The organism is Ruania rhizosphaerae, from assembly GCF_009805705.1.
GTDB lineage: Bacteria > Actinomycetota > Actinomycetes > Actinomycetales > Beutenbergiaceae > Ruania > Ruania rhizosphaerae.
The window spans coordinates 287,178-402,520 of the sequence record NZ_VSMB01000003.1 but is presented as its reverse complement, the minus strand read 5'-3'; the positions used below and the strand labels follow the sequence as shown (position 1 = coordinate 402,520).

Sequence of the window (115,343 nt, the reverse complement as noted above, 5' to 3'; positions counted from 1 at the left end):
GATCATCCACCAGATGGAGGAGGACCTCACCACCGGCGAGATGGTCGCTCTGCCGATCTCCCTGCTGATCATGGTCGTCGTCTTCGGCGGCTTCCTCGCCGCCGGGATGCCACTGGCGGGTGCGCTCGCCTCGATCGCCGGCGGACTTGCTGTGCTGTGGGGTTTCTCGGCAGTCATCGATCTGGAATCGGTGGTGGTCAACGTCGTCACGGTGCTGGGGCTGGGGCTCTCGATCGACTACGGGCTGCTGATCGTCTCCCGCTTCCGGGAGGAGATCCGCCGAGCCGTCGATGAGGAGGAGGCGCAGCTCGCCGCCACCGGGCCGATCCCGACGGGGCGTGTGCGCCGGGAGCGCCGCAAAGGCCGGGGTGATGCAGCCGTGATCCGCGCCACGCGGCGCACTCTGACCACAGCCGGCCGGACCGTCACCTTCTCGGCGATCACCGTCGCGGTCGCGGTGGCCGGTCTGCTGCTCCTGCGCCCCGACATCCTCCGCTCGCTCGGTGCGGCCGGCGTGTCCGTCGTGGCTCTCGCCGTGCTCTCCGCCCTGACCCTGGTCCCCGCCCTGCTGGCCTGGCGTGGCCGCCGGATGCTGCGCCCCAGTGCCCTCTCCCGTATTCCAGGCGTGCGGTCCGTGCTGGGCAGGTTCGGCGAGACCGCACCCTCGAGCGGGCTGTTCTCCGCCCTGGCCGGTCGCGTCCAGCGGCATCCGTGGTGGGTGATGATCGGCACCGCCGCCGTCCTGATGCTGCTCGCCTCCCCGTTGCTGGGACTGCAGCTGCGCAACTCCACAGTCGAGATGCTGCCCCCCGGAACCGAGCAACGCGAGGTGATCGACACCCTCGACGAGCAGTACCCGGCCCTGGCCGACGCCCCTGTGCAGGTGCTGGTGGAGTCCGGCGGTGCGCAGACACTCTCCGATGAGATCGCCGACATAGCCGGTGTCGAGCGGATCGATCCCCCGCAGAGCCTCGACGAGGACTACGAGGTGCTGGGAGTGCACCTGGCGGACTCGGTCGACCCCGGGGGCAGCTCTGCCGAGGGCGTCGTGGATGAGATCCGCCAGTTGCGTGAGTCCTCCGAGGCGACCTACTGGGTGTTCGGGCAAGCGGCCAACCAGATCGACTTCACCGAGGCGCTGATCGCCGGAATCCCCCTCGCGGCGGGTGTGGTGGTGCTCGCCACCTTCATCCTGTTGTTCGCGATGACCGGATCGGTACTGGTGCCCGCGAAGGCCCTGGTGGTGAACCTCCTCTCCCTGGCCGCCTCGGTGGGCGTGACCACCTGGGTCTTCCAGGAGGGCAACCTCAGCGGTCTGCTCGGGTTCGAACCGGTCGGCGGCCTGGAGTCCTACGTCGTGGCAGTGGTCGTCGCCTTCGGGTTCGGGCTCGCGATGGACTACGAGGTCTTCCTCATCGCCCGCATCAAGGAGTTCTACGACGCCGGACCGGGGGGCCGGGAAGGCAACGACGCCGCCGTCCGCGACGGTCTGCAGCAGTCGGGTCGCATCATCACCTCGGCCGCCGCCGTGATCGTCGTGGTCTTCGCCGGATTCGTCAGCGGCGAGTTGGTCGTCATCAAGCAGGCCGGGTTTGCCCTGGCCGTCACCGTGATCATCGATGCCACTCTGGTCCGGATGCTGCTGGTGCCGGCCACGATGACGCTGCTGGGGCACCGCAACTGGTGGGCTCCGCGGCCATTGCGCGCCCTGCACCGCCGGATCGCCATCACGCACTGACGCCCACGGCACCGCCTCACGGGCGCCGGCTCTCCCACTCCTGCGCGAGCGTGAAGCCCAGTCGCTGGTACACCCGTCTCGCCGTCACGTTGCTGGCGTACAGCCCGAGGCTCACCTGCCCCGTGGCCGCCAGGCCGTCCCGGGTCACTGCGGCCGTGACCGCCGTTGCCAGCCCCCGACGGCGCAGGTCGGGGTGGGTGACGATCGAACCCAGGTGCACCTCGTCGGTCCACCCGCTCGCCGCCGCCATCGCGCCGAGCCGACCGCCGCGATCGCGCCAGCCGAACCACCGTGTCCCCGGCTTGTCGAGGCGGGTGTAGGTGTCCGGGAGAACCAACTTCTGTAGCGCGGTCATCTCGGGCAGATCCCGGGACAGATCGAGTTCGACCACCTCATCCTCGCCCGCCTGATGCACCGGCGCCCGGGTGCTGACCATCCAGTCCCAGTGGCTGGCCCTGGTTGTCCCCAAGGACGCCCGCACCGGCGCCGGAAGCAGATCCCAGGTGCCCCGGGTGAGACTGACCACCGCCACGTGCCCGGGTGAGATGCCACTGCCGGGGTGAGGGACGCCGTCGGGGGTGAACGCCTCGGCGACCACACGAGCAAGTCCGGCGGGCGGGCCCACTCCGACCAGGGAGCGCATGGATTCGCCCGCGTCAACGCTCAGGGCAAGCGCCTCGGGGGTCGCCCACCAGATCGCCTGCCGGTACCGCGGGACGTCCGCTCGCAGTACCGGCAGGCTCGACCAGGGGTCACCAAGATCGGCGAGCGATCCCAGGCGGCGGAAGGTCGCCGTCACGGGCCTACTGCGCAGGTGCGGGAGCCTGTGCCTCGCCCTTCGGCTCAGGCTTGGCGTCCACCCCGGCCTCCTTGCGCTGCTGCGGGGAGATCGGGGCCGGTGCACCTGTCAACGGGTCGTACCCGCCGCCGGACTTCGGGAAGGCGATGACATCGCGAATGGAGTCCGCACGCGAGAGCAGGGCCACGATGCGGTCCCAGCCGAACGCGATCCCGCCATGGGGCGGGGCGCCATAGGAGAACGCCTCCAGCAGGAAACCGAACTTCTCCTCGGCCTCTTCCTGGCCGATGCCCATCACCTCGAACACCCGCTGCTGGACGTCCTTGCGGTGGATACGGATCGAACCACCGCCGATCTCGTTGCCGTTACAGACGATGTCGTAGGCGTACGCGAGCGCGCTGCCCGGGTCCGACTCGAAGGTGTCGATCCACTCCGGCGTCGGGGACGTGAAGGCGTGATGCACCGCCGTCCAGGCGCCACCGCCGACCGCGACGTCGTCGTCCTCGCCCGTGGGCTTGAACAGCGGCGCGTCGACCACCCAGACGAACGACCACGCAGACTCATCGATCAGCTCCTGCCGCCGGCCGATCTCGAGCCGCGCGGCTCCCAGCAGGGCCCGCGACTCGGACTGCTTCCCCGCAGCGAAGAACACGCAGTCACCCGGCTGAGCGCCCACGGCCTCCACCAAGCCGGCACGCTCGGCCTCGGAGAGGTTCTTCGCCACCGGTCCGCCGAGCTCGCCGTCCTCGGCCACGGTGACATACGCCAGCCCCTTGGCACCGCGCTGCTTGGCCCACTCCTGCCACGCGTCGAACTGACGGCGAGGCTGCGAGCCGCCACCGGGCATCACCACCGCGCCCACATAGGGGGCCTGGAAGACCCGGAACGGGGTGTCGGCGAAGTAGTCGGTCAGCTCGACCAGCTCCAGGCCGAAGCGCAGGTCCGGCTTGTCGGTACCGTAGCGGCGCATCGCATCCGCATAGGTCATCCGCGGGATCGGAGCGGTGATCTCGTATCCGATCAACTTCCACAGCGAGATGAGGATCTGCTCGGCGAGGGCGATCACGTCGTCCTGGTCGACGAAGCTCATCTCCACATCGAGCTGGGTGAACTCCGGCTGCCGGTCCGCACGGAAGTCCTCATCGCGATAGCAGCGGGCGATCTGGTAGTACCGCTCCATCCCGGCCACCATGAGCAGCTGCTTGAACAGCTGAGGCGACTGCGGCAGCGCATACCAGGAACCGGGCGCGAGCCGCGCGGGCACGACGAAATCGCGTGCCCCCTCCGGCGTGGAACGGGTCAGGGTGGGGGTCTCGATCTCAACGAAGCCCGCCTCGTCGAGGACGGTCCGAGCGGCACGGTTCACCTGCGACCGTAGCCGGATCGCCGACGCCGGCCCGGGACGGCGAAGGTCCAAGTAGCGGTGCGCCAGGCGCACCTCCTCGCCCACGGTGACCTGCGCGTCGATCGCGGTCGAGACCTGGAACGGCAACGGCGCGCTCTCGTTCAGCACGAGAACCTCGTTCGCGATCACCTCGATCTCACCGGTACCGAGGTTCGGGTTGGCGTTGCCCTCAGGCCGCGCGCTGATCTCGCCGGTCACCTGCAGCACGAACTCCGACCGCAGCGGGTGGGCGACCTCCTCGTCCCGCACTACCACCTGCACGATCCCCGAGGAATCCCGCAGGTCGAGGAATGCCACCCCACCATGATCCCGGCGACGATCCACCCACCCGGTCAGGGTGACGGTGGTGCCGATGTCGCCGGCACGCAGAATGCCGGCCTGGTGGGTGCGAAGCACGAGAGTCCTCCGGATCGTTCGAGTGGTGGCGCCGGAGCGGCGCCCCACGATCCTAATGCCCAGCGATCCCTCGCGAAGCCCCGCGCGCGCCCGGGCACCGGTGGTCTCAGGTACGGGCGAGCTCGACCGCCCGGGCGTACCGCTCGGCCGTGTCGATCCGGGCGCGCACCTCGGCCAGCACCAGGTGCTCGGCCACCCGCTCCACCGCTCGCCCGAGCTCTGCCCGGGTCCTGCGCCGCCTGCGGGCCGCTCCGATCCGCGCGGCCAGCCACACTCCGACGGAGGTGATCACCCCCAGCACCAGACCTGCCACCAGCAGGACTGTCGGCCACGGCAGCGCCGGCAGGGCCGGCCACGGATCCTGTGCCGGGACCGGACCGAGCTGCGGCGTCCACGGCAATGGGAGGCCGAGGTAGCGCACACCCGCGATCACGCCCAGCCACAACGCGCCGGTCATGGCCGCAGCGAACCACAGCCACTGCAGCACCGACGGCACGGCGAACCAGCGTGGATCGCGCTCATGCACCGATCGGCGTGAGCTGATCGCGGCGTCGAGGGCGTCCGGCAGATCGTCGATCCGCGCCATGGCGCCCTCTCGCAGGTGGTCGCGCCAGACCCCGGTTGTCTCACCCGCGCTTGCCTCGGCGAGGCGTCTGAGGGCGGTCGCGGCCTGCGAACGTATCGCCGGCGTGGCCGGTGGGGCCGAGGAGACGGTCACGATCGGCTCCTGTTGGCTGACAGGCATCTCGCTGGCCGGGCGTCCGAGATGCAAGCGGCGTAACGGATCGGGTCGGAACCGTCCCAGCCATCGAGTCACCGGCCATCCCGCTCGTTGACGTGCGCGGTACCGATAGGAACCGGCGACGGCGGCCGCGACCATCTCGACACCACCGGCCTCACTGAGCCGGTCCACCAGGTGCCGCTGATCGGCACGCGTGATCCGGCCCGGGGTTGCGGCCGGGCATGCCTGAGCCAGCCGGTCCGCTGCGGTGGCGACATCGGCGGTCAGGCGTGCCTGCACCGCCGCTCGCCTGGCGACGACGTCGCCCAACCGGCGGCGCAGATCTGGAAGTCCCGCACCAGTGAGCGCGGAGACCCCGAGGACGGCCACGCCGGAGAGGCCATCGTCGGCGAGCTTGGCACCGAGGTCGCCGATGACCTGGCGGGCGTCCGCCGGAGCGAGCGTATCCACCTGGTTCAGGACGGCGAGGGTGACCTCGGCATGGCGTGCCATGGGCCGCAGGTACTGCTGGTGGACCACCGCGTCGCCGTACTTCTGCGGATCGAGCACCCAGACGAGCATGTCCACGCGTTCGGCCAGGCGTGCCGCGCGGTCGTGGTGATCGGTCTTCACCGAGTCGATGTCGGGCAGGTCCACCAGCACCAATCCGTCGAGGCGCACGTCGCTCGTCGGTACGGCGTCGACCCGGCGGGTGATGCCCAGCCAGTCCAGCAGCGCCCCAGAGGGTTCGGTTCCCCAGACCACCGCGACCGGGTGCCCCGTCGTGGGCCGACGGGCTCCGACAGCGGTCACCTCCTGACCGGCCAGTGCGTTGGTGAGTGAGGACTTCCCGCTGCCGGTGGCACCCGCGAGGGCAACAACTGTGTGCGCGGCCGAGAGGCCACCGCGTTCTGCGGCCCGCTGCAGCACTCCTTCCGCGCCGGTGAGCGCTGTGCTGATCGCGGGGTCACCCGGTCCGGCCACCGGCCCCAGCACCTCGACCGCCTCGCCCAGTGCCCCGATCCGGTCGGTCAGCGCCAGGTTACGGCGTCTCATGAGCGCTCCGCCGCGTCGATCGCTGTCTGTGCGGCGGCAGCAGCCTCCCGCAGGGCGGCCGACGAGCCCGCCATCGCCTCACTCTCAGGCAGGAGCTCCTCGTAGCGGCGACGCTCCTCAGCGAACAGCGTGTGCACCCGATCGCCGAGGTCAGCGCGGGCCTGCTCTGCGAGCCGGCGGACCGCCTGATCGCCGAAGATCGCCTCCAGCAGCTTCTGGGCGACGACGGCCGCCCCACCCGCGATCGCGACCTCGGACCCGAGCAACGCGCCCCCGGTGGTCGCGAACGCCACGATCATCAGCACCACCGCCACCCCGTTGACCCCGAAGGCCAGCATCCTGGCGGATGTGCGCTTGTCCTGCCCCTCGGTGCGCACCAGCTCCAGCAGGTAGTGCTGCCAGCCGCGGATCTCCTCACCGGCACGCTCGGCAAACCCTGGCGAGGCGGCATCCAGGTCGGTACCAGCCACGAGGGCCCGGCCCGCGGGGTCCTGTGACAGGCCGCGATAGGTACGCTCCGCGGCCGTGTTGGCCTGGTCCACCAGCACCGCGAGCACCCCGTGCCCGATCGCGTCCTCCACCTGACGCGCCGGTTGTGGCTTGCCGGTCACGAACGCGGTGATCCGGTCCCGGGCCTTGCCGACCGTGGACTCCACCGAACGGATGAACTCGCCGGTGCCCACGAAGTCCTGCCAGCGGGAGAGCACCTCGCTGCGCAGCAGGGCACCGTCCGCGAGCGTGCCGAGCAGGTCCGACGTGTCGTAGGCAGCCCTCACCCGGGCCCGGAGGTCCTCGCTCAGGCGATGCTGGCTCTCGACGGCCTCGGCGAGGTCGAGTGCGCCACGTGCCACGTCCCTGACCGCGCCGTGCAGCGTCTGACGCGCCACCTGCGCCCGCGCAGCGCCATCTGCCGACAGTCGGTCCAACCAGTGCGCGAGGCCGGACAGCGCGGACGCGGGCAGCATCCCGTCGGTGAGCTCGGACTCGGCCACCAGGAACAGCGGCGCCTGCCCCAGCCCCTCGGCCTCGAGCATCGTGGCCAGGTCGTCGCTCACCTCGTCCCTGACCGTGGGTGGAACCCGGTCGAGCACGACCGCGACAGCCACGTCTCGCCGCGCGGCTTCCCGCAGCAGTTCCCATGGCACCGCGTCCGCGTACCGATGAGCTGTGGTCACGAAGATCCAGAGATCGGCGGCTGCCAGCAGCTGCCCGGCAAGTTCCCGGTTCGCATCCACCACCGAGTCGATGTCAGGTGCGTCCAGCAGCGCGATCCCGGGCCCCACTGCCGAGGTCTCGACGAGCCGCACCACGCCTCCGGCACCACGGTCCTGCGGCGTCCCGTCCCCGCGCTGACGGGCCAGATGCGGCAGGATCCTGGCCGGGACGAACCAGCCGGCGTCGCTGGGGTGATGGATCAGCAGCGGGTCCCTGGTGGTCGGGCGCAACGCCCCGGTGGTGGCCACCGGTTCGCCGACGAGAGCGTTGACCAGCGTCGACTTGCCCGCGCCGGTGGATCCGCCGACGACCACCAGGAGCGGAGCATCGAGCGCAGCCGCCCGCGGCAGAACATAGTCGTCGAGCTGGGCCAGCAGGTGGTCCCGGTGCGCGTTCGCCACCGAGGCGGGCGGCGTCTGCAGGGGCAGGTGGGCGCCGGCGACGGCGTCACGCACCTTCCGCAGCTCGGTTTCCATAGCTCGATCATGCCAGGCGGTGTCGTGACGTTGCGCACAGCTCCCCCATCTCACGCGGTCGAGCCCGTAGGATGGTCGTCGTATCCCTGGAGTGCATATCCCGCACCGGGCCCCTGGCGGAAAGCCGCCGTGGAGACGCCGACACCGGCGCATGGAGTGAGGGCCGACGCGGAGCAGGACCGACCGGTCCGAGGCCTCCCACCGAGTCCCCGTCTCTTGCCCCTCCTGCCCGATTGGCTTCTTGTGTCCTCTGCTGTTGTGTCCTCCGTGCCCGCTGCCGTCCGTTCCTTCGCCGAGCTCGGGCTTCCCGACTCCTCCCTGCGAGCGATCGAGGCGCTGGGCTTCACCACGCCCACCGACATCCAGGTCGCTGCGATCCCACCGCTGCTGGAGGGGCGCGACCTCGTGGGCGTCGCTCAGACCGGTACCGGCAAGACCGCCGCCTTCGCACTTCCGATGCTGGCCCGGGTGGACACCTCGGCCCGTCAGGTCCAGGCATTGGTGCTCACCCCCACGCGGGAGCTGGCGCTCCAGGTGGCCGAGGCCACAGCCTCGTTCACCGGTGACGCCGGTGTGCAGGTCCTCTCGATCTACGGGGGCGCGCCCTACGGTCCCCAGCTGCGGGGGCTCGCACAAGGTGCGCAGGTCGTCGTCGGGACGCCGGGCCGCGTGATCGACATGCTCGACAAGGGCGCACTGAACCTCTCCGCCGTGCAGATGCTGGTGCTCGACGAGGCCGACGAGATGCTCCGGATGGGGTTCGCCGAGGATGTCGACCGGATCCTGTCGGCCGCCGCTCCCGATCGCCAGACGGCACTGTTCTCGGCGACGATGCCGGCGGCGATCCGGTCCGTGGCGCGCCGCCACATGAGCTCTCCCACGGAGGTCGCCACCTCACGTCCCTCCTCGACCACGGACACGATCACCCAGACGTACGCCGTCGTGCCCTTCCGGCACAAGGTCGGTGCACTCGCCCGCGTACTCGCGACCACCGACGCCGAGGCGGCGGTCGTCTTCGTGCGCACCCGCCAGACGGCCGAGGAGGTCGGCAGTGCACTCCTGGAACGCGGCGTCAGCGCCGCCACCATCAGTGGTGACGTCGCTCAGCGTGAACGCGAGCGGATCGTGGAGCGACTGCGATCGGGCAGTGTCCGCGTGCTCGTGGCCACCGATGTCGCCGCCCGCGGGCTGGATGTGGAGAAGCTGGGACTCGTCGTGAACTTCGACGTCCCTCGTGAGGCCGAGGCCTACGTGCACCGCATCGGACGCACCGGTCGCGCCGGCCGGTCCGGAACCGCGCTGACGTTCTTCACCCCGCGTGAGCGCAGCCGCCTGACCCAGATCGAACGGCTCACCCGCACGAGCCTCACCGAGGTCCCCATCCCGACCCCCGCGCAGGTCAGTGCCCATCGTGCTGCGACGGTCCTTGACTCGGTCTCCGAGCGCATCACCGCGGGTCGGTTGCACATGTATCGCGACCAGCTCGCCGAGCGCGTCGGCTCCGACGGTGATCCGATGGAGATCGCCGCAGCTCTGCTCGCCCTGGCGGTGGGCGATGCGGGTCCGCGTGCGAACGATCAGGACGAGGTGGCCTCTCCTGCCGAGCAGACCTTCGACCGCGAGAGCAGCTCCGATCGTGGCCGGTCAGCCAGCGGTCGTCCCCGGCGTTCCGCCAACGGATCGGTCTACCGGGTCGCGGTGGGCCACAGCCACGGAGTGCGGCCGCAGGACATCGTCGGTGCCATTACCGGTGAGGGCGGTCTGCGGGGCTCCGATCTGGGCAAGATCGACATCTTCTCCCGCTTCTCGCTGGTGGAGATCGGGCCGGACCTGAGCCCGGACGTCACCCGCAGGATCGCCCAGGCCCGGGTTGCGGGGCAGTCCCTGCACATTCGCCCGGATACCGGACCGCGGGGCAATGCGGGCGCACGCCCGGCAGCCTCGACGAAGCGCGGCGGTCGGCCCGAGGGCCGACGCCCCGGCGCTCAGCACCGGGGCCGTCGCCCTGTGGGGAGCGGCGGGAACCGCTGAGGATCACATCGTGGGAGCCACCGTCGGCCAGAGATCGGCCGCCGGTGGCTCCCATGTCTGCGCGTCGGCGTCGACCTGATCTCCGTTGCGGATGTCCTTGACCTGGTGGCCCTCCGGAGAGGGGAACCAGACGAACGGGATACCGCGACGATCGGCGAAACGGATCTGCTTGCCGAACTTCGCAGCGGATGGGGCGACGTCGGTGGGGATGCCACGACGCCGCAGGGCGGCTGCGACCGCGTCGCTGTCGGTGCGGGTCTGTTCGTCGGTGACGGCTACCAGCACGGCGGTCGGCACGGGCCGGCTGGCGCGCACCAGATCGGCGCCGAGGAGGCGGGAGACCAGGCGAGTGACACCGATCGACATCCCCACACCGGGGTAGGTCGAGGAACCGTCGGAGGCGAGGGAGTCGTACCGGCCTCCGGAGCTGATCGACCCGAGTTGCTCGTGCCCGACGAGGGTGGTCTCGTACACGCTGCCGGTGTAGTAGTCGAGGCCGCGGGCGATCTTCAGGTCGGCGACCACCGTGCCCGGCACACGTTGCTGTGCCGCCTCCACGAGGGTGACCAGTTCCTCGAGCCCTTCCTGCAGCAGCTCACTGCGCGCACCGAGGGCGAGCACCCGATCGGCGATGGAGCCATCCGTACCGGAGATCGACGCCAGATCCAGGCATGCCCCCGCCTGTTCCGGTGAGGCACCGTTCTCCTCCTGCAGGGTCGCCAGGACTCGTTCGGGTCCGATCTTGTCGAGCTTGTCGATGGTCCGCAGCACTCCCTCGACGTCAGCGAGGCCGATGGCCTCGTAGAACCCCTGCGCGACCTTGCGGTTGTTGACCTGGATCCGCACCGGGGGTACGCCGAACTGCTGCAGCCGGGCGAACACCTCCGCCATCACGAGTGGAACCTCGACCTCGAAGTGGAACGGCAGTTCCCCGGACCCGACCACGTCGATATCGGCTTGGGTGAACTCCCGGAAGCGACCCTCCTGCGGGCGTTCGCCTCGCCAGACCGACTGCACCTGGTACCGCTTGAACGGAAACTGCAGCCGTCCGGAGTTCTCCAGCACGTACCGTGCGAACGGGACGGTCAGGTCGAAGTGCAGGCCCAGTGCCTTGTGATTGCGATCGTCCTCGTCCGCAGTGCCGGAATCCTCAGCCTGCAGCCGCCGCAGCACGTACACCTCTTTCGAGGTCTCTCCCTTGCGCAGCAGGTGCTCGAGAGGCTCCACCGCGCGCGTCTGGATCCCGGCGAAACCGTGCAGTTCGAACGTGCGGCGCACCGTCTCCAGGACTGCGTGTTCGACGGCACGGCCTTCGGGGAGCCATTCTGGAAATCCGGACAAGGGTGAGATGCGAGCCATGGACCGCATTGTCCCATCGGCTGAGCGTGGTGGTGCAGTTGTGACCATCCCGTGACCGTGTGCAGGCACGTCTCAGGCACGGGCGTTGCAGACCCTCCCCTAGAATCGCCACCGTGTGCCCGCGCTCCGAGCGCGGGCCGGAGCGTCCGCGCTCCCACACCAGGGCCACGAAGAGGAGACCGGTTTGTCCCCGAGCAAGCGGGAGCGGGAGTACGCCCGCCGACGGCACGAGAAGCGTGTGGCGCGTCAGGAACGGGCAGCACAGGTCGCCCGTGAGCGCCGGATCGTGGCCGCGGTCGTGGTGGTCGTTCTCGCCGTGGTCGCCGTTGCCCTGATCGTGCTCAACCGTCAGCAGGACGATGTGCCCGATGCCGGGTCCACTCCCACCGCCACGGAGAGTACGCCCGCGGACACCACCGATTCGCTGGATCCGTTGCCTACGACGCAGCCACGCAGCTACGACGCTCCGCCGCCGGCCGGTGATTCCCTCGACACCAGCTGGAATGCCGTGATCAGCACCAGCATGGGTGAGATCGCCGTGACGCTGGACGGCCTCGACGCACCACAGGCGGTAGCCTCGTTCCTCATGCTTGCGGGAGACGGCTACTTCGATGGGACGGCGTGTCACCGGCTGCTGCCGGACTCGCTGTTGCAGTGCGGCGATCCGACGGCTACCGGGACCGGTGGGCCCGGTTATTCCTTCGGCCCGATCGAGAACGCTCCCGCCGACGACGTGTATCCGGCCGGCACGCTGGCCATGGCCCGGCAGGGCAATGACGGCGAGAGCATGGGATCGCAGTTCTTCCTCGTCTTCGGCGAGGTGACCCTGCCCAGTGACAGCGCCGGTGGGTACACCGTGTTCGGCGAGGTGACGCAGGGATTGGACCTCCTGGAGCAGATCGGCGCCGCCGGGACTGCAGACGGCGGTATGGACGGCCGGCCAGCACAGAACGTGATCATCGAGAGTGTGGACATCCAGTGACCGAGCAGCAGGCCCACCCCCAGGACGAGGCGAACTCCGTGAGCAGCGACCAGGCCGAGACGACTCCGAACGCGGACCAGGCCGACGTGGCCGAGCAGGCACCGGCTGCCCCGGACGCTCCAACACCTTCACCGGCACCGGCACCGGCGCCCAAGCCGTCGGCGATCCCCACACCTGCCGCCCTCGCGCCGAAGGTGCGGCCGCACCCGCCCGCCGGGGCACCGGGAGTGGCGGCAGCACCGCCTGCACCTCCTGCTCCGGCAGTGCCCGGTGTGCCTGCGGTGCCGACGACGGACCCCACGGCCCCGCCGATGGATCCTGCGGACGTCGCGGCCGCGACCGAGTTCGGTCGGGTGGACCCCGATGGCACCGTGTATGTGCGGGAGGCAGGCGGTGAACGTACGGTCGGGCAGTTCCCCGACGTTCCCGAGGCCGAAGCTCTCTCGCTGTACATCCGCCGCTACCTCGACCTCAAGGCGCAGGTGGAGCTCTTCGCAGCACGGATCAGCCAGCTCAGTGTCAAGGATCTGGATACCACCCAGCACAACCTGGCCGAAGCTCTGGCTGAACCGGCTGCTGTCGGCGACCTGGATGGGTTGCGCGCCCGCTTCGACGAGCTCAAGGAGGCCGCCAAGGAGCGGCGCCAGCAGGTACAGGCCGAACGGGAGGAGGCCAAGGCGCAGGCTCTGGCCGAGCGAACGGCGATCGTCGAGCAGGCCGAGCAGATCGCCGCCATGGACCCCTCCCGGGTGCAGTGGAAGACGCAGGGCCAGGCGCTGCGCGACCTCCTCGAGACTTGGAAGGTGGCCCAGAAGACTGGGCCGCGTCTGGACCGGCCAACCGAGGACTCCTTGTGGAAGCGGTTCGCTGCCGCACGCTCCGCGTTCGACAAGCAGCGTCGGCAGTTCTTCTCCGAGCTCGACAAGCAGCATGCCGAGGCGAAGGAGATCAAGGAGAAGCTGATCGAGCGTGCCGAGGCGCTCTCGGCCTCCACCGACTGGGGTCCGACCACCCTCGCCTATCGTGACCTGATGGCCGAGTGGAAGGCAGCGGGCCGGGCCGCCCGCAAGGAGGACGACGCCCTCTGGGCGCGGTTCCGCGCCGCACAGGACCGCTTCTTCGAGGCACGCAACGCCCAGAATGCTCAGATCGATGCCGAGTACGGGCAGAACCTCGAGGTGAAGCTCGCTCTGCTGGAGGAGGCGGAGGCGCTCGTCCCGGTCACCGACCTCAAGGACGCCAAGGCCCGCCTGCGCGACATCCAGGAGCGCTGGGAAGCCGCGGGCAAGGTACCGCGCGGGGACGTCCAGCGAGTCGAGGGGCGGATGCGCGCCGTGGAGCAGTCGGTGCGCGATGCCGACCAGGCGGAGTGGCGGCGCAAGAATCCTCGTGTGCGCGCTCGGGCCGAGGGCGCGGCGGCTCAACTCGAGGAGTCGATCGCGGGGCTCGAGGACGACCTGGCCAAGGCCGAAGCGTCCGGTGACCAGAAGGCAGTGGCCTCTGCGACGGAGGCCCTGAACGCTCGCCGCGCCTGGCTGGAACAGGTGCTGCGCGCGGCCGACGACGCTCGGTGAGCTCTAGGGAGTGCTGACCGGGCCGTCCGAACGGGAGCCGGTGGTGCGGAAGACGTCGAACACCCCGTCGATACCGCGAACAGCGCGCAGCACGTGGCCCAGATGAGACGGCTCAGCCATCTCGAAGACGAACTTGGAGATCGCCACCCTGTCTCGGGATGTGGCCACATTCGCGGACAGGATGTTCACGTGGTTGTCGGAGAGCACCTTGGTCACGTCCGAGAGCAGGCCGTTGCGGTCGAGCGCCTCCACCTGGATCTGCACCAGGAACACACTCTGGGTGCCGGGAGCCCACTCGACGTCGATCATCCGCTCCGGCTGCCGGCGTAGGCTCTCGACGTTCGCGCAGTCGACCAGGTGCACCGAGATGCCTGCGCCGCGGGTCACGAACCCCACGATCGGATCACCTGGGACGGGTGTGCAGCACTTCGCGAGCTTCGTCCACGTCTCCCCTGCGTCCATCCCCTTGACGATGATGCCCGGGTCACCACCGCGACCGTGGCGCATCGGCGCTCCTGGGCGGGTGATTTCCGCCAGGTCCTCATCGTGGCCATCCTCACCGCCGAGGTTGGCCACCAGCTTGGAGACGACGTTCGCGGCCGAGACGTGTCCCTCTCCGACGGCGGCGTACAGAGCCGTCACGTCCGGATAGTGCATCTCGTCGGCGACGGTCAGGAGGGTGTCGTGGTTGAGCAGGCGCTGCATCGGCAGGTTCTGCTTGCGCATCGCCTTCGCGATGAGCGTCTTACCGGTATCGACCGCCTCCTCGCGGCGCTCCTTGCTGAACCAGGAACGGATCTTGTTCCGTGCCCGAGGCGACTTCACGAACGTGAGCCAGTCCTGGCTCGGGCCGGCACCCTCGGCCCGGGAGGTGAACACCTCGACCGTATCGCCGTTCTCGAGTGTCGACTCCAGCGGTACCAATCTGCCGTTCACCCGGGCACCGACGGTGCGGTGGCCCACCTCGGTGTGCACGGCGTAGGCGAAGTCGACCGGGGTCGATCCGCCCGGCAACGACAGCACGTCGCCCTTCGGGGTGAAGACGTAGACCTCCGCACCGGACATCTCGAAGCGGAGCGAATCGAGAAACTCTCCCGGATCGGCCGTCTCGCGCTGCCAGTCCACCAGCTGGCGCAGCCACGGCATGGCATCCACCTCGGCGGAGGTCTTCGACCCGGTCCGGCTGCTCTCCTTGTACTTCCAGTGTGCTGCGACACCGTACTCGGCCCGGCGGTGCATGTCGTGACTGCGGATCTGGATCTCGACCGGCTTACCGGTCGGTCCGATCACCGTCGTGTGCAAGGACTGGTACATGTTGAACTTCGGCATCGCGATGTAGTCCTTGAACCGGCCCGGCACCGGGTTCCATCGCGCGTGCAGCGCACCGAGGGCGCCGTAGCAATCCCGCACCGAGTCCACCAGCACCCGCACCCCGACCAGGTCGTAGATGTCGGCGAAGTCGCGTCCGCGCACGATCATCTTCTGGTAGATCGAGTAGTAGTGCTTGGGGCGGCCCGTGACCGTCGCCTTGATCTTGGCTGCCTTCAGATCCTCGGCCACCTGCGTGCGTACCGTGGTCAGGAACTCTTCTCGCGCCGGTGCACGTTCGGCGACGAGGTGCACGATCTCGTCGAAGACCTTCGGGTAGAGAGTGGCGAAGGAGAGATCCTCCAACTCCCACTTGATCGTGTTCATCCCCAGGCGGTGCGCCAGGGGGGCGTAGATCTCGAGGGTTTCACGGGCCTTCTTCGACGCCGAGGCTGCGTTGACATAGCGCCAGGTGCGAGCATTGTGGAGCCGGTCGGCCAGCTTGATCACCAGCACGCGGATGTCTCGCGCCATGGCGATCACCATCTTGCGCACCGTCTCGGCCTGGGCTGCCTCGCCGTACTGCACCTTGTCGAGCTTCGTGACGCCGTCCACCAGCAGCGCGATCTCGTCCCCGAACTCCTGCCGTAGGTCCTCCAGCGAATAGCTGGTGTCCTCGACCGTGTCGTGCAGCAGGGCGGCTGCCAGCGTCGGCGGCGTCATTCCGAGCTCGGCGAGGATGGTCGCCACGGCGACCGGATGAGTGATGTACGGGTCGCCGCTCTTGCGTAGTTGGCCCGCGTGCGCTCGTTCGGCCACACGGTAGGCACGCTCAATCAGCGTGATGTCACCCTTGGGGTGATTGCTCCGGACGACGGAGACCAAGGGGTCGAGGGCGGCGGGCGTACTCGAGGTGCGGCCGCCGAAGCGCAGCAGGCCCGAACGTGGCCGCACGGGAGGCACGCGGCTGTCGCCCGCCGTCTCCTGCTGCTGGGCCACGTCCTCACTCATCTACCCATCCTACGCGCGGGCCCGGTAGCGTCGTGGACTGTCGAGCGCCCGGATCTGGCCGCGTACGCGGATCGATATCAGTACGTGACCAAGGTGTGCAGCTCCCGCCCCGGAAGCCGGTCGCGACCGGCGAGCTCGCCCAGCTCGAGCAGGAATCCCAGCCCGGTGATCGTGGCGCCTGCCCGCTCCAGCAACGCACAGGCCGCTGCCGCCGTCCCTCCGGTCGCGAGCACATCGTCCAGCACCGCAACTCGGGCTCCCGGACGTAGGGCATCTGCGGGGATCTCGATGCTCGCCGTACCGTACTCCAGCTGGTAGTCGGCGGAGAGGACCGGTGGCGGAAGCTTGCCGGCCTTGCGGATCGTCAGCAGCGAGCATCCCAGGACCGAGGCCAGTGGGGCCGCCAGCAGGAAGCCACGTGCCTCGATTCCGGCGACCGCATCCACTGCCCCGCTGAAGACGTCGGCCAGGTGACCGATCACCGCCGAGAACGCAGTGCCGTCCGCAAGCAGCGGGGTGATGTCACGGAAGGTCACACCCTCCTGCGGGAACCCGGGGACATCACGCACCCGCGCCCGGATCAGGTCACTCAGCCCGTCGGAGACGGGCGTCGGGGTCATCCGCGCGACCGTCGCTTGCGGCGCGGCTGCGCCGCCTGCCCCCGGTGCCCGCCGGCGATCAGTCCGCCCGTGCCGACCGGTTCCGCCGCGCCGGCCACGTCCCCGGACTCAGCCGCGGCCAGCACCGCCTCGCGGCGCTCCTGCACCTTCTCGGTGTGCTCGGTGACCGCGGGCCGCCTCGACTCCAGCAGTACGTGCAGTGGCGTCGCGATGAAGATCGAGGAAGCCGTCGAGGCGATCATGCCGATGAACAGCGCCAAGGAGATGTCCCGCAGCGTCCCCGCACCGAGCAGGAACGCACCGATGAAGAGGATCGCTGCCACGGGCAGCACCCCGACCACGGAGGTGTTGATCGAGCGGACCAGCGTCTGGTTGACCGCCAGGTTCGCACCCTCGGCGTAGCTGTAGCGCGTCTGTTCCGTGAGCCCGGTGGTGTTCTCACGCACCTTGTCGAAGACCACCACGGTGTCGTACAGCGAGTACCCGAGGATGGTCAGGAAGCCGATCACCGTCGCCGGGGTCACCTCGAAACCGATCGCTGCGTAGATCCCGACGGTCAGCACCACGTCGTGGAGCAGGGCGACCAACGCTGCGACCGCCATGGTCCAGCGCCGGAAGTACAGGACCATGACCGCACTGACGAGGACGAGGAAGATCACCAGGCTCTGGAGTGCCTTGGTCGTGACGTCCTGCCCCCAGAACGGGCCCACGAAGGACGAGGTGACGTCGGTGGCGGGCACCCCGTAGGCGTCTGCGAGCTCGGCTGCGACGTCGGTGGTCTCCAGGTCGCTCAGTTGCTCGGTCTGCACCTGCACAGTGTCGTCCCCGACGATCGTCACGCGTGCGACATGGTCGGTGCCCACGTCATCGAGCACATCGTGCGCCAGATTCTCCTCAGCGGTGGCGGTGCCGGAGATCGTGAACTGCGAGCCACCGGTGAACTCGATCCCGAGGTTCAGCCCCCGCACGCCGAGTACCAGTGCCGACAGGATGACCAGCATGGCGGCGGCGGTGAACCAACGCCGCCGGTGGCCGACGATGTCGAACGAACGCCGGCCCGTGTACAGGTCGTTGCCGAACCTTGCGAAGCTGGGCATCAGCGCTCCCCCTCCTTGCTACCAGTTCCGGCGGAGGCATCGGCTGTGACCCCGTTGGGCTCGTCGGCGCCTGCCGTGTCCTCGCCCTCGGCGTTCGCCTGCGCCTGCTCTTCCTCGCGGGCTGCGAGCTCGGCGGCTCGCCGCCGTTCGGCGATCGTCTGTCCGGCGGCGGAGTCTGCACCGCTGCGGATCCGTCCCCGCCCTCGGTAGAGCGGTACCTCAGAGCCGAGGTGACGTGGGTCGAGCCCGGAGAGCCGGTGTCCCTGGCCGAAGAACTTTGTCCGGACCAGCAGCTGCATCATCGGGTGGGTGAAGAGGAACACCACGATCACGTCGATGAAGGTCGTCAAACCCAGCGTGAACGCGAAACCACGCACGCCGCCGACAGCCAGCGTGTACAACACGACCGCGGCCAGCAGGTTGACCGCGTCCGAGGCGAGGATCGTACGCCGCGCCCGGGCCCAGCCGAGTTCGATCGCATCCTCGAGCCGTCGGCCCTCGCGCACTTCGTCGCGGATACGTTCGAAGTACACGATGAACGAATCGGCGGTGATGCCGATCGCCACGATCAGACCGGCGACGCCTGCGAGGGAGAGCCGGTACCCGATGAGCTGCGACATCGCCGTGATCGCACCGTAGGTGATCGCACCGGCGATCAGCAGGCTGGCCATGGTGACCAGGCCCAGGCCCCGGTACTGCACCAGGCAGTACAGCACGATCAGACCCAACCCGATCAGGCCGGCGAGGATGCCGCGTTCGAGCTGTTCGGCCCCGAGGGTCGCCGAGATCTGATCCTGGCTCTGCACCTCGAAGGTGATCGGGAGTGCACCGAAGTTCAACTGGTTCGCCAGCGACTGGGTCTCTTCCTGGGTGAACGGACTCGCCGAGCTACCGCGGATCTGCGCCTCACCGTCGGGAATCTGCTGCTCGACGTTGGGGGCCGAGATCACCAGCCGGTCCAGCACCATCGCGAATCGGTTCTGACCGCTGGTGGCGAGTCCGGCGAGCCGTTCGGTGATGTCCGAGAACGTCTCGCCACCGGCATTGGTGAAGGTGATGTTGACGACGTACTCGTTGGTGACGATCCCCTGCTGGTTCACGTACAGACCGGAGTTGGCGGTCTCGATCTCGGTACCGGCGAGCTCCGAAGGTCCGAGAATGTACTTGGCACTGCCATCCTCAGCGCAGGCTACGAGCGGGGCGTCCGGATCGTCCCCACCGGTGCCGACCAGGTTCGCGCTGTTGAGACAGTTGAGGGTGTAGAAGTCATACATCACCTGCTCGGTGATCCAGGCGGTGTCCGAGGCGCTTGTCGGCTCGGTGGCCGGTTCGGTGGAGAGCTCACCGTCGCCGTCCTGGTCGGCAGCCTGCCGAGCGGCCTCCTCGATCTCGGCGTCGGTGTACTCCGGCTGGGTATCGGGCTCGTCGGTCGACTCCTCCGCGGCGGCTTCGGGATCCTCTGCAGTCTCGAGCGCCGACGGGTCGATCGGGCCCGGCCCGGCCTCGGTGAGCAGCACGCGGAAGCGCATCTGCGCGCTGCGGCGGACCAGATCGAGCGTCTCCTGGCTGGGGTTGCCCGGGAGGCCGACGACGATGTTCTCGCCACCCTGGCTGGAGATCTCCGCCTCGGCGACGCCGCTCGCGTCGACGCGCTGACGCATGATGCGGATCGCCTCGTCGATCTGCTCCTCGGTCACCTCGGCCCCCTCGGCTGTGGGCTGCAGAATGAGCTGAGTCCCCCCCTCGAGGTCGAGGGCGAGGCTCGGGCTCATCTCACCATCGCTCCACCGTGCGGAGGCGAACAGCCCGCCGAAGGTCAGGCCGAGAATGATCAGCAGATAGATCAGCGTGCGCACGGGATGGACCCGGCTGCGTGTAGCCACTCGTACTTCTTCCTACCAGGCGCCGGCTCTCAGTCCGACGGCGATGAGAGGTCTCAGATCCGGTCGTCTCGACGGATATCGTCGAGCTCGTTTCGGGTGTCGAATCCGCTCGGTCGGGTCGGGTCGTCGGACGAGCCCGAGGCATCGTCGGCCCCCGCAGCAGTCTCCACGTCCTCGGCGGCCTGCGCACCCTCGACATCATCCAGCTCGTCATCGTCCGCTGGCTCGTCGGCGTCTCGCAGCTTGGCCAGCGCGGCCTTGATGAACCGCACCTCGTTGCCGGGACTGGTCTCGAGCGTGACGACATCCCCGTCGACGTCGACCACCGTGCCGATCAGCCCACCGATGGTCTGCACCTCCTGCCCCTCCTCGAGGTGGTCACGGAAGGACAGCTGGTCCTGCTGCTTGCGGCGCATGCGCCAGTTCATGAACAGCAGGGCGCCGAGCCCCACCACGATGATGATGAGAAATGCGGGGTCTCCCATGAGGGGGCACGCTCCAGTGCTGGGTCGAGAAGACGGACGTCTCAGCGATTGTAGGTGACCGGCGCCGGGCCACCAACCACGGGCCGCCTACGACGGGTCCGGACAATACCGGGACATCGGCAGCCCTCACTCCCAGAGCGCTCCGGTCCGGGTCGGCGCAGTCATGCCCAGGTGCTCGAATGCTGCGGCCGTGGCCACCCGACCACGTGGCGTCCGCGCCATGAATCCTTCGCGTACGAGGAACGGTTCGGCCACCGTCTCCACTGTCTCGGGTTCTTCCCCGATGGCGACGGCGAGTGTGGTCAGCCCGGTCGGCCCGCCGCCGAACTGACGGCACAGCGCGCGCAGCACCGCACGGTCCAGGCGATCCAGACCGCGCGGATCGACCTCGAAGACATCGAGTGCAGCCATCGCGGCGCCCAGATCCAGCACACCCGTGCCGCGCACCTGCGCCCAGTCCTGCACCCGGCGCAGGAGCCGGTTGGCGATCCGCGGCGTCCCTCGTGCGCGAGAGGCGATCTGGGCGGCCGCGTCGGCGTGCAGATCGGCCCCGAGCAGTCGAGCCGACCGCGTCAGCACCAGCTCGAGCTCGTCCTCGGAGTAGAAATCCATGTGGGCGGTGAAACCGAACCTGTCCCGCAGCGGAGCGGGCAGCAGACCTGATCGGGTCGTGGCGCCCACCACGGTGAACGGTGGCAGTGACAGCGGGATCGCGGTGGCACCCGGTCCTTTGCCCACGACGACGTCCACCCGGAAGTCCTCCATCGCCAGGTAGAGCATCTCCTCGGCCGGCCGGGCCAGCCGATGGATCTCGTCGATGAACAGGACGTCTCCCTCCTGCACGGCGGAGAGGATCGCGGCCAGGTCGCCGGCGTGCTGGACCGCCGGACCGGAGGTGATGCGCAGCGCTCCACCCACCTCGGAGGCCACGATCATCGCCAGGGTGGTCTTCCCGAGCCCGGGCGGACCGGCCAGCAGCACGTGATCGGGGGACTTCGATCGGGCGTTGGCAGCATCGAGCACCAACGAGAGCTGGTCGCGTACGACCGGTTGTCCGATGAATTCCTCCAGCCGCCGCGGCCGCAACGCCGCCTCAGCCGCACGGTCCAGCTCGTCCGCCTCGGCGGCGAGCAGATGATCCTCCTGCTCAGCCACGAACGCCTCCCCCCAGGCGCAGCAACGAGGCACGCAGGACGGCGCCGGTGTCGCCGGTCACCGACGCATCCTCCTCGGCAAGGACCGCATCGACGGCGCTCTCGGCCTGCTTGGCCGCCCAACCCAGGCCGATGAGGGCTGCGACGACGTCCGTGCGGCCACCATCGACAGCCGCGGGAACGGCCGTGGTGGTCCCGTCTGCGGCGGGCCCGAGCCGGTCACCCAGCTCCAGCACGATCCGTCGCGCCCCCTTCTGACCGATCCCCGGCACACGTGTGAGGGCTTTCAGGTCTTCGGTCGCGACGGCGCTGCGCAGGTCATCGGGCGAGTGGACGGCGAGCATCGCCAAGGCCAGCCGCGGACCGACCCCGCTGACCGTTTGCAGTGTGTCGAAGACGTCGCGTTCCTCGGCGTTCGCGAACCCGAACAGAGTCATCGAGTCCTCACGGACGACGAGTGTGGTCGCCAGGCTGGCCTCCGCCCCCGTCCGCAGTCCAGCCAACGTGCCCGGGGTGGCCTGGATCCGGTACCCGATGCCTCCGGCGGACAGGACGCAGGCGTCGAGTCCGACGTGGTCCACCCGACCGGTGACCGAGGCGATCATCTGCTGCTCCTCCTACTGACGGTCCGGTACGACACAGATCGTCACGCGAACATCTGTACTAGCGCCAGGTTAGCGGCCGGGGATGCCGGCGCGTGTGCGACCCGCCGTCCGGGATCGCGCTTCCGCCGCCGCCCAGGCCTGCTGTGCAGATGTCTGCCGTGCGCCGGCCGCCTGGTGCACCGAGCCGACGGCGTGTGCTCGCCACGCGTGTGTTATCGCCAGTGCCAGGGCGTCCGCCGCATCAGCGGGCCGCGGCACCTCGGGAAGCTTGAGCAGGCGCCGCACCATCTCCTGGACCTGAGCCTTCTCGGCACGCCCGCTCCCGGTCACCGCAGCCTTCACTTCGCTCGGTGTGTGCAGTGCCACCGGCACCCGGGCACGACTGGCCGCCACCATCGCCAACCCGGCCACCTGTGCGGTCCCGGTCACCGTGCGCACGTTGTGCTGGGCGAACACCTGCTCAACGGCGACCGCATCCGGCTCCAGGCGCGTGATCCAGGCTTCGATCTCGTCGGCGATGGCCCGGAGCCGTTCACTGACGGGATCCTCCGGTGCGGTCCGCGCCACGCCGACATCGACGAGCCGCAGGTCGCGGCCACGTCCTGAGTCGACCACACCCAGGCCGCACCTGGTCAGGCCAGGATCGACACCGAGGATGCGAAAACTCATGGATGCCACTCTCCCAGCCGGCGGGCAGCTGGCGTGGAACCGACACGAGAGTGGGCGGTCAGGACTCCTCGACTGCGGCGAGTACCTCGTCCGAGGCGTCGAAGTTGGCGAAGACGTTCTGCACGTCGTCACTGTCATCGAGCGCGTCCAGCAGGCGAAGCACCTTGCGGGCTCCCTCGACGTCGACCTCGATCTGGGTGGCGGGGACGAACTGTGCGTCGGCGGAGTCGTAATCGATGCCGGACTCCTGCAGCGCCGTGCGCACTGCCACCAGGTCTGTCGCCTCGCTCAGGACTTCGAACGACTCTCCGAGGTCGTTGACCTCCTCGGCACCGGCGTCCAGGACCGCGGCGAGGATGTCGTCCTCGGTGAGATCGTCGGTCTTGGAAACCAGCACGACACCCTTGCGGGTGAACAGGTAGGAGACGCTGCCCGGGTCGGCGAGGTTGCCGCCGTTGCGGGTGAACGCGACACGTACGTCGGAGGCGGCGCGGTTCTTGTTGTCGGTCAGGCACTCCACCAGTACGGCCACGCCACCCGGTGCGTACCCCTCGTACATGATCGTCTCGTAGTCCGCCGCACCGGCTTCTTCGCCGGAGCCGCGCTTGAGAGCCCGGTCGATGTTGTCATTGGGTACCGAGGACTTCTTGGCCTTCTGGATGGCGTCGAAGAGGGTCGGGTTGGCAGCCGGGTCGCCGCCGCCGGTCCGGGCAGCGACCTCGATGTTCTTGATCAGCTTGGCGAACAGCTTGCCCCGCTTGGCATCGATCGCCGCCTTCTTGTGCTTCGTCGTTGCCCATTTGGAGTGACCCGACATGTGTTCACCTCTCGCATCTGATCGTGTGCTCCACAGCTCGGCCGCCCTGCGGAGCGAATGACTCAGCGGTGCGCCCGGACCAGATCGACGAATGCGCGGTGGATGCGCACGTCCCCACTGATCTCCGGGTGGAAGGCAGTCGCCATCAGCGCACCCTGACGTACTGCGACGATCCTACCTGCCGCCGGACCGGTGCTCACTGTCGCCAGCACGTCCACCCCTGCCGCTGCCTGCTCGACCCATGGTGCTCGGATGAAGACTGCGCGCATGGGCTCCTCATCCGGGCCGGCTCCGAGCTGCGGAGCGTGCAGATCCTCTTCAAAGGAGTCGACCTGGCGTCCGAACGCGTTGCGACGCACGGTGACGTCGAGACCGCCCACGGTCTGCTGCCCGTCGATCCCATCCAGGATCCGGTCGGCGAGCAGGATCATGCCCGCGCACGAACCGTAGACGGGCATGCCAGCGGCGATGCGCGCGCGCAGCGGCTCCATCAGGTCGAACCGGCGCAGCAACTTGTCGATCGTCGAGGACTCGCCGCCAGGTAGGACGAGTGCATCCACCGCCGCGAGTTCGTCACTTCGGCGCACCCGCCTGGACCGGGCACCCGCCCGCTCCAGTGCACGCGAGTGCTCCAGCACATCACCCTGGAGGGCGAGCACGCCGATGATGGGCTCGCTCACCGATCAGGTCCTTCCTCGCTCGCATCGCTGGTTCGTCGTGTCATCGCGGTGACGCGATCGTCGTGCGCTCGTCCTGCAGACCGAGGTGGATGACCGAGCCGTCCCAGCCGCTGCGCCACTGCCGCACCAGGTCCGGCAGCTGGGCGGGGAAGACCTCCCGGGTGACCTGGGCAAGGTCGCCGGCCTCCCACCAGCACACTTCGTCCATGAACCCCCGCTCGACGGCGGTCCACCCGTCCGTGCTGACGGCCGACCCTGCTGGGACGTGGGCGAGGAAGAAGACCTCGTCCTGACGGACGCTCTCGGCGAAGAAGTCGAACCTCGCCTGCCGGGTGAGGACCGGACCCACCAGCACCTGAGGGTCGACCCGCAGGCCGGCCTCCTCCGCCAACTCGCGCACCGCTGCCTGCCGTGGGCTCTCCCCCGGTTCGATCCCGCCGCCGATCGTGAAGTACCACGAGCGCTCCGGCTGGTCAGCATCGTGCCCGCGGGCAAGCAGCACGCGCCCGTCGTCGCCGAAGACGACCACGCGCGCCGCCTGCCGGTACGCCGTGCCATCGGCGAGGCGGCGCCAGTCCGGCCCGAGGTTGGCTCCACTCACGTGACCGGCGCCTCACCAACCCCGCTCGGCGAGCCGGTGCGGGACGGGCACGTCGTCGACGTTGATCCCCACCATCGCCTCGCCCAGCCCACGTGAGGCAGCAGCCACCTGATCCGGGTCGTCATAGAACGTGGTCGCACGCACGATGGCTGCTGCGCGCTGCGCCGGATTCCCGGACTTGAAGATGCCGGACCCGACGAACACGCCCTCGGCCCCGAGCTGCATCATCATCGCTGCATCGGCCGGGGTAGCGATGCCGCCTGCCGTGAAGAGCACCACCGGGAGCTTGCCGGCTTCGGCGACCTCACGCACGAGCTCATAGGGCGCCTGCAGCTCCTTCGCAGCGACGTACAGCTCGTCCTGTGGCAGATTCTGCAGCCGGCGGATCTCCTGCCGGATCTGACGCATGTGGGTGGTCGCGTTGGAGACGTCACCCGTACCTGCCTCACCCTTCGAGCGGATCATGGCTGCGCCCTCGGTGATACGGCGCAACGCCTCTCCGAGGTTGGTCGCCCCGCACACGAATGGCACGGTGAAGTCCCACTTGTCGATGTGATTGGCATAGTCGGCCGGGGTGAGCACCTCGGACTCGTCGATGTAGTCGACCCCGAGACTCTGCAGCACCTGGGCCTCGACGAAGTGGCCGATACGCGCCTTGGCCATCACCGGGATCGAGACCGTCGAGACGATGCCGTCGATCATGTCCGGGTCGCTCATCCGCGAGACCCCACCCTGAGCGCGGATATCGGCCGGCACGCGCTCGAGAGCCATCACCGCCACGGCACCGGCGTCCTCGGCGATCTTGGCCTGCTCCGGTGTGACGACGTCCATGATGACGCCGCCCTTGAGCATCTCGGCCATACCGCGCTTGACCCGGGCAGTCCCACGGACGGTGCCCTGCTCGGAGTCGGTGGGAGGGGGTGTCGGAGTATCGGACACGATGACCTTTCGGGCGTTGGGCAGGCGGCGGCGCCGCCGGGACTAGCGCCATTCTAGTGCCCGCAGGCCCGCGCCGGCGCGGGCCGCCGGCGCCGTCTCATCCCAGGCCGCGGGCGGCAGCAGCCCGCGCGATGGTGCCGCGCAGCTCGACCAGGTGCTCGAGCAGCTCGGTCTCGCTGCGGTCGGCTCGCACGGGACGCCCGAGCAGCACCTTCTGCCGGCGCAGCGCCAAGGTCGTCGCATCCCGCTGGAAGTCGACCATCGCACGCTTGGAACGCTCTCCCAGGCCGGTGGCCCAGGTCTTGGCCTCGCTGCGCAACCGCAACGATGCGAGCATGTCCACCTCATGTGGTGCGAACCATCCCACCTGGGCGTACTCACCGAGCCGGCCACGGATGATCCGCGCTTCGTGGCGGCGTAGCCACCACAGCAGCACCACCATGACGGCGAAGACCGGGACCTGTACGAGGGCGTAGACCACGAAGAAGTTGGCCGCGAACAGTGCGCTCCCGTTCCACAGGGCGTGCAGTGCCATTGCTCCGAGCAGCCCGAGGGGGAAGGCCAGCAGGACCGTACGCCGCCGCGCGGAGCGGGCGGCGAGCCCGATGGCCAGGCCTGTACACGCGCAGAACAGTGCGTGGGCGAAGGGTGACATCAGCCCGCGCAGCACGAAGACCTCCAGCACCACCTGCGCATTGCTGGAGAAGTACAGGATGTTCTCGGTGAAGGCGAACCCGGCTCCCACCGTGGCCGCATAGACCACGCCGTCGACCGGACTGTCGAGGTGCTGGCGGCGCACGAGGAAGATCAGCAGCACCCCCGCTCCCTTCACCAGCTCCTCGACCACCGGGGCCACCACCACGGCACCGAGGGCATCCGCCGTCGATGGATCGCCGGTGCGCACCTGGATCAGGACGATCGCCGTGGTGTTGAGCACCAAGGCGCTCAGCACGGCCACGCCGGCACCCCACAGGAGGGCCACGAGCAGCATCGGTACCGGTTCCGGCTCCCACCGGTCCAGCCAGCGCACCCCGGCGAGGACGATCGCCAGGGGCACGAGCGCGAGCAGGAAGCCCACGGACGTGCTGCCCAGTCCCGTCACCAGAGCGATATAGCCGAGCGCGATCAGCAATGCGAGACCGCCGATGATCGACGTCACGAGCTGGAAGACGAAGCGGTTCCGGGTGCGCTGCCCGGGCGCCCACACCTGGGGTACCGGACTGCTGCGCACGGGTGGTGCTGCCCCTGCCGGCCCTGCCGGCCCTGCCGGCCCCGCCGACGCTGCCGAGCCAGGCACCTGACCGGGTCGGCGGGGCCGGTACGCCGGCGGGTACTCGAGCGGCATGGGACTCACCCTAGAGGCGTGGCATCCGGACCGGGGTCGAGCACGTCGACCTCGTCGTCCATCTCGAACGGTCTCGGCATCGGGGCGCGCCCCGCCAACCGGAACAGCCGTACCGCCCAGGTCCTGCGGACGTGCCGGATCTGGACGACGGCGTCATTGTGGAACCGGCGAGCCAACTGCACCCGGTAGACGTGGTGAGCCAGGGTACGCAGGTGAGCTGCGCCGTCGGGGGTGGCTGCCAGCGGGCCCTGATCCTCCGGTGTTCCGAGAGCTGTGCGCAGGGCCCGGCTCAGCTCGCTCTCGGCAAGGCCACGCGCTGAGCCTGCGGCATGGCTCGGGCCGGTGGCACTGTGATCGTCCTCTCCGACCAGGCGCTCAGCCCCGAACGCCGCACGCCACCCGGCGTCGGCCACGACGATCGCGCCCGCTGGATCGAGCAGGCCCGACTCCGCCAGGGCGATCGCCGCCTCAGCGCGGTGCACGAGCTGAACTTCGAGAGTCGCCCGGGAGCTGTTCTCCCGGCGGTGCAGCCGATCCAGCCGGCGCGCCGCTGTCACCAGCACCACGGCGATCAGGAGGAGCCCGGCGACCACGACCAAGGCGATCTCGGCGGCGTTCACGGCTCACCCCTGCTGAAGAGCCGGCCCAGCAACGGCCGCAGCGCACTCACCGGCCCGGGCGCGGGCGTCACCATCGCGTACACGTCGAGGATCCTCGCCGCCACCTCGTCCCAGTCGAAACGCACGACGGCGGAGCGTGCGTGCGCCCGGCGTGCCCGGCTTTCCGTGGGCTCGTCCAGGGCGCGGCAGATCGTCTGCGCCAGCGAGGCGGAGTCACCGGTGCTGAACAGGAAGCCGGAACCGCCGTCGTCGAGCACCCGGCGGAAGGCGTTGAGATCGCTGGCCACGACCGTCGTCCCCGCACTCATCGCCTCCACCAGCACGATGCCGAAACTCTCCCCGCCGGTCTGGGGAGCCACATACACGTCGGCCGAGGCCAGGAGCGAGGCCTTCTCGGCATCGCTGATGCCGCCGAGTCCCTCGACCGCATCGGCATGGTCACCGAGACCTCGGGTTGCCGCTTCCAGATGGCCTCGTCCCGCCACCAGGAATCGCGCTCCCGGATACCGGGCACGCACGGCTGCCACCGCACCGAGCAGGACGGGCAGGCCCTTGCGTGGCTCGTCGAGTCGCCCGAGGAAGGCGATCGTGGGTGCCTGTGCCGTGCCTTGCCACGCGGGCTGCACCGGCGCTTCGGCGAAGGTGCGGGTGTTGACGCCGTTGGGGATGATGACAGCGTCACCGCCGAGGTGCTCGACAACGGTGCGGCGGGCGTCCTCCGAGACGGCGATCCGTGCGCTGATCCGTTCCAGACCGGGGCGTACGAGCGGGTAGGCGAGCTGCATCGCCCGGGAACGCTCCTGCGCGGAGTGGAACGTGGCCACGACGGGGACGTCCGCGAGCCGCAGGGAGATCAGGCCGACCGACGGTGCGAACGGCTCGTGGATGTGGACCACGTCGAACTCGCCGGCGGACAGCCACCGGCTCGCCCGTGCGGCGACGACCGGCCCGAACGCCAGCCGCGCAACGGACCCGTTGTAACGCACCGGCACGGCGCCGCCCACGGACTCCACGTAGGCAGGAAGCTCGGTGTCGTCCTCGGCCGGGGCGAGCACCGAGGTCGGGTGGCCGAGGTCGATGAGCCGCTCGGCCAGGTCACGGATGTGGAACTGCACCCCGCCCGGCGCGTCGAAGGAGTACGGGCTGACAAGGCCGACCTTCATGGTCCCTCCCCCGTCTCACGTCGTCGGGCTGGGTCGAGATCGTCGACGAACACCTTCTGCAGCATGTGCCAGTCCTCGGGCACCTGGGCGAGGCGCGCGGCGTAGGCCGCGAACCAGGTACGGGTGAGCGTGGCGCTGAGGTCCTGCATGGTGCCCCCGGCGCGATCCGGCACCGGGATCTCGGCGAGGAACTCGATGTGCACTCCCCAGCGGCTGCGCGCGGCACGGCGCCGCGGGCCGGTCAACCGCTCATAGGAGACGAGGACCGGCACGAGGCGGGACCCGCGGGCCAGAGCGAGGGCCGCAGGGCCGGGCGCCACGCGCAGAGCCGGCCGGCCCGGGACCTCGAGGTCCGTCTCGACCCCGGTGGAGGACAGATCGCGATCGGCCAGCAGCGGAACCACGCCTGGGCGACGCGAGGCCCGCAGCAGGTGGCGGAACACCCCACCGCCGCGTTCGTGCGGGACGATCACCATCCCGAGCGACTCGCGGAACGCCATGAACTCCTCGAACAGCTCCTCCGGTTCGAGTCGCTCGGCCACCGTGATCACGGTACCCAGGTGCCGGTTCGCCCATGCTCCGGCCAGGTCCCAGTTGCCCGCGTGCCCGAGCGCGAGCACCACGGTGCCGCCGCCACGGACCTCATCGGCCACCCACTCGTGCCCCGACGCCCGCACGCGGGCATCGACCTCGGTCTCCGACATCCCCGGGAGCTGGAAGGCCTCGCAGTAGTACCGCATGTATGAGCGCATGCCGCGGCGGGAGAGTCGGCGCAGGCGGCGGCGGTCGAGACCGGGAACGAGCCGGTCGAGGTTGCGTTCCAGCTGCCGCACCCCCGGGATACGCAGGGTGTGCACAGCCACGGCGATGACGTCGAAGAGGGCGCTGGCCACACTCCTCGGCATCCGGGGGACCCACCGCCAGGCGAGTGCGAACAGCCGGGCCGGATCAGCTGCCCTCATCGCCGCCCCTCCCGCTGCCTGGCCTGGCCGCGCACGGTGAGCACACGCTGCACCACGGTCACCGCGCCAGCCGTGGCCACGACGCCGAGAGCGACGACCAGCACGCCGTCCGGGGCGCCGAGACCGACCGCCAGTGCCGCGACCAGCGCCACGACGAGGCGATCGGCGCGCTCGGCGATCCCGACCGAGGCTCGCATCCCGAGCCCTTCGGCCCGAGCCCGCACATAGGAGACGAGCATCCCCGTCATCAGGCAGGCCAGCCCCACCCCCAGCCCTGGCAACTGCCACGCAGGCGGAGCGGACGTCGTCACGTACCACGTGAGGCCGCCGAAGACCGCGGCGTCGGAGACGCGGTCCAATGTCGAGTCCAGGAATGCCCCGAACGCGGACGAACCCCCACGCTCACGAGCCATCAACCCGTCGACGGAGTCGGTGAAGGCGAGTACGCCGATGATCAAGGCTCCCGCTGCCAGGTGCCCCGTGGGGAAGAGCCACAATGCGGCCACCGAGACCAGCAGAGTTCCGGTCAGGGTGACCGCGTCCGGGTGAACACCCGCACGCACGAGCGTGCGCGCCAACGGACCGAAGATCGTCGACGTGACCGAGCGGCCGCGGTTACCGAGGACCACTGTCGCTCCCCCACTGCTGGGCCAGTTCCCGCCTGGTGTCGGCGAGGAGTTCCGGGACGGCCTTCGCCCGGCCCACGATCGGCAGGAAGTTCGCATCCCCGCGCCATCGGGGCACGATGTGCTGGTGGGCGTGCGCCGCGACCCCTGCCCCGGCGACCTCGCCGGCGTTCATGCCCAGGTTGAAGCCATCCGGCGCCTTCGCGGCGCGCAGGTGCACCATCGCGGCCTCCGTCAACTCGATCAACTCGGCCCGTTCCGGTGGGCTCATCGCCACCAGGTCCGGCACGTGACGATACGGGCACACCAGCAGGTGCCCGGGGTTGTACGGATACAGGTTCAGCACCACATAGCAGGTCTGCCCCCGGTACACGATCAGTGCGGTCTCGTCATCGCCCTCGGGCGCCGCGCAGAACGGGCAGCCGGGCCCCGGACGGTCATCCGCGGGTTTGGACTCGCCGCCGATGTAGGCCATCCGGTGGGGAGTCCACAGTCGGTCGTACCCGTCCGGGACGCCCGCCATCGATCCGGCCGCTTCCACCTCAGACCTGCACGCGGGTGGCGATCGCGTCCTGAATCAGCTCGATCGCCTCGGCTACCGGGACGCCGTTACGTTGCGTGCCGTCGCGATAGCGGAAGGAGACTGCGCCGGCCTCCGCGTCCTCACCACCGGCGATGAGCACGAACGGCACCTTCTCCTTCGTGGCGTTGCGGATCTTCTTGTTGAATCGGTCGTCACTGCTGTCCAGCTCGGCGCGCACGCCTGCGGTCCGCAGCTGGTCGACGACGCCCTGCAGATAGTCGTCGAACACCTCGGCCACCGGAACCGCGACCACCTGGACGGGAGCGAGCCACGGGGGGAAGGCCCCCGCATAGTGCTCGGTCAGCACCCCGAAGAAGCGCTCGATCGAGCCGAACAGCGCACGGTGGATCATGACGGGCCGTTCCCGGCTCCCGTCGCTGGAGGTGTACTCGAGTTCGAACAGGTCCGGCTCGAAGAAGTCCAGCTGGATCGTCGACAACTGCCAGGTACGGCCGATGGCATCCTTGGCCTGAACCGAGATCTTCGGCCCGTAGAACGCGGCGCCACCGGGATCCGGCACGAGGTCGAGTCCGGAGGCTTCGGCGACCTCGGCCAGCGTGCGGGTGGCCTCCTCCCAGGTCGCCTCGTCACCGACGGACTTCTCCGGGTTCCGGGTCGACAGCTCCAGATAGAAGTCGTCCAGGCCGTAGTCCTTGAGCAGGTCCAGCACGAAGGTCAGCAGCGACCCGAGCTCCTCGCGCATCTGGTCGCGGGAGCAGTAGATGTGGGCATCGTCCTGGGTGAAACCCCTCGCCCGGGTCAGGCCGTGCACCACACCGGACTTCTCGTACCGGTAGACGTGACCGAACTCGAACAGCCGTAGCGGTAGCTCCCGGTAGGAGCGGCCGCGGGAGCGATAGACGAGATTGTGCATCGGGCAGTTCATCGGCTTGAGGTAATAGTCGTGGCCGGCCTTGACGATCTGCCCCTCGGCGTCGCGTTCTTCGTCCACGCGCATCGGTGGGTACATCCCGTCGGCGTACCACTCGAGGTGCTTGGAGGTCTCGAATAGGTGGCCCTTGGTCACGTGCGGCGTCGAGACGAAGGAGTAGCCGGCCTCCACGTGTCGGCGACGGGAGTAGTTCTCCATCTCCATCCGCACCATCGCACCCTTGGGGTGGAAGACCGGGAGTCCGGAGCCGATCTCCTCCGGGAAAGAGAAGAGATCCAGTTCGGAACCCAGTTTGCGGTGGTCTCGCCGTTCGGCCTCAGCGAGGCGCTCCAGATGCGCGCGCAGTTCATCCTTGGTGGGCCAGGCCGTGCCGTAGATGCGCTGCAGCTGCGGGTTCTTCTCGCTGCCGCGCCAGTAGGCCGCGGCGCTGCGCATGAGCTGGAACCCGTTGCCGATGATGCGGGTGCTGGGAAGGTGCGGGCCCCGGCAGAGGTCCTTCCACGCGACAGAACCATCGCGGCGGAGGTTGTCGTAGATCGTCAGCTCGCCGCTGCCGACCTCCGCGCCGGCACCTTCGGCTGCGGATCCGGCGTCACCTCCGGACCCCTTGATCCCGATGAGCTCGAGCTTGTAGGGCTCCTCGGCGAGCTCCGCCCGGGCCTCGTCCTCGGTGACGACCCGCCGGCGGAAGGTCTGTCCCTCCTTGACGATACGAGCCATCGCCTTCTGCAGCGCCTTCAGATCATCCGGGGTGAACGGGGTCTCGACGTCGAAGTCGTAGTAGAAACCGTCGGTGATGGGTGGGCCGATACCCAGGCGAGCGCCCTCGTGTACCTGCTGCACCGCCTGGGCGAGCACGTGGGCGCAGGAGTGCCGCAGGATGTCCAGGCCGTCGCTGGAATCCAGACGGACAGCTTCGACGATCTGAGCGTCGCTGACGTCGCGGTCCAGATCACGCAGCTGCCCGTCCACCCGGACGGCCACGACGTCGCGCTCCTCGCCGAACAGGTCCGTACCCGTCGTGCCCACCGGGACGGTTCGCGGTGAGTCATCGACGTGGAGGGTGATCTCGGGCACGGGCACTCCTGGCTGTACGGATGCGGACAGGTGACTACGGTCAGAACCGATCGTATCGACTACCGGACACGGAGAAGGACCCGTGCGGCTGCAGGCGCGTCCCGAACGTGAGCGAGGCACGCACGTGCCGATCCGCCAGACAGACGCATATGCACGAAGAGCCCCGGCCGTGCAGCCGGGGCTCTTCGGTGAAGATCTGGTGGGCGATACTGGGTTCGAACCAGTGACCTCTTCCGTGTCAGGGAAGCGCGCTACCGCTGCGCCAATCGCCCCTATGAATGCGAGGTGGGTACGGGATTCGAACCCGTGTATACGGCTTTGCAGGCCGCTGCCTCGCCTCTCGGCCAACCCACCGGGTGACGACGTGAGACCCGTCGTCTCCTTCATGGGCCGCCGCCTCCGAGCGGATGACGGGACTCGAACCCGCGACCCTCACCTTGGCAAGGTGATGCTCTACCAACTGAGCCACATCCGCATGCTGCCTCCCGCATCTGGTGCGGTTTGGCGTGCGACAGAGACTTTAACCCACTCGGTCCGTGAGGTCCAAATCGTCCTCGGTGAGTAGCGTGTGCCGGGTGCCACATGACGCTTCGCACCCGCCCCCGACCGCATCCACGGCCGCTACTGCGGACCGCCCGGGGCGCGCATGGTTCCGGGGTGCACACGCGAAGGGAATCATCGACCACGTGGACCTGCGAGCCGATCCCGGCGCGCTGAGCCGTGGCGGGTGGTGGGCCGTGGTCGCCGAGTTCGACGGCCCCATCCACGCCTGGCGCTTCGCCCACGTCGACACCAGCGACCGGGTGGTCCGTGATGCCGGGCCGTGGCAGGGTCCGGCACCGCTGGACTGGGCGTCCTCCCTCGACCGGCTCGGATACGTCCACGCAGTCCAGCACGTACGAGACGCGGTCCGCGAGGGCATCGTCTATCAGGTGAACGTGTGCCGGGTGCTGTCGGCGCCCATGCCCCAGCGTCCGGACCCGGCAGCATTGGCCGTGCGGCTCGCCCGCGGCAACCCGGCGCCCTACGCCGCCATGCTCGACGTGCCGCCGCTGGCCGCCGTCGGTGATCCCGGATGCTGGATCGTCAGCGCCTCACCGGAGCTGTCCATCGAGATCTCCGGTGGGCAGATCACCTCCGGACCGATCAAGGGCACGGCCTCCGAAGAGTCCGGCTTGCTGGAGAAGGATCGGGCCGAGAACGTCATGATCACCGATCTGGTCCGCAATGATCTGCAGCGAGTCTGCGCACCCGGAACGGTCGCCGTGACCGACCTGCTCCGCGTCGAACACCATCCCGGCCTGGTGCACCTCGTCTCCCGCGTCCAGGGCCGGTTGCGCGGCGACCCCGCCACCGATCCTCGCGCGTGGGCCGAGATCCTCGCCGCCGCCCATCCCCCGGGGAGTGTGTCCGGTGCACCCAAGTCCACGGCCCTGCAGCTGATCGACTCCCTGGAGACGGTTGCCCGGGGGCCGTATTGCGGGCAAATCGGGTGGATCGACGCCGATCGCGGGACGGCCCGACTCGCTGTAGGCATCCGCACGTTCTGGTGGTCACAGGGACAGTTGCGGTTCGGCACCGGTGCCGGCATCACGTGGGGAAGCGAGCCCGAGCGCGAGTGGGAGGAGACCGAGCTCAAGGCGTCCCGGCTGATCGGGCTGACGAGCACCTGACGAGGGTGCCGTCGACAACGAGCCCGACCATCACCTCGGCGTGAATGACGTGCGGAGCACCGCTACAGGCCTGCTAGGATCGTCACTCGTCACGCCGACCATCGGCGGACGCCCGGGCGATTGGCTCAGCGGTAGAGCGCCTCGTTCACACCGAGGAGGTCACTGGTTCGAACCCAGTATCGCCCACAGGGTCCGGGATTCACCTCACGGCCATGCGTGGCCAGGAGATATCGCGGAACCACACCGGCGGGGACCCGGTCAGCGCAGCGGCGCCAGACCGACGTCCTCGCTCATGCGCTATCGAGCAGGAGACCGGCCACCTGTGCCGTCCCCGGGGCGTACCAGCCCGGCTCCGTTCGGCATCGGTGCGCAATGCAGTGCGTAGGAAGACTCTCACCGTCCTACGAAGTCGTGCCTGCTCAGGAGGACCACGTGCCGTCAGCCGGCTCCCGGACGTCCAACCGCTCTGGACGCCGGACTCCGCGCGCCCAGGACCCAGCACCGATCCTGCCCATCCTCGCCCGTCGCGTGCGAGAGGTGGAGGCCAAGTCGGTCAAGGGAAAGGTCGGGCCCACCAACCGCATCAAGTTTCAGGTGATCGCCCTGCTGGTACGGGAAGAACGCGCGCGTATCAAGGGCGACGCATCGATCACCAACGGTGCCCGGGCGGAGGTGCTCAAGCGTCTCGACGGCGTCGCGACGATTCTGGCGCGGACCGCGGCCCAGGACACCTCGCTGCTCAGCCTCCTCGATCCCCAGGGCCCCCCGTCGGCCGCCGCGCAGCGGATGCGCAACGAGTGGCTCCTGGAGTCCGGGGCAGAGCTCTCCGAGGAAGAGCTCGCCATCAAGGAACCCCAGCAGCGCAAAACGACCGTCGTACCCGCCGAGCTGGCCGACCGCCAGGTGGTGCCCGCGCAGGTGCGCGCCCGGGTGCGGGCGAACCCGTTCCTCGAACCTGATCTCAGGACGCGGGTTCCCGCCGCCGAGAACGGGTACCTCTCCGGCTGGGATCTCATGGACCCGCTCTACCGCGCCTTCGAACAAGGCGCCGGTGGCGGTGCTGCCACCATGAACCTGCCGACCGCACCCCGGCGCGACATCTTCTCCCCCGCCGGACTGCAGCTGATGCCCCACCAGGCCCAACTCCTGGAAGCCGTCCGGCGTGGGCACCGCACGTTCCTGCTCGCCGATGAACCGGGACTGGGAAAGACGGCGCAGTCGGTGCTGGCCGCCTCCGTCGCGCAGGCCTATCCGATGCTGGCGGTCGTCCCGAACGTGGTGAAGATCAACTGGGCTCGCGAGGTTCAGCGATGGACACCACAACGCCGGGTCACCGTCATCCACGGAGATGGACGCGATGTCGACGCCTTCGCGGACGTGTTCGTCGTGAACTACGCCGTGCTCGACCGGCACCTGGCGTGGCTGTCCACGCTCGGATTCGGCTCGATGGTGGTCGACGAAGCGCACTTCATCAAGAACCTCACCTCGCAGCGCTCCCAGCACGTACTCGCACTCTCACGCCAGATCCGCGAACGCACACCCGGCAACGAGCCCTTGCTGATGGCGTTGACCGGGACGCCACTGATCAACGACGTCGAAGACTTCAATGCGATCTGGCAGTTCCTCGGCTGGACGGACGGGCGCCACCCCTCCCCGGGCCTGCGGCATCGGCTCGAGCAGAGCGGGCTGACCCCGGCGGACCGAGGCTTCTATCCGGAGGCTCGCTCCGCCGTCATCGATCTGGGGATCGTGCGCCGCACCAAGCACGACGTGGCCAAGGACCTGCCTGCCAAGCGCGTGGCCGACCTGCCGGTCGAGCTCGACAACGAAGTGGGACGGTCGATCCGTGCCGCTGAGCGCGAACTCGCACAGCGGCTCCTCACCCGCTACCGGCGGATGCTGGAAAGTCGCGAGGGCGGGTATGACGCCAGTGCCGGACCCGACCTCGAACTCATGCGCCGGGTGGCTCGAGCCGAGCTGGAGTCCAGTTCACCGAAGGCGGACGGCGAGAACGTCTTCACGATGGTGCGCCGCATCGGGCAGGCCAAGGCAGCCGTCGCCGCCGACTACACCGCACAGCTCGTCCACTCGGTGGGCAAGGTGGTGTTCTTCGCCAAGCACATCGATGTCATGGACGCCGCCGAGCAGGTCTTCGCCGATGCCGGGTTGCGGACCGTCTCCATCCGTGGCGACCAGTCGACCAAGGCCCGCCAGTCAGCGATCGACTCCTTCCAGAAGGATCCCGAGGTCTCCGTTGCCGTCTGCTCGCTGCTGGCCGCGGGCGTCGGGCTGAACCTGCATGCGGCCTCCAACGTGGTGCTCGCAGAGCTCTCCTGGACCGCGGCCGAGCAGGAGCAGGCGATCGACCGCGTGCACCGGATCGGCCAGGAGGAGTCGGTGACGGCCTGGCGGATTCTTGCCGCGCACACCATCGACACCAAGATCGCCGAACTGATCGACTCCAAGCAGTCGCTGGCGGCCCGGGCGCTCGACGGCACCGACACCGAGATCACCTCCAGCGAGACAGTGCAGGTGGACGCGCTCGTGCACCTGATGCTCACCGCTCTGTAACATCTCACGGCCCTCCGATCGGGCCGGGCTGCGTACTGTGGCGATCATGACCTCCGATCGCTCTCGATCCCGCCGGCGCCTGGTCACCGCGGGTGTGCTCTCCGGTGCCGTGTTCTTCGCATCCGGATGGCTCACCGCCGTCCTGCTCGACCCACCAGCAGCACCACACGCCGCCCTCGGCGCCACCGTGGTGGACCTCACGCCCCCGTGGTTGAAGGACTTCGCCGTGGAGGCGTTCGGCACCGGCGACAAGGCCGCGTTGTTCGTGGTGATGGGCCTGGTCTCGATCGTGCTCGCGGCGATCGCCGGCGTACTGGCCGGCCGCAGCCGAGGCGCCGCCGTGGTGGCGGTCGTGGCACTCGCGGCGGTGTGCGCCCTCGCCGCCGGGACACGGCCCGACACCTCCACGATCTCATTCGTGCCGGCGTTGGTGGCCGCGGCCGCCGGGTCAGCGACGCTGCTGCTGCTCGTCCGGGTCGCCCGATCGCCACAGGTGAGCGAGCAGGGCCCGGGACGGCGCCGGTTCCTCTCGGCAGCAGCGGGTGCCGGCGCGCTCGCGATGGCACTGGCAGCGGCCGGTTCCGTGCTCGCCCGCGCCCGGAGCTCGGTGATGGGGGCGCGCGAGCACATCGTCCTGCCCGAGCCCGCGCGCACTCCGGACGAGGCCACACCTGCCCTGATCGACGCCAGTCAGGTCGAGCTGCCCGGCATGCCCGACTACGTCACCGCGAATGAGGACTTCTATCGCATCGACACCGCGCTGCGCGTGCCGCAACTCGATCCGGACCAGTGGGAGCTGCGGGTGCACGGCATGGTCGACCACGAGGTGCGGATCGACTATGCCGAGCTTCTCGACTCCGGGCTCACTGAGGCGATGGTGACCTTGACGTGCGTGTCCAACCGGATCGGCGGCACTCTCGTGGGCAACGCCAGCTGGCTCGGGCTGCCGGTACGGACCCTGCTCTCCCGCGCCGGGGTGCAGGCGGGTGCAGACATGGTCCTGTCGACCAGCGCCGACGGCTGGACGGCAGGGACACCCCTGGAGGCACTCACCGACGACCGCAACGCCCTCCTGGCCGTCGGGATGAACGGTCAGCCACTCCCGCTCGAACATGGATTCCCCGTACGCATGGTCGTCCCGGGACTCTACGGCTACGTCTCGGCCACCAAATGGGTCACGGACCTGAAGGTCACGACCTTCGCCGACGACGAGGGCTACTGGACACCCCGTGGCTGGTCCGAACGCGGTCCCGTCCGCACAGCCTCCCGGATCGATGTCCCCCGTTCCGGCGCCTCGGTCCCTCCCGGTGAGGTCCGCCTGGGAGGGACGGCCTGGGCGCAGCAGCGCGGCATCACCCGGGTGCAGGTCCAGATCGACGACCACGACTGGCAGGACGCCGAACTCGTCTCCACGGTCAGCACCGACACCTGGCGGCAGTGGACGTTCACCTGGCCCGACGCGGCGCCGGGCAGGCATGAAGTCCGGTGCCGGGCGTGGGACGACAGCGAGGTGCAGACAGCCGAGGTCATGCCACCGGCCCCGAGCGGCGCCACCGGCCATCACGTGATCTCCCTCGTGGTCGAGTAGCTCCCGAGTGCCGCAGACCTGGCGGCACTCCCCTCGCGAGCCACGGCTCTGGCAGGCTGTGTCCATGCAGACCTGGCCCGGACATGCCTACCCGCTGGGTGCCACCTTCAACGGGACCGGCACCAACTTCGCCCTCTACTCCTCGATCGCCGACCGGGTCGAGCTCTGCCTCATCGACGACGACGGTGCCGAGGAACGCATCGAGGTCACCGAGGTCGATGCGTTCGTGTGGCACGTCTACGTGCCCGGGGTACGACCCGGGCAACGCTACGGCTACCGCCTCCACGGTCCCCACGACCCCTCCTCCGGGCATCGGTGCAACCCGGCCAAGCTCCTGCTCGACCCGTACGCCAAGGCGATCGATGGCCAGATCGACGGTCACGAGGCGTTGTACTCCTATCACTTCGGTGACCCGGACGGCCCTGTCAACACGATGGACTCGGCGGGGCACACCATGACCTCCGTGGTGACCAACCCGTTCTTCGACTGGGGGCACGACCACCCGCCCGAGACCGAGTATCACGAGAGCATCATCTACGAGGCGCACGTACGCGGTATGACCATGCAGCACCCGGAGGTCCCGGAGGACATCCGGGGCACCTACGCCGGGATGGCGCACCCGGCCGTCATCGGCCACCTCGTCGAGCTGGGGGTGACCGCCGTCGAGCTGATGCCGGTACACCAGTTCATCCAGGACTCCCACCTCGTGGAGAAGGGCCTGACCAACTACTGGGGCTACAACACGATCGGCTTCTTCGCCCCGCACAACGGGTACTCCGCGTGGGGTTCGCGCGGGGAGCAGGTGCTGGAGTTCAAGAGCCTCGTCAAGGCGATGCACGCGGCAGGCATCGAGGTGATCCTGGACGTGGTGTACAACCACACCGCCGAAGGCAACCACCTCGGCCCGACACTGTCCCTGCGGGGTCTGGACAATGCCTCCTACTACCGCCTCGTCGACGAGGACAAGGCGCACTACTTCGACACCACCGGTACCGGGAACTCGCTGTTGATGCGTTCACCGCACGTGCTGCAGCTCATCATGGACTCGCTGCGCTACTGGATCACCGAGATGCACGTGGACGGCTTCCGGTTCGACCTCGCGGCCACACTGGCCCGGCAGTTCCACGAGGTCGACCGGCTCTCGTCCTTCTTCGACATCATCCAGCAGGATCCGGTGATCTCACAGGTCAAGCTCATCGCCGAACCGTGGGACCTCGGATCGGGTGGATACCAGGTGGGCGGGTTCCCCCCGCTGTGGACCGAGTGGAACGGTCAGTACCGGGACACCGTCCGCGACTTCTGGCGTGGCGAGCCGTCCACTCTCGGCGAGTTCGCGAGCCGGCTGACGGGTTCCTCGGATCTGTACGAGCACACCGGCCGCACCCCGATCGCCTCCATCAACTTCGTCACGGCACACGACGGATTCACCCTGCGTGACCTCGTCTCCTACAACGACAAGCACAATGAGGCCAATGGCGAGGACGGCAGGGACGGCGAGAGCCACAACCGGTCCTGGAACTGCGGAGTCGAGGGCCCCACGGACGATCCGGCGATCGAACGTCTGCGCTCGCGGCAGCAACGCAACTTCCTCACGACGCTGCTGCTCTCCCAGGGGGTGCCGATGATCTCCCATGGAGACGAGCTCAGCCGGTCCCAGGAGGGCAACAACAACACCTATGCTCAGGACAACCCCCTCAGCTGGGTGGATTGGGACCTGGACCCTCAGGCCCAGTCCCTGCTGGAGTTCACCCGCACCGTGATCGCGTTCCGGCGAGATCACCCAGTGCTGCGCCGTCGCCGGTTCTTCAACGGGTCCACCTCCGCGCCCGGCGGTCTGCCCGAGCTGCCCGACATCGCCTGGTTCGAGCCCAGCGGTGCGCTCATGGACGCCGAGTCCTGGAACACCGCCTATGCCCGGTCCCTGGCCATCTTCCTCAACGGGCAGGCGATCGAGGAACCGGACTCCCGGGGCCGTCCCATCGAGGACGACTCCTTGATGGTGCTGATCAACGCCAGCGCCGACGATCTCGACTTCACGTTGCCCGATGCCTCCTACGGCCAGCCGTGGAGCCCCGTGCTCACCACCGACACCGACCAGGATCTGGACGCCGAGCTGCCGCCGGAGGCGACCGTGACCGTGACCGGTCGCAGCATCGTGGTCTTCGCACGCCCAGCACCGCACGACCCGGAGAGCACATGAGATCCCACACCCCGGTCTCGACGTACCGCCTCCAGCTCGGCACCGACCTGACCTTCGACGACGTCACAGCCCTGACCGGACCGCTCGCGGAGCGAGGTGTCACCGACCTGTACCTCTCCCCCATCCTCACCGCCTCACCGGGGTCGACCCACGGATATGACGTGGTCGATCACTCGCGCATCAGCGACGTGCTCGGTGGGCGGGATGGATTCGAACGCATGGTGGCCGCCGCACGAGCACGTGGACTGGGCATCGTGGTGGACGTCGTCCCCAACCACATGGCCGTGCCGACTCCCGCCAGCCACAACCGGCAGCTGTGGTCACTGCTGGAGCTCGGACCCGACTCCCCCTACGCCACCTGGTTCGACGTGGACTTCTCCGACGAGGCCCAGGTCCTGATGCCGGTGCTCGGACGCCGGGTCGGGGCGGCGATGGCCGCGGGCGAGATCACCGTGCAGACTCTCGACGAGCCCGAGAACCAGATCACCCCCGAGCGCCCGGTGCTGGGCTATTACGACCATCGGTTCCCGATCCGCGCCGGTACCGAGCACCTGCCGATCGCGGATCTGCTGGAACGCCAGCACTACCGGCTGGCGTACTGGCGGGTGGCGGACGAGGAGCTGAACTATCGCCGGTTCTTCGATGTCGGATCGCTGGTGGCGGTCAGGGTCGAGCATCCAGACGTCTTCGACGCCACGCATGCCCTGCTGCTCGAGCTTGTCGAGGCGGGCCTGGTGGACGGGCTGCGCATCGATCATCCTGACGGCCTGGCCGACCCGGGCGGCTACCTGCGCCGTCTGGATCATGCCACCGCGGGCCGGTGGATCGTGGCTGAGAAGATCCTCGAGCCGGACGAGGAGATCCCCGGTGACTGGCCGGTCGCCGGTACTACCGGCTACGACGCCGCGTGGCGGGTGAACCAGGTGCTCACCGACCCGGCCGGGGCTCTGCCGCTGGGTGCGGTGCTGAGCGAGCTCACCGGCGATGTGGTCGGCACGCTCGACCGGGTGGTGGAGACGTCCAAACGGGAGATCGCCACCGGTTCCCTCTACGCCGAGGTCCACCGCCTCGCGAGTCTGATCGCCGAGCTGTGCCACGACGACGTGCGTCTGCGCGACCACACGATGCGTGCCATCACCGACAGCGTCACCGAGCTGGTCGTGGCCTGCGATCGTTACCGGGCCTACATCGTTCCGGGGCACCCACTGGCTGCAGCCGACGCCGACCTCGTGCAGGGATGGGCCGCGCAGGCCGCTGAGCATCTGGAACCGGAGCGGCTGGAGACGCTGGAGGTCGTGACCGATCTCGTGCTCGGCCGCGAGGTGGGCTCCGCGGGCAGGCAGCACGAGTCCCGCCGGAACGAGGTCATCGTGCGCTTTCAACAGGTCTGCGGAGCGGTGATGGCCAAGGGGGTGGAGGACACGGCGTTTTACCGCTGGACGCATCTCACCTCGCTGTGCGAGGTGGGCGGCGCACCAGGGAGGTTCGCCGTCGGACCCGACGTCCTGCATGCCTGGGCTGCCCGCACGCAAGCCCACCACCGCAGCACGATGACGGCTGCAAGCACCCACGACGCCAAACGCGGGGAGGACGTGCGCACCCGCATCGGCGTGATCTCCGAGCTCGGTGAACCGTGGGCTGCACTGGTACGCCGGCTGCGCGAACAGACCCAGCACATCCGGCCGCCGGATCTCGACGGCCGCACCGAGAATCTGCTCTGGCAGACCCTCGCCGGGGTGTGGACCGAGGACGGTCCGATCTCGGCGGACCGACTGGCGTCCTACCTGGTGAAGGCGGCACGGGAGGCCAAGCAGTGGACCTCCTGGACCGATCAGGACGATGATGGTGAGCGGGCCCTGACGAGGTTTGTCACCGCATTGCTCGCCCACCCGGGTGTGATCGACCTGATGACCCAGTGGGAGGAGCGCACGCGCGAACCCGTGCGGGTGGCCACGCTCGCAGCGAAGGCACTGCAGTTGACCCTTCCCGGCGTCGCCGATGTGTATCAGGGCACAGAGACGACCTCCGTCAGCCTGGTGGACCCGGACAACCGGCGACCGGTCGACCACGAGTCGATCCGTACCGCCCTCGAGCGGCTGGACGGCGGTGCCTGCCCGCACGACCTGGCGACGGAGAAGCTCCGCCTCACGGCCGCATTGCTGCGGTTGCGCCGGCGCCGGGCCGACGTCTTCGTCGGCGACCGCTCGGGCTATCAGCCACTGCCGACCTCGACCACCCATGCACTGGCGTTCGCCCGTGGGCCTGCGGCCGGACCGCAGGTGGTCACGGTGGTCACCCGGCTCTCGGTCCTGCTGCGCTCGGCCGGCGGCTGGGGCGAGCACACGGTGGTGCTCCCCGAGGGCCGATGGCGGTGCGTTCTCACAGGCGAGGAGACTGACGGCGGTGCGCTCCCGCTCGCCGAGCTGCTCGCGGTCTCGCCGGTCGCCGTGCTCGAACGCTGCTCCGACGGCGGGGCGTCAGCATGAAGGTCTGGGCACCCTATGCGGCGGAGTCGGTCGAGATCGAGGTGGACGGTGCCCGGCATCCCCTGACAGCCCAGCCTGAGGGGTGGTGGGCGCTGGGACATGAGTTGCCCGGTGGCACCGACTACGGTGTCGTGGTCGACGGAGCGGGGCCGTTCCCGGACCCGCGCAGCCCGTGGCAGCCCTCCGGTGTGCACGGCCCGTCCCGGACGTTCGACACGGCAGCTCACCGATGGCAGGACTCACCCTGGACCGGGCGGGACGTACGCGGGGCCCTGCTGTATGAGCTGCATGTGGGGACGTTCACGGACGCAGGGACGTTCGACGCCGCCGGGGAACGGCTCGGGTATCTGCGCGATCTCGGCGTGGAGATGATCCAGCTGATGCCCGTGGCGGCGTTCCCGGGGCAGCGGGGCTGGGGCTACGACGGCGTCGCGCTCTACGCCGTCCACGACGCCTACGGTGGGCCGGCCGCACTGCAGCGGTTCGTGGACGCGGCCCACGCCCACGGTATCGCCGTGAGCCTCGATGTGGTCTACAACCACCTCGGTCCATCCGGGAACTACCTGAGCCGCTTCGGACCGTACTTCACCTCGGGACACACCACTCCCTGGGGCGATGCGGTGAACCTCGACGGTGCGGGTTCATCCGAGGTGCGCCGGTTCATCGTCGACAACGCCCTGCGGTGGCTGCGCGACTTCCACCTCGACGCCCTTCGCCTCGACGCAGTCCACGCGCTCGTCGACGACTCACCCACGCACCTGCTCGCCGAGCTGGCAGACGCGGTCGCGGACCTCTCCCGGGCACTGGGACGCCCGTTGTCGTTGATCGCCGAGTCCGATCTCAACGACGTCCGGATGGTCACCCCGACCCGTGCCGGTGGCCTCGGCATGACGGCGCAGTGGGCGGACGACGTCCATCATGCCGTGCACGCGTATCTCACCGGCGAACGGCATGGGTACTACCTCGACTTCGGCTCACCCGCCACACTCACCAAGGCGCTGGAGCGAGTGTTTGTCCACGACGGCGGGCACTCCACCTTCCGTGGCCGCGACTGGGGCGCTCCCGTTCCCGAGGACGTCGACGGGCATCGTTTCGTCGTCTTCACCAGCAATCACGATCAGGTGGGCAACCGCGGCCTCGGCGATCGACCTGCGGCTCGTCTGACCGACTCCCAGCTCGCCGCGTCGGCCGCGCTGCTGCTCGGCTCACCCGCCACCCCGATGCTCTTCATGGGCGAGGAGTGGGCCGCGTCCACGCCCTGGCTGTACATGACCGACCACAGCGAACCGGAGCTGGCCGAGTCCGTGCGTGAGGGCCGGACCCGGGAGTTCGCCGAGCACGGCTGGGACGAGATCTACGGTCCTGGCACTCAGGCACCGGATCCGCAGGATCCTCAGACGGCCGCAGCGAGTGTGCTGCGCTGGCAGGAGCGGGGCACCGGCCGGCATGCGCGGATCGAGTTCTTCACCCGCTCACTGATCGATCTGCGAGCGCGGATCCCGGACCTGCGCACTGGCGACCGGGCCCGCACCCAGGTGACCGCGACCGAGGAGTGGGCGCTGGTGCGGCGCGGGGCCGTGGTCGTGGCCGTGAATGTCGATGACCGGACACACCGGATCCCGTTCGCCGACGGCAGCCACCTCCGGGTACTGCTCGCCTGGGAACAGGGTGTGCACATCGAGCGGGACCAGCTCGTGCTCCCACCGGGAGCGGCCGTCCTCGGTCCCCATCGTTGACGGTGGCTGACGTGGCCCGAGGACGCTCAGTCGTGGGTCGTGCGCAACCAGGAGAGCAGGTCGGCCGTCAGCCTCCGGTCCCAGGGCAACTCACGACCGTCGAGCTCACGCACCGCCGCACACAATCGCACGCTGGAGCACAGCCAGAGGTGCTCCGCCGTCGCAAGCTCGGCCGCCTCGACCCGGCGAGCCTGTGTCGCCAGTCCCACACTCTCGGCATATCGGAAAGCCCGGTCCTGCGTGGTCCCGAGCAGGATGCTCTGATCGGTACCAGGAGTGACCAGGGTGTCCCCGACGCGTAGTAGCACAGACGCGGTGGGCCCCTCGAGCACGGCACCGTCGGAGCTGACGAAGATGACGTCGTCGGCTCCGTGGCGCCGTGCGTAGCGCAGTGCCGCCATGTTGACCGCATACGAGGTGTACTTCGCCCCTTGCAGCAGCCAGGGTGCGGTCTCGGCGACATCGGAGCGATACCCGCGGTCCAGCGTCAGCACCCGGACACCCTCTGCTCGTGCCCGCGACATGTCCGGTGCTGGGGAGACCCGGACCCACCCGGTACAGCGGCCGCTTCCCTCCTCCCCTCGCGAGAGCACCAGCTTCGCGGACAGTTCCGCTGCCGGATCGGCACGATCGACGGCGTGCTCGACCGCGGCACGCCACACGTCCAGACGCGGCCGGGGTAGGTCCAGGATGGCGGCGGAGGCAGCCAGACGGTCCAGATGGGAGGTCAGCGACTGGGCGTGGCCGTCCATCACCCCAATCGTCTCGAAGACGCCGTCGCCTCGAGTGGCACTGAGGTCGGTCACCCGGAGCTGAGCCTGGTCCGGGTCGGCAGCCTCGTAGCCGGATCCGGTCAGCGTCTCGGCACCGGTCGGTGCCGTCACCATCACCAGACTCGTCACGGCCACGGCTCCTCCAGATCTCGTACTCGGGCAACTATCGACATCCTCAGCCTAGGTCCTGACCGCCCACACCGCTGGGCACGCCACGAGTAGGGTGAAGCTCATGGCCAGCCTCTTCACCCGCATCCTCGATCGCGAGATCCCGGGCCGGTTCGTCTGGGAGGACGAGTGGTGCGCTGCCTTCCTGACGATCGAGCCGCTGCAACCCGGCCACGTCCTCGTGGTCCCCCGACGGGAGAGCGACCACTGGGCGGACCTTCCGGCCGCGGAGTGGACGCATGTGATGACCGTCGCCCAGCACATCGCCCGGGCACAGCGCGCGGTGTTCGTGCACGAGCGCATCGGTCTGCTGGTGCAGGGATACGAGGTCCCGCACGCCCACGTGCACGTGTGGCCCTCCCAGTCGTCAGCGGACTTCGATCTGGCCGGCGCCGCACGGGATGTGCCCGCTGCCGCGCTCGATGATGCAGCCGATCGCCTGCGCACTGCGCTCCGCGGCGACCGCCACGGCACCGCAATACCGGACTGAGCCCGCCATCTCCTATGCTCGGGCCATGGCCGTCATCATCGTCCTCACCGAGGAAGCCCTGCAGGAGTCCGACGTCACGGCGATCGGCGAACTTCACGATGCTCCTGGAACCCGCTTCCACGTGCTCGTCCCGCAGGACACCGAGCGCAATCTTGTCACCGACTTCATCGATCATCTGAGCCTGTTCGAGCTCAAGGAAGCGTGGGAGGAGCTCACCCACCGCCCGGACCCCCAGGAGGCACGGGCGGAGGCCGACGACGCCCTCGCCACATCCCTGCGGCGATTCACGGCGGCCGGCGTGGACGCTGAGGGCGCGGTCATCGCGGACGACCCGATCCCGGCGCTACGTCAGGCGGTCAACGGTCTCCAGGCCGACGAGGTGGTGGTCGTGACACGGCCGCACGCCGTCGAGGACACATTCCATCGTGACTGGGCGTCGCGGGCGCGGGAATCTCTCGGCCTGCCCGTGCTGCACCTGTACTCGGGGACCAACCGGCTGGGCTGAGGAGCCGACATGGCCCACCGCCGGTCAGAAGCCGGTGTCGGTGGGCTGGGGGTAGTACCGGCGTAGCGCCCGGAGCTGGTTGACCTGCGCCAGCACGCGATAGAGCCACCGTCGCGGGCTGCGGTCGGCGGCATAGCCGAGCGGGTGGACGGCCCGCCGACGCCGCAACACCGCACGGACGCGGGCAAGCAACTCGGCGTCCCTGACGTACTGGCGTAACACGAACGTCGGGATATAGGCATAGACGCCGTCCTCCTGTGCCCGTTGCGGCGGCAGCGCCTCATCGAGCACGAAGTCCGCCACCAGCGCTCGGGCCGTGCTCGCCCCGCCCACGTTCGCATAGTAGTGCGACCGCCCCAGGCGCGGGTTGATGTCGAGCAGGCGCGCGACGCCGTCCCGAGGGTCCACCTTGAAGTCCACGCTGGCGAATCCGCGGAAGTCCACCGCGTCCAGCACGCGACGGACCGCATCGACAAGTGCCGCGTCGTAGTCGACCATGATGATCGCCGAGTTCCCGATGAAGGTCGGCTGATGCATGGCCAGCAGGACGTGCCCGGAGGCTGCCATCGTCAGCTCGCCACGGGAGTCCCGGTAGCAGTTGACGACCCGGTTGGCGGTGTCGTCACCGGGAATGAGCTCCTGCACCAGCATCGTTCCGCCATAGCCGGCGGCGCCGATACGGTCGAGTTCGAGGACGAGCTCATCGGCGTGCTCGAGGACGTACACCTTCCGCCGCCCGATGAAGGTCAACTCCTCGAACTCGGCGCCGGCGAAGGGCTTCATCACCACGGGGAACGTGAGCTCACGCACGCGTGCTCGCCACGCCTCTTCCTGCCGCGGCAGCGGCCTCACCTCGACCGTTCGCGGTGCCGGGATGCCCAACTCGGCCAGCACGCTGTTCATGGCCCGTTTGTCGGCCAGCTGCTCGATGGTGGCAGCGGGCGCGAACGGGATCACGTACTCGCGCTCGAGCTGCTCCCGGTACCGGAGCACGAAGGCGAGCTGATGATCGGAGTTGACCACGAGGATGCGCCTGGTCTGCGGATGTCGCTGCGCGACGTCGGACAACGCCGCGAGCGTCGCTTCATCTGTGGCGCCGGCACCGGTGAACACGTTCTCGAGGATCGCTGAGTCGTTGATCGGCCCTCGCGGCTGCTCGCTGATCACCACCGAGCGCACGCCGTACGTCTCGTGGAAGGAACGTGCCATCGCATAGATGCCGAGGTCCGTGCCAAGGAGCACGGGGCACAGGGCTGGTACGGGCACGGTGAGGTCCTCCGCAGCGGTGGGGAACTGATGACGGGCCAAGATGGTGAGCCCGCGCGAGTCTACCGACTCCTCCTCGGCGCGCCCTGGACGTCCGGCTGCCCTGTGCGCCTAGCCTGGACGCGTGAACGTGCAGCGGACCCCGGTAGCACCCCCGGACTTCGAGGCCGCACTGCTGAGCCTGCGCGGCCACCGGCTGCGCCCGGAGTTCCACCTCGAGGAGGTGCCCGCTCCCACCCGCATCGCCCCCTATGCGCTCGCCCTCACCGGCGAGGTGAATCCTACCCGGGACCCGGAGGACATGGTGGGCAACGGCCGGTTCGTCGTTCTCTACGACCCCGAGGGCCAGGAGGCCTGGAACGGCGAGTTCCGGGTGATCGTCATGGCGCGGGCGAACCTCGAGCAGGAGTTCGCAGCCGATCCGATGCTCGGTGAGGTGGGATGGTCCTGGTTGACCGAGGCGCTGGTTGCTGAGGGTGCCGGCTATCACTCGTTGTCGGGCACGGTCACGCGAGTGCTGTCGGAGACCTTCGGTGGGCTCGAACTGCGCGACGGTGAGGTGGAGATCGAGATCCGCGCCTCATGGACGCCCGAGGGTCCGGATATGTCGTCCCATCTGCGTGCCTGGGCGCTCCTGACCTGTCAGGCTGCAGGTCTGCCTCCTGTCCCCGACAACGTGAGCGCCCTGAGACCCAAACGATGACCACTTCCCCTCCATCCGGAACCTCGGCCGAGCCCGAGCACGAGAGCGCGCCCGAACTCGTCCCCCTGACCGAACCCGCGGACGGTGTTCCCGACGTCGTGGAGACGCCGGCCGACCTCGACCGCGTGGTCGATGCACTGAGGAGGGGCACGGGCCCGGTCGCGGTCGACGCCGAACGCGCCTCGGGCTATCGGTACGGCCAGAGCGCCTATCTCGTACAGCTGCGACGTGAAGGCGCCGGCACCGCACTGCTCGATCCTCGAACGCTGCCGGATCTGGAATCCGTGGGGCAGGCGCTCGCCGGTACCGAATGGGTGCTGCACGCCGCGAGCCAGGATCTGCCGTGCCTGGCCGAGGTGAACCTCGTCCCGAGCCGCATCTTCGACACCGAGCTCGCCGGGCGGTTGCTCGGACGCGAACGGGTGGGTCTGGGGCCGATGGTCGCCGCCGAGCTCGGACTCGAGCTCGCGAAGGAGCACTCGGCCGCCGACTGGTCCACCCGCCCGTTGCCCGAGGCGTGGTTGCGCTACGCCGCGCTGGACGTGGAGGTCCTGGTAGAGCTGCGGGACCGATTGGCCGCAGCCCTGGAACGTACCGGCAAGCTGGAGTGGGCATTGCAGGAGTTCGAAGCCGTACGGACGGCACCTGCGCCACCACCACGACAGCAACCGTGGCGCCGCACCTCCGGGGCACACCACGTGCGGGACGGGTTGGGCCTGGCGATCGTGCGGGAGCTGTGGCAGGTCCGTGACGCTGAAGCACGCCGGATCGACCTCTCCCCCGGCCGACTCCTCCCAGATGCGGCGATCGTCGCCGCCGCCACCACGCGACCGACGACGATCGCCGAGCTGGCGGCCTTACGCCCGTTCAAGCACAAGGCGGCCGCGCGGCGCACCCGCCTGTGGTTCGAGGCCGTAGCCCGCGCCATGGCATTGCCCGCATCCGCGCACCCACCCCGGCGCGGTCCCGTCTCAGACACGTTGCCGCCGCCCCGGGCATGGAAGGACCGCAACCCCGAGGCAGCGGCGCGGCTGGACGCCGTCAAGCTGGTGGTCCGGTCACGGGCAGCCGAGCTCGATCTCCCGCAGGAGAATCTGCTCACCCCCGATTACCAGCGCCGGATCGCGTGGGATCCGCCCCCCGACCTGAGCCTCGTCGGTGTCACCTCTGAACTCGAGCAGTTGGGTGCCCGGCCCTGGCAGATCGACCAAGTGGGCGAACTCCTCGCCGGCGCACTGCGTTCCGCACGCAGCTGATCCCCCACGGCAGGTCCGGGCGGGTTAGGGTGGGACCACCAGTACCTAGTACTCCCAGTCCCAGTGACGTGACCTGGAGGTCTCGATGCCTTTGCTCGGTCGTGATGTCGTCCTCGTCGACGCCGTCCGCTCCCCGTTCGGACGCGCCCGCCCCGACGGCCTGTACGCGCACACCCGCGCCGACGATATCGCCGTGGCCGTCGTCCGTGAGCTGCTCCGTCGTCACCCTTCCCTCGTTCCGGACCGCATCGGCGACCTTGCCCTGGCGGCCACCACGCAACAGGGCGACCAGGGTCTGACTCTGGGCCGGACGGTCGGCCTGCTCGCCGGCCTCCCCCGGACCGTCCCCGGCTACGCGATCGACCGGATGTGCGCCGGGGCGATGACCGCCGTCACGAACGTGGCCGCGCAGATCGCCATCGGGGCGATCGACGCTGCGGTGGCCGGTGGCGTCGAGCACATGGGGCGTCACCCCCTCGGCGCCTCCGCTGACATCAACCCGCGGTTCGTCGCCGAGCGGCTCGTCTCCACCGATGCGCTGGTGATGGGCGCCACCGCCGAGAACCTCCACGACCGGTACCCGCGCCTGACCCGTCCGCGTGCCGACGCCTACGCAGCAGCGTCACAGCGCAAGTACGCCCGTGCACTCGCCGAGGGTCACATCGACGCCGATCTCGTCCCCGTCGGCGTCCCGGACCCCGAACGAGGCTGGGGACTGGCCACCGCCGACGAGCCGCCGCGGCCGGGCACCACCGTCGCCGGGATGGAAGGGCTTGCGACCCCGTTCCGCGCCGGTGGCCGGGTGACCGCGGCGACCTCCTCACCATTGACCGACGGTGCCACGGCCGCGCTCCTGATGGATGCTGCCACCGCGGCCGATCTGCAGCTCGAACCACGCCTGCGGCTCGTCTCCTACGCCTACACGGGCGTCGAGCCGGAGGTCATGGGAGTCGGCCCCGTCCCGGCCACCCACCGTGCCCTGGAACTGGCCGGCCTGACCATGGAGGACATCGGCCTGATCGAGATCAACGAGGCCTTCGCGGTCCAGGTGCTCGCATTCCTGGACGCCTTCGAGATCGCCGACGACGATCCTCGGGTCAACCCCTACGGCGGTGCGATCGCCGTCGGGCATCCCCTGGCCGCCTCCGGTGTACGCCTGATGAGCCAGCTCGCACGGCAGTTCGCCACCCACCCTGAGGTGCGCTACGGCATCACCACCATGTGCGTCGGGCTCGGGCAAGGGGGCACCGTCGTGTGGGAGAACCCGCACCACGCCTCATCCCACAGCACCGACAGGAGGAGCACCGATGACTGAACGCATCACCCACGCCCTGGTCCGGGACGTCCAGCTGGAAGACCTCGGCGTCCTCGCCCTGATCACCCTGGACAACGGGGCAGGGCCGCGCAAACCGAACACACTCGGCCCCCAAGGTTTGGACGAGCTCCGGGCGGCGCTGACCGTGCTCACGCAGCGGGCCCGCGACGGGGAAATCGTGGCGGTCGCCGTGACCGGCAAGCAGTTCCACTTCGCCGCCGGGGCCGATCTGCACGGCGCCGCGGGGGTCACCGATCGGGCCTCGGCACGTGCCATCGCTGAAGCCGGGCACGAGACCTTCGCCCGCCTGCTCGACATGCCCGTACCCACCTTCGCCTTCATCGGTGGCGTGGCGCTCGGCGGTGGGCTGGAGCTGGCGCTCTCCTGCCACTACCGGACAACGAGCGCAGCGGTACGCGGCATCGGTCTTCCGGAGGTGTTCCTCGGACTCGTCCCAGGCTGGGGTGGGACATTCCTGCTGCCGCAGTTGATCGGGATGGAGCGCGCCCTACGGGTGATCGTGGAGAATCCGCTGCGCCAGAACACCCAGCTCACCGGCCCGGACGCGGAGCGGCTCGGCATCGTCGACGCCGTCCTGGAGCCGGCGGACTTCCTTTCCGAGTCGTTGCGATGGGCCGCACAGGTGATCCGGGGCGACCTCGTTCCCGAGCGCTACCCGGGCGACGAGCCCGAGTCCGCCCGCGCTCTCGTATCCTCGGCGCGCATCGAGGTGGAGGCGCGCCTGCACGGCGCCGCGCCCTCGCCCGGGCGGGCGCTCGACCTGCTGAGCCTCGCGGCGGACGGCGACCGGCACGCCAGTGTCGAGGCGGAGAACGAGGCACTCACCGACCTGATCACCTCGCCGGAGTTCGAGGCGTCCGTGTACGCATTCGACCTGACCACCCGGCGCGCCAAGAACCCCGTCGGGGCACCGGACGCGGACCTGGCACGCCCCGTGCGCAGCATCGGCATCGCGGGCGCGGGGCTGATGGCTTCCCAGCTCGCGCTGCTGTTCGCGCGCCGGATGCAGGTTCCGGTCGTCATGCGCGACCTCGACGACGTGCGGGCCGATCGCGGCCTGCAGTTCGTCGCCGACGAGGTGCAGAAGCTCGTCACCAAGGGGCGGCTGGCCGCAGCCGAGGGCAACCGGATCCGGTCCCTGGTCACGTCCACCACGGAACTTGCTGACCTCGCAGGTGCCGATCTCGTCATCGAGGCGGTCTTCGAGGAGCTGGAGGTCAAGCGGCACGTCTTCGCGGAGCTGGAGACGGTCCTCTCACCCGAGACGATTCTCGCCACCAACACCTCCGCTCTCTCGGTGTCGGCCATGGCAGCCGGTCTGCAGCATCCTGAGCGGGTGGTCGGGCTGCACTTCTTCAATCCGGTCGCGCAGATGCCGTTGGTGGAGGTCGTGCGAGCCGACCGCACCGACGACAGCGCCTACGCCACCGCTTTCGCGGTCGCGGCCGCGTGCCGGAAGTCGGCCGTCGCGGTAGCCGATGCCCCCGGCTTCGTCGTGAACCGGCTGCTGGTGCGCCTGCTCGCAGAGGTGCTCGGATCGCTGGAGGACGGCACCGAGGTCACGACGGCAGACCGGGCGTTGTGGCCCCTCGGCCTCCCGATGGGACCGTTCCAGCTGTTGCAGCTGGTGGGACCTGCCGTCGCCGGGCACGTGCTGGACACGCTTCGCGAGAATCTGGGCTCGCGCTACCCCACCTCCCCCGGCCTGCAGGCGATGATCGCCGACGGCGCCCGGTTCGTCGAGTTCGAGTCCCGCCCGACCGCGGCCTCACCGGTGGACATCTCGATCGCGCGGTACTTCGGTTCGCGCAGCGAGCGGGGAGGTCAGGACGAGGCGGGCCTGCTGCGACGCGTCCGAGATGCACTGGCAGAGGAAGTCGACCACATGCTCGCCGACGGCGTCGTGGCCGAAGCGGCGGACATCGACCTGGCCATGCTGCTCGGGGCTGGATGGCCGTTCCACCTCGGAGGAATCACGCCCTACCTGCGGCGGACCGCAGCCAGCAGCACCTGACACCGGTTCGTCAGGCTCGCACGGCCTCGAACAGAGTCCGCTGGGGTGGGGCGTGTGCCGGATCCACACCGTCGAACAGACTGGAGACCGACTCGCCGAGGTGGATCCGGCGGATCGCTTCGGCGAACAGCTGTGACGTGGAGCGCACAGTGAGGTCGAGCCAGTCGGCCGGGGCAGGCACCGTATCGGTGGTCACCACCTCGGAGATCATCGGGTGCTCACGCAGGCGCTGCTTCGCCGGACCGGTGAAGAGACCGTGCGTGCAGACCACGGAAGCTCCGACACACCCGGCGTCCGCCAGGCGTTCCATCAGTTCCACGATCGAACCCCCGGTGGCGATCTCATCGTCGAGGACGATGGCGCGCTTGCCCTCGACGTCGCCGACGATAGCGTCGATGACCACCCGGTCGTCCGCGAGGCGCTGCTTGTTCCCGGCCGCGACGGGCAGGCCGAGCAGGCGGGCGAACTGCGTGGCGGACTTGGCGTTGCCCAGGTCCGGTGACACCACGATCGCATCGCCCAGCTCCTGCCCTCGGAAATGATCGGCGAGCACCCCGAGCGCCGTGAGGTGGTCCACCGGCACGGAGAAGAAGCCGTGCACCTGGGGAGCGTGCAGAGTCATCGTCAACACCCGGTCGGTCCCGGCGGTCACGAGCATATCGGCCACCAGCCGGCCCCCCAGGGAGATGCGGGAGGCATCCTTCTTATCCGAGCGGGCATAGGCGAAGTGCGGCATCACCGCAGTGATCTGCGCCGCCGACGCTCCCCGCGCCGCATCGATCATCAGCAGGAGCTCCATCAGGTGCTCCTGCGTCGGCGGCACCAACGGCTGGACGATGTAGACGTCCCGTTGCCGGCAGTTCTCGAGCAACTGTGCCTGCAGGCAGTCGTTGCTGAACCGGCTGATGCGGGAGGGACTCAGCTCCAGCCCGAGTTCACCGCAGATCCGTTCTGCCAGTGCCGGATGGGCACTGCCGCTGAAGACGACAATGTCCCGGGAGGCGATTCCGCTCGCATTGCGCATGCCGGTTCCTTCGCGCTCGGGTGCTTGGACCACATGCTACGAGACGCCGGGCGTTGAGGCGTTCTCGTTCCGTCGTGCCACGGCTGCCGCCGTCTCGCGGGCGATGTCCTGCGGACGGAGCCCCATCTCCTCCTCCAGCTGTGCACGGGAGGCGTGCGAGAGGAACTCGTGTGCGATCCCGTGGACCTGAACGGCGACGTCGGGGCTGGACTCGGCGAGCCGGTCCCGCAGTGCACTGCCGAAGCCGCCCGTGACGATGCCGTCTTCGATGGTCACGACCCGGTCGTAGCCGGCCGCCAGGTCCACCAAGGCGTCCGGTACCGGGATCACCCAGCACGGGTCCACCGCCATCGCCCCGATCCCCTGGTCCCCCAACCGGTGCGCGACCTCGGCGGCAGTGGCCGCGAACGGTCCCACGCCCACCACGAGAACCCGGGCTCCGCCGTCGCCGGCTGCCCGGGCGAGGACATCCAGACCGGACGTGCGGCTCAGGGCCGGTAGGGGCTCCGGCAACGCTCCCTTCGGGTAACGCACCACGGTGGGAGCGTCCGAGACGGACACCGCCTCGCGCAACGCGCTGCGTAAGGTCGCCTCGTCGCGTGGCGCGGCCAACCTCAGCCCGGGCACCAGGCGCAGCAGTGCCAGGTCCCACATGCCGTTGTGGCTGGCACCGTCGTCACCGGTGAGGCCGGCTCGGTCGAGCGTGATGGTGACGCCGGCGCGGTGCAGCGCCACGTCCATCAGCAGCTGGTCGAAGGCGCGGTTGAGGAAGGTGGCGTACAGCGAGACCACCGGGTGCAGTCCGGCGAACGCCATCCCGGCCGCGGAGGTGAGTGCGTGCTCCTCGGCGATGCCGACATCGATCACCCGGCCCGGGAGCTCACGCGCCATCGGGGCCAGCCCGACGGGTTCGGGCATCGCCGCAGTGATGCCGACCACGTCCGACCGGGTACGCGCGATCTGCAGGATTTCGTCGGCGAACACCGACGTCCACCCGAAGCGGGAGGGCACCACGGGCAGTCCCGTCTCCGGATGGATCTTGCCGACGGTGTGGAAACGGTCGACGGCGTCACTCTCGGCAGGGACGTAGCCACGCCCCTTCTCAGTGACAACATGCACGATCACCGGGCCGCCGTAGCCCCGCGCACTGCGCAACGCCGCGTCCAGGGCATCCATATCGTGCCCGTCGACAGGTCCGATCGACTTCAGTCCGAGCTCCTCGAACAGGCCGTGCTGGGGGCGCAGCACATCCTTGAGGCCCTTCTTCATCCCGTGCAGGGCGTCATAGGTCAACCGGCCCGGACGACCCCCGCCTTGGAGTGTCCGTTTACCCCAGCCGAGCACCCGCTCATAGTTGCGGTCGGTGCGAACGGCGTCCAGGTAGCGGGCGAGACCGCCGACGGTCGGCGAGTACGACCAGCCGTTGTCATTGACGACGATCACCAGGCGCTGGTCCGGTGAGTCGGCGAGGTTGTTCAGCGCCTCCCAGGCCATACCCCCGGTCAGGGCGCCGTCGCCGATCACGGCGACCGTGTGCCGGTCGGTGTCCCCTGCCAGCAGCCGGGCCCGGGAGATGCCGTCCGCCCACGACAGCGCGGTCGAGGCGTGGGAATTCTCGACGATGTCATGATCGGACTCAGTGCGGCTCGGATACCCGGAGAGCCCACCCCGGCGCCGCAGGTCGGCGAAATCCTGCCGGCCGGTCAGGAGCTTGTGCACATAGGCCTGGTGCCCGGTGTCGAAGACCACGGAGTCCCGCGGTGAGGAGAACACCCGGTGGATCGCCAGTGTCAGCTCGACCACCCCCAGATTGGGGCCGAGGTGCCCGCCCGTGCGAGAGACCGAATCGACGAGGAATGCCCGGATCTCCTCGGCGAGCGCCCGCAGGCGCCGTGGGCTCAGTGCGCGCAGATCCTCGGGACCGCGCAGCCGTTCCAGCTCGGTCACCTCATGCTCCCGTCATCAGCCTGCAGCTGCACCCATGCTACGTGCCTGGGCGTTCGCCGGCGGCGCGGAGAGGTCGAGGTCACGCAGCGCCCGGTGATCGACGGGCCGATCTCCCGCCGCGACGAGCAGCGCGCGGGCGCGGTCCAGCTCGTTGAGGAATGCGTTCGCGTGGGTACGCAGGAGCTCGATGCGTTCCTCGTCACGTTCCACCCACCGGAAGTCCCGCCGGAGGGTGTCGCGGTGCTCGACCACGAACAGCACCCGATCGCACCCGGTCACGTGCAGCTGCCACTGCAATTGGTCGGCGTAGGTGCGCGCGGCGCCGTCGAGGTCTTCGACCGAGGTCTTGATCTCGGCGATCGAGTGCTCCCCGATCCCGTCAGGTGTTGCCAGGTGGCGCGGATCGTGACCGGCACACAGCAGCGAGCTGGGTGCGATCCCGAATCGTTGGTGCACCCAGGCCGCGATCACCGGTTCACGGCGGATCCCGTGCTCGAACTGCGGTAGCCGCGGGCCCTCCCAGCCCGTGAGCTTGGCCTCCAGGAGACGACGGCGCTGCTTCGATACTCGTCCGCTGGTGGTGACGAGGCGGCGCGCGTCGGTGGCGGTCACACCCCACAGTCGTGCTCGCAGCCATGCCACCCGGTTGCGGGAGGAGACGACGTCACCGGCTGGGGTGCGCACGTACCGGTAGCCATCGATCACGCCTGGCACCTTACGGCAGGGCCGGTGCGACAGCGCGGAGCACGCGCCGGACCCACCCGGACGCTCCGGAGAGCCGCGAGCCGCGCAAGTGCTGCCTGTGCTGCCTGTGCTGCCTGTGCTGCCTGTGCTGCCATCCCACCATCTAGGCTGGCAGGTATGCGACTGCTCCCTGGGCACACCATCAGTCACGATCTGACCTACGACGATGTCTTTCTCGCACCGTCCTACTCGGACGTCTCCTCGCGTTTCGATGTCGACTTGGCGACGACGGATGGGACCGGGACGACGATCCCGATCGTGGTGGCGAACATGACGGCGGTCAGTGGGCGGCGGATGGCCGAGACCGTGGCCCGCCGGGGCGGGATCGCGATCCTGCCCCAGGACCTGCCGCTCGCGGAAGTGCGTCGGACGATCGCCTCGGTCAAGGGCCGCCACACCCTGCTCGAAACCCCGGTGACGGTCGCACCCACCGATACCGTGCACACGGTCCTGACCCTGGTCGACAAGCGGGCCCACGGGGCTGCCGTGGTCCTCGATCAGGGGCGTCCAGTCGGTGTCGTGACCCGGTCGGACTGCCATGGTGTGGATCAGTTCACGCAGGCGCAGGAGGTCATGAGCGCCGACCCGGCGGTGCTCGAACTCGACACGCTGGAAGGCCCCGGCGCCCTGGAGGCGGCGTTCGAGGCGCAGCATGCGGCCCGGCGGCGCTTCTCCCCGGTGGTCGACTCCTCGGGCAGGCTGTGTGGCGTCCTGACCCGGCTCGGGGCGCTGCGCTCCTCGATCTATGCACCGGCGCTCGACGATGCCGGGAGGTTGCGCATCGGTGCCGCCGTGGGCGTCAACGGCGACGTCGCGGCGCGGGCGCGTGGTCTGCTCGAAGCGGGAGCCGATGTCCTGGTCGTGGACACGGCGCACGGGCACCAGGCGAAGATGATCGAGGCGCTGCGCGCCACGCGTGCCCTCGATCCCGCAGTTCCGGTCGTCGCAGGCAATGTCGTCACGGCCGACGGCGTCACCGACCTCGTCGAGGCCGGTGCCGACATCGTGAAGGTGGGTGTGGGTCCTGGCGCGATGTGCACCACCCGCATGATGACGGCGGTGGGGCGCCCGCAGTTCTCGGCCGTGGCGGAATGCTCCCAGCGAGCGCGTGAGCTGGGCCGGCATGTGTGGGCCGACGGCGGCATCCGGCATCCACGCGATGTCGCACTGGCACTGGCTGCCGGTGCGAGTCAGGTGATGGTGGGCTCATGGTTCGCCGGGACCTACGAGTCGACCGGCGATCTGCATGTCGACCCCGACGGACGCCGGTACAAGGAGAGTTTCGGGATGGCGTCCGCACGAGCGGTGGCGGCACGCACGGCCAGCGATGCCAGCCCGTTCGCACGGGCCCGCAAGAGCCTCTACGAGGAGGGCATCTCGGCCTCCAGGATCTACCTGGACCCGGACCGGCCCGGCGTCGAGGACCTCCTCGACCACATCACGGCCGGGCTGCGTAGCTCGTGCACCTATGCGGGCGCTCGGAGCCTGGCCGAGTTCAGCGACCGTGTACTGGTCGGGCTGCAGTCCCGGGCAGGCTACGACGAAGGCCGTCCGCTCCCGGGGGGTTGGTGACGATGGGAACACCACGATCTGATCGCCGCCGCGTGCTTGCGTACGGCGAGTGGCCCTCCCCCATCTCCGCGCAGGCGCTGGCCGCGGGAACTGTTCGCCTGTCTGAGCTCAGACTCGCCGGAGCCGACACCTACTGGGTGGAGTCGCGCCCGTGGGAGGAGGGACGAAGCGTGCTGGTGCGGCGCGACAGCACCGGAGACGTCGGCGACGTCCCGATGCAGGCGCCTGATGGCGGTACGTTCGACGTCCGCACCCGCGCGCACGAGTACGGCGGCGCCTCCTATGCGGTGACCGATTCGGTCATCGTGGCATCACGACGTGAGGACGACCGGGTCTATCGCATCGACCTCCAACCGGACGGCAGCACGGCACCGCCCACTCCGCTCGTGGCGGTGAGCGGGCGCCGGTATGCCGACTTCGAGATCGATACCGAACGTGGTGTCGTGTATGCGATCGCGGAGGACCACGGAGAGCCCGGTGCCGCACGGACCGATCCCACCGCCACACTCGTGTCGATTCCGCTCGACGGCGCCGCGGCGCACGACCCAGACCTCGTGGCGGTGCTGGTCCGGGACAGCGACTTCGTGACGTCACCACGTCTGAGCCCGGACGGCGCCCTGCTCGCGTGGATCAGCTGGAACCACCCGGCGATGCCGTGGGACTCCTCCGAGCTGCACGTGGCCACGGTCGCCGACGGTGGCGCACGTGTGCTGCACCACCGGACCGTGGCGGGAGGGCCGCAGGTGTCGGTGGCCGAACCCATGTGGACCCCGGCAGGGGATCTCGTGCATGTCGACGACCGCACGGACTGGTGGAACCTCTATCGGACCGAGCTGGACGGCGCTCACCGGCGCACCAGACCGCTCCATCCCAGCGATGCCGAGTTCACCGTCCCGCAGTGGGGCTTCGGTCCCCTGACGATCGACCTGCTGAGCGACGACCACCTCATCGCGGCCTACACGGTTCAGGGGCGGCGCCGGCTCGCCGCGATCCGTATCGACAACGGTGCTCTCGAGCCGTGGGAGGGCGACTGGGCTCCGGTAGGCGACGTGCGTGCTGCACCGGGCCGGGTGGTCTTCATCGGAGCGGGGCCGTACCGGGCCCAGGCCGTGGTCGAGCTGGACCTGGCTGCCGGGACGGCCACCGTGCTGCGCTCGACCACTGATCTCGAGCTGGACGAGCAGTCGATCTCGGTAGCGGAGGATGTCTCCTGGCCGTCGTCCGACGGGGTCGCTCACGGCTTCCTCTACCGCCCTACCAGCGCCGAGTGGATGGGCGGTGACGCGGAGCGGCCGCCCCTGCTGGTCCTCTCTCACGGGGGGCCAACGGGTGCCACATCACCTGGGCTCGATCTGGCGGTCCAGTTCTGGACCACGCGTGGATTCGCCGTCCTCGACGTCAACTACGGCGGCAGCACCGGCTATGGGCGCGCCTACCGGGAACGGCTCCATGGCCGGTGGGGCATCGTTGACGTGGCCGACTGCAGCTCGGGCGCCCGCTGGCTCGCGGAACAGGGCATCGTCGATCCGAACCGGGCGGCTGTACGAGGTGGCTCGGCAGGCGGCTACACGACGCTGGCAGCATTGACGTTCACGCAGACGTTCGCCGCGGGAGCCAGCCACTACGGCATCGGCGACCTGGAGGCGCTGGCAGCGCACACGCACAAGTTCGAGAGCCGGTACCTGCACTCCCTGGTGGGGCCCTACCCTGAAGCCGCTTCCATCTACTGGGACCGTTCGCCGGTGCATCATGTGAATCGGCTCCGAGCTCCGATGATCCTCTTCCAGGGGACCCAGGACCGGGTCGTCCCCCCGGAACAGGCCCGCCTGATGGCCGACGCGGTGCGTGCAGCCGGCATGGAGGTCGAGCTGGTGATGTTCGACGGCGAGGGGCACGGGTTCCGGCGCGCGGACAACCGCCGGACGGCGCTTGAAGCCGAGCTTGCCTTTTACGGCCGAGTGTTCGGATTCTCACCCACCTGAGCGAGCAGCCGGCCCGACGGGAGCGAGACTTCCCTCGCAGACGACGGCGGCCGGGCAGAGCGGGAAGTCCCTGCTCTACCCGGCCGCCGTTCTCCGGCTGTCTGCGCTCAGTCGTTCACGAGGGAGCGCAGCACGTACTGGAGGATCCCGCCGTTGCGGTAGTAGTCCGCTTCCCCCGGGGTGTCGATGCGCACCACGGCATCGAACTCGACCGTGGCTCCGTCGGACTTCGTGGCCGTGACGTGCACGGACGACGGTGCAGGACCGTCGGTGATGGCGCTCACGCCCGCGATGTCGAAGGTCTCGGAACCGTCGAGCCCGAGCGACTCGACGCTCTCCCCTGCCGGGAACTGCAACGGGAGGACGCCCATCCCGATGAGATTGGACCGGTGGATGCGCTCGAAGCTCTCGGTGATGACGGCCTTGACGCCCAGTAGGGCAGTTCCCTTGGCTGCCCAGTCACGCGAGGAACCGGAGCCGTACTCCTTGCCACCCAGGATCACCAGCGGGATGTCTGCCTCGGCGTAGGCCTGCGCGGCGTCGTAGATCGTGGTCTGCTCGCCGGTGAGGTGGTTCAGCGTGAACCCGCCCTCGACGCCGTCCAGCAGCTCATTGCGCAGCCGGATGTTGGCGAAGGTGCCGCGGATCATCACCTCGTGGTTACCGCGACGCGAGCCGTAGGAGTTGAAGTCCTTGCGCGCCACGCCGTTCTCGGCCAGGTAGGTCCCGGCCGGTGAGTCCGGCTTGATCGACCCGGCTGGGGAGATGTGGTCCGTGGTGACCGAGTCACCGAGCTTGGCCAGCACCCGCGCACCTGCGATGTCCTCGACCGGTGCAGGCTCGGCAGTCATACCCTCGAAGTACGGGGGCTTACGCACGTAGGTCGACTCGGCATCCCAGGCAAAGGTGTCACCCTCGGGTGTGTCGAGCGAGCGCCACTGCTCATCCCCGGAGAACACGTCCGCGTAGTCCGCGGTGAACATCTCCCGGTTGATCGAGGAGTCGATCGTGGACTGGACCTCTTCCGGGGAGGGCCAGATGTCGGCGAGGAACACCGGCTTGCCATCCTCGCCGTGACCCAGCGGCTCGTGAGCGAAGTCGAACTCCATCGTGCCGGCCAGCGCGTAGGCAATCACCAGCGGCGGCGAGGCCAGGTAGTTCATCTTGATGTCGGGGTTGATCCGGCCCTCGAAGTTCCGGTTGCCCGAGAGCACCGAGACCACAGCCAGGTCGTTGGAGTTCACCGCCTCCGACACCTCCGGGTCCAGCGGGCCGGAGTTGCCGATGCAGGTGGTGCAGCCGTAGCCGACCAGGTGGTAGCCCAGTTTCTCCAGGTAGGGCCACAGGCCGGCCTTGTCGTAGTAGTTCGTGACCACCTGAGAACCGGGAGCCATCGAGGTCTTCACCCACGGCTTCACCGTCAGGCCCGCATCGACGGCATTCTTGGCGAGCAGCCCTGCGGCCAGCATGACAGACGGGTTCGAGGTGTTCGTGCAGGAGGTGATCGATGCGATCGCCACCGCGCCATGGAACAGTTCGTAGGTCGCACCGTCCGGCGTGGTGACCGGCACGGTCTTGCGTGCCTGATTGCCGATGGCCGGTGAGTCGGAGGCGGGGAAGGACTCCTTCTCCGCCTCGTCCACACCGTTGCGCACCTCGGGGGCGTAGGCCGGCAGGTCGCGCTGGAAAGCCGCCTTGGCATGCGAGATCGCGATCCGGTCCTGCGGGCGCTTCGGCCCGGCGATGGAAGGAACCACCGTGCTCAGGTCGAGCTCGAGGTACTCCGAGAACACCGGCTCGGTTGCCGGGTCATGCCACATCCCCTGTTCCTTCGCATAGGCCTCGACGAGGGCGACCTCGTCGTCCGAGCGTCCGGTCAGGCGCAGGTAGTCCAGCGTGACGTCGTCGATCGGGAAGATCGCCGCAGTGGAGCCGAACTCCGGGCTCATGTTCCCGATGGTGGCCCGGTTCGCCAACGGCACGGCAGCGACGCCGTCGCCGTAGAACTCCACGAACTTGCCGACCACGCCATGTTCACGCAGCATCTCGGTGATGGTCAGCACCACGTCGGTGGCGGTCACGCCGGCCGGGATCTGACCGTTCAGCTTGAATCCGACCACGCGCGGGATGAGCATCGACACCGGCTGGCCGAGCATGGCCGCCTCGGCCTCGATACCGCCGACGCCCCAGCCGAGCACACCCAGACCGTTGACCATCGTGGTGTGGGAGTCGGTGCCGACGCAGGTGTCGGGGTAAGCGCGAAGGACCTTCTGCCCGCCGGACTCCACCTCACGGGTCATCACCGTGCGGGCCAGGTACTCGATGTTGACCTGGTGCACGATCCCGGTGCCCGGGGGGACGACCTTGAAGTCGTCGAAGGCAGTCTGGCCCCAGCGCAGGAACTGGTAGCGCTCATGGTTGCGCTCATACTCGATCGCCACATTGCGCTCGAACGCGTCGGAGCGGCCGAACACGTCGATCTGCACCGAGTGGTCGATCACGAGTTCGGCCGGAGAGAGCGGATTGATCGACGCAGGGTCGCCGCCGAGATCGGCCACCGCCTCACGCATGGTCGCCAGGTCCACGACGCACGGCACACCGGTGAAGTCCTGCATCACCACGCGAGCCGGAGTGAACTGGATCTCGGTGCTCGGCTGCGCGCTGGGGTCCCAGTCGGCCAGTGCCCGGACATGGTCAGCGGTGATGTTGGCACCGTCCTCGGTGCGCAGCAGGTTCTCGGCGAGAACCTTCAGGCTGTAGGGCAGCCGCTCCAGCCCGGGGACGGCGCCGAGCCGGTAGATCTCGTAGTCGGTCTCACCCACCCGCAGGGTGCTCTTGGCGGAAAAGCTGTCCACGGTGCTCACTGGCCACTCCTGTCATGCGGAACGTCGTCGGCGCAGGACCATCCTCGCACTTACGTGACGAGTATGTCCCGATATTTATCTCGATATCGAGATAAATACTACCGCAGCGCTTCCCGGCTCGCGAGCGACGCGCGCATCACTCACCCGTGCCAGGTGTGAGGACCGCCACGGTCTCCACATGGTGGGTGTGCGGGAACAGATCGATCGGATCCAGCGCGGTGAGCGTGTACCCGTGCTCGCGCGCATAGGCGACATCACGGGCGAGCGCCGCGGGGTCACAGGCGACGTACACCACCCGCCGGGGCGTGGTCCGCAGCAGTTGCTCGACGACCGCCTCACCGGCTCCGGCGCGCGGCGGGTCGAGGACCACCACATCGGTGTCGGCGAACTGTGCCGACTGCAGGATGCGGTGTACCGCGCCCTGGTGGAGGCGGATCTGCGGACGGTCGTGGACGTTGCGGCGCGCGTCCTTGACCGCCCGCTCGTCCGACTCGACGGCGTCAACCGCACCCTCACCACCCACCGCGTCCGCGAGCGGAACTGTCAGCAGACCCGACCCGCTGTAGAGATCCAGAACGCGTTCACCGGGCCGCACCTGAGCGGCTGCCAGCACCGCGGCCACGAGCGCGGCAGGGGCCTGCTGATGCACCTGCCAGAACCCCTCAGCGGCGACGCGATAGCGCCAGCTGCGTCCATCGACCTCGACACGCTCACGCGCCGTCCGTCGTCCGCCGCGCAGCGGGACGCCGTCGATGAGCACGATCCGGTCACTCTCGCTGGGTGCGACCGCGTCGATCCGCGCGCCGGGGCGCCACGTGCGAGAGAGCAGCTCCGGTACCCCGAGTGCCTCAACGGCGAGGGGCATCGAGCGTAGTGGTGCGATCGTGTGGGTGCGGTGCTGAAACATCCCGGCACGGCCCTGCTCGTCGACCACCAGCTCGATCCGGGTGCGATACCCCAGACCGCCCCGTTCCCGGTCCTCGTCGACACCACGGACCTGCAGCCCCGTCACCAGCGGATCCTGCGGGTCGAGCCCGCCGATGCGCTGCAGCGCGTCGACCAGGACGTCCCGCTTCCAGCTCAGCTGACCATCGAGGCTCACATGTGCCAGCTCTCCTCCGCCGACGCCGCCCGGTCCTGCCTCAGGCCAGACCGAGTCCACCCGCTCGGGTGCGCCGTCAAGGATCTCCACGGCATCGGCGCGCCAGTGCCCCCGGCGCCGGCTGTCGGTGACTCGTGCACGGATCCGTTCCCCGGGGAGCGCATGACGAACGAAGACCACCCGCCCGTCCACACGAGACAGGCAATGCCCGCCGTGGACCGCCTGCCCGACAGTCATCTCGATCAGTTCGTCGCTATCGGGCATCGTCACCGCTCCGTTGGGTCTCGTCATGAACGGCCGTTCCCGCCCATGGGCCGATCAGCTCAGCCGACTTCAGCTGCCAGGGCACCGAGGCCATGACCACACCCGGCATGTGCAGCAGCCGAGCCTTGAGCCGGGCTGAGCTGCGGTTGTGCAAGATCCGTTCCCACCAGGTACCCACCACGTACTCAGGAACGTAGACCACCACCAGGTCGCGAGGGGACTCACGCCGGATGGACTTCACGAACTCCAGCACCGGCCGTGTCACCTCGCGATAAGGAGAGTCGAGGACCGTCAGCGGCAGTGGCACACCGAGAGCGTCCCACTCATCGCGAACCCGCGCCGTATCTGCGGGGTCAACCGCGACCGAGATCGCCTGCAGCGTGGACGGACGCGTGGCGCGGGCGTAAGCCAGCGCCCGCAGTGCGGGCTTGTGTACCTGCGAGACCAGCACGACAGCATGGACGCGCGAGGGCAGTGCCTTCGCCTTCCCCTCATCACTCAAGGCGAGCTCGGCTGCCACCGCGTCGTAGTGGCGGCGGATCAGCCCCATCAGCACGAACAGCACCGCCATCAGCCCGACTGCGATCCACGCACCGTGCGTGGCTTTGGTGACCACGACCACTGTCAGCACCACCGCCGTCAGGAGGAAGCCGAACGAATTGACCGCGCGGGCCCGCAGCATCTGGGTGCGCTCCTGTGCGGCGATGACGGTACGCAACCGGCGGTTCCAGTGCTTGACCATGCCGAGCTGGGCGACAGTGAAGGAGACGAAGACGCCGACGATGTAGAGCTGGATGAGCTGGGTGACCTGTGCGTCGAAGATCCAGATGAGCGCGATCGCGGCGACACTGAGGCTGACGATCCCGTTCGTGAGAGCGAGCCGGTCGCCACGGGTGTGCAGCTGCCGCGGTAGGAAGCCGTCTTTGCCCAGCACCGAGGCCAGCTGCGGAAAGCCGTTGAACGCGGTGTTGGCGGCCAGCACGAGGATCGCAGCGGTCGCCGCGACGACGACGACGATCAGCCACGGCACGGCGACGAAGACGACCTCGGCGATCTGCCCGATGACGGGCGTCTGTACGAAGTCCTCCGCCACCGGGCTGCCCTCGATCCGCAGATCGCGGGATGGAACCTCGACGACTCGAACCCCCGTCGCCTGCGCCAGTCCCAGGACCGCGAACAGCATCGTGGCGCCGATGAGTCCCAGCAGCGAGAGGGTGATCGCGGCGTTGCGCGCCTTCGGACGACGGAACAACGGCACTCCTGTGCTGATGGCCTCGACGCCGGTGAGTGCCACCGCACCGGAGGAGAACGCGCGTAGCACCAGGAAGGCGCCCGCGATACCCATCAGCCCCTGATCCAGGCTCTCCATCGGGACGACCTCGTAGTCGGCGCTGGCGGCGCGCCCGATCGTTCCGCTCGCCCATTGCAGACCCCCGACGACGGCCATCACGCCCATCGCAGCCAGGAACAGGTAGACCGGCACCGCGAAGCTGCGCCGGGACCGCTGCCCGCCGCGCACGTTCGCCAGCGCGACCAGCACCACCATGGCGGTCGCCACCCATTCCTCGTGCGTGCGCAACTGCGGCCAGATCGTCGTCAGGTACTGGGCGCTCGAGGACAGCGAGACCGCAACGGTCAACACATAGTCGACCAGGACCGCGGCTGCGACGGACAGACCCGCCTTCTTGCCGAGATTCTCCGTGGCTACCTGGTAGTCACCGCGGCCCGCGGGGTAGGCCCGCACCAGATGGCGATAGGACGCCACGACCGTCAGCATCACCCCGATGACGGCGAGCCCGACCCACGGGGAGACCACGACGGCAGCCGCGCCGGCCAGCGACAGGGTGAGGATGATCTCGTCAGGTGCGTAGGCCACCGACGACAACGCGTCCGAGGCGAACACCGGTAGTGCTTGCCGCTTACGGAGTTGCACGTGTCCGATCCGGTCGCTACGGACCGGCCGTCCCACGAGCAGCCGTTTGGCGGCTTCCACGATGTCTGGCACGCCGCCATGCTACGCGCGCGCTGTCGCAGGCCTCGACGTTGAGCCGGGCGACCCTGCAGCCCGCAGATGTCACGCCGCCGCGGTGCGGGTGTAGCGTCTGCATCGTGCACTTCGTCATCATGGGCGCCGGGCGCGTCGGCACCACTCTCGCCGAGACCCTGGAGGGACGCGGGCATTCGGTCTCGATCATCGACCAGAACCCCGACGCGTTCCGGCGGTTACCCGAGTCCTTCGAAGGGCGACGTGTGACCGGGATGGGTTTCGACCGGGAGGCCCTCGCGCAGGCTGGTATCGAGGACGCCTACGCGTTCGCTGCTGTCTCCAGCGGCGACAACTCCAACATCATCGCAGCCCGTGTGGTCCGTGAGACCTTCGGGGTGGAGAACGTGGTTGCCCGCATCTATGACCCTGCCCGGGCCGAGATCTACCAGCGACTCGGCATCACCACCGTGGCCACCGTCCGCTGGACCTCCGATCAGGTTCTGCGGCGGATGATGCCGGTCGGTGCGGCCAGTGAGTTCCGGGATGCCTCCGGTTCGGTGACCATGTGCGAACTGGATCTGCATGCGGGGTGGCTGGGGCAGCCCGTCCGTCAGATTCAGGCAGCCACCGGCGCACGAATCGCATTCCTGTCTCGGCTGGGCGATGGTTACATCCCCACACCGGACGACGTCCTGCAGGAACACGACGTCCTGCACGCGCTGGTCTACACCGACCGCCTGGATGAGACGCAGCGGACGCTGAACCGTCCGCCGCGGGCGGAGGAGGACTGATGCGGGTCATCATCGCCGGAGCCGGAAGTGTCGGCCGGTCGATCGCACGCGAGCTGATCGGGCACGATCACCAGGTCACACTCATCGACAAGAACCCGGCCGCGATGAAGGTGTCCTCGGTGAGTGCGGCCGAGTGGCTCCTCGGTGATGCATGCGAGATCGCCAGCTTCGCCACCGCCCACCCCGAGGAGAGCGATGTCGTCGTCGCCGCGACCGGGGACGACAAGGTCAATCTGGTGGTCTCGCTGCTGGCGAAGACCGAGTTCGGCGTCCCGCGCGTGGTGGCTCGCGTGAACAACCCGAAGAACGAGTGGATGTTCGACGAGGCCTGGGGTGTCGACGTCCTTGTCTCCACCCCCCGGATCATGACGGCGCTGGTCGAGGAAGCCGTCTCCATCGGCGACCTGGTCCGGATCTTCACGTTCCATCAGTCCGGTGCCAGCATGTACGAGATCACGCTCGCCCCAGGTGCGACCGTCGTCGGGCAACGGGTGGCCGACATCGCGTGGCCGGCCGGGTCGGTGCTCGCCGCGATCATCCGTGGCGATGAACCCATCCCGCCGAGCCCGGACGACACCCTGGAGGCAGGCGACGAGTTGCTCATCATCGCCACCTCTGCCGACGAGAACGACCTCAGCGCGCTGCAGCAGCTCCTCGGGGACGAACCCACAACCACGTGATCCACAGGACGAGCGCCCACAACGGCAGACCCATGACCAGGCGTGCGGTACCGAGCCAGCCGGCTTCGGCCTGTAGGTAGAGCGGCACCTGGACCGCAAGCCGGGCCACGAATGCCCCGAACCACAGCCAGGATGCGCGCACATACCGCCTCCGTAGGGCGTGATCGGTGCGCCACCGGTGGTCCTGACCGGTCAAGAGCGCCACCAGCACGCCGACCACGGGCCAGCGCAGCAGGATCGAGGCCAGCACCCCGACCGCGAATCCGGCGTTGACCAGCAAGCCCCACGCGAAGAAGTCGGACGCCTCCCCTGATCGCCACGCCCACACCGCACCGATCGCCACACCGGCGAGCCCACCGACCGCCTGGGTGACGGGTGTGCGCCCGATCAGGCGAGCGATGGTGGCCACGACCGCCACGGCCACAGATGCGATCAACGCAGGGGTCAGGTCGCGTGTGAGCACGAAGGTGACGACGAACACCAGCCCCGGCGCCACGGACTCGATCAGGCCTCGCACACCGCCGATCGAGTCGGCGATGCTGAACCGGTCGGCCGTGAGCTGGCGGACTCCACGCGCAGCCGCCTCGCTGTGGTCACGATCGACGAGTCCGGCTGGGGTTGCGTTCCCGGGATCCGGGCCGGTCCCTTCGGCGGCCACCGGCTCATCCGAACCGGCTGGGTGCTCGGTGGAACTCACGAGGCCGCTCGCTGGGGCAGGATCCGGTAGCTCGGGTTGTAGATGGCCGGGCGCGGCTGGCCGGGGGCGGTGCGGCACAGCATGCCTTCGACCTTGAGGCGGCAGCCCGGCACGATGCCCGGGATCTCGCGCCTGCCGAGCCAGACCAGATCGACGCTGCCCGAACCGTCATAGAGTTCGGCCACGAGCTCAGGCGCCTGCCTCGCCGGTGCATACGTGACTGACCGGATCACCCCGGACAGGCAGACTCGTTGACGCGCCCGGCACCGCGCCACGGGCACAGTCCCTTGCCGCTCCGCCTCGACCTTCTCCTCACCGGCGTCGAACTCGGACTGCGAGGCGACGACCCGACGCAGCCGTTCGCGCCACGTCATCGCGTCTCCGTCGTCTCGTGCCCGCGTGCGGGCAGCTCGATACTGGCCGGTGGGACGTCATCCGCTGTCGTCCGTTGCCCGGGAAGATGCAGCGGAAGCAGGTCACGCGGCGGGCGGGGGTCGCTGCCCCGGACCACGACCACGTCACCGAAGAGCGCCTCCATGGTGGCTGCTGCCGAGGGATCGATCGCCGCCTTTCCCGTCAGCACACCGCGGAGGAACCAGCGTGGGCCATCCACGCCGAGAAACCGCGCGGGCCGGTGACCGCTGCGGCCGTCCGGTAGCCGAACCGGAAGGCGGGCCAGCAGCTCGGTACCGAATGGACCCGGGCGTTCGTCGACCGAGCCACCCTGCTTGTCGACCTGTGTCTGGAGCTCGGCTCGCAGGGTCTCCCACAGGCCCGCGGTCCGCGGAGCTGCGAACGGCTGAATCTGTAGCGCGGAGCCCTCATAGGCGAGATTCACCCCGACGACCCGCCGGGTCTTGCGATCGAGCTCCATGCGGATCTGCATCCCGGAGCGCTTCGGCACCCATAACGAACCAAGGTCCATCCGCAACCCTCGGGATCGAACCTCCTCGGAGTCCCAGGGACCGATCAACCCTTCCTCGGATGCCTCGGCATCCTCGGCCGGCGCGTCCGGCGACGATGCCGAATCAGCCCGCTCGTCCTCCCGGACCGCTTCGTCGGTCCCGGCCTGCTCGACGGTCCGTCGTCGACGGAACCATCCCATCAGCTCTGTCCTTCCATCGCGGCCACGCCTCCGGTCGAGCCGAACCCGCCCTCGCCCCGTTCACTCGCGGGCAACGTCGTCACCTCGACCAGGTCGGCCACGGCCACCCGCTGGATCACCAGCTGAGCGACACGGTCGCCACGATCCAAGCGGACGCTGCGGGCCAGGTCGGTGTTGTGCAGGATCACGGTGACTTCTCCACGGTACCCCGCGTCGACCGTCCCTGGCGCGTTCAGCACGGTGAGTCCGTGCTTGGCGGCGAGTCCGGATCGCGGATGCACGAACGCCGCGTATCCCGCCGGCAGCGCGATGGCGAGCCCGGTCGGCACTGCCTGCCGCGCTCCTGGCGCGATGTCGCAAGGCTCGCGCGCCAGCAGGTCGAGACCCGCATCACCCGCGCGCGCATAGCTGGGGACTGGAAGGCCGGGATCCAGGCGCTGAACCAGGACCTCGACAGGCATCTCGTCGCTCATCGTCACGGTCCCAGGCTACTGGCCGACCAGGGTGCCTCGGGACCGTGGCACCCTGGTCGGTATGCCTGCCATCCCCTCGTACCGCGAGCGCGTTCTCCCGTCCCCGGCCGCGTGGCTGTTGGCGCCCGCCGCCGGCTCACTCGTCGGGCTCGCGTTGCTGCCGCTCGACGCGGTGCTCGCGCTGGCCGCCGGGGCGCTCACCGCGATCCTCGCCGCCGTCATGCTGATCGCCGTCTCACCGGTCGTGGAGGTCTCCGACGGTCTGCTCCGGGTCGATCGGGCACGACTGCCTGTGGAACTCGTCTCACAGGTGATCGAGCTGGACGGGGACGAACTGAAACACGCCATGAGGCGCGGACTGGACGCCCGGGCCCACGTACGCTTCCGTGCTTGGTCTCCTACCGCCGTCAGAATCGCCATCGACGACCCGCATGACCCGACACCGTACTGGCTGGTCTCCACGCGGCGCCCGGCTGAACTGAGCCGGGCACTCGGGCGCAGATCCTGATACCTGCGCGCAGGGCCGGGCCCATGCCTGCGGACCAGCGACGCGCACTTTCCCTCGGCGTGTGGTCGCTGGCCCCGTGGGCGGCGCCCACGTGTCGTACTCCTCGTTCTCAGGCTGCGCACTCCGAGCACACCGGCTGGCCGCCCTTCTCATAGGCCAGCTGGCTGCGGTGGTGTACGAGGAAGCACTGTGAACAGGTGAACTCATCAGCCTGGCGGGGCAGGACGCGGACGGACAGTTCCTCACCGCTGAGGTCGGCTCCGGGGAGCTCGAATCCTTCCGCGGCTTCAGTCTCGTCCTCGTCCACCGCAGGCGAGTTCTTCTCCGAGCGCCGGGCCTTCAGCTCCTCGAGCGAGTCCTCGCTCAGGTCCTCTTCGGTCTTGCGCGGTGCATCGTAGTCGGTCGCCATGATGGGCAAGCGCTCCGGTTTCTCTCGATTGGACTTCTGGCACGTACAACGATCGGCGCGCCGACATGTTCCCGTGGCGGGTGAATTGTGCACCATCAGCCGCTCGATTGCATACTCACGGTCCCGGACTAGAGTGTCCGGACACGGTTCTGCGCCGGAGATCGTGTCCCCTCAACGAGATCTGAGGTCGGATCGACCGCCACTCCGCACTCAATACGCCGAAGAACCGCGACCACCTGGCAGGCTCGCTATCGAGCTGGGATCGGCTCGTCGGAGCCGAGCACGGAGGCGACATGATCGAGTTGGAACTTGTAGGCATTCACAACGACGCCGAGCATCTCGTGCTGATGGGTCCGGACGGCGAACGTTACCGTCTGGAGATCGATGAGGCGCTGCGTGCTGCCGTCCGACGCGACCGTCCCCAGCTCGAGCAGGTCCGCACCGAAGGTGTGGTCCGGCCACGTGAGATCCAGGTGATGATCCGCTCCGGGTCGAGTGCCGAGGACATCGCCGCCGAATTCGGTGTTCCGCTCGAGACGGTGCGGCGCTATGAGGGTCCGGTGATCGCCGAACGTCAGCACGTCAGTCAGCAGGCACGTGCACTGACGATCAGCCGGCAGCCAGGCGCGCCGGTGCTTGCAGATGTGGTGGTCGACAGGCTGGCCTCGCGCGGAGTCCGCACAGATGCGCTCGAGTGGGATGCACGCCGCGTCGCTCACGACCCATGGGAGCTGGTGCTTCGATTCGTCGCCGGCGACCGGGAGCGAGCAGCCACCTGGCAGGTCGACCTGTCGACCCGGACCGTCCTTGCCCTCGACGACGAGAGCCGCTGGCTCTCCGAGATGGAGTGGTCGCCCCCGACCGGATCCCGACGCCACCTGTCGGCGGTCCGCGGCGGCCGGGTCTACGACGTCGAGAACGACGATCCGATCGACCTCACCGGCCCGCTCGCCGCGGTGGACGCCGGTCTGGCCTCCTCCCCCCACGGTGAGGACGGTGCCACCGACGACACCATCGAGGCCGGCGATGCCGACCGCACCGAAGCCCTGCTGGACCAGCTCGCTGCCGATCGCGGAGTCCGGCAACCTGTGGTCGACGAGTCAGACGAAGTAGACGAGGCAATGCACGAACCGATGCTCTGGGAGGACCCCCCGCCCGCGCACCCACCGGCCTCTCATCCTCACGAACGTCCCGACGCGACGATCCTGGCCGTCCCTGAGGCGGCGACGACATCCGGTGCGGGCGACGAGCCGCTTGAGAGCCCCAGGGCTGACGCCACCCCGGCCGAGGAATCCGAGCACGCGCCCCGTCCACGTCGGCGTCGCCGCACCAGCGTGCCCTCCTGGGACGAGATCGTGTTCGGCGCCAAGAACGACTGAACGCCATCGCTGCGACCGCCGCGGCCTCAGCCTTGCACGACCACCAGCGGCACCTGCATCTCAACCTCGGTGGTCGCCCCGTGCATGCCGACCAGTTGCAGGGAGGCCCGGCTCTGACTGCGCGAGTCGAGTACAGCATGGCTTCCGCGGGCGATCACGACGACGTCGCCCACCACCTGCTGGGCCGCGTCGCTGACCGGGCCGATCATTCCCGAATCGACCACGTCCTCCCGCAGCAGGACATCCGCACACTCCCCCAGCACCTCCCGGTACCGCCGGGCGACCTCGTCCGCACGTCCGGGTCGGCAGTAGAGGTGCACCGCTCGTGGTTCCCCAGCCACCAACTCCACATCACGCATCAGCCTGTCGTCGTCGGCGATGTCGGTCCGATCCGTCATGGGCACATCGACCATGCCGTGATCGGCCGTCACCAGCAACAACACGCCGGGCGGCAGGAGCCGGGCCAGACGGTCCAGTTCGGCATCGGTCCGGGCAAGAAGTTCGCTCCATTCGGGTGCACCGGATCCGCTGCGGTGCCCGAGCGCATCCAGCTCGCCCCAGTAGAGGTAGACGACGTCCACCACTGGATCGCGTAGTTCCGCCAGGGCGGTGTCCACGCGTTCACGCAGCGAGTCTGCCGCGGCGTACTCCCCTCCGCGCCATGCCGCCCGGGTCAGCCCTGAATCCGCGAACCGCCATGGGCCGACGCTGACGCCGGTGTGCCCTGCGGCACTGAGGTGCTCGAAGATGGTCGGCTCGCTCTGCCACTGCTCCGGTTCCACGGGTCCGTTCCACGAGACCAGGTTGACCGCCTTCCGCCCCCACGCCCGCACCGAGTACCCCAGCATCCGCGTGCGCCCACCCTCCCATCCGGTACCCAGATAGGTGATGTTCGTAGCAGTCGTCGAGGGAAACGTGGTGCGCACCGAACCCAGCCGGTCGGCTGCGCTCAAGAATGGAGCCGACCGCGAGCGATCGACGAGATTGTGCCAGCCGAGACCATCGACCAGGACCACACACGCCTTGGCCGACCAGGGCAGAGCCAGGCGCTCCCTGGCCGCCGCGGCACGCTGCAACTCCTCCTCGGGAAGTTCGAGTGCCAGCGCGCCCACCGCCCCGAGCAGCACGTCACCGACACGTCCCTGCTGGCTAGCGGTCACGCGCCGGCGGCGACCGTCGCAGCGGAGAGCTCGGTCGCGAAGGCGATCGCCGACTCCATCGCGTGCGGCCCTTCCGCCTCGGCACTGATCCGCACGACCAGGTCGTCCGGCATGGACGTTCCGGTGAATCCGTGGTCGGCCTCGCACTCAGGGTCGGGGCAGGTCGCGGGCTCCAGATCGATGCGGGAGACCGCTCCCCAGCTCAAGGCGATCGTGAGCTCGGAGCCTCCTGACCCTTGGGTGTAGGCCGCCGGATCGCTGACGCCATGCGTCAAACCGACCGAACGCACCTGACGCAGCGGGATCGCCTCGGTCGTCGCGGCGGCGTTGACGCTCCCCTGCGGATGGTCCCCGGGGAGGTCGTCCACGTGCGCGACCACCAGCCGGGTGGAGGTGAGCACGAGGGTGGTGATGTGGCGGCGCACCTCGGTCCGGTCGAACATGGTTTCGGGGTGGACGAGGAATGCGCGCACCTCCTCCCCGGCGAGGGCCACCTCCAGCACGTCCGTCACCAACGCGGGGTAGTAGCCCGCACGCTGGATCTCTCGCCGCAGCTCTCGAAGTCGTTCAGTACGCAGTGTCACGCTCCCAGTCTCCCACTTTCGGATCTCACGGCAGCACCCGGCGTGCCACGTCGCCACGTCGAGGTTGGGCGACGTCCACGTCCATACCGAGCACGGCAGCACCGGACGCGGAGACCAGCACCGGGTACAGCTCGATGGCGGAGACCTCTGCCAGCTCGTCCTTGAGGACCGCCACACGGGCGATGATGTCCTCCAGCGCCGGCACATCGACGGCGGGCAGACCACGGTGACCGAGAAGCCGCGGAGCGGCCCGCAGCGAGCCGATCATCTCAGAGATGTCGGCGTCGGTCAGCGGGGGAACCCGGTAGCTGACATCGTCGAGCAGCTCCACCGCGTCCCCGGCCAGGCCTAGGCTCACGATCGGACCGTAGAGCGAGTCCTCAGCCGCCCGGACCACACAGGCGACACCGGGGGGAGCCATGGCTTGGACATCGAACGACGCCGAACGCCCCAGCAGCGCTCGTACCTGAGCCTCCATGGTGCGGTAGGCCTCGGCCAGTTCCTCCTGCGTCGACAGGTCCAGGCGTACGGTGCCCAGGTCCGACCGATGTCGTAGGACGTCGTCGGTCGCCTTCAGCGCCACCGGCCACCCGATCTGCTCAGCTGCCTCGATCGCGTCGGTCACACTGTCGACTCGCATCTCCGGCCACGAGCTGACGCCGTGGGACGCGAGGAGCTCACGAGCTCTGGGTGGTGCCAGCCGCTTCGTCGTCCCGGCCGGCAGCCCGCTCAGTTCCGCTTGTACGAGCCTCTTGGCGGCGCGACGGTCGACCCTGTCCGGATCCACCCGCGAGCCCCTACCCCGCTCGCTCCAGCGCCGATAACCACGTGCCGCTGCGACCGCTGCGACCACAGCCTCCGTCGACGGAAACGTCGGGACGCGGACGTCGCCAGCGACGTGCTCATGGTCCGGTCGACCGGTGGCCGCCTCGACCTCGCGGTCACGTCCACGCAGCCCCGTGCTCCGGTACAGGGTCGCTGCCACGGTTCGCTGCGAGTCCCGGGAGAGCCGGCGGATCTCGCTGGCGACGCGTGGGCCGTCGTCGTCGAGCAGGGCGACATAGCCGACGATCGCCACGTCCCAGTCCTGGCGTGAGAGTGCGTCGTCGACGCAGGTCTTGTACGCGGCTGCGTCAGCACCAGAGCTCAGCGCGACCGACCCTGTTGCCTCGACGAGGCCGTGGTCGCGGATGAGTTCCGACATCGCCGCCGCCTGGGCACCACTGTTGGTGATCACCAGGACGCGGTCCCCGGTCGGCAGCGGCTGCTCACTGAGCAGGGCGGCGAGATCGAGCATCTCGGCGTCTGAACCGGTCAGGAGCACCCCGGCCTGCCGCACCAACTCGTCGAGGGCCCGCCGAGGCGTGGTCGTCGTCCGCACGGCATGACCCGGTGGCCGAAGCTGCCCGGTCGCGCCGGCGATCATCGCCACCACCGGACCCTGTTCCGAGAGCCGTCGCGCCACCCGGGAGAACTTACGCGGGTTCCCGATCGACTCCAGCCTCAGGCACACCACTCTCGTGGCCGGCGAGGTGGTCCAGAACTGCATGGCGTCATTTCCCGAGACGTCGACGCGATGCCCCGCTGAAAGGAAGGAGGAAAGGCCGAGGTCCCGATCGGCGGCACCGTCGAGCAACTGCAGCCCGGCAGCGGCAGACTGGCAGAAGATTCCCACTGCGCCGCTACGCAGAGCACCTCGCCGGAGCGTGGCGTTGATCGCCCCGGCCTCGTCCACGGTCCGAACCCCGAACGACCGCGGACCGACCAACCTCATCCCGCATTCGCGCAGGCGGCGCACCAGCGTCCGCTGCGGCACCTTCCCACTGGCGTGCCCGGCTTCGTAGCCCCCCGTGTAGAGCACGACAGCACGCACCCCTCGGCCGGCGAGTTGCGGTACCAGGTCCAGCACGTGCGGCGCCGGGGCCGCGACCAGAGCGAGATCCGCGCTGACCTCAGGGGGCAGTTCCTCCACCCGCGACGGGTAACCCGGCAGGCCGACGACTGCCACGCGCTCCTCGCCGGCGGCAGCGATCCCCTCATGGAGACGATGCGCCATCGCCGTGCCCTCCTCGCCTGCGCCGATCAGGAGCACACGTTCCGGCCCGAGCACTGCCGCCATGCTGAGCGCTTCCGCACGCCGTTCACGCTCGGCAAGCACTGCCAATGACCGGTCGGTGGGCCTGATCGTGAAGGAGACGCTGACGAGGCCATCATCGAGATGCTGGTCCACGTCGTAGCCGGCATCGGTGAACACGCGCAGCATCCGGGTGTTCTGGGGCAGGACGTCGGCGACGAAACGGCGGACCCCCAGCTCTCGGCCGGCCGCCGCCAGGTGCTCGAGGAGAACCGACCCCAGGCCTTTGCCCTGGACGGCGTCCGAGACGTTGAACGCAACCTCGGCCGTATCCTCATCGATACGGTCGAAGCGCCCGATCGCGACGATCTCACCAGCGGACTCCAGTACCAACGCCACCCGGTCGTGGTGGTCGACGTGGGTGAACCGGTGCAGGTCCCGTGCCGGGATCCGTTCCAGGGGAGCGAAGAAGCGCAGGTACACCGACTCCGGCGACTGGCGTTCGTGGAATCGTTCGACGGCGCCGGAGTCAGCGGGCATGATCGGCCGGATCCTCATCGTCGTGCCGTCCCGCAGCACCACGTCGGCCTCCCAGTGCTCAGGGTAGGGCGCACCCCGTGCCATGTCCTCACCACCGACCATGCCCACGATCCTATTGCCCCGAGTACCTGTTGCCCCGTCGCCGGTGTGTGCTGGACGCTCGAAGCCATCGAACGCGAGATGATGGCAGGCATGGCACGTTCTTCCGCGCCCGGGTCGCAGCAGGACCCGGTCGACTCCACGATCATTGACACCGACGTCTCCACCGAGATGCGCGGGTCCTTCCTCGAGTACGCCTACTCGGTGATCTATTCGAGGGCGCTGCCGGACGCCCGGGACGGATTGAAGCCGGTCCAACGGCGCATTCTGTTCCAGATGGCGGAGATGGGACTGCGTCCCGACCGTGGACATGTGAAGTCCGCTCGCGTCGTCGGGGATGTGATGGGCAAGCTGCACCCTCACGGTGATGGCGCGATCTACGACGCGCTCGTGCGGATGGCGCAGTCCTTCTCGCTGCGTCTGCCGCTGGTCGACGGTCACGGAAACTTCGGGTCCTTGGACGACGGTCCCGCCGCACCGCGCTACACCGAGGCCCGCCTGGCACCCGCGGCCATGGTGATGACCGCTGGGCTCGGCGAGGACGTCGTGGACTTCGTACCGAACTACGACAACCAGCTCACCCAGCCCGAGGTACTTCCGGCGGCACTGCCGAACCTGCTCGTCAATGGCGGGTCCGGAATCGCGGTCGGGATGGCGACCAACATGCCTCCCCACAATCTGGTCGAGGTCATTGCCGCGACACGGCACCTGATCGCCCATCCGGACGCTGATCTCGAGGCGCTCATGCGTTTCGTCCCCGGGCCGGATCTGCCCGGCGGTGGCAAGATTGTCGGACTGGAAGGGATCCGCGAGGCCTACGCCGGTGGTCGAGGTTCGTTCCGCACCCGTGCCACGGCGCGGGTGGAGAACATCACCGCCCGCAAGAAGGCGATCGTCGTCACGGAACTTCCGTACCAGGTCGGTCCGGAGCGTGTGATCGAGAAGATCAAGGATGCGGTTCAGTCGAAGAAGCTGCAAGGGATCTCCGCGGTCAACGATCTCACCGACCGTGCACACGGACTCCGTCTCGTCATCGAGATCAAGAACGCTTTCAATCCCGAGGCCGTGCTGACTCAGCTCTACCGGCTCACGCCATTGGAGGAGTCCTTCGGCATCAACAATGTCGCGCTCGTGGAAGGACAGCCCCGGACGTTGGGACTGCGCGAGCTGCTCGAGGTGTATGTCGCGCACCGGCTCGAGGTCGTCCGCCGTCGTACCGAGCATCGCTTGGCGAAGCGAACCGAGCGCGCTCACCTGGTGGAGGGCCTGCTCATCGCGATCGCGGACATCGATGAAGTGATCGCCGTGATCCGCACCAGCGACGATGCTGAGTCCGCACGCACCAGGCTGATGACGGTCTTCGATCTGTCCGAACACCAGGCCGAGTACATCCTGGAACTCCGGCTGCGCCGGTTGACGAAGTTCTCCCGCATCGAGCTCGAGGCCGAACGGGACGAACTGGCGCGGGAGATCGCCGAACTCCGCGCGATCCTGGCCGACGAGGGGCTGCTGCGGGACGTCGTCTCCGACGAGCTCGCACAGGTCGCTGCCGAACACGGCACCCCACGGCGGACAGTGCTGCTGGAGTCATCCGGCCAGGCTGCCGCGGCTGAGGCAGCCGCCCCGGCTCGCAAGGGACGTGGCGGTGGCGAGGTTCCATTGGAGGTGGCAGACACTCCCTGCCGGGTGCTGCTCTCCTCGACCGGACTGCTTGCCCGGACAGCAGACGATACTGAACCGGCACGGACGGGCTCCCGCAGCGCGCACGACGCCCTGCATGCCTCGGTGCGAGGAACCGCCCGGGGAGAGGTGGGCGCGATCACCAATCGCGGGCGGATGCTGCGCCTGTCCGTCATCGAGGTTCCTGCGCTTCCGCCCACCGACTCCGCCCCCAGTCTCTCCGGTGGGGTCCCTGTCAGTGAAGTACTCATGTTGGAGCCGGGCGAACGGGTGCTCGGGCTGGCGAGCCTCGCCGAGGACGCGCCACCACTCGTGCTCGGAACGCGCCTGGGTCAGGTCAAGCGCGTCCTGAACGACTACCCCCGCAAGGACAGCTGGGAGGTCATCGGTCTCAAGGACGACGACGAGGTGGTCGGTGCCGCGACCGCATCCGAGGAGGACGAGCTGGTCTTCGTCTCCGCGCAGGCGCAGCTGCTGCACTTCCCCGCCGCGCTGGTGCGGCCACAGGGCCGAGCGGCCGGCGGGATGGCCGGGATCCGGCTCGCTGACGGGGACACCGTCCTCTCCTTCAGCGTGGTTCCGGCCGGCCGGGCGGAGAGCGCCGCCGTGGTGACGCTCGCGGGAAGCTCCGGGGCGTTGCCCGGAACCGTGCCCGGTTCGGCCAAGGTGACACCCTTCGCCCTGTACCCGGGCAAGGGCCGTGGAACGGGTGGGGTGCGGGCACACCGGTTCGTCCGCGGGGAAGACGCCCTGCTGCTGGCAGCGGTCGGCCCTGATCCCGTGCGGGCCGTCGGCTCCGCAGGTCAGCCCGTCGAACTTCCCGAACTCGACGAGCGGCGCGATGGGTCCGGACGTCCGCTTGACGCCCCGGTGGCCGGGCTCGGCTGACTGCCGGTGGCGTGCTGGTCAGCGCGCCACCGGCCGAGCAGGCCGGCCGCGAACAAGATCTGCGCGGCGATGTAGGTCGTCATCACCAGCAGGTCGTGCAGCGGGGTCTCGTACCAGCTCGAGAACGACTCCAACGCGATCAGCGAGTCCGAGAAGAAGAACAGCACGCCTCCCAGTCCGACCTTACGGCTGACGGTCGTGGCTGTCGCGGCGACGGCGACCAGGACGATGCCGTAGACAGCCACCAGCGGCAGAAGGGCCCCTGCCCCGGTCGCGCAGGCGGCGAACAGTCCAACGAAGCCGGCCAGGTACGCCACGATCACGCCTATCGACGGACGCCGGTCGCTCAGCAGCAGGAAGGCGGCGAGGAAGCACATCTGTGCGACCAGGAACGCCGAGACCATCGCGACGAAACCGCCGTCCCCGTCCAGCACCCGGGGAGCCGCATCGCCGATCCAGGAGAACACCAGTCCCCCCGCATAGGCTCGTAGTGCGGCGCTGCGGTGCGGAAGACCTGATCTGCTCCAGACGGCCCCGGCGAGAGCGGGGACGAGCAGCACCTGGGTCCCATCGGCGAGCACGCGGGAGTCGACGGCCTGGGCGCCCAGATGAACGGCCACCACGACCGCGAACGCCACGTCCCATGCACGAAGAGCACGCACGCTCTCACACCTCGATCGTGTAGGTCGTCGAACCGCGGGTCGGTTCGAAGCCGAGCCGGTCGAACAGTCCGTGGGCGTGCTCTCGGGTGGCGTGATCGACACCGAGTGCCGCGTACTCCATCCCGGAGTCCGCGAACGCTTGCATCGCGCGGCAGAGCAACGACGTCGCGACCCGTTGGCCCCGCCACGGTGCCCGCACGCCGAGCATGTCGATATAGCCCTCGCTCCACCCGAGAGTGGGCCAGTCCTGCTCGTACCGGCTCGCCAGCAGGTAGCCCGCGACCTGTGCCCGGTCGCTGCGGCGGTCAAGGACGAGAAAACTCCAGGACGGAACGAAGTACGTGCGGCCCTCGGTCCACAGTGCTGAACTCTGGGTCGTCGCGAGGCCACCGAAGGCGTCGTTGTGCGCGATCCTCACCTGATCGTCGAGCTCAGCGGACCACGGCTCCAGCATGAGCGGGTGCTCGAGTCTGATCTCGGGAACCTCGTTCCGCAGGTCCCGCCGCATCTCGGTGTGATAGCCCGCCTCGGTGAAGCCGTGTCGACGCACGAGGTCTGCCGAGTGGTCCATACCGTCCTCGACGTGGACCACGATGCTGCCTGAATCGTGCCCCGAGTCCGAGAGGACGACTCGTCCTCTCTCGATCTGCCAGTCGAGGATGGCCGACCCGACACCACGGTGCCGGTAGAGCGGATCGACGCCACCGTCGAGGAACACGCGTGCTGGTCCGTCCGCACCGGGAGGGATGCCCACGAGGCCGTATCCGCGCAGGTGCCCCGTCTCGTCGAATCCGGCCACCGAGTTGCGCTCCACGTCGGACCACTGCGTGGCGAAGGTGTCGGCCACTTCTTCTCGCGTACTGCGGTAGGGCGGGTCGTCATGTTCTTCGATGCGCTGCCAGAGTGCGAAGAGCTCATCGAGGTCCACCGGGGAGAGGGCGCGCCAGAGCAGGTCGTGTGCCCGGCTGCCAAGGGTGAGCATCAGTGACTCACCCCAGGCTCCGACCGGTACCGGACGGCGTCCGCGACCACGACCATGCCCACCTGAGCGAACTCGTCCAGCAACGCTGTACGGTCCGCGTCGACGTCAATCCGGGCAGCACTCATGTCACCGGCAGCGTAGGCGTCGCGCAGGGTCCGGAGCAACGCGACGAGCACGTCACGACCGGCGCGGGCGCCTTCGACGGCCTCGATCGACACCACGTCGGGCTCGCTACCCAGGCCGGGAACGCGGACCGCCCGGGCGGTCAGGTCGCCATCGCGAGTCATGTCCCACACCCCCGGGGCCAGCATGGTGACGGTCACCGCCGCACTCTCCTCCCGGCCCGCGCGAGCGCGCTCCAGCACGTCACTCACCGGCGCTACGAGAGTGTGCACGCGGCCGGCAGGAGCGAATCCGGCAGCGGCACAGAGCCTGCGCCGGTCGATCCGTGCCTCGTCGACGACGATCTCGGTCACGACGGGCCCCAGACGCTGCGCACACGCGTCCTGCCACCGCAGGAGGGCACGGCCGATCCCGCGGCCCCGCCAGCTCGGCTCCAGCTCGGCGGCGAGCGCCACCGTCGACGAGCCACGGCGCACCATCGCCACGGCCCGAAGATCACCTGAGGCATCGATCCCTGCAAGTGTGTCGGACTGGAGGTCGCCGCAGGTCGCCGTGTGCACCTGCGGGCTCAGATCGAGCGGGGTGGGGTGATACCCCTGATCGACGGCTCCCACCCTGGTCAGCAGCAGCCGGACGTCATTCTCGTCCGCCGGCTCCAGCGGCCGCCAACCGAGGCCGAGGTGCCGTCCGGGCACCGGCAGGTGCCCGATACTCACGCGTCGATCCGATTCCGGTCCAGCTCTCCCGCGCCGGCGATGATGAAGTCCTTACGCGGGGCGACGTCGTTGCCCATGAGGAGATCGAAGACCATCTCAGCATCCTCGACATCGGTCATGGTGATCTTGCGCAGCGTGCGATGTGCCGGATCCATCGTCGTCTCGGCGAGCTGGTCAGCATCCATCTCGCCCAGCCCCTTGTAGCGCTGGATGGGTTCCTTGTACCGGCGTCCCGATCGCTCCAGCTTGCTCAGCAGCCGCGTCAGCTCGACCTCGGAGTAGGTGTAGGAGACCTCGCCCTTGCGCTTGCCCTGGGCGACGACCTCCACCCGGTGCAGCGGTGGGACAGCGGCGAAAACCCGTCCGGCCTCGACGAGCGGGCGCATGTAGCGGAAGAACAGCGTCAACAGCAGCGTCCGGATGTGCGCACCGTCCACATCCGCGTCGGTCATGAGCACGACCTTGCCGTATCGCACCGAGTCGAGGTCGAACGAGCGACCCGAACCTGCGCCGATCACCTGGATGATCGACGCGCACTCAGCGTTCTTCAGCATGTCTGCCAGAGAGGCTTTCTGCACGTTCAGGATCTTGCCGCGGATCGGCAGCAACGCCTGGAAATCGGACTGTCGCGCGAGCTTGGCCGTCCCGAGCGCACTGTCGCCCTCGACGATGAACAACTCGGATCGATCGACGTCGTCGCTGCGACAGTCAGCCAGCTTGGCCGGCAGGGTGGACGTCTCGAGCGCGTTCTTGCGTCGGGAGATCTCCTTGTGGGTACGGGCTGCGATCCGGGCCCGCATCTCCCCCACGACCTTCTCGAGCAGCATGGCGCTCTGCGCCTTCTCGGCGCGCTTCGAGGATGTCAGCAGGCTGGTCAGCTCAGTATCGACGACGCGGGTGACGATGCTGCGCACGGGCGCTGTTCCGAGCACCTCCTTCGTCTGCCCCTCGAACTGCGGCTCCGGCAGGCGCACGGTGACGACGGCCGTCAGCCCTGCCATGACGTCATCCTTCTCGATGCGTTCCTTCCCGTTCTTCCCGGTCATCTTCAGCCGCCGGGCGTTGGCATCGATCTGCTTGCGGACGGACTTCAGCAGTCCCGCCTCGAACCCGGCGAGGTGGGTCCCGCCCTTGGGTGTGGCGATGATGTTGACGAAGCTGCGCACCTCGGTCTCGTATCCGATTCCCCACCGCAGGGCGACCTCGACCTGACAGGTGCGCTCGACATCGACCGGTCGCAGGTGGCCCTGGCTATCCAGCTGCTGCACGGTCTCAGTGAACGTGCCCTGACCACTGAGACGCCAGGTATCGGTGACGGCGCCGTCGGCAGCGACGAAGTCCACGAAGTCGACGATGCCTCCGTCGTGCCGGAAGACCTCCTCGACCGGGCCGTCCTCACCCGGAGTCCCGGGCATCCGGCGCTCGTCACGTACGGTCAGTTGCAGACCGGGCACCAGAAACGAGGTCTGCCTGGCCCGGGTGATCAGCTCGTCATAGGAGAAGACCGCTGATGCCGGGAAGATCTGGCGGTCGGCCCAGTAGCGCACCCGAGTGCCAGTCACCCCCCGCTTGACCTTGCCCACTTTGCGAAGCTCGGAGTGATTGGTGAACGGCGCGAACGCGGACTCGGGGTCTGCGCTGCCGGAGTCGTCGAAGACCCCGGGCTCACCCCGGTGGAACGACATGGCGTACGTCTGGCCACCACGGTCGACCTCGACATCCAACCGCGCTGAGAGAGCGTTCACGACCGACGCACCCACGCCGTGCAGTCCACCGGAGGACGCATAGGAGCCGCCGCCGAACTTACCGCCCGCGTGCAGCTTGGTGAAGACGACCTCGACACCGCTCAGACCCAGCGCTGTCACCTCGTCGACGGGGATACCGCGCCCGTTGTCGCGCACCTCCACCGACCCGTCAGGGTGCAGGATGATCTCGATCGCGTCGCCGTGCCCTTCCAGGGATTCGTCGACAGCGTTGTCGATGATTTCCCACAGACAGTGCATCAGACCACGCGAGTCGGTGGATCCGATATACATGCCGGGACGCTTACGCACCGCCTCGAGCCCCTCGAGCACCGACAGGTGGCGCGCGGTATAACTGGATTCCGTCGATGTCTTGGCCACGTACACATGCTAGGCGCCGATCGCACGTCCGTGCGGCAACGCCACCCGCTTCGGCCTGGATCACGGATCGAGGCACGCCAGATCGCGGTGCGACGCATCACGTTCTGCGATGAGCGAACTACCCGCTCAGCGGGAACGCCAGACCGGGCAAAGATGGTTACATAGCGATGTGAGCACACTGACTGCCGACAACGCCCAGGACGCCCTGACCGCAGCCGACCGCTGCGACGCATGCGGCGCGCAGGCCTATGTGCGCGTGCTGCTCCCCGCCGGAGAGCTGCTCTTCTGCGCTCATCACGCGCGCAAGCACTCCGAGAAGCTCGCCACGGTCGCGACGCATATTCAGGACGAGTCCGATCGTCTCCACGAGTCCGCCGACACGGCCGAGGACTGACCCGTACGCGCGAGGAGCGTGCGGTACGACGCGCACCGCTGAGGCAGGGCTTGCCGCCAGGATGAGGCAAGCCGTGCCTCAGTGAGGCCAGCCTCGGCTTCGATGCGCCGCGCCAATGTGCGGATTAGGCTCGTGTCATGACTACGACACAGAACACCGACTCGACCTACTACCGGTTGCTGCGCGAGCAGATCGGCCACGAGTTCGACGCGCACATGCAGTACGTCGCGATCGCCGTCTGGTTCGACAGCCAGGACCTGCCTCGCCTCGCTGCGCACTACTATCGGCAGTCCCTCGAGGAGCGCAATCACGCGATGATGATCGTGCAGTACATGCTCGATCGTGATCTGCCGGTCGCGATCCCCGCCGGGTCAGCCGTCCAGAACGAGTTCGGCGATGTACGTGAGCCCATCGCCCTCGCCCTCGCCCAGGAGCGACAGGTCACGGAGCAGATCGAGGCGATCTTCCAGGCCGCCCGTGCCGAGAATGATGTCATCGGCGAGCAGTTCATGCTGTGGTTCCTCAAGGAGCAGGTGGAAGAGGTTGCCTCGGCGAGCACCCTGCTGACGGTCGCGGAGCGGGCCGGCGACAATCTGTTCGACCTGGAGAACTTCGTCGCGCGAGAGACCATCGGCGACGGCGGAGAGTCCACCGATGCACCGGAGACGGCCGGCGGAGCACTCTGACGAAGGGCCCCTGAGCAGGTCACCCGGTCGGATCTGCCGGTGGCTCAGCGCTCAGGCATCGCCGGGAAGTCGGCGGTGGAAGTCTTTTCGTCCCGGGGCACCAGCGCCCGGCTGCGGACGACGGAGCCCGGCACCTCATAGGAGGTGCCGGGCTCCGTGGTTGTTCAGTCAGCCTCGCTTCAGCGAATCTCAGTCCAGGTAGTCCCGCAGCACCTGTGACCGGCTCGGGTGGCGGAGCTTCGACATCGTCTTGGACTCGATCTGGCGAATCCGTTCGCGGGTCACCCCGTAGACCTTGCCGATCTCGTCCAGCGTCTTGGGCTGACCATCCGTGAGGCCGAATCGCATCGACACCACACCGGCCTCCCGCTCGGAGAGGGTGTCCAGCACCGAGTGGAGCTGCTCCTGGAGAAGGGTGAAGCTCACCGCGTCCGCGGGCACGACGGCCTCGGAGTCCTCGATCAGGTCGCCGAACTCGGAGTCGCCGTCCTCTCCCAGTGGAGTGTGCAGGGAGATCGGCTCTCGTCCGTACTTCTGGACCTCGACAACCTTCTCAGGCGTCATGTCGAGCTCCTTGGCGAGTTCTTCCGGCGTGGGCTCACGCCCCAGGTCCTGCAACATCTGCCGCTGTACCCGCGCCAGCTTGTTGATGACCTCGACCATGTGCACCGGGATGCGGATCGTGCGAGCCTGATCGGCCATCGCACGGGTGATCGCCTGCCGGATCCACCAGGTCGCGTAGGTGGAGAACTTGTACCCCTTGGTGTAGTCGAACTTCTCCACGGCGCGGATCAGTCCGAGGTTCCCCTCCTGGATCAGGTCGAGGAACAACATGCCCCGCCCGGTGTAGCGCTTGGCCAGTGAGACAACCAGCCGCAGGTTAGCTTCGAGGAGATGGTTCTTCGCCCGGCGCCCGTCCTGGGCGATCCACTGCATCTCGCGCCGCATCTTCGGTGCCATCGACTGGGCTTCGCTGCCGAGCTTCTCCTCGGCGAACAAGCCCGCCTCAATCCGCTTCGCGAGCTCGACCTCCTGCTCGGCGTTCAGCAGGGCGACCTTACCGATCTGCTTGAGGTAGTCCTTGACCGGGTCAGCGGTCGCACCGGCCGTCACGACCTGCTGAGCAGGAGCGTCGTCGTCATCGGAGTCGGAGTAGACGAAACCGCCCGCTTCCTCCGTCTCAGCGTTCGCTGCCGCCGCCTCGGCGGTGGCAGCAGAGCTCTCCTCAGCGGCCGGCGCCTCGGTCTGGATACCATCGGTGTCCGCCTCGACCGGCTGCGGTCCGGAGGACTTCGCACCAGCCGCCGGTCGCTTCGCCGTCGTCTTCTTGCTCGATGCCTTGGCAGCGGGCTTCTTCGCCGCAGCCTTCTTTCCGGTCGCGCTGGAGCTGCGGGCGCTCTTACCACCGGAGCTCGACGAAGCGTTGGCCGAGGACGTCCCTTCGCTGCTATCACCGGCTGAAGCGGCTGGCTCGTCCACCGTGGCCGTGGTCTGGCGACGCGAAGTCGCGTTGGCGACTGCACGTGCCGGGACATCGGTGACGACGATCTTGGCGTTCTGCATTGCGCCCAGAACCTCCTTGAGACGGCGGGGTTTGACGTCGGCCTGCTCACACGCCTCGCGGAATTCGGTCGCGCTGAGCGACCCGCGCTCCAGACCCGTTCGGAACGCCTTCTGCAGAGCAGCATGCTCAAACTCGCGGGGCAGCACAACAGACGAACGAGGCGACGGCACAGAGAACCTTTCGGCGGGGAGAATGGGCGCAGGACGGCGAACTGAACGTCGCGGCGTCCTACAATTATAACTGCCTCACACCGATGTGCCCGCTCAGCGCGCAGGAACCTCGGCGGCTGAGTCCATCCGCATACAGCGGCGGGATTGACCGACCGCTGACTGGAGCCTCATCTGGTCAACACCATCGTTGGCACATCTGTTCCCCCTGTGATGCTCCGACGATCATCACCAAGGTCGGTAGCAGGTTCCAGCAGCGTCTCCTCGCCACGTCGCCTACCGATGTCCTGCCTGGTCACCGACCGATCACGACCGCTACGAACGGGCAGACAGATGCCTCACCTGCCGCCGTCGACGCGCTCCGGCTTGACGGCGAGCACGGGGCACGGGGAGTCCAGCAGGATGCGCTGTGCGTTGGACCCCAGGATGAGCTTGCCCAACGGGGACCGGCGGCGGAGCCCGATCACGATCACGCTCGCGTCGACCTCCTCAGCGGTATTCATCAACACCTCAGCCACGTCATCGCCGAGAGTCACGGTCCGTACGTCTGCAGTGATGCCAGCGACAGCCGATCGCGCCTCCTGGACCGCTCCGTCCAGATCCGAGGGTTCTGCTCCACGAGGGGCGTGCACGAGGACCGTCAGACCCTCCTGGCGACGCCCAGCCTCGGCGACTCCGGCCTCGAGCGCTGCGCGCCCTTCGGCAGTTGCGATGAATCCGGCCACGATCACGTCGCGCTCCTCCCGTTGCCCACGCGCCGACCCTAGCGTGTCCGGAGCGGTGCAGCAGAAGTTTGTCCCAGCTACCCTCAGCAACACACGAGTGGTGTCACGCCAGCGCCTCCGTCCCAGTGCCGGCCCAGCCTGGCGGAATCCCGGCCGCAAGCACCGCTGCCATCAGGTCACCGAGGCTGTGATCGGGATCGAGTGCTCGCGCGCGCTCGAGCAGGACACCAGCCTGCGCGCCGTCACCGGACCACCACGCGATCCACGATGCCGTCGCCAGCGGAGTCACCCGCCAGCGGCGGGTGGCATGCGAGGCGAGGAGCGTCATCGCCTGCAGTGCGACGTCAATGCGAGAAGCTGAGGGACCGAGCCTGCCGGAGAACACATCCGCCAGGGCACCGGGACGCTCCTCGTCCTCGAGCATTCGTCCGGTCACGACCCACAGGAGCACACCGTCCCGCACCCACGGATCGGTGAGTCCTGCCAGGATCTTCCCCACCAGGGCAGGTGCGGGAACGTGGCCACGCTGCTGGGTGCCTCCCGCGACCGGGTCGATGAGCTCGTCGACCAGGTCCAGCCAGCGTTCTGACGACTGCGCCCGCCAACGCTGCCCGCCGCGCTCCCTGCGCCGGGCATGTCGTGCCGCCGCTGCGCTCGCCACGCTGCGCCCAGGGGCGACAACATCGGCGTGAGCCGCCAGATCCTCTCGCCGCGAGACGTAGGAGCGCCCCTGGAACACGAATGCCGCGGTCACCGCCGAGTGATCGAGGACCGATGCCGGTCGACCATCCACGGGGCAACACGGGGGCCGGCCACACTCGACGCATCGGAACGCCCGGCTCGAGAGCACCCAGGTACTGCGCGCATCGGCCACCGGACTCTGCAGCCACCAGTTCAGTGCCTGCCCGCTCCGTCCACCGAGCCGGAGAGTCTCGTCCCACGGCTCCTCGGTCACGATCACGCACAGCACCTCGTCTGCGCCATCACGGGCGAGGTGGTGCATCACCTCCGCTCGTACGCGCAGGTCATCCAGGTCAGCCAGGTCGAACCGCGCGACCAGCCCAGTTCCAGACCCTGCCGATCCGGTGTGCACACCGATCAGCACGATCGACTCCATCGGTCTGAAGCCGAGCAGGTAGGGCACCCAGGAGAGCACATCGACCGGATCGTGGACGTCGATGTTGATCGTCGCCAGTTGTGCTGCGAGCTCTGACGATTGGACGGCGGATTCGTGTCGGTGGTCGTCGAAGTACATGGAGTCATCACACGCTTCTCGCGACGATCTGCGGCCACGGCCGGCCGGGGGCTGTGGACGAGACGTCATCGGGCACGCCCTGCGGTGCGGCCCGTCACCGGGTCAGCGGCACCTGCCCACAGCGCGACGCGCCCGTAGGCTAGAGAGGTGACCACCGACTCCGTGAACCTCAGCTCGGCGCCCCAACGTCTGGATTCGATACGCACGGCCGTCTCCGCGCGAGTCCTCGCCGGCTTCGAGGAGACCGTGGCGGCACACGAGGTCATAGGACCTGAGATCCAACCGCTCACCGCGGTCGCGCGGTCCCTGTTGCCGGGAGGCAAGCGCCTGCGGGCGGGATTCACCGCAGCGGGCTGGCGCGCCTTCGGAGGCGCGATCGAGGCCGAGGAGATCGTGGCCGCCGGCGCCGGAGTCGAACTGTTCCAGGTAGCGGCACTCATCCACGACGACATCATCGACGATTCACGTACGCGCCGCGGGATCGACGCCGCTCATCTCCAGCTCGCCCAGCTCCACCATCGGCACCAGCTGACCGGAGACGGACGCCGATTCGGCGACGCCGGAGCGATCCTGCTGGGCGACCTGTTGCTCGTCGCGGCCATTCGCGAGTTCGACCGCGCCCTCGACAGCTTGGGAACGACTGCTCGCGCCAACGCCTCCCGGATCGTCACCGAGATGATGGCGGGTGTCACCTTGGGTCAGTATCTGGACATCTACGCGCAGGCAGCACCAAGGGATGAGGATCCCGCTCTCCTCCTCGACCGGGCTGAGCGAGTCCTTCGTGCCAAGTCAGCCCGTTACAGCGTGGAGCAGCCCCTCTGCCTGGGTGTGGCGATGGCCGGTGGCGATGCGCAGGACATACGTCGATGCTCCGCCATCGGCCTTCCGATCGGTGAGGCGTTCCAACTCAGGGACGACCTCTTGGGAGTCTTCGGTGACCCGGAGGTGACGGGAAAGCCTGCCGCGGACGACCTGCGCGAGGGCAAGCGCACAGTTCTCGTCGCCATCGCCCTCGAGCGGGCCGCGCCCGAGGATGCCAGCAGGTTGCGCTCCGCCCTGGGCGATGCGTCACTGACCGGGGAACAGGTTCACGTGCTGCGTTCGATCATCTCCGGCACCGGCGCACCCGCTGCGGTCGAGGACATGATCCGGACTCGTACCGACGTCGGCTTGGGCGCGCTCGAGGATGCTCAGCTAGCGCCTGAAGCCGTCGCCATGGTGCGCACGCTTGCCGCCGCAGCGGTGGCGAGGTCCTCATAGCCGCGTGCCATCGGCGCCGGCATCAGAAGGCCAACGGCTGCGCGGCCCGGCGCACAGCATGTGTACGCCCGGAGCGCAGAGCATCGATCGGACGCTCGCCGAGTTCCGCATCCTCGGAGAAGAGCCAGATCACGCACTCGGAATCGGTCAGACCTGCATCGGCAAGCTGGATCAACGTCCCGCGTAGTGAAGCCAGTACCCGTCCCGCGTCCCCCTCCCCCACAGTCAGAAGGTCTGCAGGGACCGACCACGCATCGTTCGGACCCTGACGCACAGCGACGAGGCGCCGCTCGGCCAGCATCGTCCGGACATCGCGCAACCGGACCTCGAGGGCATCGGCTACCTCGGGCAGGCTGAGCCATCTCGTGTGGAGGGCCTCCATATCGTTCACAGACGCAGCCTAGCCGCCGCCGGCGCCGGCGCCGATGCACGCCGCGGTGGTCGTGGGCGGGCTCGAGGGGCGCATACGGGGTTGTCGCCCTTCGCCATAACCACTACTGTCACATCTGTCCCATCATGCTCATACACCTCAAACAGCCCATGCGTCACGAGAGACACGCCGTCGCTCGCCCGTCGACGCCGGAGACCACCGGGGAGCAACCCATGACCCGCACCACCCGCCGCACATCCGGGCGCCGCACGTCCAGATTCACCACGCTCGGGGCTCTCGGCGCAGCCACGGCAGTCGGCCTCGGCGCGACCACGGTGCCCGCGGCCGCTGCGTCGGAGCCGTCGTCACCGATGCCCGTGCGCGGCGAGATCCTGCGCTCATCAGCCCCGCATCTGGCGCCCGTCGTCTCGCACACGCCCACCCGGCGTTCTGAGGTGCTCTACACCGTTCGCGCGGGTGACACCGTCAGCCACCTCGCTCTGCGCTACGACACCACCGTCCGGGCGATCATCGAGGCCAATGACCTCGGAAGCCGTGCCATCATTCGCATCGGCCAGACCCTGCGCATCCCAGGCTCCTCCAGTTCGGGTTCGAACTCCTCAGGCTCCGGCTCTGGCTCCTCCAGCGGATCCGGCTCCTCCTCCAGCGGTTCGAGCAGTTCCGGCGGCTCGAGTTCTGCCTCCTCGCACCGGGTCGTGGCCGGCGACACCGTCTCCGCCCTTGCCGTCCGCTACGACACCACCGTCCGGGCGATCATCCAGGCCAACGACCTCGGCTCCAACGCCCTCATCCGCATCGGCCAGACCCTGCGCATCCCAGGCTCCTCCAGTTCGGGCTCGAACTCCTCAGGCTCCGGCTCTGGCTCCTCCAGCGGATCCGGCTCCTCCTCCAGCGGTTCGAGCAGTTCCGGCGGCTCGAGTTCTGCCTCCTCGCACCGGGTCGTGGCCGGCGACACCGTCTCCGCCCTTGCCGTCCGCTACGACACCACCGTCCGGGCGATCATCCAGGCCAACGACCTCGGCTCCAACGCCCTCATCCGCATCGGCCAGACCCTGCGCATCCCAGGCTCCTCCAGTTCGGGCTCGAACTCCTCAGGCTCCGGCTCTGGCTCTGGCTCTGGCTCCTCCAGTGGGTCAGGGTCCTCCTCCAGCGGAGGTTCCAGCTCCTCGGGCGACTCGGACGGCGTCGTTCATCGGGTCATCGCCGGTGACACCGTCTCCAGCATTGCGACGCAGTACGGCTCGACCGTCGGTGCGATCGTCGAGGCGAACAGCCTCTCCTCCGCCGCACTCATCCGTGTCGGTCAGGAGCTGCGCGTTCCGTCCGGGCTCGTGTCCAACACCTTCCTGCACTACACCTACGGTTCAGACATCACGGCCGCTGCGAACGCCAACAAGCGAGCGCTGCTGGCGACCTCGGTTCCCAGCCGGGCGGAGATGCAGCAGATGATCCGCACGACAGCGGAGCAGATGGGTGTGGACCCAGCACTCGCGCTGGCCATCGCGTACCAGGAGTCCGGCTTCAACATGCGCGCGGTCTCGCCGGCGAACGCCATCGGCGTCATGCAGGTCATCCCGTCCTCCGGTGAGTGGGCATCCGATCTCGTCGGACGCCAGCTCAACCTGCTCGACCCCCAGGACAACGTCACCGCAGGAATCGCCATCCTCCGCACTCTCCACCGTGTCACCGATGACGACCGCGAAGCGATCGGCGGCTACTACCAGGGCCTGGGTTCAGTCCAGCGCAACGGCCTCTACGATGACACCCGGCGCTATGTGGCGAACGTGCAGACGCTCATGACACGCTACGCCTGAGCGGCAGAGAATCGGGCGGCCGTGAATACACTCGGCGCATGGCTACCACTGTCGCCGACCCGCTGATCGGCCGCCTGGTCGACAGCAGGTACGAGATCACCGCGCGTGTCGCACGCGGTGGCATGGCGACCGTCTACCGTGCGCTCGACCGTCGACTCGACCGCGTCGTCGCGCTCAAGGTCATGCACGCCCACCTGGCAGAGGGAACCGACGTCGCGGCACGGTTCCGCAGGGAGGCGCGAGCTGCTGCCCGGCTGGCCCATCCCGGCGTCGTCGGCGTCTATGACCAGGGCAGTGCCGACGAGCTGAACTACCTGACCATGGAGTTCGTCGACGGCACCAACCTGCGTGCGGTGCTACGTCGTCGCGGGGCGCTACCGGTCGGGGACGCGCTGCGCTACACCGAGCACATCCTGAGCGCGCTTGCCGCCGCCCACCATGCCGGACTGGTCCACCGGGACGTCAAGCCCGAGAACATCCTCGTGGCGCGCAGCGGTGAGGTGAAGGTAGCTGACTTCGGGCTCGCGCGCGCAGTCACGGAGGCGACGGCGGCCTCGACCGGCAGCCTGCTCGGTACCGTTGCCTACCTCTCACCTGAGATCGTGACCTCGGGTTCAGCAGACGCCCGAGCGGATGTGTACGCCGTCGGGGCCATGCTCTACGAAATGCTGACGGGCCGGCAGCCGTTCCTCGGTGAGACCCCGATCCAGGTCGCCTATCAACACGTCCACGACGATGTGCCCGACCCCTCGGAGTCGGTCCGATGGCTCCCGCTCGAAGTCGATGATCTCGTCCACACGTTCACGGCGCGGAACCCGCAGGACCGCCCGGCCGACGCCGGAGCCGCGCTCACCCTGCTGCGCCGGACCAGGGAAGGGATGGACGTCCACCAGCTCGAGCTTCGCGCGGATGTGGACGGAGTGGATGCCTCGGCCGAGGAGCCGGTCGTGACGGCGACGGTTCCGGCAACGGACTCCGTCGTCAGCGATCACGCCGGCGACCAGTCCACGACCGGACTGGAGCAGACCGGCACCGTCGCCCTCCCGATCGGCGCAGTGACCGCGGCCGAAACCGATCGACCCGCCCGCCGCCGGGTCCGCCGCCGGCGCGGTCTCGGCCTCGCTGTCATCCTGATTCTCCTGCTCGGCACCGCAGGTGCGGGCGCCTGGTGGTACCAGACCATCGGACCGGGCGCCTACGCAGCGCTCCCCCCGGTGTCGGGTATGACCGAGGCCGATGCACTGGAGCAGCTGGAAGCTGCCGGGTTCGCCCCCCGCACCACCGCAGCCTTCTCCGACGACGTCCCTCAGGGGCGCGTGATCGAGACCGATCCGCAGGCCGGCACCGACCTTATCCGCGACGGCGAGGTCGTCGTGGTGGTCTCGCGGGGGGTGGAGATGCTGATCGTGCCCGAGGTGGTCGGCGGGACCGAGCAGGAGGCGATCCGCGCGATCACCGACGCGGGCTTCTCCGTCGCCGACCCGGTCGAGCGTGTCTACTCCCAGGATGCCGAGGCCGGCACTGTCATCGCGTCATCTCCTGAGCAGGGCGAGGAGGTGGCGCATGACACCCCGGTTGTGCTCACTGTCTCCGACGGGCCCGAGCCCATCGTGATACCGAACGTGGTCGGTGCGGCAGAGGAGACCGCGGTCTCTGAGGTAGAGGCCACCGGCGCCACCGTGCAGATCGACGGGCGCGTGCACGATGACGAGGTGGCAGATGGTCACGTCCTCACGCAGGATCCTGCGGCAGGTGACGGACATCGCGGGGATCTGGTCATGCTCACTGTCTCGCTCGGACCTGAACTCGTCGAGGTGCCCGACGTGTATGCAGAGCAGTACGACGTGGCTGCAGCCGCACTCGAGGAGCTGGGCTTCGTCGTCGAGCGGGAGAATGTCCTCGGTGGTGTCTTCGGCACGGTCAGGTCGCAGTCGGTTGAGGCGGGAGCGATGCAGCCGCGCGGGACTGTCATCGTGCTGAGCGTGGTGTGACCGCGTTCAGCACGGCGGTGCCGGTCTGCTCAACCGACCGGCTCACCCGGCCGGGGCCCGTCTTCCTGGTAGGCGTAGCGTTCCTGACGCCACGCGTCACCGCGTCGGTGGTAGCCGCGCTGCTCCCAGAAACCGAGCTCGGCTGATCCATCCGTCAAGTAGTTCCAGCCGCGTACCCATTTCGGTCCCTTCCACGTGTACAGGTGAGGGACGATCAACCGCATCGGTGCGCCGCGTTCGTGCGGCAACGGTTCTCCGTTCATATGCGTGGCGAGCAGCGTCCGCGCGGAGAGCAAGTCATCGACCTGCAGGTTCGCGGCGTAGCCGAACTCTGCGAATACCAGCACGTATCGGACGTCCGCGGCCGGCGGCGCCAGCTCCAGCACGTCCGCCGCTCGCGGACCGGCCCACCGCTGGTCGAGTGCCGACCAGCGCGTGGCACAGTGCATGTCAGCCACGATCTCGTGAACAGGCAGGCGCGCGAGATCTGACCAGTCGAAGACGTGTTCTTGGCCGGTCGCTGTCGAGCCGCCGACGGTGAACGCCCACCGGTCAGGCCGGGGCCGGGGGACGGGCCCGTAGTGCATCAGCTCCGGCTCGGACCGCCAGCGCTGCCCTGGAGGAAGCACTCGGTCGAGCGGCGCATCCCGCCCCTCACCACGCCCCACCACGTCAGGATCCCCGGAGCATCTCCGCGACCAGGAACGCCATCTCGAGGGACTGCTGGTGGTTCAGTCGCGGATCCACCAGCGTCTCGTACCGCCTGGTCAGGGCATGGTCGTCGATCTCTTCGCTCCCGCCGAGCACCTCAGTCACGTCGGAACCGGTGAGCTCCACGTGCAGACCACCCGGGAAAGTTCCGAGAGCGCGGTGCACCTCGAAGAATCCCCGGACCTCCTCGATGACGTCACCGAACCGGCGTGTCTTGTATCCGGTCGCGGACGTGATGCCGTTGCCGTGCATGGGATCGCACACCCAGGTGACCGGGCGCCCATCTGCGGTGACGCCTTCCACCAGTGCCGGTAGCACGTCCCGGATCTTCGAAGCGCCCATTCGCGTGATGAAGGTGAGACGACCGGGTTCACCATCGGGGTTGAGGCGGTCGATCAGCGAGAGCGCGTCGTCGACGGTACTGGTGGGGCCCAGCTTGACCCCGATCGGATTGCGCACCCGGGCAAAGAAGTCGACGTGGGCACCATCCAACTGGCGCGTCCGCTCGCCGATCCAGAGGAAGTGTGCCGAGCAGTCGTACGGCTGCCCGGTGCGTGAGTCGATCCGCGTCAGAGGGCGCTCGTAGTCCAGGAGCAGACCTTCGTGGCTGGAGAAGAACTCCACTGACCGCAACGCGTCGAAGTCGGCGCCAGCGGCCGCCATGAAGCGGATCGCACGGTCGATCTCGCCGGCGAAGGCGTCGTACTGGGCGTACGCCGGGTTCTCCATGAATCCCCGGTTCCACTCGTGTACCCGTCGCAGGTCGGCAAAGCCACCCTGGGTGAATGCCCGGATCAGGTTCAGCGTGGTCGCGGAGTTGTGATAAGCATCCAGCAACCGCTGTGGATCCGGTACGCGCGCCTTCTCGGTGAAGTCGTAGCCGTTGATGATGTCCCCACGATAGGCGGGCAACGTCACCCCATCGCGGGACTCGGTGTCCGAACTTCGCGGCTTGGCGTACTGTCCCGCCATCCGGCCCATCTTGATGATCGGCATGCTGGCGCCGTACGTGAGGACGACCGCCATCTGCAGGATCGTCTTGACCTTGTCGCGGATATTGTCGGCGGTGAGTTCGTTGAAGGTCTCCGCGCAATCCCCGCCCTGGAGCAAGAACGCCTCCCCCCGGGAAGCAGACGCAAGCTGTTCACGCAACCGGTCCGCCTCTCCGGCGAACACCAAGGGCGGTGAGGTCTCGAGGCGGTCCGTGGCCGCATGCAGGGCGGCCGGGTCCGGCCAGTGTGGCTGCTGGCGAGCCGGAAGCTCGCGCCACTGCTCGAGACCGGACAGGACAGCTGGATCATGAAGGACGCTCACGCGCCCCAGGATACGTGCGACGGCGGCCGGACCCGAATCGCACAACTCTCACCTGGCCAGCGGCCGCCACGTGCGGTGCCCGGCTCCTGCGCATGGGCACCGGGACACCGCACGTGATCGTGCTTGGGCTGCCCTCAGTGGCCAGTGGTTTCCGCCGGCACGAGCGGCTGGCCGATCTGAGCGAGCAGGTCGACGAACCAGTCAGCGGAGACGTCGAACGCCTTTCCTCCGCCAATCCTCGGGAACGCGATCGCGGCGAGCTGGTCACCGTTCTCCTCATCGTGCCCGATCACGCCCGACTCCCCTGCCATCGCCGTGTCGACGGCGAAGTCCGTCATGGAACGGATCAGCGTGAGATCCTCCTCGTTCGCGGGCGCGGATCGGGAGAAGTAGCCGGACTTCTGCACCATCACCTTCTCGGCACCGATCAGCTCGGCGAACTGCTTGGCGAACCACGCACCCGGATTGATCGTGTCGAGCATGACGTGACCGAACGGATCCCGCTTGACCTCCTCGCCCGCGGCTTCCAGCTCCGCCACGATCTCCGGTACACCGGCCCCTTCGGACAGGAAGATGTTGACGTTGCCGACCTCATCCATGATGGCGCGCAATCGGGTGGCCTCAGCCTGCAGGTCGACCTTCAACTCGGGCAGCAGGACCGCGTGGATATCCCACCGCTCCTGGGTCAGGCCCAACGCCGGGTTCCACGTCTGCTCCTGCCACCAGTTCCGGTAGTCCCGCGCTGCCGCGGCCGTCAGCCATCCGCAGTGACGCCCCATCACCTCGTGCACGATCAGCATGCGCGGGTTGGACCGGTGCTCGCCGATGATGTTCTGAGCGAAACGTGAGGCCTGCTGAGCCGCCGTCGTCGCGCCCAGTGACTGCCGGATCGGCACGATGTCGTTGTCGATCGTCTTGGGCAGGCCCACAACGGTCAGGTGGTAGTCGTTCTGCTCCAGATAGGCGGCCAGATCCGCAGCCGTGGTGTTGGTGTCATCGCCGCCGATGGTGTGGAGCACGTCCACGCCGTCGGAGCGCAGTCGTTCTGCAGCGACCTGCAACGGATCCTCACCCTCCTCGACCAGACCGCGCTTGACGAGATCCTTGGCGTTGGTGAGTTTCACCCGGCTGTTCCCGATCGGGGAGCCTCCGAATCTGTCCAGCACGTCGATCGCCTCACGTGCGGCCTCGTCGACGACGACGTAGTTACCGGTCAGCAACCCGTGGTAGCCGTATTGGTAGGCGATGATCTCCGCATCCGGGAGAACGTCTCCGTAGCGACGCACCAGGCCCGCGACGGCAGCGGACAGGCAGGGCGCGAATCCGCCCGCGGTGAGCAGTGCGATCCGGCGGATCGGAGCGTTCTGTGACATTCTCGACCTTTCGATGAGGGTGGGGAGGCACATGGACCCGTCGTACTTCGCTCGGTTCCGTCTCTCATGCTACTGATCCGGCGTCGCCTCCATGTGTCGCCCACATGGACGGCGCGACCCCGATGACACCCGGCTCCCCCACCCGTGGACGCTCGTCGCTGCAGCGGCTGCGCCGTACAGTGGAGTCATGCCCGAGCCTGATCCGGACGAGCGTGAGCCAGGACGCTCGTCGCCGCAGCCGTCCGACCGTGAGGTCGAGCAGCGATGGGCCGAGCTGACCGCTCAACTCGGCGACCTCGGTACGGAGGATGATCACGAGCCCGTCACCGGTCCGGACGAGACCGGTGCTGCGCCGTCGGGGCCTCGCGACTACGAGGTGGCCGAAGACGGTGAGGAGACGGGCTTCGTCCCCCCGGACCCACCCCCACTGCGTGGGAGCGACCCGCTGCCGACACTGGCGTGGCTGGCCGCCCTCGGTGGCCCGGTGGCGACGGTGATCTTTCTGATCGTCTGGCCCTCAGCACCCTCATGGGTGTACCTGACGGCTATCATGGGATCAGTCGTCGGCTGGTTGGTCCTGCTGTGGCGGATGCCGCGCTCGCGCGACGACTCCGACGACGGTGCCGTCGTCTGACCGCACATCTGTGTGCTCACGGTTTACAGTGTGGGCACTCGTCACGTCTCTGCCGAAGGAGCCAGCCATGAATGAGGTCGACGTCCCGCTGATGGTCACCACGCCCGATGAGCTGGCGATTCCTGACCTCCTGGTCGATTGGGCCTCGCAGGATCCGCGGCGGGTGCTGCTCGAATTGCCCGACGGTGGGAGCTGGACGCCTGTCACCGCCCAGGAACTGCACGAGCAGGTCCTCGGTGTGGCGCGGGGGCTGGTCGCCGGAGGGATGCAGGCAGGTGACAGGGTGGCGATCCTGTCACGCACCCGCGCCGAGTGGACGATCGCCGATTTCGCGATCTGGTACGCCGGGGGCGTGACCGTCCCGATCTACGAGACGTCCTCGGTCGAGCAGGCCGCGTGGATCCTGTCCGACTCCAAGGCGCGACGGGTCTTCGCCGAGACCGCTGAGCTCGCCGCACTCGCCCGGGAGGCCGCCGGGGAGTCCGGCCTCGATGACGTCTGGGTGTTCGACGACGGCGCCCTCGACCAGCTCACCGCCGACGGTTCCGATGTCACACCCGACGCCGTGCGCGAGCGGTACGACGCCCTCCGGCTCGGCGATCTGGCGACGATCATCTACACGTCGGGCACGACGGGGTTGCCGAAGGGAGTCGAGCTCAGCCACGGCAACTTCGTCGAGCTCACGCGCAACGCGTGCGCCGCGCTGGGCAAGGAAATCCTGCACGACAACGCCCGCACCTTGCTCTTCATGCCCCTGGCGCATGTCTTCGCCAGGCTCGTCTCGGTACTGACGATCTGCGCAGGCGTTCCCATCGGTCACGTGGGCGATCCGACGACGCTCCTGTCGCACATCGGCGCATTCCGGCCGACCTTCATCCTCTCCGTCCCCCGGGTCTTCGAGAAGGTCTACAACTCCTCCGAGCAGAAGGCTGCCGCCGGCGGGAAGATCAAGATCTTCCAGTGGGCGGCTGGAGTGTCCACGGCCTATTCACGCTCGCTGGACGAAGGCGGCCCCGGGTTCGCCCTGCGCACCAAGTACGCACTCGCGGACAAGCTGGTGCTGCACAAGATCCGGGCCGCCCTCGGTGGCCAGGTCGAGTTCGCGATCTCCGGCGGCGCTCCACTAGGCGAGCGGCTGGGCCACTTCTTCCGCGGAGTCGGCGTCACGGTGCTCGAGGGCTACGGGCTCACCGAGACCACAGCCCCGGTCTCTGTGAACGTGCCCGCCCGTTCGAAGATCGGGACGGTGGGCCCCCCGCTGCCGGGAATCAGCCTGCGGATCGCCGAGGACGACGAGATCCTGGCGAAAGGCATCGCCGTCTTCGGTCGCTACCACGACAACGCCGAGGCCACCGCCGAGGCGTTCACCGACGGCTGGTTCCGTACCGGCGACCTCGGTGAGATCGACGAGGACGGCTACCTGCGGATCACCGGCCGGAAGAAGGAGATCATCGTCACCGCCGGAGGGAAGAACGTCATTCCCTCGCAGCTCGAGGACAAGATCCGGGCGCATGCTCTCGTGAGCCAGTGCGTCGTGATCGGTGATCAGCGACCGTTCGTCGCGGCGCTGGTCACTCTCGACGCCGAGATGCTGCCGACCTGGCTGTCGAACCAGGGCCTGCCAGAGATGCCGGTCGACGAGGCCGCGCAGCACCCACAGGTCCGGGAAGCGCTGCAGTCCGCGATCGACCACGCCAACGCCGCGGTCTCACGGGCAGAATCGGTACGACAGTACGAGATTCTTACCGAGGACTTCACCGTGGCCGACTATCTGACCCCGAAGATGAGTGTGAAGCGTTCACTCGTGCTGGCTGACTACGCCGAGACGATCGAGGCGCTGTATGCCAAGGCTGCGGCGGAGCGCACGGGCAACTGACCTGGTGGGTCGGGCGACTGGCCTGGGGTGTCGGCAGCGGTGATGTCACCGGTGGCGCGTAGCGTGCCCGGTGATGATCGAGAACCTGCTTCGTCCCGCCGTCGGCGGTCGGTTGCTGCAACCTGAGGACCCCGGAGCGTCCGTTGCCGCCGGCGCCCGTCCGGTACAGCTGGGCCTCGACGAGATCGGGACGCCGTTGGTGGAGGCGACCTTCGTCGTCGTCGACCTGGAGACCACGGGCGGCTCACCGAAGGAAAGTGCCATCACCGAGATCGGAGCGGTCAAGGTGCGCGGCGGTGAGACGGTCGGCGAGTTCCAGACCCTGGTCAACCCCGGAATGGGCATCCCTCCCACCATCACGGTGCTGACCGGGATCACGAACGCGATGGTGACGTCGGCGCCACGGATTTCCGAGGTGCTTCCGGCCTTCCTGGAGTTCTCCCGGGGCGCGATCCTGGTGGCCCACAATGCGAGGTTCGACGTCGGCTTCCTCCGGGCAGCGTGCGAGCAGATGGACCTGCCCTGGCCTCGACCGCAGATTGTCGACACTGTGGCGCTGGCGCGCAGGGTGGTCACCAGGGACGAGTCCCCGAACCACAAGCTGGCGAGTCTGGCGCGTCTGTTCGGGGCTGTCACGGCCCCGGACCACCGGGCCCTGACGGACGCACGCGCCACTGTCGATGTCCTGCACGGGCTCCTGAGCCGGATGGCGGGCCTCGGGGTCACACATGTGGAGGACCTGACCACCGCTGCCGATCCCGTACCTGCGACCCGCCGTCGCAAGGCCAGCCTCGCAGACGGCCTTCCGACCGGACCCGGCGTCTATCAGTTCCTCGGCCCGACCGGCGATGTGCTCTACGTCGGTACCGCTGTCAACCTTCGCCGGCGTGTCCGTAGCTACTTCACAGCGGCGGAGAAGCGACGACGGATCGCCGAGATGATCGATCTGGCCACAGCGGTCAGACCGGTACCGTGCGCGACAGAGCTCGAGGCCGCCGTGCGGGAGCTGCGTGCGATAGCGATATACCGGCCGCCGTACAACAGACGTTCCCGCTCACCCGAGAAGCAGCCCTGGGTGCGTCTGACCGATGAACCACACCCTCGACTGTCAATCGTCCGGAACGTCCCGGCTGAGGCGGCCGGCCGCGCGATCGGCCCGTTCAACTCCCGTAGCCAGGCTGAGCTGGCAGTCGCCGCCATCGTGGCCGCCACCGGGTTGCGTACGTGTAGCCAGCGACTACCTGCCACGCCACGACCGACAGCATCTGCCTGCGTGCTCGCCGAGATGGGCTCGTGCGTGGCGCCGTGCGTGCACGACACATCCGAGTACGCCGCACGGGTGAAGCGGGCAGAGGCTGCTCTCAGCGGCGATGCCTCCGGCGTTGTCGCGGCCGCCAGAGCGGCGATCATGCGACTGTCCCGGCATCAACGCTACGAGGAGGCCGCGCGGCGGCGAGACGAACTGGTTGCCTACCTCCGGGCGGCATCCCGCACTGAACGGCACGACGGGCTCCGCGCAGCGCGCCAGTTGATCGCGGCCCGGCGCCACGGCGGTGGTGGCTGGGAACTGCTGCTCCTGCGGTACGGACGATTCGCCGGTACAGCCGTCAGCGGCCGGGGTGCTCCCGTCATGGGTGTGGTGCGGGCGCTCGCCGCGAGCGGTGAGGAAGTCAGCCCACCGGCAGGCCGTCCGGGTCCTGCGACCGCCGAGGAGACCGAACTGGTCCTGCGCTGGCTGGAACGCCCCGGAACACGGCTGGTCGAGCTCGACATCAGCGGTGAGACCGGACGTGCTACGGGTGCGGGCTGGGCGCTTCCGGTACACGGAGCCTCGGCGCTCCTGCCCCGGCTGCAGGAGCTCATCATCAGTCAGACCGAGCAGGAGGTGCTGGGACCGGTAGCCGACGGCATCGCCGTCGGTCCCGTCGTCGGCTCCCCGTCCGCTGTCGCAGCCTCGCCTGCCACCAGAGGCTCCTCCGGCGCGGCATGATGGGACAACTCATCCACTCACCCCGAAGGAGCCGCACATGATCACGGCGATCGTCCACATCGACGTCGAAGCCGATCGGATCCCGGAAGTCGCCGGTCAGGTGGCCGAGCTTCCGGGCGTCACCGAGGCCTACTCGACGACCGGCGACGTCGACATCATCGCCGTCGTGCGTGTCGCCCAGCACGACATGCTGGCCGACGTCATCGCCGATCGGATCTCCAAGGTTGCCGGTGTGGTCCGCACTCGGACCTACATCGCATTCCAGGCATACTCCCGGCACGATCTCGAAGCGGCCTTTGCCCTCGGCCTGGACGACTAGGACACGATTCGCGTGCCTGGCGACCGCTGCTGAGCCCGCCCTAACTCCGCCCTAACTCTGGGGCGAGTTTCCAGCCGTGCTGGCGAGTACCCAACGCTCCAATGCCTCGTTCGCCGCTCCGTCATCGATCGCGCGGTGTGCGAGTTCCACACCGGCGGCGAGCCGGTCGACGAGCGAACCCTCGGCCGTACCGGGCGCTCCTCCGTGGGCCACGAGACCAGCAGCGGCGTTCAGCACGACGGCGTCGCGCACCGGCCCCTGCGCCCCGGCAAGCAGGTCACGGGCCACTTGCGCGTTCACCCGTGCGTCCCCGCCACGGATGTCGTCCAGGGACGCTCGCGGCATGCCGAAGGTGCTCGTCGCATCGATCTCGTGCTCACGCACCTGCCCGTCGACGGCCTCCCAGATGCGGACAGGGGCTGTCGTGGCGAGCTCGTCGAGCCCGTCCTCGCTGCGGAACACCAGTGCGCGGGTCCCTCGTTCGGCGAGCACACCGGCCATGATCGGAGCCATCCGTCGATCACCGACTCCGATTGCTCCGGACCGGGGCCGGGCGGGGTTCGTGAGTGGACCGAGCACATTGAACGCCGTCGGGACTCCGAGGCCGCTCCGCGTCGTCGCGGCATGCCGGAAGCTCGGATGAAAGACCCGTGCGAACAGGAAGGTGATCCCTGCCTGGTGAGCGACTCGCTCCACATCCTCCGGCGTGAGATCGAGCCGCACACCGAGCTCCTCCAGGACGTCCGCTGAACCAGAAGCAGACGACGCCGCCCGGTTACCGTGCTTGACGACCCGTACTCCTGCGCCGGCTACCACGAGCGCCGCCATCGTCGAGATATTGACGCTGCGGTGCCGATCTCCCCCGGTGCCCACGATGTCCACGGCATCCTGGTCGATGGTGACCGGCAGTGCATGCCGGAGCATCGCGTCCGCGAGCCCCGTGACCTCGGCGACGGTCTCTCCCTTGGCTCGCAGGGCCACCAGGAATCCGCCGAGTGCAATCGGTTCGCTGTTACCGGACATGACTTGGTCCATGACCCAGGCGGTATCGACAGCGCTCAGATCCTCCCCCGCCACCAGGCGGGTGATCAGATCCGGCCAACCGGGCCCGGACAGCGCGCCCGCCGTCACCGGCGACGCACGAGATCGGCGACGGTCTCCTGCAGCGCGATCGGATCCAGCGGCATGGACACCACCGCGTCCGCCTCGGACCAGGACGCCAACCATGCATCCTGCGGCCGGGCGATGAGGAGGAGTACGGGTGGGCACTGATAGATCTCGGTCTTGAGAGATCGGCACAAGCCCATTCCACCGAACTTCGCGGACTCACCATCGAGGATCACCAGGTCGTAGCGACCGTTCTCCACGTAGTCCACGACCGCTGCCGGCGTGGCTGTCTCCTGCCACAGGATCCGCGGACTGTCGATCGAAGCCCGTCGTCCCACGCCGGTCAGCACCTGCTCACGCGTGGTGGAGTCGTCGCTGTACAGCAGCACCGACACCGTCTCTTCAGCCTCGGGAGCCCTTGCTTCGTGCTGCACGGCGGTCATGCTGATCCTTCCGTCCCCGGGCGCTGGGCCCGCACCATCGTGGTCCGCCCTCATCCTAGCCTCCGACGCGCCGAGCCGATCCCCGCCGAGACGCCCACGGGACGTCGTCACGCACCTCGTTCGGCGAGCCGGAGACGACGTTCACCAGGTATCCGTCATCTCGTTCGGCCAGGCGACGCGCCGACAGATCACGTTTCGCCCACGATTCCGCCAGTCCAGCAGATGTTGGGCTTCTGCGGTGTCCATCATGCCTCCAGAACCGCCATAATGTCTGCGTGTCGTCTGCAACCTCCACCCCGCACCTGGCGGTGAACCGACCCAACCTCACGCAGGTGGGCACCATCGTGTGGCTCTCGTCTGAGCTCATGTTCTTCGCCGGGCTGTTCGCGATGTACTTCACTCACCGATCGGTTGCCGGACCGGAGGTGTGGAACGAGGGCTACGAGTTCCTCAACATCACATTCTCCGGGATCAACACGGTGATCCTGGTCCTCAGTTCCGTCACCTGCCAGCTGGGCGTGTGGGCGGCCGAGCGATTCCAGCCCGTGCGGACGGGCTCACTGTTCCAGGTCTCCAAGTGGGGTATGCAGGAGTGGTTCATCCTCACGTACCTGATGGGCGCCACCTTCATCGCCGGCCAGGTGTTCGAGTACGCCGAGCTCGCCCACATGGGTCTCACCCTGCAGAACTCCACGTACGGCTCCGTCTTCTATCTCGCCACCGGTTTCCACGGCCTGCACGTGATCGGTGGACTCATCGCGTTCCTGTTCGTGCTGCTGCGCTCGTTCTCTGCGCACCGATTCGGTGAGCACGAAGCCACGACCGCATTGGTGGTCTCCTACTACTGGCACTTCGTCGACGCCGTGTGGATCGTCCTCTTCGGCGTGATCTACCTGCTCCCCATGCTCTGACGCAGACCTGCGCAACCCACCGTTCCCCCATCTGATTCGAGGATTCGTAGAAGTGAAGGCTTTAGCGGCCAGGCGACGGCACCGGCTAGCGCCCGTCATCCTGATGGCGCTGGCACTCCTGTTCACCGGAGTTGTGTACGCGGCCATCGCCCCGAGTGCGGCTCAGGCCGATACCGCCAGCGCGGACGACCTGACCGAGGGTGAGCGGCTGTTCATCACCAACTGCTCGACCTGTCACGGACTGGATGCCGAGGGAACGCCCGAGGCGCCGTCCCTGATCGGTGTGGGCGCCGCCTCCGTGCACTTCCAGATCGTGACCGGTCGGATGCCGATGGACGCCAACTCACCCCAGGCGGAGGCAAAGCCCCCGCAGCTGGACGAAGAGCAGGCGCAGCAGGTCGCTGCCTACATTGCCTCCCTCGGTCCCGGGCCATCGATCCCGTCCGCGGAGCAGGTCGATCCCACTCTCGGTGACGCGGCCGCCGGTGGCGCCCTGTTCCGGACGAACTGCGCCATGTGCCACAACGCTGTCGGTGCCGGGGGTGCACTGACCGAGGGGAAGTACGCCCCTGCGCTGTATGAGTCCACTCCGACCGAGATCTACGAAGCGATGCTGACCGGTCCGCAGTCGATGCCGGTGTTCAACGACGCCACCCTGACTGAAGAAGACAAGCGCGACGTTATCGCTTACCTCATCGAGCAGCGCGAGCCCAATCCTGGCGGTCTCAGCCTCGGCTCTCTCGGGCCGGTGTCCGAGGGGCTGTGGGTGTTCGTGGTCGGAATGGGCGTGCTGATCTGCGCGGCGGTGTGGATCGGATCGAGGTCGTCATGAGTGAAGAACACAACGAGTTGACAGAACCGGCCACGGCGGAATCATTCGAGAACCCTGGTCTCGGCCACCATCGGCCGCGCCTGGGTGACGACGATCCCCGGGCAGCCAAGCGGTCCGAGCGGCAGGTCGTCGCCCTGTTCACCGTCTCGATCCTGGCCACCATCGGCGGCATCGTGGGCTACTTCGCCTTCCCCGTCGCCGAGCCGGACGCCGGAAACGTCCGCATGTCCACCCTGGTGCTCGGCCTGGGGCTGGGGCTGGGGATGCTTGGTATCGGCGCCGCGGCGGTCCACTGGGCGAAGAGCCTGATGAACGACCACGAGAAGGTCGAGGAGCGGCACGAGCAGCGCGGCGACGATGCCACCCGCGAGCGTGCGGTCGAGATGCTGCAGGAGGGAGCCGCTGATTCCGGCATCGCCCGGCGCCCCGTGCTCAAGGGCGCGCTCGGCACCGCACTAGCGCTTGCCCCGCTGAGTTTCGTCGTACCCCTGGTCGGGAATCTGGGTGCGGACTGGAACGTCTCGAAGTTCCGTCACACTGCGTGGGCCGGAACCCCTGACGGCGGACCCCGGTATCTTGCGACCGACCCGACCGATCGCCGCATCAAGGCCTCGGACATCACCCGGGGCAGCATGGTGCACGTGATGCCTTACCGCCTTCCCGAGGAGGAGCACTACCTCGAGGAGAAGGCCAAGGCCGTCGTGATCGTGATCCGCGTCGATCCATCGATCCTGAAGGAGCCGGAGGAACGGCGCGGCTGGTCCTACGACGGCATCGTGGCGTACTCGAAGGTCTGCACACACGTCGGCTGCCCCGTCGCACTCTACGAGCAGCAGACACATCACGTCCTGTGCCCGTGCCACCAGTCCACCTTCGATATCACCGATCAGGCGAAGGTCGTCTTCGGTCCGGCGAAGCGGCCACTGCCGCAGTTGCCGATCGCAGTCGACGATGAGGGGTACCTGTACGCCCAGCAGGACTTCGACGAGCCAGTCGGCCCGAGCTACTGGGAGCGTGAACGATGAGCGCCCGCACCGAGGTTCCGCAGCAGCGGAAGACATCCCCGACCGTCGCGGCGGGGGCGGACTTCCTGGACACCCGGGTGGGGGCGTCCAAGATGGTCAAGGAGTTCGCGCGCAAGATCTTCCCGGACCACTGGTCGTTCCTGTTGGGCGAGATCGCACTCTTCAGTTTCGTGATCCTGATCCTGTCAGGCATCTTCTTGACGATGTTCTTCGTCCCGAGCATGACCGAAGTGCACTACCCCGAGGATGCACTGCCCGTCACGATGCAGGGACTGGAGATGTCCGAGGCCTTCGCCTCGACGGTCTACATGTCCTACCACGTGCCCGGGGGTCTGCTGATGCGGCAGATCCACCACTGGGCCGCCCTGATGTTCGTGGGCGCCATGACCGTGCACATGATGCGAGTGTTCTTCACCGGGGCCTTCCGTCGCCCCCGTGAGCTCAACTGGCTGGTCGGCTTCACCCTGCTGATCCTCGGCCTTGCCGCAGGGTTCTCCGGGTACTCCCTCCCTGACGACGTCCTCTCCGGCAACGGACTACGCATCGCTGACGGCGTACTGCGGGCGATCCCGCTGATCGGTAGCTACGGCAGTTACATGCTCTTCGGTGGCGAGTTTCCCGGCACTGACATCATCCCGCGCCTCTTCACGGTCCATATCCTGCTGGTGCCTGGCCTCATCCTGGCGTTGATCGCCGTCCATCTCTTCCTGATCGTGTGGCACAAGCACACACAGTTCCCAGGGCCTGGGCGCACCGACCGGAATGTGGTGGGCTACCCGCTCTTCCCCGTCTACACCGCCAAGGCTGGTGGCTTCTTCTTCATCGTGTTTGGTGTCCTGGCCGTGATGGGTGCCACGATGAGCATCAACAACGTCTGGAACTACGGACCGTACGACCCATCGATCGTCGGGGCAGGCGCTCAGCCTGACTGGTACATGCTGTTCCTCGAGGGCGCACTCCGGCTGATGCCGGGCCAGACCGAGTATGTGATCGGTGGATTCACGCTGTCGCTGAACATCCTGGTGCCCGGCGTGGTCATTCCGGGCATCCTGTTCACCTTGCTGGCCTTGTTTCCCTTCATCGAGGGCTTCGCGACCAAGGACACCGGCGAGCATCATGTGCTGGACCGTCCGCGGAACGCACCGGTGCGCACGGCCTCTGGTGTGGCGATCCTGAGCGTCTTCTTCGTCCTGGTGGCAGCGGGTTCCAATGACCTCATCGCCACCCACTTCCACCTGTCCCTGAACGCGATCACCTGGGCTTTCCGGGTGCTGTTCTTCGTCCTGCCGGTCGTGACGTTCATCGTGACCAAGCGGATCTGCCTGAGCCTGCAACGCAAGGATCGCGAGCTCGTACTCCACGGGCACGAGACCGGTCGAGTCGTCCGTTTCGCCTCCGGCGAGTACATCGAGGTGCACCGGCCGCTGGACGAGCACGAACGGTGGGTTCTGGTGGCACACGGGCCGCGCCGCCCGCTCGAGATCCCCGCCGAGGAGGACTCCGCCGGTGTCCGCCGTCCCGGTCACCGCCGGGATCGTCTCCGGCAGTCCCTCTCCCGCTTCTTCTACGAAGACCGGGTCGAGCCTGTCACTCCGGCGGAACTGGCGGCTGCGCACGCCCACGATGAGCACGATGCGGTTGACGCCCGTCCTGCTCGCGAGACGATCGGCACACAGTCTCACTGATCGCGTTACGGTGGGACGGTGGGGCCGTCGCCACGGCGGTCGCCACGTGATCGTGGGGGGTGGCTCCCACGATCACGGTGGCAGGATGCTGCCACCGCTTCGGATTGCCACGTCTCTACAGGAGGACACCCGATGGCTCAGTACACGCTTCCTGACCTGCCGTACGACTACGCGGCACTCGAACCGCACATTTCCGGCAAGATCATGGAGCTGCACCACGACAAGCACCACGCGGCCTATGTCGCCGGTGCGAACACGGCGCTGGAGAAGCTCGAGGGGGCTCGCGCCTCAGACGATCTCGGTGCGGTGAACCTGCTCGAGAAGAACCTTGCGTTCAACCTGGGCGGCCACATCAACCACACGATCTTCTGGAACAACCTCTCCCCGGATGGTGGCGGAGAGCCGGAGGGTGAGCTCGCTGCGGCGATCACCGAGTTCTTCGGCTCGTTCTCGGCGTTCCAGAGTCACTTCGCTGCGAACGCTGCCGGCATCCAGGGATCGGGCTGGTCCGTCCTAGGCTGGGACAGCCTCGGCCAGCGGCTCGCCATCTTCCAGCTCTTCGACCAGCAGGCCAACGTCCCGGTGTCGATCACTCCGCTCCTGATGCTGGACATGTGGGAGCACGCCTTCTACCTGGACTACCTCAACGTCAAGGCCGAGTACATCAAGGCGTTCTGGAACATCGCCAACTGGCAGGATGTCGCTGCGCGTCTTGACAAGGCCCGTTCCAACTCGACCGTCTGATATCTCGCACGCGGGACACCCCGCTGCGCGAGTATCGCCGCCCGCATCTGCCTCTCAACAGGTGCGGGCGGCGCTGTCTGTGCTGCCGGGGGGCGAGGTGCTGCCGGTGGTGCGAGCGGCGCTGCCCGGGTGGGTGGGGAGTGCACGCGGTACCCCGCACAAAGCACCGCGCCCGTGAACCCCTGCGTGGGGTTCACGGGCGCGCGGAACGGCGGTGAGGGGTCAGTGGGCGTGGTGGTTACGGCTGAACTCCAGGACGTGCCCAACCAAACCCACGAGAGCGATACCGGCGCCGATGCCGAGGAGCCACCAGCCGACCGCTGCCCCCAGGAACACGAAGGAGACGGCCACACCAAGCACCAGCGGCCACCAGCTCCAGGGCGAGAACGTACCGTACTCACCCGCTGCGTCGGCCACGTCTGCCATGGGGTCGTCTTCAGGGCGCGGGTCGATGCGACGGCTGAGGATCATCAGGTAGAAGCCGACCATCCCCCACAGACCGACGACCAGCGCCAACGCTGTCGACCCGACCGGCTCCCAGCCGGACCAGAGTCCATACAGCACGAACATCGGGACGAAGAACCCGATCAGCCCGAGGAAGAAGATCGCTTCGATCCGCATCGGCTTGTACGGTTCGGTCCGCGGGCCATGCGATGTGGCGTTCATCGTGCGTCTCCGTCCTGTGTGCTCGCGCGATCGTCGCCCAACTCGGCTTCACCCCGGCGATCAGCGTCACCGTAGACCTTGTCCAGCAGGTCCGGTTCCGGTTCCGCGTGGTCCATGGCGGCCACCTCCGGGTGGTGCAGGTCGAATGCCGGGCGTTCTGACCGGATCCGGGGCAGAGTGGCGAAATTGTGGCGCGGCGGCGGGCACGACGTGGCCCATTCGAGTGAGTTGCTGTAACCCCAGGGATCGTCAACCTCGACATCTGGCGCGGTACGCCACGTCTTGTAGACGTTCCACAGGAACGGCAACGTGGACAGCGCGAGCACGACCGCCGAAATGGTGGAGAGCTGATTCATCCAGACGAAGTCCGGCTCCGGCAGATAGTCCGGGACTCGGCGTTGCATGCCCATCACGCCCAGCCAGTGCTGGATGAGGAAGGTTCCGTGGAATCCGAAGAACAGCAGCCAGAAGTGGATCTTCCCCCACCGGTCGTCGAGCATCTTTCCCGTGAACTTCGGCCACCAGAAGTAGAATCCCGCGAACATCGCGAACACCACGGTCCCGAAGACCACGTAGTGGAAGTGCGCAACCACGAAGTAGGTGTCGGTGACGTGGAAGTCGAGCGGCGGGCTCGCCAGGATGATCCCGGTGAGACCACCGAAGAGGAAGGTCACGAGGAAGCCGATGCACCAGAGCATCGGAGACTCGAACGTGAGCTTGCCTCGCCACATCGTGCCGATCCAGTTGAAGAACTTCACCCCGGTCGGCACGGCGATGAGCATGGTCATCACGGAGAAGAACGGGAGGAGCACCTGTCCCGTGGAGTACATGTGGTGCGCCCAGACCGTCACCGAGAGGCCGGCGATCGCGATCGTCGCGAACACCAGCCCCATGTACCCGAAGAGCGGCTTGCGTGAGAACACCGGGAGGATCTCGGAGACGATACCGAAGAACGGCAACGCGATGATGTAGACCTCGGGGTGGCCGAAGAACCAGAAGAGGTGCTGCCAGAGCATCGCTCCGCCGTTCTCGGCCGCGAAGATCTGGGAACCGAGGATACGGTCGGCACCGAGCCCGAAGAGTGCGGCGGCCAGGATCGGGAACGCCATCAGCGCCAGGATCGAGGTGAGCAGGATGTTCCAGGTGAAGATCGGCATCCGGAACATCGTCATCCCCGGCATGCGCATGCACAGGATCGTGGTGATGAAGTTGACCGACCCGAAGATGGTGCCGAACCCGGTCATCGCCAGGCCCATCACCCACAGGTCGCCGCCGAGCCCGGCGGTGTACGTCGCGTTCGACAGTGGCGTATAGGCGAACCAGCCGAAGCTCGCGGCCCCTCGGGGGGTGAGGAAGCCCGCGCTGGCGATGATCCCCCCGAACAGGAAGAGCCAGTAGGCGAACATGTTCAGCCGCGGGAACGCGACGTCAGGTGCTCCGATCTGCAGCGGAACAAGGATGTTGCCGAAGCCGACGAACAACGGCGTCGCGAACAGCAGCAGCATGATCGTGCCGTGCATCGTGAACAACTGGTTGTACTGCTCACCGCTGGCGACCACCTGGATACCGGGCTCGAAGAGTTCGGCCCGGATCAGCAAGGCGAGCAAGCCGCCGAAGCAGAAGAACACGAAGGACGTGATCAGGTAGAGATAGCCGATCGTCTTGTGATCGGTCGTGGTCGTCCACGCCACGATGGTCTTGCCGAGGTGCTGGCGCTCCTTCGTCAATCCCGGTACCACCTCACCGGCGTCGGTGGCGGTGTTCTGCACGTCGTCCTGGACGGCCATCAGTGCTCAGCTCCCTCATCCTCGTCGCCGCCGATGGGGCTGGAGACGTCCGCAGCGTTCTGTCGGTCGTACTCGGTACCGAGATCACCGGTCTGACCGGCGGCGCGGAGTTCCTCCATCTGCGCCTCGTACTCGGCCTCGGGGACCACTGCGACGTTGAAGTACATGTAGCCGTGGTACTCACCGCACAGCTCAGCACACTTGCCCAGGTAGACGCCCTCTTCATTGGGAGTCAGGGTGAAGGAGTTCACCTCACCGGGAATGGTGTCGAGCTTATAGAGGAAGGCCGGAACCCAGAACGAGTGGGCGACATCCCTGCTGCGCAACGTGAACTCGACCGTCTGCCCGACAGGCAGGTACAGGGTGGGGAACTCCTCGGCCGCCGCCATCGTGCCGTCGAGCTGCGCCTGCGTGCCGGTGTCCCACACACCCTCATCCGTGTAGACGAAATCCCACGTCCACTGGCGTCCGTAGACGTCGATGTGGACGTCGGCCTCGACGTCAGGATTGGTGATCTCCTCCTGAAGCGTGGCGGTGTAGTAGAACAGCACCCCCACCATCACCAGCGGGACGAATGTGTAGAGCAGTTCCAGCGGGAGGTGGTACCGCAGCTGCACGGGTAGACGGTCGTCACCCTTGCGCTTGCGATAGACGATCACGCACCAGATGATCAGACCCCAGGTGATCACGCCCACGATCAACGCGGCGATCCAGGACCCGTTCCACAAGGTGACGACGTCGTCGCTGAACTCGGTGATGCCCGGGCTACCAGGCAACCACCCCCGCGAGACCTGTTCCGCAGAGCACCCGGCAAGAGCGAGCACTGAGACGAGCCCGAGCGCCCCGAGGCCGACCGCGCGGCGCCTCGTGGTGCGGGGAGAGGGCGTTGGCACGATCCTCAAGCCTTCCGACGTCACGATCCTGATGTGCCGGGCACCATCACGGGCGCACTGCACTGAGGCAGCACTTCGCTCGAACGGCCAGCCGGCTAGAGCCACCCTATCGTCAAATCCCCCCGCGGAGCGCATGAGCCACGCCCTTCCACAAGGATCGGGGAACGCATCCCCGCCGAAGGCTCACCGTGCTGCGAGAACGTCCACCACATGGGCATAGGCGGGGCCCTCCTCAGAGGGCGGTGTCAGGACCACCACCCGCGATCCGACCGGGACATCGACGAGCATGTCGACGATCGATCCCGTGCCCACGAAACCCGCATAGGGGCCTGCTCCCCCGGCCCCGTCGCTAGCCCAGCTACTGCCCGCGGGCGTCCCGTCCCAAGCCGTCGTCGCGTACCCGATCGCGACCGACTGGCCCATCTCCACCGGTTCACCGTCTCCCTCGGCGACAACGATCGTCTCGACCTCGGAGGGCTCGTCGGCCCCGTCGGGCACGGACACCGACGCCGGCTCACCGAGTCCGCCGGTGACGGTGACCGGGAGCTCGGCCGCTCCGTTGACCTCGGTGGCGTCGGGCTGGCCGGTTGCGTCCGGGCCGTATGCCTCGACGAGATCGACGACGAAGACGATCGTGTCCTCCGGGCCGATCCCGGCGTCGGCATTGCCACCGGACGGGCCGTAGCCGAGGTCGCTCGGGATACTGAGCAGCAACCGTGAGCCGACGGCGTGGCCAGGGATTCCCTGCGTCCACCCTTGGACGACGCTGTTCAGGGAGAACATCGACGGCGTCTCGCGGCTGTAGGAGTCGTCGAAGGTCTCCTCGGCACCCCACACGATGCCTGCGTAGTGGGCGACGACGACAGCCTGCTCCGGGACCTGCGGACCCTCCCCTTCGCTGAGCACCTCGACCTGGAGACCGTCGGGCGCCTGCTCGGTCGGGAAGGTGAACGTCGGCGCCTCACCGAAATCACCGCTCGCATCCGGCATGCCGGACGATTGCTGCGTGGTGGTCTCCTCAGGCGGCGCGTTCCCCTCCTCTGGCTCGCCGGCACTGCAGGCCGTCAGCAGGAGTCCAGCAGTCGTCAGGAGCGCCAGGGCGCGGGCGGTGCGTCGGTTCACGGGGTGTTCTTTCGTCTCGGGTCAGGGGCGCACGGCCGGAGGCTCGACCGGATGCGGCGCGCGCACTCTCACGCGAAACGGCCGCGCTGCCCTCGGGAGGGTTGCGCGGCCGTTTCGCGTGATCGGCGGAAGGGTCAGTGGAACGAGTCGCCGCAGGCGCAGGACCCGCCGGCGTTCGGGTTGTCGATCGTGAAACCCTGCTTCTCGATGGTGTCAGCGAAGTCGATCGTGGCGCCGGCGAGGTAGGGAACGCTCATCTTGTCCACGATCACCTCGACGCCCTCGAAGTCGCGTACCGCATCGCCGTCGAGGTGGCGCTCGTCGAAGTAGAGCTGATAGATCAGCCCCGAACATCCGCCGGGCTGGACGGCCACCCGCAGGCGCAGGTCGTCGCGTCCTTCTTGCTCGAGCAAGGTCTTCACCTTGGTAGCGGCGACGTCGGTCAGGACGACCTCGTGCTCGAGCGCTTCCGTGGTGGGGGTGGTCTGCGTCATATGTCTCTCCGAAAGTCGTGCGCGCCGGTCGCCCGGCCTGCTGCCGGAGCAACGCCTGTCGTGCCCCCGGTATTCCTCCGGCACGACGAGCAGGTCGCTCCCTCTCCAGGGTACGTCACAGCGCCCACGTACGTCGGATCCGTTCCCCACGTCTCACAATGTCATCCCACGGGTCTGCCGGGGGTGGAGCCGGCTGGCCACCGAGGCCTCGTGCGGGAGCATCTCGAATCGGATAGGTCGCGCTGACTCCCACGCGGGCGCCGTCACGCCGGCTCACCTGCACCTGCTCCCCTACCGCCACGACCGGAACACCATGGGCCATGGCAGCCTGCCCGGCGGCAGCGACCACCCCGGTGT

96 protein-coding genes and 4 tRNA genes (2 of these 100 cut by a window edge) are annotated in these 115,343 nt (G+C 68.4%); 38 read left to right on the top strand and 62 right to left on the bottom strand.

What is annotated here, in order from left to right; genetic code table 11:
- Positions 1-1,738, top strand: the 3' portion of a protein-coding gene (locus FV560_RS07260; RefSeq protein WP_235019979.1) for an MMPL family transporter. The gene continues 554 nt to the left of window position 1, outside the view; the window shows 1,738 of its 2,292 coding nt (coding positions 555-2,292); its start codon lies beyond the left edge, outside the window; the stop codon is at positions 1,736-1,738.
- Between the two features lie 16 nt (positions 1,739-1,754).
- On the opposite strand, the gene FV560_RS07255 is transcribed toward FV560_RS07260, so the two are convergent.
- The 4 genes from FV560_RS07255 to FV560_RS07240 all read right to left on the bottom strand — a co-directional run bounded on the left by FV560_RS07255 (position 1,755) and on the right by FV560_RS07240 (position 7,806).
- Positions 1,755-2,537, bottom strand: a complete 783-nt coding sequence (locus tag FV560_RS07255) for a GNAT family N-acetyltransferase (RefSeq protein ID WP_159620826.1) — start codon at positions 2,535-2,537, stop codon at positions 1,755-1,757.
- Positions 2,538-2,541: 4 nt separating this feature from the next.
- Positions 2,542-4,338 (bottom strand): aspartate--tRNA ligase, encoded by a 1,797-nt coding sequence (gene aspS / locus FV560_RS07250; RefSeq protein ID WP_159620825.1) that lies wholly within the window; start codon positions 4,336-4,338, stop codon positions 2,542-2,544.
- A 106-nt stretch (positions 4,339-4,444) separates the two neighbouring features.
- The gene (locus FV560_RS07245) at positions 4,445-6,115 is read right to left on the bottom strand and encodes a GTPase (RefSeq protein WP_159620824.1); all 1,671 of its coding nucleotides are present in this window, start codon (positions 6,113-6,115) and stop codon (positions 4,445-4,447) included.
- Positions 6,112-7,806 (bottom strand): dynamin family protein, encoded by a 1,695-nt coding sequence (locus tag FV560_RS07240; protein WP_159620823.1) that lies wholly within the window; start codon positions 7,804-7,806, stop codon positions 6,112-6,114. The genes FV560_RS07245 and FV560_RS07240 overlap by 4 nt, the downstream gene beginning before the upstream one ends.
- 258 nt (positions 7,807-8,064) lie before the next feature.
- On the opposite strand from FV560_RS07240, the gene FV560_RS07235 reads away from it, so the two are divergent.
- Positions 8,065-9,837, top strand: a complete 1,773-nt coding sequence (locus FV560_RS07235; RefSeq protein ID WP_235019978.1) for a DEAD/DEAH box helicase — start codon at positions 8,065-8,067, stop codon at positions 9,835-9,837.
- Positions 9,838-9,840: 3 nt separating this feature from the next.
- Here the strand turns inward: FV560_RS07235 and hisS are convergent, their stop codons facing one another.
- Entirely contained in the window at positions 9,841-11,196 is a 1,356-nt protein-coding gene (gene hisS / locus FV560_RS07230; protein WP_159620821.1) for a histidine--tRNA ligase, read from the bottom strand.
- Positions 11,197-11,311: 115 nt separating this feature from the next.
- On the opposite strand from hisS, the gene FV560_RS07225 reads away from it, so the two are divergent.
- Both FV560_RS07225 and FV560_RS07220 read left to right on the top strand, forming a co-directional pair.
- Positions 11,312-12,178 carry a peptidylprolyl isomerase gene (locus FV560_RS07225; RefSeq protein WP_235019977.1) on the top strand — a complete coding sequence of 289 codons (867 nt, stop codon included), beginning with the start codon at positions 11,312-11,314 and terminating at the stop codon, positions 12,176-12,178.
- On the top strand, positions 12,175-13,752 hold the full coding sequence (locus FV560_RS07220) for a DUF349 domain-containing protein (RefSeq protein ID WP_235019976.1): 1,578 nt from the start codon (positions 12,175-12,177) through the stop codon (positions 13,750-13,752). The genes FV560_RS07225 and FV560_RS07220 overlap by 4 nt, the downstream gene beginning before the upstream one ends.
- A gap of 3 nt (positions 13,753-13,755) precedes the next feature.
- Here the strand turns inward: FV560_RS07220 and FV560_RS07215 are convergent, their stop codons facing one another.
- The 22 genes from FV560_RS07215 to FV560_RS07110 all read right to left on the bottom strand — a co-directional run bounded on the left by FV560_RS07215 (position 13,756) and on the right by FV560_RS07110 (position 33,364).
- Positions 13,756-16,071, bottom strand: a complete 2,316-nt coding sequence (locus FV560_RS07215) for a RelA/SpoT family protein (RefSeq protein ID WP_159620819.1) — start codon at positions 16,069-16,071, stop codon at positions 13,756-13,758.
- Between the two features lie 77 nt (positions 16,072-16,148).
- On the bottom strand, positions 16,149-16,691 hold the full coding sequence (locus FV560_RS07210; protein WP_159620818.1) for an adenine phosphoribosyltransferase: 543 nt from the start codon (positions 16,689-16,691) through the stop codon (positions 16,149-16,151).
- Positions 16,688-17,791 (bottom strand): protein translocase subunit SecF, encoded by a 1,104-nt coding sequence (gene secF / locus FV560_RS07205; RefSeq protein WP_420853357.1) that lies wholly within the window; start codon positions 17,789-17,791, stop codon positions 16,688-16,690. Before secF ends, FV560_RS07210 begins: the two co-directional genes overlap by 4 nt.
- Positions 17,788-19,671 (bottom strand): protein translocase subunit SecD, encoded by a 1,884-nt coding sequence (gene secD / locus FV560_RS07200; RefSeq protein ID WP_159620816.1) that lies wholly within the window; start codon positions 19,669-19,671, stop codon positions 17,788-17,790. The genes secF and secD overlap by 4 nt, the downstream gene beginning before the upstream one ends.
- Before the next feature lie 53 nt (positions 19,672-19,724).
- Positions 19,725-20,156: a preprotein translocase subunit YajC gene (gene yajC, locus FV560_RS07195; protein ID WP_159620815.1), complete on the bottom strand. Its 432-nt coding sequence runs from the start codon at positions 20,154-20,156 to the stop codon at positions 19,725-19,727.
- Between the two features lie 126 nt (positions 20,157-20,282).
- On the bottom strand, positions 20,283-21,311 hold the full coding sequence (ruvB, locus tag FV560_RS07190; RefSeq protein WP_159620814.1) for a Holliday junction branch migration DNA helicase RuvB: 1,029 nt from the start codon (positions 21,309-21,311) through the stop codon (positions 20,283-20,285).
- Entirely contained in the window at positions 21,304-21,915 is a 612-nt protein-coding gene (gene ruvA, locus FV560_RS07185; RefSeq protein ID WP_159620813.1) for a Holliday junction branch migration protein RuvA, read from the bottom strand. The genes ruvB and ruvA overlap by 8 nt, the downstream gene beginning before the upstream one ends.
- Before the next feature lie 69 nt (positions 21,916-21,984).
- Positions 21,985-22,584, bottom strand: a complete 600-nt coding sequence (gene ruvC / locus FV560_RS07180; protein ID WP_159620812.1) for a crossover junction endodeoxyribonuclease RuvC — start codon at positions 22,582-22,584, stop codon at positions 21,985-21,987.
- 58 nt (positions 22,585-22,642) lie between these two features.
- Positions 22,643-23,401, bottom strand: coding sequence for a YebC/PmpR family DNA-binding transcriptional regulator (locus tag FV560_RS07175; RefSeq protein WP_159620811.1), 759 nt, complete (start codon positions 23,399-23,401; stop codon positions 22,643-22,645).
- Positions 23,402-23,463: 62 nt separating this feature from the next.
- On the bottom strand, positions 23,464-24,081 hold the full coding sequence (pdxT, locus tag FV560_RS07170) for a pyridoxal 5'-phosphate synthase glutaminase subunit PdxT (protein WP_159620810.1): 618 nt from the start codon (positions 24,079-24,081) through the stop codon (positions 23,464-23,466).
- A 40-nt stretch (positions 24,082-24,121) separates the two neighbouring features.
- Positions 24,122-24,682: an NUDIX hydrolase gene (locus tag FV560_RS07165; protein WP_159620809.1), complete on the bottom strand. Its 561-nt coding sequence runs from the start codon at positions 24,680-24,682 to the stop codon at positions 24,122-24,124.
- A gap of 12 nt (positions 24,683-24,694) precedes the next feature.
- Positions 24,695-25,621, bottom strand: a complete 927-nt coding sequence (gene pdxS / locus FV560_RS07160; protein WP_200837562.1) for a pyridoxal 5'-phosphate synthase lyase subunit PdxS — start codon at positions 25,619-25,621, stop codon at positions 24,695-24,697.
- Positions 25,622-25,718: 97 nt separating this feature from the next.
- Entirely contained in the window at positions 25,719-26,966 is a 1,248-nt protein-coding gene (locus FV560_RS07155) for a PrsW family intramembrane metalloprotease (RefSeq protein WP_159620808.1), read from the bottom strand.
- 5 nt (positions 26,967-26,971) lie between these two features.
- Positions 26,972-27,586 (bottom strand): hypothetical protein, encoded by a 615-nt coding sequence (locus FV560_RS07150; RefSeq protein WP_200837561.1) that lies wholly within the window; start codon positions 27,584-27,586, stop codon positions 26,972-26,974.
- The gene (locus FV560_RS07145) at positions 27,583-28,749 is read right to left on the bottom strand and encodes a glycosyltransferase family 4 protein (RefSeq protein ID WP_159620807.1); all 1,167 of its coding nucleotides are present in this window, start codon (positions 28,747-28,749) and stop codon (positions 27,583-27,585) included. Before FV560_RS07145 ends, FV560_RS07150 begins: the two co-directional genes overlap by 4 nt.
- Positions 28,746-29,711 (bottom strand): phosphatidylinositol mannoside acyltransferase, encoded by a 966-nt coding sequence (locus FV560_RS07140; RefSeq protein ID WP_159620806.1) that lies wholly within the window; start codon positions 29,709-29,711, stop codon positions 28,746-28,748. The genes FV560_RS07145 and FV560_RS07140 overlap by 4 nt, the downstream gene beginning before the upstream one ends.
- Positions 29,708-30,340: a phosphatidylinositol phosphate synthase gene (gene pgsA, locus FV560_RS07135; RefSeq protein WP_235019975.1), complete on the bottom strand. Its 633-nt coding sequence runs from the start codon at positions 30,338-30,340 to the stop codon at positions 29,708-29,710. The genes FV560_RS07140 and pgsA overlap by 4 nt, the downstream gene beginning before the upstream one ends.
- Positions 30,327-30,860: an HIT family protein gene (locus FV560_RS07130; protein WP_159620890.1), complete on the bottom strand. Its 534-nt coding sequence runs from the start codon at positions 30,858-30,860 to the stop codon at positions 30,327-30,329. Before FV560_RS07130 ends, pgsA begins: the two co-directional genes overlap by 14 nt.
- A 19-nt stretch (positions 30,861-30,879) precedes the next feature.
- Entirely contained in the window at positions 30,880-32,889 is a 2,010-nt protein-coding gene (gene thrS / locus FV560_RS07125; protein ID WP_159620804.1) for a threonine--tRNA ligase, read from the bottom strand.
- Between the two features lie 197 nt (positions 32,890-33,086).
- Positions 33,087-33,161: transfer RNA gene (locus tag FV560_RS07120), tRNA-Val, on the bottom strand.
- A gap of 11 nt (positions 33,162-33,172) precedes the next feature.
- A tRNA-Cys gene (locus FV560_RS07115) sits at positions 33,173-33,243 on the bottom strand.
- A 48-nt stretch (positions 33,244-33,291) separates the two neighbouring features.
- Positions 33,292-33,364: transfer RNA gene (locus FV560_RS07110), tRNA-Gly, on the bottom strand.
- Positions 33,365-33,464: 100 nt separating this feature from the next.
- Between FV560_RS07110 and FV560_RS07105 the strand changes: the two genes are divergently transcribed.
- The 7 genes from FV560_RS07105 (at position 33,465) to treZ (ending at position 45,143) form a co-directional block, all read left to right on the top strand.
- Entirely contained in the window at positions 33,465-34,562 is a 1,098-nt protein-coding gene (locus FV560_RS07105; RefSeq protein ID WP_159620803.1) for a chorismate-binding protein, read from the top strand.
- A 114-nt stretch (positions 34,563-34,676) separates the two neighbouring features.
- Positions 34,677-34,748, top strand: a tRNA-Val gene (locus tag FV560_RS07100).
- A 246-nt stretch (positions 34,749-34,994) separates the two neighbouring features.
- Positions 34,995-37,133: a DEAD/DEAH box helicase gene (locus FV560_RS07095; RefSeq protein ID WP_235019974.1), complete on the top strand. Its 2,139-nt coding sequence runs from the start codon at positions 34,995-34,997 to the stop codon at positions 37,131-37,133.
- A 46-nt stretch (positions 37,134-37,179) separates the two neighbouring features.
- Positions 37,180-38,721 carry a molybdopterin-dependent oxidoreductase gene (locus FV560_RS07090; protein ID WP_159620801.1) on the top strand — a complete coding sequence of 514 codons (1,542 nt, stop codon included), beginning with the start codon at positions 37,180-37,182 and terminating at the stop codon, positions 38,719-38,721.
- Between the two features lie 64 nt (positions 38,722-38,785).
- Positions 38,786-40,921 carry a glycogen debranching protein GlgX gene (glgX, locus tag FV560_RS07085; protein ID WP_159620800.1) on the top strand — a complete coding sequence of 712 codons (2,136 nt, stop codon included), beginning with the start codon at positions 38,786-38,788 and terminating at the stop codon, positions 40,919-40,921.
- Positions 40,918-43,407 (top strand): malto-oligosyltrehalose synthase, encoded by a 2,490-nt coding sequence (treY, locus tag FV560_RS07080; RefSeq protein ID WP_159620799.1) that lies wholly within the window; start codon positions 40,918-40,920, stop codon positions 43,405-43,407. Before glgX ends, treY begins: the two co-directional genes overlap by 4 nt.
- Complete coding sequence (gene treZ / locus FV560_RS07075; RefSeq protein ID WP_159620798.1) at positions 43,404-45,143, top strand: malto-oligosyltrehalose trehalohydrolase; 1,740 nt, start codon at positions 43,404-43,406, stop codon at positions 45,141-45,143. The genes treY and treZ overlap by 4 nt, the downstream gene beginning before the upstream one ends.
- Positions 45,144-45,169: 26 nt before the next feature.
- On the opposite strand, the gene FV560_RS07070 is transcribed toward treZ, so the two are convergent.
- On the bottom strand, positions 45,170-46,045 hold the full coding sequence (locus FV560_RS07070) for an aminodeoxychorismate lyase (RefSeq protein WP_235019973.1): 876 nt from the start codon (positions 46,043-46,045) through the stop codon (positions 45,170-45,172).
- Between the two features lie 103 nt (positions 46,046-46,148).
- Between FV560_RS07070 and FV560_RS07065 the strand changes: the two genes are divergently transcribed.
- Both FV560_RS07065 and FV560_RS07060 read left to right on the top strand, forming a co-directional pair.
- Positions 46,149-46,574: an HIT family protein gene (locus FV560_RS07065; RefSeq protein WP_159620797.1), complete on the top strand. Its 426-nt coding sequence runs from the start codon at positions 46,149-46,151 to the stop codon at positions 46,572-46,574.
- A 25-nt stretch (positions 46,575-46,599) separates the two neighbouring features.
- Positions 46,600-47,079: a hypothetical protein gene (locus tag FV560_RS07060; protein WP_159620796.1), complete on the top strand. Its 480-nt coding sequence runs from the start codon at positions 46,600-46,602 to the stop codon at positions 47,077-47,079.
- Between the two features lie 24 nt (positions 47,080-47,103).
- On the opposite strand, the gene FV560_RS07055 is transcribed toward FV560_RS07060, so the two are convergent.
- Entirely contained in the window at positions 47,104-48,345 is a 1,242-nt protein-coding gene (locus FV560_RS07055; RefSeq protein WP_159620795.1) for a carboxylate--amine ligase, read from the bottom strand.
- Positions 48,346-48,469: 124 nt separating this feature from the next.
- Between FV560_RS07055 and FV560_RS07050 the strand changes: the two genes are divergently transcribed.
- The 4 genes from FV560_RS07050 (at position 48,470) to FV560_RS07035 (ending at position 53,654) form a co-directional block, all read left to right on the top strand.
- Positions 48,470-49,048 carry a DUF3000 domain-containing protein gene (locus FV560_RS07050; protein WP_159620794.1) on the top strand — a complete coding sequence of 193 codons (579 nt, stop codon included), beginning with the start codon at positions 48,470-48,472 and terminating at the stop codon, positions 49,046-49,048.
- Entirely contained in the window at positions 49,045-50,304 is a 1,260-nt protein-coding gene (locus FV560_RS07045) for a ribonuclease D (RefSeq protein WP_159620793.1), read from the top strand. Before FV560_RS07050 ends, FV560_RS07045 begins: the two co-directional genes overlap by 4 nt.
- Positions 50,305-50,389: 85 nt before the next feature.
- Positions 50,390-51,619, top strand: a complete 1,230-nt coding sequence (locus FV560_RS07040; RefSeq protein ID WP_159620792.1) for a thiolase family protein — start codon at positions 50,390-50,392, stop codon at positions 51,617-51,619.
- Entirely contained in the window at positions 51,612-53,654 is a 2,043-nt protein-coding gene (locus FV560_RS07035) for a 3-hydroxyacyl-CoA dehydrogenase NAD-binding domain-containing protein (RefSeq protein WP_159620791.1), read from the top strand. The genes FV560_RS07040 and FV560_RS07035 overlap by 8 nt, the downstream gene beginning before the upstream one ends.
- A 10-nt stretch (positions 53,655-53,664) precedes the next feature.
- On the opposite strand, the gene FV560_RS07030 is transcribed toward FV560_RS07035, so the two are convergent.
- The 3 genes from FV560_RS07030 to FV560_RS07020 are packed head-to-tail and all read right to left on the bottom strand — an operon-like array spanning position 53,665 to position 57,330.
- Positions 53,665-54,678, bottom strand: coding sequence for a ribose-phosphate diphosphokinase (locus tag FV560_RS07030; RefSeq protein WP_159620790.1), 1,014 nt, complete (start codon positions 54,676-54,678; stop codon positions 53,665-53,667).
- Positions 54,679-54,714: 36 nt separating this feature from the next.
- Positions 54,715-56,625, bottom strand: a complete 1,911-nt coding sequence (gene dxs / locus FV560_RS07025; RefSeq protein WP_159620789.1) for a 1-deoxy-D-xylulose-5-phosphate synthase — start codon at positions 56,623-56,625, stop codon at positions 54,715-54,717.
- A 15-nt stretch (positions 56,626-56,640) separates the two neighbouring features.
- Entirely contained in the window at positions 56,641-57,330 is a 690-nt protein-coding gene (locus tag FV560_RS07020) for a YqaJ viral recombinase family protein (protein WP_159620788.1), read from the bottom strand.
- Positions 57,331-57,486: 156 nt separating this feature from the next.
- Here FV560_RS07020 and FV560_RS07015 point away from each other — a divergent pair, with 156 nt between their 5' ends.
- Both FV560_RS07015 and FV560_RS07010 read left to right on the top strand, forming a co-directional pair.
- Positions 57,487-58,941, top strand: coding sequence for a GuaB1 family IMP dehydrogenase-related protein (locus FV560_RS07015; RefSeq protein WP_159620787.1), 1,455 nt, complete (start codon positions 57,487-57,489; stop codon positions 58,939-58,941).
- A 2-nt stretch (positions 58,942-58,943) separates the two neighbouring features.
- Positions 58,944-60,923 carry a S9 family peptidase gene (locus tag FV560_RS07010; protein ID WP_159620786.1) on the top strand — a complete coding sequence of 660 codons (1,980 nt, stop codon included), beginning with the start codon at positions 58,944-58,946 and terminating at the stop codon, positions 60,921-60,923.
- Positions 60,924-61,030: 107 nt separating this feature from the next.
- Here FV560_RS07010 and acnA read toward each other — a convergent pair whose 3' ends face one another.
- The 3 genes from acnA to FV560_RS06995 form a co-directional block, all read right to left on the bottom strand.
- Positions 61,031-63,787, bottom strand: a complete 2,757-nt coding sequence (gene acnA / locus FV560_RS07005) for an aconitate hydratase AcnA (RefSeq protein WP_159620785.1) — start codon at positions 63,785-63,787, stop codon at positions 61,031-61,033.
- A gap of 136 nt (positions 63,788-63,923) precedes the next feature.
- A complete protein-coding gene (locus tag FV560_RS07000; RefSeq protein WP_235019972.1) occupies positions 63,924-65,153 on the bottom strand; it encodes a class I SAM-dependent RNA methyltransferase in 1,230 nt (409 codons plus the stop codon).
- On the bottom strand, positions 65,143-67,158 hold the full coding sequence (locus FV560_RS06995; protein ID WP_159620783.1) for an APC family permease: 2,016 nt from the start codon (positions 67,156-67,158) through the stop codon (positions 65,143-65,145). Before FV560_RS06995 ends, FV560_RS07000 begins: the two co-directional genes overlap by 11 nt.
- 119 nt (positions 67,159-67,277) lie before the next feature.
- Between FV560_RS06995 and FV560_RS06990 the strand changes: the two genes are divergently transcribed.
- Together FV560_RS06990 and FV560_RS06985 are read left to right on the top strand one after the other, a co-directional pair.
- Positions 67,278-67,931: a potassium channel family protein gene (locus tag FV560_RS06990; protein WP_159620888.1), complete on the top strand. Its 654-nt coding sequence runs from the start codon at positions 67,278-67,280 to the stop codon at positions 67,929-67,931.
- A complete protein-coding gene (locus FV560_RS06985) occupies positions 67,931-68,611 on the top strand; it encodes a potassium channel family protein (RefSeq protein WP_159620782.1) in 681 nt (226 codons plus the stop codon). The genes FV560_RS06990 and FV560_RS06985 overlap by 1 nt, the downstream gene beginning before the upstream one ends.
- On the opposite strand, the gene FV560_RS06980 is transcribed toward FV560_RS06985, so the two are convergent.
- From FV560_RS06980 to dut, 4 genes are read right to left on the bottom strand one after another with little or no spacing between them, the layout of a single operon-like run.
- Complete coding sequence (locus tag FV560_RS06980) at positions 68,565-69,308, bottom strand: DUF3159 domain-containing protein (protein ID WP_235019971.1); 744 nt, start codon at positions 69,306-69,308, stop codon at positions 68,565-68,567. The genes FV560_RS06985 and FV560_RS06980 overlap by 47 nt on opposite strands.
- The gene (locus tag FV560_RS06975) at positions 69,305-69,682 is read right to left on the bottom strand and encodes a single stranded DNA-binding domain-containing protein (protein ID WP_159620781.1); all 378 of its coding nucleotides are present in this window, start codon (positions 69,680-69,682) and stop codon (positions 69,305-69,307) included. Before FV560_RS06975 ends, FV560_RS06980 begins: the two co-directional genes overlap by 4 nt.
- Positions 69,679-70,413 carry a DUF3710 domain-containing protein gene (locus tag FV560_RS06970; protein WP_159620780.1) on the bottom strand — a complete coding sequence of 245 codons (735 nt, stop codon included), beginning with the start codon at positions 70,411-70,413 and terminating at the stop codon, positions 69,679-69,681. Before FV560_RS06970 ends, FV560_RS06975 begins: the two co-directional genes overlap by 4 nt.
- Positions 70,413-70,886 carry a dUTP diphosphatase gene (gene dut / locus FV560_RS06965; protein WP_159620886.1) on the bottom strand — a complete coding sequence of 158 codons (474 nt, stop codon included), beginning with the start codon at positions 70,884-70,886 and terminating at the stop codon, positions 70,413-70,415. The genes FV560_RS06970 and dut overlap by 1 nt, the downstream gene beginning before the upstream one ends.
- Before the next feature lie 61 nt (positions 70,887-70,947).
- Between dut and FV560_RS06960 the strand changes: the two genes are divergently transcribed.
- Positions 70,948-71,394, top strand: a complete 447-nt coding sequence (locus FV560_RS06960; protein ID WP_159620779.1) for a DUF3093 domain-containing protein — start codon at positions 70,948-70,950, stop codon at positions 71,392-71,394.
- A 109-nt stretch (positions 71,395-71,503) separates the two neighbouring features.
- On the opposite strand, the gene FV560_RS06955 is transcribed toward FV560_RS06960, so the two are convergent.
- The gene (locus tag FV560_RS06955; protein WP_159620778.1) at positions 71,504-71,803 is read right to left on the bottom strand and encodes a DUF4193 domain-containing protein; all 300 of its coding nucleotides are present in this window, start codon (positions 71,801-71,803) and stop codon (positions 71,504-71,506) included.
- A gap of 293 nt (positions 71,804-72,096) precedes the next feature.
- Between FV560_RS06955 and sepH the strand changes: the two genes are divergently transcribed.
- Positions 72,097-73,182, top strand: coding sequence for a septation protein SepH (gene sepH, locus FV560_RS06950; protein WP_159620777.1), 1,086 nt, complete (start codon positions 72,097-72,099; stop codon positions 73,180-73,182).
- 26 nt (positions 73,183-73,208) lie between these two features.
- Here sepH and FV560_RS06945 read toward each other — a convergent pair whose 3' ends face one another.
- Genes FV560_RS06945 through FV560_RS06935 form a run of 3 tightly spaced genes read right to left on the bottom strand, consistent with a single transcriptional unit; the run spans position 73,209 to position 77,642 of the window.
- On the bottom strand, positions 73,209-74,342 hold the full coding sequence (locus FV560_RS06945) for an alkaline phosphatase family protein (protein WP_159620776.1): 1,134 nt from the start codon (positions 74,340-74,342) through the stop codon (positions 73,209-73,211).
- The gene (locus FV560_RS06940) at positions 74,339-74,926 is read right to left on the bottom strand and encodes a DUF5998 family protein (RefSeq protein ID WP_159620775.1); all 588 of its coding nucleotides are present in this window, start codon (positions 74,924-74,926) and stop codon (positions 74,339-74,341) included. Before FV560_RS06940 ends, FV560_RS06945 begins: the two co-directional genes overlap by 4 nt.
- A gap of 25 nt (positions 74,927-74,951) precedes the next feature.
- The gene (locus FV560_RS06935; RefSeq protein WP_159620774.1) at positions 74,952-77,642 is read right to left on the bottom strand and encodes a GNAT family N-acetyltransferase; all 2,691 of its coding nucleotides are present in this window, start codon (positions 77,640-77,642) and stop codon (positions 74,952-74,954) included.
- 90 nt (positions 77,643-77,732) lie between these two features.
- Between FV560_RS06935 and FV560_RS06930 the strand changes: the two genes are divergently transcribed.
- A complete protein-coding gene (locus tag FV560_RS06930) occupies positions 77,733-80,207 on the top strand; it encodes a DNA gyrase/topoisomerase IV subunit A (protein WP_159620773.1) in 2,475 nt (824 codons plus the stop codon).
- Here FV560_RS06930 and FV560_RS06925 read toward each other — a convergent pair.
- The 4 genes from FV560_RS06925 to FV560_RS06910 are packed head-to-tail and all read right to left on the bottom strand — an operon-like array spanning position 80,123 to position 84,813.
- Complete coding sequence (locus FV560_RS06925) at positions 80,123-80,869, bottom strand: lysoplasmalogenase (RefSeq protein ID WP_159620772.1); 747 nt, start codon at positions 80,867-80,869, stop codon at positions 80,123-80,125. The genes FV560_RS06930 and FV560_RS06925 overlap by 85 nt on opposite strands.
- A gap of 4 nt (positions 80,870-80,873) precedes the next feature.
- A complete protein-coding gene (locus FV560_RS06920) occupies positions 80,874-81,851 on the bottom strand; it encodes a GNAT family N-acetyltransferase (protein ID WP_159620771.1) in 978 nt (325 codons plus the stop codon).
- Positions 81,851-82,690, bottom strand: a complete 840-nt coding sequence (locus FV560_RS06915; protein WP_159620770.1) for an N-acetyltransferase — start codon at positions 82,688-82,690, stop codon at positions 81,851-81,853. The genes FV560_RS06920 and FV560_RS06915 overlap by 1 nt, the downstream gene beginning before the upstream one ends.
- Positions 82,687-84,813 carry a DNA gyrase/topoisomerase IV subunit B gene (locus FV560_RS06910; RefSeq protein ID WP_159620769.1) on the bottom strand — a complete coding sequence of 709 codons (2,127 nt, stop codon included), beginning with the start codon at positions 84,811-84,813 and terminating at the stop codon, positions 82,687-82,689. Before FV560_RS06910 ends, FV560_RS06915 begins: the two co-directional genes overlap by 4 nt.
- A gap of 169 nt (positions 84,814-84,982) precedes the next feature.
- On the opposite strand from FV560_RS06910, the gene FV560_RS06905 reads away from it, so the two are divergent.
- Positions 84,983-85,207, top strand: coding sequence for a DUF7455 domain-containing protein (locus FV560_RS06905; RefSeq protein WP_159620768.1), 225 nt, complete (start codon positions 84,983-84,985; stop codon positions 85,205-85,207).
- A 137-nt stretch (positions 85,208-85,344) separates the two neighbouring features.
- Complete coding sequence (locus FV560_RS06900) at positions 85,345-85,893, top strand: ferritin (RefSeq protein ID WP_159620767.1); 549 nt, start codon at positions 85,345-85,347, stop codon at positions 85,891-85,893.
- 189 nt (positions 85,894-86,082) lie between these two features.
- On the opposite strand, the gene FV560_RS06895 is transcribed toward FV560_RS06900, so the two are convergent.
- The 3 genes from FV560_RS06895 to FV560_RS06885 form a co-directional block, all read right to left on the bottom strand.
- Positions 86,083-87,603, bottom strand: a complete 1,521-nt coding sequence (locus FV560_RS06895; protein WP_420853352.1) for an RNA polymerase sigma factor — start codon at positions 87,601-87,603, stop codon at positions 86,083-86,085.
- 359 nt (positions 87,604-87,962) lie between these two features.
- The gene (locus FV560_RS06890; protein ID WP_159620765.1) at positions 87,963-88,355 is read right to left on the bottom strand and encodes a universal stress protein; all 393 of its coding nucleotides are present in this window, start codon (positions 88,353-88,355) and stop codon (positions 87,963-87,965) included.
- A gap of 97 nt (positions 88,356-88,452) precedes the next feature.
- Positions 88,453-89,604, bottom strand: a complete 1,152-nt coding sequence (locus FV560_RS06885) for a DUF4192 domain-containing protein (RefSeq protein WP_159620764.1) — start codon at positions 89,602-89,604, stop codon at positions 88,453-88,455.
- A gap of 147 nt (positions 89,605-89,751) precedes the next feature.
- On the opposite strand from FV560_RS06885, the gene FV560_RS06880 reads away from it, so the two are divergent.
- Positions 89,752-90,864 (top strand): polyprenyl synthetase family protein, encoded by a 1,113-nt coding sequence (locus FV560_RS06880; protein ID WP_159620763.1) that lies wholly within the window; start codon positions 89,752-89,754, stop codon positions 90,862-90,864.
- A gap of 22 nt (positions 90,865-90,886) precedes the next feature.
- Here the strand turns inward: FV560_RS06880 and FV560_RS06875 are convergent, their stop codons facing one another.
- Positions 90,887-91,246 (bottom strand): Rv2175c family DNA-binding protein, encoded by a 360-nt coding sequence (locus FV560_RS06875; RefSeq protein ID WP_159620885.1) that lies wholly within the window; start codon positions 91,244-91,246, stop codon positions 90,887-90,889.
- A gap of 221 nt (positions 91,247-91,467) precedes the next feature.
- Between FV560_RS06875 and FV560_RS06870 the strand changes: the two genes are divergently transcribed.
- Both FV560_RS06870 and pknB read left to right on the top strand, forming a co-directional pair.
- Positions 91,468-93,069 carry a lytic transglycosylase gene (locus FV560_RS06870; protein ID WP_200837559.1) on the top strand — a complete coding sequence of 534 codons (1,602 nt, stop codon included), beginning with the start codon at positions 91,468-91,470 and terminating at the stop codon, positions 93,067-93,069.
- Between the two features lie 38 nt (positions 93,070-93,107).
- Positions 93,108-95,060, top strand: coding sequence for a Stk1 family PASTA domain-containing Ser/Thr kinase (pknB, locus tag FV560_RS06865; protein ID WP_159620762.1), 1,953 nt, complete (start codon positions 93,108-93,110; stop codon positions 95,058-95,060).
- A gap of 29 nt (positions 95,061-95,089) precedes the next feature.
- Here the strand turns inward: pknB and FV560_RS06860 are convergent, their stop codons facing one another.
- The 3 genes from FV560_RS06860 to FV560_RS06850 form a co-directional block, all read right to left on the bottom strand.
- Positions 95,090-95,728: a molybdopterin-dependent oxidoreductase gene (locus FV560_RS06860; RefSeq protein ID WP_235019970.1), complete on the bottom strand. Its 639-nt coding sequence runs from the start codon at positions 95,726-95,728 to the stop codon at positions 95,090-95,092.
- Between the two features lie 4 nt (positions 95,729-95,732).
- Positions 95,733-97,085 (bottom strand): class II 3-deoxy-7-phosphoheptulonate synthase, encoded by a 1,353-nt coding sequence (locus tag FV560_RS06855; protein WP_159620761.1) that lies wholly within the window; start codon positions 97,083-97,085, stop codon positions 95,733-95,735.
- Between the two features lie 134 nt (positions 97,086-97,219).
- Positions 97,220-98,458, bottom strand: a complete 1,239-nt coding sequence (locus tag FV560_RS06850) for a pyrophosphate--fructose-6-phosphate 1-phosphotransferase (protein ID WP_159620760.1) — start codon at positions 98,456-98,458, stop codon at positions 97,220-97,222.
- Between the two features lie 187 nt (positions 98,459-98,645).
- Between FV560_RS06850 and FV560_RS06845 the strand changes: the two genes are divergently transcribed.
- The 4 genes from FV560_RS06845 (at position 98,646) to FV560_RS06830 (ending at position 103,277) form a co-directional block, all read left to right on the top strand.
- The gene (locus tag FV560_RS06845) at positions 98,646-99,092 is read left to right on the top strand and encodes a hypothetical protein (protein ID WP_159620759.1); all 447 of its coding nucleotides are present in this window, start codon (positions 98,646-98,648) and stop codon (positions 99,090-99,092) included.
- A gap of 67 nt (positions 99,093-99,159) precedes the next feature.
- A complete protein-coding gene (locus tag FV560_RS06840) occupies positions 99,160-100,968 on the top strand; it encodes an AMP-dependent synthetase/ligase (RefSeq protein WP_159620758.1) in 1,809 nt (602 codons plus the stop codon).
- Between the two features lie 73 nt (positions 100,969-101,041).
- Positions 101,042-102,958, top strand: a complete 1,917-nt coding sequence (locus tag FV560_RS06835) for a DEDD exonuclease domain-containing protein (protein ID WP_159620757.1) — start codon at positions 101,042-101,044, stop codon at positions 102,956-102,958.
- Between the two features lie 37 nt (positions 102,959-102,995).
- Positions 102,996-103,277 carry an Lrp/AsnC family transcriptional regulator gene (locus tag FV560_RS06830; RefSeq protein ID WP_159620756.1) on the top strand — a complete coding sequence of 94 codons (282 nt, stop codon included), beginning with the start codon at positions 102,996-102,998 and terminating at the stop codon, positions 103,275-103,277.
- Positions 103,278-103,328: 51 nt separating this feature from the next.
- Here the strand turns inward: FV560_RS06830 and trpD are convergent, their stop codons facing one another.
- Both trpD and FV560_RS06820 read right to left on the bottom strand, forming a co-directional pair.
- Positions 103,329-104,408, bottom strand: coding sequence for an anthranilate phosphoribosyltransferase (trpD, locus tag FV560_RS06825; protein ID WP_235019969.1), 1,080 nt, complete (start codon positions 104,406-104,408; stop codon positions 103,329-103,331).
- Positions 104,405-104,827, bottom strand: a complete 423-nt coding sequence (locus tag FV560_RS06820; RefSeq protein WP_159620754.1) for a response regulator — start codon at positions 104,825-104,827, stop codon at positions 104,405-104,407. Before FV560_RS06820 ends, trpD begins: the two co-directional genes overlap by 4 nt.
- A 275-nt stretch (positions 104,828-105,102) precedes the next feature.
- Between FV560_RS06820 and ctaE the strand changes: the two genes are divergently transcribed.
- The 5 genes from ctaE to FV560_RS06795 all read left to right on the top strand — a co-directional run bounded on the left by ctaE (position 105,103) and on the right by FV560_RS06795 (position 110,024).
- Complete coding sequence (gene ctaE / locus FV560_RS06815; RefSeq protein WP_159620753.1) at positions 105,103-105,738, top strand: aa3-type cytochrome oxidase subunit III; 636 nt, start codon at positions 105,103-105,105, stop codon at positions 105,736-105,738.
- A gap of 52 nt (positions 105,739-105,790) precedes the next feature.
- Positions 105,791-106,570 (top strand): cytochrome bc1 complex diheme cytochrome c subunit, encoded by a 780-nt coding sequence (gene qcrC, locus FV560_RS06810; RefSeq protein ID WP_159620752.1) that lies wholly within the window; start codon positions 105,791-105,793, stop codon positions 106,568-106,570.
- Positions 106,567-107,595, top strand: coding sequence for a cytochrome bc1 complex Rieske iron-sulfur subunit (qcrA, locus tag FV560_RS06805; RefSeq protein WP_159620751.1), 1,029 nt, complete (start codon positions 106,567-106,569; stop codon positions 107,593-107,595). Before qcrC ends, qcrA begins: the two co-directional genes overlap by 4 nt.
- Positions 107,592-109,280, top strand: coding sequence for a cytochrome bc1 complex cytochrome b subunit (gene qcrB, locus FV560_RS06800; RefSeq protein WP_159620750.1), 1,689 nt, complete (start codon positions 107,592-107,594; stop codon positions 109,278-109,280). The genes qcrA and qcrB overlap by 4 nt, the downstream gene beginning before the upstream one ends.
- Positions 109,281-109,412: 132 nt before the next feature.
- A complete protein-coding gene (locus FV560_RS06795; RefSeq protein WP_159620749.1) occupies positions 109,413-110,024 on the top strand; it encodes a superoxide dismutase in 612 nt (203 codons plus the stop codon).
- Between the two features lie 222 nt (positions 110,025-110,246).
- On the opposite strand, the gene FV560_RS06790 is transcribed toward FV560_RS06795, so the two are convergent.
- The 6 genes from FV560_RS06790 to FV560_RS06765 all read right to left on the bottom strand — a co-directional run.
- Positions 110,247-110,690 carry a cytochrome c oxidase subunit 4 gene (locus FV560_RS06790; RefSeq protein ID WP_235019968.1) on the bottom strand — a complete coding sequence of 148 codons (444 nt, stop codon included), beginning with the start codon at positions 110,688-110,690 and terminating at the stop codon, positions 110,247-110,249.
- Complete coding sequence (ctaD, locus tag FV560_RS06785; RefSeq protein WP_159620748.1) at positions 110,687-112,477, bottom strand: aa3-type cytochrome oxidase subunit I; 1,791 nt, start codon at positions 112,475-112,477, stop codon at positions 110,687-110,689. The genes FV560_RS06790 and ctaD overlap by 4 nt, the downstream gene beginning before the upstream one ends.
- Positions 112,477-113,370, bottom strand: coding sequence for an aa3-type cytochrome oxidase subunit II (ctaC, locus tag FV560_RS06780; protein ID WP_338049696.1), 894 nt, complete (start codon positions 113,368-113,370; stop codon positions 112,477-112,479). The genes ctaD and ctaC overlap by 1 nt, the downstream gene beginning before the upstream one ends.
- A gap of 183 nt (positions 113,371-113,553) precedes the next feature.
- Entirely contained in the window at positions 113,554-114,492 is a 939-nt protein-coding gene (locus FV560_RS06775; RefSeq protein ID WP_159620746.1) for an FKBP-type peptidyl-prolyl cis-trans isomerase, read from the bottom strand.
- A 134-nt stretch (positions 114,493-114,626) separates the two neighbouring features.
- Positions 114,627-114,986, bottom strand: coding sequence for an iron-sulfur cluster insertion protein ErpA (gene erpA / locus FV560_RS06770; protein ID WP_159620745.1), 360 nt, complete (start codon positions 114,984-114,986; stop codon positions 114,627-114,629).
- A gap of 115 nt (positions 114,987-115,101) precedes the next feature.
- Positions 115,102-115,343, bottom strand: partial view of a glycerate kinase gene (locus FV560_RS06765; protein WP_159620744.1) — the final stretch only. It continues 889 nt past the right edge of the window; the window shows 242 of its 1,131 coding nt (coding positions 890-1,131); its start codon lies beyond the right edge, outside the window — the gene reads right to left on this strand; its stop codon occupies positions 115,102-115,104.

Excerpts from the sequence above, each read along its gene's own strand:
- FV560_RS07015 (WP_159620787.1), top strand. The coding sequence starts at position 57,487 with ATGCGACTGCTCCCTGGGCACACCATCAGTCACGATCTGACCTACGAC.
- treZ (WP_159620798.1), top strand. The coding sequence starts at position 43,404 with ATGAAGGTCTGGGCACCCTATGCGGCGGAGTCGGTCGAGATCGAGGTG.
- qcrB (WP_159620750.1), top strand. The coding sequence starts at position 107,592 with ATGAGCGCCCGCACCGAGGTTCCGCAGCAGCGGAAGACATCCCCGACC.
- glgX (WP_159620800.1), top strand. The coding sequence starts at position 38,786 with ATGCAGACCTGGCCCGGACATGCCTACCCGCTGGGTGCCACCTTCAAC.
- FV560_RS07060 (WP_159620796.1), top strand. The coding sequence starts at position 46,600 with ATGGCCGTCATCATCGTCCTCACCGAGGAAGCCCTGCAGGAGTCCGAC.
- FV560_RS06885 (WP_159620764.1), bottom strand. The coding sequence starts at position 89,604 with ATGTACTTCGACGACCACCGACACGAATCCGCCGTCCAATCGTCAGAG.
- FV560_RS07210 (WP_159620818.1), bottom strand. The coding sequence starts at position 16,691 with ATGACCCCGACGCCCGTCTCCGACGGGCTGAGTGACCTGATCCGGGCG.
- treY (WP_159620799.1), top strand. The coding sequence starts at position 40,918 with ATGAGATCCCACACCCCGGTCTCGACGTACCGCCTCCAGCTCGGCACC.
- FV560_RS06985 (WP_159620782.1), top strand. The coding sequence starts at position 67,931 with ATGCGGGTCATCATCGCCGGAGCCGGAAGTGTCGGCCGGTCGATCGCA.
- FV560_RS06840 (WP_159620758.1), top strand. The coding sequence starts at position 99,160 with ATGAATGAGGTCGACGTCCCGCTGATGGTCACCACGCCCGATGAGCTG.
- FV560_RS06975 (WP_159620781.1), bottom strand. The coding sequence starts at position 69,682 with ATGACGTGGCGCGAACGGCTGCGTCGGGTCGTCGCCTCGCAGTCCGAG.
- FV560_RS07215 (WP_159620819.1), bottom strand. The coding sequence starts at position 16,071 with ATGAGTGAGGACGTGGCCCAGCAGCAGGAGACGGCGGGCGACAGCCGC.
- sepH (WP_159620777.1), top strand. The coding sequence starts at position 72,097 with ATGATCGAGTTGGAACTTGTAGGCATTCACAACGACGCCGAGCATCTC.
- FV560_RS07155 (WP_159620808.1), bottom strand. The coding sequence starts at position 26,966 with ATGCCGCTCGAGTACCCGCCGGCGTACCGGCCCCGCCGACCCGGTCAG.
- FV560_RS07090 (WP_159620801.1), top strand. The coding sequence starts at position 37,180 with ATGACCTCCGATCGCTCTCGATCCCGCCGGCGCCTGGTCACCGCGGGT.
- FV560_RS06920 (WP_159620771.1), bottom strand. The coding sequence starts at position 81,851 with ATGCTCACCCTTGGCAGCCGGGCACACGACCTGCTCTGGCGCGCCCTC.
- hisS (WP_159620821.1), bottom strand. The coding sequence starts at position 11,196 with ATGGCTCGCATCTCACCCTTGTCCGGATTTCCAGAATGGCTCCCCGAA.
- dut (WP_159620886.1), bottom strand. The coding sequence starts at position 70,886 with ATGAGCGACGAGATGCCTGTCGAGGTCCTGGTTCAGCGCCTGGATCCC.
- FV560_RS07045 (WP_159620793.1), top strand. The coding sequence starts at position 49,045 with ATGACCACTTCCCCTCCATCCGGAACCTCGGCCGAGCCCGAGCACGAG.
- yajC (WP_159620815.1), bottom strand. The coding sequence starts at position 20,156 with ATGGGAGACCCCGCATTTCTCATCATCATCGTGGTGGGGCTCGGCGCC.
- FV560_RS07065 (WP_159620797.1), top strand. The coding sequence starts at position 46,149 with ATGGCCAGCCTCTTCACCCGCATCCTCGATCGCGAGATCCCGGGCCGG.
- ruvC (WP_159620812.1), bottom strand. The coding sequence starts at position 22,584 with ATGAGTTTTCGCATCCTCGGTGTCGATCCTGGCCTGACCAGGTGCGGC.
- FV560_RS06900 (WP_159620767.1), top strand. The coding sequence starts at position 85,345 with ATGACTACGACACAGAACACCGACTCGACCTACTACCGGTTGCTGCGC.
- FV560_RS07040 (WP_159620792.1), top strand. The coding sequence starts at position 50,390 with ATGCCTTTGCTCGGTCGTGATGTCGTCCTCGTCGACGCCGTCCGCTCC.
- FV560_RS06790 (WP_235019968.1), bottom strand. The coding sequence starts at position 110,690 with ATGAACGCCACATCGCATGGCCCGCGGACCGAACCGTACAAGCCGATG.
- FV560_RS07130 (WP_159620890.1), bottom strand. The coding sequence starts at position 30,860 with ATGGCGGGCGTCCCGGACGGGTACGACCGACTGTGGACTCCCCACCGG.
- FV560_RS07140 (WP_159620806.1), bottom strand. The coding sequence starts at position 29,711 with ATGAGGGCAGCTGATCCGGCCCGGCTGTTCGCACTCGCCTGGCGGTGG.
- FV560_RS06870 (WP_200837559.1), top strand. The coding sequence starts at position 91,468 with ATGACCCGCACCACCCGCCGCACATCCGGGCGCCGCACGTCCAGATTC.
- FV560_RS06990 (WP_159620888.1), top strand. The coding sequence starts at position 67,278 with ATGGGCGCCGGGCGCGTCGGCACCACTCTCGCCGAGACCCTGGAGGGA.
- FV560_RS06795 (WP_159620749.1), top strand. The coding sequence starts at position 109,413 with ATGGCTCAGTACACGCTTCCTGACCTGCCGTACGACTACGCGGCACTC.
- ruvA (WP_159620813.1), bottom strand. The coding sequence starts at position 21,915 with ATGATCGCCTCGGTCACCGGTCGGGTGGACCACGTCGGACTCGACGCC.
- FV560_RS07030 (WP_159620790.1), bottom strand. The coding sequence starts at position 54,678 with ATGCGCAATGCGAGCGGAATCGCCTCCCGGGACATTGTCGTCTTCAGC.
- FV560_RS06970 (WP_159620780.1), bottom strand. The coding sequence starts at position 70,413 with ATGGGATGGTTCCGTCGACGACGGACCGTCGAGCAGGCCGGGACCGAC.
- FV560_RS06955 (WP_159620778.1), bottom strand. The coding sequence starts at position 71,803 with ATGGCGACCGACTACGATGCACCGCGCAAGACCGAAGAGGACCTGAGC.
- FV560_RS06935 (WP_159620774.1), bottom strand. The coding sequence starts at position 77,642 with ATGGTCGGTGGTGAGGACATGGCACGGGGTGCGCCCTACCCTGAGCAC.
- FV560_RS07245 (WP_159620824.1), bottom strand. The coding sequence starts at position 6,115 with ATGAGACGCCGTAACCTGGCGCTGACCGACCGGATCGGGGCACTGGGC.
- ctaD (WP_159620748.1), bottom strand. The coding sequence starts at position 112,477 with ATGGCCGTCCAGGACGACGTGCAGAACACCGCCACCGACGCCGGTGAG.
- FV560_RS06960 (WP_159620779.1), top strand. The coding sequence starts at position 70,948 with ATGCCTGCCATCCCCTCGTACCGCGAGCGCGTTCTCCCGTCCCCGGCC.
- FV560_RS07175 (WP_159620811.1), bottom strand. The coding sequence starts at position 23,401 with ATGTCGGGTCACTCCAAATGGGCAACGACGAAGCACAAGAAGGCGGCG.
- pknB (WP_159620762.1), top strand. The coding sequence starts at position 93,108 with ATGGCTACCACTGTCGCCGACCCGCTGATCGGCCGCCTGGTCGACAGC.
- FV560_RS06835 (WP_159620757.1), top strand. The coding sequence starts at position 101,042 with ATGATCGAGAACCTGCTTCGTCCCGCCGTCGGCGGTCGGTTGCTGCAA.
- FV560_RS07240 (WP_159620823.1), bottom strand. The coding sequence starts at position 7,806 with ATGGAAACCGAGCTGCGGAAGGTGCGTGACGCCGTCGCCGGCGCCCAC.
- FV560_RS06875 (WP_159620885.1), bottom strand. The coding sequence starts at position 91,246 with ATGGAGGCCCTCCACACGAGATGGCTCAGCCTGCCCGAGGTAGCCGAT.
- FV560_RS06850 (WP_159620760.1), bottom strand. The coding sequence starts at position 98,458 with ATGTCACAGAACGCTCCGATCCGCCGGATCGCACTGCTCACCGCGGGC.
- erpA (WP_159620745.1), bottom strand. The coding sequence starts at position 114,986 with ATGACGCAGACCACCCCCACCACGGAAGCGCTCGAGCACGAGGTCGTC.
- FV560_RS06930 (WP_159620773.1), top strand. The coding sequence starts at position 77,733 with ATGGCACGTTCTTCCGCGCCCGGGTCGCAGCAGGACCCGGTCGACTCC.
- FV560_RS06845 (WP_159620759.1), top strand. The coding sequence starts at position 98,646 with ATGCCCGAGCCTGATCCGGACGAGCGTGAGCCAGGACGCTCGTCGCCG.
- FV560_RS07035 (WP_159620791.1), top strand. The coding sequence starts at position 51,612 with ATGACTGAACGCATCACCCACGCCCTGGTCCGGGACGTCCAGCTGGAA.
- qcrA (WP_159620751.1), top strand. The coding sequence starts at position 106,567 with ATGAGTGAAGAACACAACGAGTTGACAGAACCGGCCACGGCGGAATCA.
- FV560_RS07145 (WP_159620807.1), bottom strand. The coding sequence starts at position 28,749 with ATGAAGGTCGGCCTTGTCAGCCCGTACTCCTTCGACGCGCCGGGCGGG.
- FV560_RS07010 (WP_159620786.1), top strand. The coding sequence starts at position 58,944 with ATGGGAACACCACGATCTGATCGCCGCCGCGTGCTTGCGTACGGCGAG.
- FV560_RS07000 (WP_235019972.1), bottom strand. The coding sequence starts at position 65,153 with ATGCCCGATAGCGACGAACTGATCGAGATGACTGTCGGGCAGGCGGTC.
- FV560_RS06830 (WP_159620756.1), top strand. The coding sequence starts at position 102,996 with ATGATCACGGCGATCGTCCACATCGACGTCGAAGCCGATCGGATCCCG.
- FV560_RS06820 (WP_159620754.1), bottom strand. The coding sequence starts at position 104,827 with ATGACCGCCGTGCAGCACGAAGCAAGGGCTCCCGAGGCTGAAGAGACG.